110 protein-coding genes and 2 pseudogenes (1 of these 112 running past the window's edge) are annotated in these 111,990 nt (G+C 69.2%); 66 read left to right on the forward strand and 46 right to left on the reverse strand.

All coding sequences use genetic code 11. From position 1 onward, the window contains the following. Positions 1-435: 435 nt before the first annotated feature. The gene (locus MFF24_RS03600) at positions 436-612 is read left to right on the forward strand and encodes a DUF1328 domain-containing protein (RefSeq protein WP_003599466.1); all 177 of its coding nucleotides are present in this window, start codon (positions 436-438) and stop codon (positions 610-612) included. A 73-nt stretch (positions 613-685) separates the two neighbouring features. On the opposite strand, the gene MFF24_RS03605 is transcribed toward MFF24_RS03600, so the two are convergent. After that, on the reverse strand, positions 686-907 hold the full coding sequence (locus MFF24_RS03605; protein WP_238222435.1) for a NepR family anti-sigma factor: 222 nt from the start codon (positions 905-907) through the stop codon (positions 686-688). Positions 908-1,085: 178 nt separating this feature from the next. On the opposite strand from MFF24_RS03605, the gene MFF24_RS03610 reads away from it, so the two are divergent. Together MFF24_RS03610 and MFF24_RS03615 are read left to right on the forward strand one after the other, a co-directional pair. Beyond that, on the forward strand, positions 1,086-1,889 hold the full coding sequence (locus tag MFF24_RS03610) for a response regulator (RefSeq protein ID WP_017486160.1): 804 nt from the start codon (positions 1,086-1,088) through the stop codon (positions 1,887-1,889). 490 nt (positions 1,890-2,379) lie between these two features. Next, complete coding sequence (locus MFF24_RS03615) at positions 2,380-2,742, forward strand: hypothetical protein (RefSeq protein WP_238222436.1); 363 nt, start codon at positions 2,380-2,382, stop codon at positions 2,740-2,742. Positions 2,743-2,763: 21 nt separating this feature from the next. On the opposite strand, the pseudogene MFF24_RS03620 reads toward MFF24_RS03615, so the two are convergent. Then, a pseudogene (locus tag MFF24_RS03620) lies at positions 2,764-3,302 on the reverse strand (hypothetical protein). A 121-nt stretch (positions 3,303-3,423) separates the two neighbouring features. Here MFF24_RS03620 and MFF24_RS03625 point away from each other — a divergent pair. The 3 genes from MFF24_RS03625 (at position 3,424) to MFF24_RS03635 (ending at position 6,315) form a co-directional block, all read left to right on the forward strand. Further along, positions 3,424-4,815: an aminotransferase gene (locus MFF24_RS03625; protein ID WP_238222437.1), complete on the forward strand. Its 1,392-nt coding sequence runs from the start codon at positions 3,424-3,426 to the stop codon at positions 4,813-4,815. 335 nt (positions 4,816-5,150) lie between these two features. Continuing rightward, entirely contained in the window at positions 5,151-5,366 is a 216-nt protein-coding gene (locus tag MFF24_RS03630) for a hypothetical protein (RefSeq protein WP_133088311.1), read from the forward strand. Between the two features lie 37 nt (positions 5,367-5,403). Beyond that, complete coding sequence (locus MFF24_RS03635; RefSeq protein WP_238222438.1) at positions 5,404-6,315, forward strand: metallophosphoesterase; 912 nt, start codon at positions 5,404-5,406, stop codon at positions 6,313-6,315. A 77-nt stretch (positions 6,316-6,392) separates the two neighbouring features. Here the strand turns inward: MFF24_RS03635 and MFF24_RS03640 are convergent, their stop codons facing one another. From MFF24_RS03640 to MFF24_RS03665, 6 genes and pseudogenes are all read right to left on the reverse strand, one after another. Continuing rightward, entirely contained in the window at positions 6,393-6,611 is a 219-nt protein-coding gene (locus tag MFF24_RS03640) for a hypothetical protein (RefSeq protein WP_108940765.1), read from the reverse strand. Positions 6,612-6,667: 56 nt separating this feature from the next. Next, positions 6,668-7,104 (reverse strand): annotated as a pseudogene (locus tag MFF24_RS03645) (GNAT family N-acetyltransferase). Then, positions 7,101-8,027 carry a DNA-3-methyladenine glycosylase family protein gene (locus MFF24_RS03650; RefSeq protein ID WP_238222439.1) on the reverse strand — a complete coding sequence of 309 codons (927 nt, stop codon included), beginning with the start codon at positions 8,025-8,027 and terminating at the stop codon, positions 7,101-7,103. The pseudogene MFF24_RS03645 and the gene MFF24_RS03650 overlap by 4 nt, the downstream one beginning before the upstream one ends. A 49-nt stretch (positions 8,028-8,076) precedes the next feature. Continuing rightward, a complete protein-coding gene (locus tag MFF24_RS03655; protein ID WP_108940768.1) occupies positions 8,077-8,364 on the reverse strand; it encodes a hypothetical protein in 288 nt (95 codons plus the stop codon). A 186-nt stretch (positions 8,365-8,550) separates the two neighbouring features. Continuing rightward, positions 8,551-9,705, reverse strand: a complete 1,155-nt coding sequence (gene rnd, locus MFF24_RS03660; RefSeq protein WP_108940769.1) for a ribonuclease D — start codon at positions 9,703-9,705, stop codon at positions 8,551-8,553. A 94-nt stretch (positions 9,706-9,799) separates the two neighbouring features. Continuing rightward, on the reverse strand, positions 9,800-10,180 hold the full coding sequence (locus tag MFF24_RS03665; protein ID WP_238222440.1) for a hypothetical protein: 381 nt from the start codon (positions 10,178-10,180) through the stop codon (positions 9,800-9,802). A 167-nt stretch (positions 10,181-10,347) separates the two neighbouring features. Here MFF24_RS03665 and MFF24_RS03670 point away from each other — a divergent pair, with 167 nt between their 5' ends. After that, entirely contained in the window at positions 10,348-11,604 is a 1,257-nt protein-coding gene (locus MFF24_RS03670; RefSeq protein WP_486291634.1) for a D-alanyl-D-alanine carboxypeptidase family protein, read from the forward strand. A 196-nt stretch (positions 11,605-11,800) separates the two neighbouring features. Here MFF24_RS03670 and MFF24_RS03675 read toward each other — a convergent pair whose 3' ends face one another. Beyond that, positions 11,801-13,705, reverse strand: coding sequence for an AsmA family protein (locus MFF24_RS03675; RefSeq protein ID WP_238222441.1), 1,905 nt, complete (start codon positions 13,703-13,705; stop codon positions 11,801-11,803). 366 nt (positions 13,706-14,071) lie between these two features. Here MFF24_RS03675 and MFF24_RS03680 point away from each other — a divergent pair, with 366 nt between their 5' ends. The 3 genes from MFF24_RS03680 (at position 14,072) to MFF24_RS03690 (ending at position 16,157) form a co-directional block, all read left to right on the forward strand. After that, the gene (locus MFF24_RS03680; protein ID WP_238222908.1) at positions 14,072-14,809 is read left to right on the forward strand and encodes a CoA transferase subunit A; all 738 of its coding nucleotides are present in this window, start codon (positions 14,072-14,074) and stop codon (positions 14,807-14,809) included. Between the two features lie 107 nt (positions 14,810-14,916). Further along, the gene (locus MFF24_RS03685) at positions 14,917-15,576 is read left to right on the forward strand and encodes a 3-oxoacid CoA-transferase subunit B (protein ID WP_238222443.1); all 660 of its coding nucleotides are present in this window, start codon (positions 14,917-14,919) and stop codon (positions 15,574-15,576) included. A 173-nt stretch (positions 15,577-15,749) separates the two neighbouring features. Next, positions 15,750-16,157, forward strand: a complete 408-nt coding sequence (locus MFF24_RS03690; protein ID WP_108940773.1) for a hypothetical protein — start codon at positions 15,750-15,752, stop codon at positions 16,155-16,157. A gap of 40 nt (positions 16,158-16,197) precedes the next feature. On the opposite strand, the gene MFF24_RS03695 is transcribed toward MFF24_RS03690, so the two are convergent. Together MFF24_RS03695 and guaA are read right to left on the reverse strand one after the other, a co-directional pair. Continuing rightward, a complete protein-coding gene (locus MFF24_RS03695; protein WP_373322653.1) occupies positions 16,198-17,163 on the reverse strand; it encodes a DUF6925 family protein in 966 nt (321 codons plus the stop codon). A 33-nt stretch (positions 17,164-17,196) separates the two neighbouring features. After that, a complete protein-coding gene (guaA, locus tag MFF24_RS03700) occupies positions 17,197-18,762 on the reverse strand; it encodes a glutamine-hydrolyzing GMP synthase (RefSeq protein ID WP_238222446.1) in 1,566 nt (521 codons plus the stop codon). A 362-nt stretch (positions 18,763-19,124) separates the two neighbouring features. Between guaA and MFF24_RS03705 the strand changes: the two genes are divergently transcribed. Then, positions 19,125-19,352: a hypothetical protein gene (locus tag MFF24_RS03705; RefSeq protein WP_108940776.1), complete on the forward strand. Its 228-nt coding sequence runs from the start codon at positions 19,125-19,127 to the stop codon at positions 19,350-19,352. Between the two features lie 189 nt (positions 19,353-19,541). Next, complete coding sequence (locus tag MFF24_RS03710) at positions 19,542-19,868, forward strand: hypothetical protein (RefSeq protein WP_238222448.1); 327 nt, start codon at positions 19,542-19,544, stop codon at positions 19,866-19,868. A 41-nt stretch (positions 19,869-19,909) separates the two neighbouring features. On the opposite strand, the gene MFF24_RS03715 is transcribed toward MFF24_RS03710, so the two are convergent. Together MFF24_RS03715 and MFF24_RS03720 are read right to left on the reverse strand one after the other, a co-directional pair. Continuing rightward, the gene (locus MFF24_RS03715; protein ID WP_238222449.1) at positions 19,910-20,938 is read right to left on the reverse strand and encodes an alpha/beta hydrolase; all 1,029 of its coding nucleotides are present in this window, start codon (positions 20,936-20,938) and stop codon (positions 19,910-19,912) included. Positions 20,939-21,071: 133 nt separating this feature from the next. Next, positions 21,072-22,364, reverse strand: a complete 1,293-nt coding sequence (locus MFF24_RS03720) for an RsmB/NOP family class I SAM-dependent RNA methyltransferase (protein ID WP_238222910.1) — start codon at positions 22,362-22,364, stop codon at positions 21,072-21,074. 154 nt (positions 22,365-22,518) lie between these two features. Between MFF24_RS03720 and MFF24_RS03725 the strand changes: the two genes are divergently transcribed. Next, the gene (locus tag MFF24_RS03725) at positions 22,519-22,695 is read left to right on the forward strand and encodes a hypothetical protein (RefSeq protein WP_238222452.1); all 177 of its coding nucleotides are present in this window, start codon (positions 22,519-22,521) and stop codon (positions 22,693-22,695) included. Between the two features lie 22 nt (positions 22,696-22,717). On the opposite strand, the gene panE is transcribed toward MFF24_RS03725, so the two are convergent. Continuing rightward, on the reverse strand, positions 22,718-23,656 hold the full coding sequence (gene panE / locus MFF24_RS03730; protein ID WP_238222454.1) for a 2-dehydropantoate 2-reductase: 939 nt from the start codon (positions 23,654-23,656) through the stop codon (positions 22,718-22,720). 209 nt (positions 23,657-23,865) lie between these two features. Between panE and MFF24_RS03735 the strand changes: the two genes are divergently transcribed. Beyond that, entirely contained in the window at positions 23,866-24,789 is a 924-nt protein-coding gene (locus MFF24_RS03735; RefSeq protein ID WP_238222456.1) for a hypothetical protein, read from the forward strand. Between the two features lie 351 nt (positions 24,790-25,140). Next, positions 25,141-25,959, forward strand: a complete 819-nt coding sequence (locus MFF24_RS03740) for a hypothetical protein (RefSeq protein WP_238222459.1) — start codon at positions 25,141-25,143, stop codon at positions 25,957-25,959. Positions 25,960-26,560: 601 nt separating this feature from the next. Here the strand turns inward: MFF24_RS03740 and guaB are convergent. After that, complete coding sequence (gene guaB / locus MFF24_RS03745; RefSeq protein WP_108940783.1) at positions 26,561-28,054, reverse strand: IMP dehydrogenase; 1,494 nt, start codon at positions 28,052-28,054, stop codon at positions 26,561-26,563. Positions 28,055-28,317: 263 nt separating this feature from the next. On the opposite strand from guaB, the gene MFF24_RS03750 reads away from it, so the two are divergent. The 14 genes from MFF24_RS03750 to recN all read left to right on the forward strand — a co-directional run bounded on the left by MFF24_RS03750 (position 28,318) and on the right by recN (position 45,277). After that, positions 28,318-29,484, forward strand: coding sequence for an FtsW/RodA/SpoVE family cell cycle protein (locus MFF24_RS03750; RefSeq protein WP_238222461.1), 1,167 nt, complete (start codon positions 28,318-28,320; stop codon positions 29,482-29,484). Positions 29,485-29,599: 115 nt separating this feature from the next. Further along, complete coding sequence (gene murG / locus MFF24_RS03755; RefSeq protein WP_238222463.1) at positions 29,600-30,709, forward strand: undecaprenyldiphospho-muramoylpentapeptide beta-N-acetylglucosaminyltransferase; 1,110 nt, start codon at positions 29,600-29,602, stop codon at positions 30,707-30,709. 151 nt (positions 30,710-30,860) lie between these two features. Next, positions 30,861-32,267, forward strand: a complete 1,407-nt coding sequence (gene murC / locus MFF24_RS03760) for a UDP-N-acetylmuramate--L-alanine ligase (protein ID WP_108940786.1) — start codon at positions 30,861-30,863, stop codon at positions 32,265-32,267. Between the two features lie 3 nt (positions 32,268-32,270). Next, positions 32,271-32,906 (forward strand): endonuclease domain-containing protein, encoded by a 636-nt coding sequence (locus MFF24_RS28955; protein ID WP_308445586.1) that lies wholly within the window; start codon positions 32,271-32,273, stop codon positions 32,904-32,906. After that, positions 32,866-33,798, forward strand: a complete 933-nt coding sequence (gene murB / locus MFF24_RS03770; RefSeq protein ID WP_238222465.1) for a UDP-N-acetylmuramate dehydrogenase — start codon at positions 32,866-32,868, stop codon at positions 33,796-33,798. Before MFF24_RS28955 ends, murB begins: the two co-directional genes overlap by 41 nt. Before the next feature lie 37 nt (positions 33,799-33,835). After that, positions 33,836-34,723, forward strand: a complete 888-nt coding sequence (locus MFF24_RS03775) for an SMI1/KNR4 family protein (RefSeq protein ID WP_238222467.1) — start codon at positions 33,836-33,838, stop codon at positions 34,721-34,723. Between the two features lie 61 nt (positions 34,724-34,784). After that, positions 34,785-35,708, forward strand: coding sequence for a D-alanine--D-alanine ligase (locus MFF24_RS03780; protein ID WP_238222469.1), 924 nt, complete (start codon positions 34,785-34,787; stop codon positions 35,706-35,708). Next, on the forward strand, positions 35,675-36,613 hold the full coding sequence (locus tag MFF24_RS03785) for a cell division protein FtsQ/DivIB (RefSeq protein WP_108940791.1): 939 nt from the start codon (positions 35,675-35,677) through the stop codon (positions 36,611-36,613). The genes MFF24_RS03780 and MFF24_RS03785 overlap by 34 nt, the downstream gene beginning before the upstream one ends. Before the next feature lie 62 nt (positions 36,614-36,675). Next, complete coding sequence (gene ftsA, locus MFF24_RS03790) at positions 36,676-37,998, forward strand: cell division protein FtsA (protein ID WP_108940792.1); 1,323 nt, start codon at positions 36,676-36,678, stop codon at positions 37,996-37,998. A 205-nt stretch (positions 37,999-38,203) separates the two neighbouring features. Further along, entirely contained in the window at positions 38,204-39,976 is a 1,773-nt protein-coding gene (gene ftsZ / locus MFF24_RS03795; protein WP_238222471.1) for a cell division protein FtsZ, read from the forward strand. Positions 39,977-40,339: 363 nt separating this feature from the next. Continuing rightward, complete coding sequence (gene lpxC / locus MFF24_RS03800) at positions 40,340-41,281, forward strand: UDP-3-O-acyl-N-acetylglucosamine deacetylase (protein WP_133088289.1); 942 nt, start codon at positions 40,340-40,342, stop codon at positions 41,279-41,281. Between the two features lie 162 nt (positions 41,282-41,443). Further along, entirely contained in the window at positions 41,444-42,319 is an 876-nt protein-coding gene (locus tag MFF24_RS03805) for an outer membrane protein assembly factor BamD (protein ID WP_108940795.1), read from the forward strand. A gap of 288 nt (positions 42,320-42,607) precedes the next feature. Continuing rightward, a complete protein-coding gene (locus MFF24_RS03810) occupies positions 42,608-43,516 on the forward strand; it encodes a glycosyltransferase family 2 protein (RefSeq protein ID WP_238222472.1) in 909 nt (302 codons plus the stop codon). 60 nt (positions 43,517-43,576) lie between these two features. Then, positions 43,577-45,277, forward strand: a complete 1,701-nt coding sequence (gene recN, locus MFF24_RS03815) for a DNA repair protein RecN (protein ID WP_238222474.1) — start codon at positions 43,577-43,579, stop codon at positions 45,275-45,277. Positions 45,278-45,355: 78 nt separating this feature from the next. On the opposite strand, the gene MFF24_RS03820 is transcribed toward recN, so the two are convergent. From MFF24_RS03820 to MFF24_RS03840, 5 genes are all read right to left on the reverse strand, one after another. Then, entirely contained in the window at positions 45,356-45,649 is a 294-nt protein-coding gene (locus MFF24_RS03820) for an RNA polymerase sigma factor region1.1 domain-containing protein (RefSeq protein ID WP_012254285.1), read from the reverse strand. 71 nt (positions 45,650-45,720) lie between these two features. Next, the gene (locus MFF24_RS03825; protein ID WP_133088285.1) at positions 45,721-45,993 is read right to left on the reverse strand and encodes a YiaA/YiaB family inner membrane protein; all 273 of its coding nucleotides are present in this window, start codon (positions 45,991-45,993) and stop codon (positions 45,721-45,723) included. A gap of 29 nt (positions 45,994-46,022) precedes the next feature. Further along, entirely contained in the window at positions 46,023-46,715 is a 693-nt protein-coding gene (locus MFF24_RS03830) for a PspA/IM30 family protein (protein WP_238222476.1), read from the reverse strand. A 145-nt stretch (positions 46,716-46,860) separates the two neighbouring features. After that, a complete protein-coding gene (locus MFF24_RS03835; protein ID WP_238222478.1) occupies positions 46,861-49,176 on the reverse strand; it encodes an FdhF/YdeP family oxidoreductase in 2,316 nt (771 codons plus the stop codon). 121 nt (positions 49,177-49,297) lie between these two features. Further along, positions 49,298-50,380: a hypothetical protein gene (locus tag MFF24_RS03840; RefSeq protein ID WP_238222482.1), complete on the reverse strand. Its 1,083-nt coding sequence runs from the start codon at positions 50,378-50,380 to the stop codon at positions 49,298-49,300. A 327-nt stretch (positions 50,381-50,707) separates the two neighbouring features. On the opposite strand from MFF24_RS03840, the gene dnaK reads away from it, so the two are divergent. From dnaK to MFF24_RS03860, 4 genes are all read left to right on the forward strand, one after another. Next, a complete protein-coding gene (gene dnaK / locus MFF24_RS03845; protein ID WP_166059777.1) occupies positions 50,708-52,627 on the forward strand; it encodes a molecular chaperone DnaK in 1,920 nt (639 codons plus the stop codon). 237 nt (positions 52,628-52,864) lie between these two features. Further along, positions 52,865-54,022, forward strand: a complete 1,158-nt coding sequence (dnaJ, locus tag MFF24_RS03850; protein WP_108940803.1) for a molecular chaperone DnaJ — start codon at positions 52,865-52,867, stop codon at positions 54,020-54,022. Between the two features lie 158 nt (positions 54,023-54,180). After that, positions 54,181-54,837: a class I SAM-dependent methyltransferase gene (locus MFF24_RS03855; protein ID WP_108940804.1), complete on the forward strand. Its 657-nt coding sequence runs from the start codon at positions 54,181-54,183 to the stop codon at positions 54,835-54,837. A gap of 263 nt (positions 54,838-55,100) precedes the next feature. Next, on the forward strand, positions 55,101-55,445 hold the full coding sequence (locus tag MFF24_RS03860; protein ID WP_238222483.1) for a hypothetical protein: 345 nt from the start codon (positions 55,101-55,103) through the stop codon (positions 55,443-55,445). 109 nt (positions 55,446-55,554) lie between these two features. Here the strand turns inward: MFF24_RS03860 and deoA are convergent, their stop codons facing one another. Genes deoA through MFF24_RS03880 form a run of 4 tightly spaced genes read right to left on the reverse strand, consistent with a single transcriptional unit; the run spans position 55,555 to position 58,857 of the window. Continuing rightward, positions 55,555-56,865, reverse strand: coding sequence for a thymidine phosphorylase (gene deoA, locus MFF24_RS03865; protein ID WP_238222484.1), 1,311 nt, complete (start codon positions 56,863-56,865; stop codon positions 55,555-55,557). Then, positions 56,862-57,632: a deoxyribose-phosphate aldolase gene (gene deoC, locus MFF24_RS03870; protein WP_238222485.1), complete on the reverse strand. Its 771-nt coding sequence runs from the start codon at positions 57,630-57,632 to the stop codon at positions 56,862-56,864. Before deoC ends, deoA begins: the two co-directional genes overlap by 4 nt. Positions 57,633-57,641: 9 nt before the next feature. Beyond that, positions 57,642-58,454 carry a purine-nucleoside phosphorylase gene (locus tag MFF24_RS03875; RefSeq protein WP_238222487.1) on the reverse strand — a complete coding sequence of 271 codons (813 nt, stop codon included), beginning with the start codon at positions 58,452-58,454 and terminating at the stop codon, positions 57,642-57,644. Then, a complete protein-coding gene (locus MFF24_RS03880; protein ID WP_238222492.1) occupies positions 58,444-58,857 on the reverse strand; it encodes a cytidine deaminase in 414 nt (137 codons plus the stop codon). The genes MFF24_RS03875 and MFF24_RS03880 overlap by 11 nt, the downstream gene beginning before the upstream one ends. A 199-nt stretch (positions 58,858-59,056) precedes the next feature. Here MFF24_RS03880 and MFF24_RS03885 point away from each other — a divergent pair, with 199 nt between their 5' ends. Continuing rightward, on the forward strand, positions 59,057-59,281 hold the full coding sequence (locus MFF24_RS03885; RefSeq protein ID WP_108940810.1) for a DUF2093 domain-containing protein: 225 nt from the start codon (positions 59,057-59,059) through the stop codon (positions 59,279-59,281). A 65-nt stretch (positions 59,282-59,346) separates the two neighbouring features. Then, the gene (locus tag MFF24_RS03890) at positions 59,347-59,766 is read left to right on the forward strand and encodes a hypothetical protein (RefSeq protein WP_238222493.1); all 420 of its coding nucleotides are present in this window, start codon (positions 59,347-59,349) and stop codon (positions 59,764-59,766) included. Positions 59,767-59,774: 8 nt separating this feature from the next. On the opposite strand, the gene lpxK is transcribed toward MFF24_RS03890, so the two are convergent. From lpxK to MFF24_RS03905, 3 genes are read right to left on the reverse strand one after another with little or no spacing between them, the layout of a single operon-like run. After that, positions 59,775-60,758, reverse strand: a complete 984-nt coding sequence (gene lpxK / locus MFF24_RS03895) for a tetraacyldisaccharide 4'-kinase (protein ID WP_238222494.1) — start codon at positions 60,756-60,758, stop codon at positions 59,775-59,777. A 7-nt stretch (positions 60,759-60,765) separates the two neighbouring features. Continuing rightward, the gene (locus MFF24_RS03900; RefSeq protein WP_238222496.1) at positions 60,766-62,070 is read right to left on the reverse strand and encodes a 3-deoxy-D-manno-octulosonic acid transferase; all 1,305 of its coding nucleotides are present in this window, start codon (positions 62,068-62,070) and stop codon (positions 60,766-60,768) included. Then, complete coding sequence (locus tag MFF24_RS03905; protein WP_133088272.1) at positions 62,067-62,819, reverse strand: lysophospholipid acyltransferase family protein; 753 nt, start codon at positions 62,817-62,819, stop codon at positions 62,067-62,069. The genes MFF24_RS03900 and MFF24_RS03905 overlap by 4 nt, the downstream gene beginning before the upstream one ends. Before the next feature lie 229 nt (positions 62,820-63,048). On the opposite strand from MFF24_RS03905, the gene MFF24_RS03910 reads away from it, so the two are divergent. Beyond that, a complete protein-coding gene (locus MFF24_RS03910; protein ID WP_238222498.1) occupies positions 63,049-63,996 on the forward strand; it encodes a metallophosphoesterase family protein in 948 nt (315 codons plus the stop codon). A gap of 20 nt (positions 63,997-64,016) precedes the next feature. Here MFF24_RS03910 and MFF24_RS03915 read toward each other — a convergent pair whose 3' ends face one another. After that, a complete protein-coding gene (locus MFF24_RS03915) occupies positions 64,017-64,493 on the reverse strand; it encodes a response regulator (protein ID WP_108940816.1) in 477 nt (158 codons plus the stop codon). Between the two features lie 383 nt (positions 64,494-64,876). On the opposite strand from MFF24_RS03915, the gene MFF24_RS28775 reads away from it, so the two are divergent. Beyond that, entirely contained in the window at positions 64,877-65,698 is an 822-nt protein-coding gene (locus MFF24_RS28775) for a cold-shock protein (protein ID WP_108940817.1), read from the forward strand. A 113-nt stretch (positions 65,699-65,811) separates the two neighbouring features. Continuing rightward, positions 65,812-66,051 carry a hypothetical protein gene (locus MFF24_RS03930; protein ID WP_238222911.1) on the forward strand — a complete coding sequence of 80 codons (240 nt, stop codon included), beginning with the start codon at positions 65,812-65,814 and terminating at the stop codon, positions 66,049-66,051. A gap of 18 nt (positions 66,052-66,069) precedes the next feature. Here MFF24_RS03930 and MFF24_RS03935 read toward each other — a convergent pair whose 3' ends face one another. Next, positions 66,070-67,479 carry a leucyl aminopeptidase family protein gene (locus MFF24_RS03935; protein WP_238222501.1) on the reverse strand — a complete coding sequence of 470 codons (1,410 nt, stop codon included), beginning with the start codon at positions 67,477-67,479 and terminating at the stop codon, positions 66,070-66,072. Positions 67,480-67,575: 96 nt separating this feature from the next. On the opposite strand from MFF24_RS03935, the gene MFF24_RS03940 reads away from it, so the two are divergent. The 5 genes from MFF24_RS03940 (at position 67,576) to MFF24_RS03960 (ending at position 72,418) form a co-directional block, all read left to right on the forward strand. Further along, positions 67,576-68,424: a tetratricopeptide repeat protein gene (locus MFF24_RS03940; protein WP_238222502.1), complete on the forward strand. Its 849-nt coding sequence runs from the start codon at positions 67,576-67,578 to the stop codon at positions 68,422-68,424. Between the two features lie 200 nt (positions 68,425-68,624). After that, positions 68,625-68,930 (forward strand): 50S ribosomal protein L28, encoded by a 306-nt coding sequence (gene rpmB / locus MFF24_RS03945; RefSeq protein ID WP_091947278.1) that lies wholly within the window; start codon positions 68,625-68,627, stop codon positions 68,928-68,930. A gap of 110 nt (positions 68,931-69,040) precedes the next feature. After that, complete coding sequence (locus tag MFF24_RS03950) at positions 69,041-69,970, forward strand: AEC family transporter (RefSeq protein ID WP_238222504.1); 930 nt, start codon at positions 69,041-69,043, stop codon at positions 69,968-69,970. A 106-nt stretch (positions 69,971-70,076) separates the two neighbouring features. Further along, positions 70,077-71,780, forward strand: coding sequence for a lysine--tRNA ligase (locus MFF24_RS03955; protein WP_238222506.1), 1,704 nt, complete (start codon positions 70,077-70,079; stop codon positions 71,778-71,780). Positions 71,781-71,809: 29 nt separating this feature from the next. Next, entirely contained in the window at positions 71,810-72,418 is a 609-nt protein-coding gene (locus tag MFF24_RS03960; RefSeq protein ID WP_238222507.1) for a tetratricopeptide repeat protein, read from the forward strand. Between the two features lie 54 nt (positions 72,419-72,472). Here the strand turns inward: MFF24_RS03960 and MFF24_RS03965 are convergent, their stop codons facing one another. Continuing rightward, complete coding sequence (locus tag MFF24_RS03965; protein ID WP_238222516.1) at positions 72,473-72,970, reverse strand: ribosomal maturation YjgA family protein; 498 nt, start codon at positions 72,968-72,970, stop codon at positions 72,473-72,475. A gap of 71 nt (positions 72,971-73,041) precedes the next feature. Here MFF24_RS03965 and prfB point away from each other — a divergent pair. Beyond that, positions 73,042-74,170, forward strand: a protein-coding gene (gene prfB, locus MFF24_RS03970; protein WP_238222519.1) for a peptide chain release factor 2 whose coding sequence is annotated in 2 segments (ribosomal slippage) — positions 73,042-73,110 and positions 73,112-74,170 — 1,128 coding nt in all. Because the reading frame shifts where the segments join, the coding sequence is not laid out codon by codon here. A 147-nt stretch (positions 74,171-74,317) separates the two neighbouring features. On the opposite strand, the gene MFF24_RS03975 is transcribed toward prfB, so the two are convergent. After that, positions 74,318-75,493, reverse strand: a complete 1,176-nt coding sequence (locus MFF24_RS03975; protein ID WP_238222527.1) for a M23 family metallopeptidase — start codon at positions 75,491-75,493, stop codon at positions 74,318-74,320. Between the two features lie 176 nt (positions 75,494-75,669). Beyond that, entirely contained in the window at positions 75,670-76,137 is a 468-nt protein-coding gene (locus tag MFF24_RS03980; RefSeq protein WP_238222529.1) for a peroxiredoxin, read from the reverse strand. 150 nt (positions 76,138-76,287) lie between these two features. On the opposite strand from MFF24_RS03980, the gene MFF24_RS03985 reads away from it, so the two are divergent. Together MFF24_RS03985 and MFF24_RS03990 are read left to right on the forward strand one after the other, a co-directional pair. Beyond that, positions 76,288-79,713 (forward strand): DUF3971 domain-containing protein, encoded by a 3,426-nt coding sequence (locus MFF24_RS03985; RefSeq protein ID WP_238222531.1) that lies wholly within the window; start codon positions 76,288-76,290, stop codon positions 79,711-79,713. Between the two features lie 469 nt (positions 79,714-80,182). Further along, positions 80,183-81,259: a fatty acid desaturase gene (locus tag MFF24_RS03990; RefSeq protein ID WP_308445587.1), complete on the forward strand. Its 1,077-nt coding sequence runs from the start codon at positions 80,183-80,185 to the stop codon at positions 81,257-81,259. 308 nt (positions 81,260-81,567) lie between these two features. Here MFF24_RS03990 and tyrS read toward each other — a convergent pair whose 3' ends face one another. Then, on the reverse strand, positions 81,568-82,839 hold the full coding sequence (gene tyrS, locus MFF24_RS03995) for a tyrosine--tRNA ligase (protein ID WP_238222536.1): 1,272 nt from the start codon (positions 82,837-82,839) through the stop codon (positions 81,568-81,570). Positions 82,840-82,975: 136 nt separating this feature from the next. Between tyrS and MFF24_RS04000 the strand changes: the two genes are divergently transcribed. Next, entirely contained in the window at positions 82,976-84,109 is a 1,134-nt protein-coding gene (locus MFF24_RS04000) for an anhydro-N-acetylmuramic acid kinase (protein WP_238222537.1), read from the forward strand. Between the two features lie 10 nt (positions 84,110-84,119). Further along, complete coding sequence (locus MFF24_RS04005; protein WP_238222539.1) at positions 84,120-84,725, forward strand: DUF3578 domain-containing protein; 606 nt, start codon at positions 84,120-84,122, stop codon at positions 84,723-84,725. Here the strand turns inward: MFF24_RS04005 and MFF24_RS04010 are convergent. Further along, positions 84,717-85,019, reverse strand: coding sequence for an addiction module antidote protein (locus MFF24_RS04010; RefSeq protein WP_238222541.1), 303 nt, complete (start codon positions 85,017-85,019; stop codon positions 84,717-84,719). The two genes, MFF24_RS04005 and MFF24_RS04010, sit on opposite strands and share 9 nt — an antisense overlap. On the opposite strand from MFF24_RS04010, the gene MFF24_RS04015 reads away from it, so the two are divergent. The 4 genes from MFF24_RS04015 to MFF24_RS04030 all read left to right on the forward strand — a co-directional run bounded on the left by MFF24_RS04015 (position 85,009) and on the right by MFF24_RS04030 (position 87,851). After that, the gene (locus MFF24_RS04015; protein ID WP_108940831.1) at positions 85,009-85,224 is read left to right on the forward strand and encodes a hypothetical protein; all 216 of its coding nucleotides are present in this window, start codon (positions 85,009-85,011) and stop codon (positions 85,222-85,224) included. The genes MFF24_RS04010 and MFF24_RS04015 overlap by 11 nt on opposite strands. A 12-nt stretch (positions 85,225-85,236) precedes the next feature. After that, positions 85,237-86,337: a chorismate synthase gene (gene aroC / locus MFF24_RS04020; RefSeq protein ID WP_238222544.1), complete on the forward strand. Its 1,101-nt coding sequence runs from the start codon at positions 85,237-85,239 to the stop codon at positions 86,335-86,337. Between the two features lie 35 nt (positions 86,338-86,372). Then, positions 86,373-87,449 (forward strand): 3,4-dihydroxy-2-butanone-4-phosphate synthase, encoded by a 1,077-nt coding sequence (gene ribB, locus MFF24_RS04025; protein WP_108940833.1) that lies wholly within the window; start codon positions 86,373-86,375, stop codon positions 87,447-87,449. Between the two features lie 168 nt (positions 87,450-87,617). Beyond that, positions 87,618-87,851 (forward strand): hypothetical protein, encoded by a 234-nt coding sequence (locus tag MFF24_RS04030; RefSeq protein WP_108940834.1) that lies wholly within the window; start codon positions 87,618-87,620, stop codon positions 87,849-87,851. Between the two features lie 24 nt (positions 87,852-87,875). Here the strand turns inward: MFF24_RS04030 and MFF24_RS04035 are convergent, their stop codons facing one another. Continuing rightward, the gene (locus tag MFF24_RS04035; protein WP_238222546.1) at positions 87,876-88,727 is read right to left on the reverse strand and encodes a histone deacetylase family protein; all 852 of its coding nucleotides are present in this window, start codon (positions 88,725-88,727) and stop codon (positions 87,876-87,878) included. Between the two features lie 600 nt (positions 88,728-89,327). Here MFF24_RS04035 and MFF24_RS04040 point away from each other — a divergent pair. The 7 genes from MFF24_RS04040 (at position 89,328) to MFF24_RS04075 (ending at position 94,862) form a co-directional block, all read left to right on the forward strand. After that, positions 89,328-89,675, forward strand: coding sequence for a hypothetical protein (locus MFF24_RS04040; RefSeq protein ID WP_238222548.1), 348 nt, complete (start codon positions 89,328-89,330; stop codon positions 89,673-89,675). Positions 89,676-90,119: 444 nt separating this feature from the next. Beyond that, positions 90,120-90,578 (forward strand): hypothetical protein, encoded by a 459-nt coding sequence (locus MFF24_RS04050; protein WP_133090480.1) that lies wholly within the window; start codon positions 90,120-90,122, stop codon positions 90,576-90,578. Between the two features lie 227 nt (positions 90,579-90,805). Then, the gene (locus MFF24_RS04055) at positions 90,806-92,809 is read left to right on the forward strand and encodes an acetyl-CoA carboxylase biotin carboxylase subunit (protein ID WP_238222550.1); all 2,004 of its coding nucleotides are present in this window, start codon (positions 90,806-90,808) and stop codon (positions 92,807-92,809) included. 174 nt (positions 92,810-92,983) lie between these two features. Then, a complete protein-coding gene (locus MFF24_RS04060) occupies positions 92,984-93,415 on the forward strand; it encodes a gamma-glutamylcyclotransferase family protein (protein WP_108940839.1) in 432 nt (143 codons plus the stop codon). Between the two features lie 94 nt (positions 93,416-93,509). Further along, on the forward strand, positions 93,510-93,794 hold the full coding sequence (locus tag MFF24_RS04065) for an acylphosphatase (protein ID WP_108942975.1): 285 nt from the start codon (positions 93,510-93,512) through the stop codon (positions 93,792-93,794). 101 nt (positions 93,795-93,895) lie between these two features. Then, positions 93,896-94,609: a DUF599 domain-containing protein gene (locus MFF24_RS04070; protein ID WP_108940840.1), complete on the forward strand. Its 714-nt coding sequence runs from the start codon at positions 93,896-93,898 to the stop codon at positions 94,607-94,609. After that, positions 94,599-94,862, forward strand: coding sequence for a DUF3253 domain-containing protein (locus MFF24_RS04075; protein WP_133090478.1), 264 nt, complete (start codon positions 94,599-94,601; stop codon positions 94,860-94,862). Before MFF24_RS04070 ends, MFF24_RS04075 begins: the two co-directional genes overlap by 11 nt. Positions 94,863-94,869: 7 nt before the next feature. Here MFF24_RS04075 and MFF24_RS04080 read toward each other — a convergent pair whose 3' ends face one another. From MFF24_RS04080 to epmA, 4 genes are all read right to left on the reverse strand, one after another. Continuing rightward, the gene (locus MFF24_RS04080) at positions 94,870-95,667 is read right to left on the reverse strand and encodes a YdcF family protein (protein ID WP_166061444.1); all 798 of its coding nucleotides are present in this window, start codon (positions 95,665-95,667) and stop codon (positions 94,870-94,872) included. Between the two features lie 62 nt (positions 95,668-95,729). Beyond that, positions 95,730-96,353: a glutathione S-transferase family protein gene (locus MFF24_RS04085; RefSeq protein ID WP_238222552.1), complete on the reverse strand. Its 624-nt coding sequence runs from the start codon at positions 96,351-96,353 to the stop codon at positions 95,730-95,732. Continuing rightward, entirely contained in the window at positions 96,350-97,411 is a 1,062-nt protein-coding gene (locus MFF24_RS04090; RefSeq protein WP_238222554.1) for a lysine-2,3-aminomutase-like protein, read from the reverse strand. The genes MFF24_RS04085 and MFF24_RS04090 overlap by 4 nt, the downstream gene beginning before the upstream one ends. Before the next feature lie 11 nt (positions 97,412-97,422). Then, a complete protein-coding gene (epmA, locus tag MFF24_RS04095; RefSeq protein ID WP_238222556.1) occupies positions 97,423-98,481 on the reverse strand; it encodes an EF-P lysine aminoacylase EpmA in 1,059 nt (352 codons plus the stop codon). Positions 98,482-98,604: 123 nt separating this feature from the next. Here epmA and efp point away from each other — a divergent pair, with 123 nt between their 5' ends. Then, a complete protein-coding gene (efp, locus tag MFF24_RS04100; protein WP_238222557.1) occupies positions 98,605-99,171 on the forward strand; it encodes an elongation factor P in 567 nt (188 codons plus the stop codon). Positions 99,172-99,257: 86 nt separating this feature from the next. Here efp and MFF24_RS04105 read toward each other — a convergent pair whose 3' ends face one another. Further along, positions 99,258-100,244, reverse strand: a complete 987-nt coding sequence (locus MFF24_RS04105; protein WP_238222560.1) for a heparan-alpha-glucosaminide N-acetyltransferase — start codon at positions 100,242-100,244, stop codon at positions 99,258-99,260. Between the two features lie 406 nt (positions 100,245-100,650). On the opposite strand from MFF24_RS04105, the gene MFF24_RS04110 reads away from it, so the two are divergent. Genes MFF24_RS04110 through MFF24_RS04135 form a run of 6 tightly spaced genes read left to right on the forward strand, consistent with a single transcriptional unit; the run spans position 100,651 to position 107,039 of the window. Beyond that, on the forward strand, positions 100,651-101,211 hold the full coding sequence (locus tag MFF24_RS04110; protein WP_108942976.1) for a cold-shock protein: 561 nt from the start codon (positions 100,651-100,653) through the stop codon (positions 101,209-101,211). Then, positions 101,208-101,717, forward strand: a complete 510-nt coding sequence (locus tag MFF24_RS04115) for a DUF192 domain-containing protein (protein ID WP_108940848.1) — start codon at positions 101,208-101,210, stop codon at positions 101,715-101,717. Before MFF24_RS04110 ends, MFF24_RS04115 begins: the two co-directional genes overlap by 4 nt. Positions 101,718-101,725: 8 nt before the next feature. After that, positions 101,726-103,510 carry a magnesium chelatase subunit D gene (locus MFF24_RS04120; protein ID WP_238222569.1) on the forward strand — a complete coding sequence of 595 codons (1,785 nt, stop codon included), beginning with the start codon at positions 101,726-101,728 and terminating at the stop codon, positions 103,508-103,510. A 13-nt stretch (positions 103,511-103,523) separates the two neighbouring features. After that, positions 103,524-104,426, forward strand: a complete 903-nt coding sequence (gene bchO, locus MFF24_RS04125; RefSeq protein ID WP_373322654.1) for an alpha/beta fold hydrolase BchO — start codon at positions 103,524-103,526, stop codon at positions 104,424-104,426. A gap of 44 nt (positions 104,427-104,470) precedes the next feature. After that, the gene (locus MFF24_RS04130) at positions 104,471-105,997 is read left to right on the forward strand and encodes a phytoene desaturase (protein WP_238222573.1); all 1,527 of its coding nucleotides are present in this window, start codon (positions 104,471-104,473) and stop codon (positions 105,995-105,997) included. Continuing rightward, on the forward strand, positions 105,978-107,039 hold the full coding sequence (locus MFF24_RS04135; RefSeq protein ID WP_238222575.1) for a phytoene/squalene synthase family protein: 1,062 nt from the start codon (positions 105,978-105,980) through the stop codon (positions 107,037-107,039). Before MFF24_RS04130 ends, MFF24_RS04135 begins: the two co-directional genes overlap by 20 nt. An 87-nt stretch (positions 107,040-107,126) precedes the next feature. Here the strand turns inward: MFF24_RS04135 and ureG are convergent, their stop codons facing one another. The 6 genes from ureG to MFF24_RS04165 all read right to left on the reverse strand — a co-directional run. Next, on the reverse strand, positions 107,127-107,741 hold the full coding sequence (gene ureG, locus MFF24_RS04140; protein WP_108940853.1) for an urease accessory protein UreG: 615 nt from the start codon (positions 107,739-107,741) through the stop codon (positions 107,127-107,129). A gap of 17 nt (positions 107,742-107,758) precedes the next feature. Beyond that, on the reverse strand, positions 107,759-108,469 hold the full coding sequence (locus MFF24_RS04145) for an urease accessory protein UreF (RefSeq protein ID WP_238222577.1): 711 nt from the start codon (positions 108,467-108,469) through the stop codon (positions 107,759-107,761). Further along, a complete protein-coding gene (locus MFF24_RS04150; protein WP_238222579.1) occupies positions 108,426-108,929 on the reverse strand; it encodes an urease accessory protein UreE in 504 nt (167 codons plus the stop codon). Before MFF24_RS04150 ends, MFF24_RS04145 begins: the two co-directional genes overlap by 44 nt. 3 nt (positions 108,930-108,932) lie before the next feature. Continuing rightward, on the reverse strand, positions 108,933-110,645 hold the full coding sequence (gene ureC / locus MFF24_RS04155) for an urease subunit alpha (RefSeq protein WP_238222581.1): 1,713 nt from the start codon (positions 110,643-110,645) through the stop codon (positions 108,933-108,935). Positions 110,646-110,718: 73 nt separating this feature from the next. Beyond that, positions 110,719-111,618, reverse strand: coding sequence for a DUF1003 domain-containing protein (locus MFF24_RS04160; protein WP_238222583.1), 900 nt, complete (start codon positions 111,616-111,618; stop codon positions 110,719-110,721). Then, positions 111,615-111,990: the 3' portion of an urease subunit gamma gene (locus MFF24_RS04165; RefSeq protein ID WP_238222584.1), read on the reverse strand. 245 nt of this gene lie beyond the right edge of the window; only the last 376 of its 621 coding nucleotides appear in the window; the start codon falls outside the window, past its right edge; the stop codon is at positions 111,615-111,617. Before MFF24_RS04165 ends, MFF24_RS04160 begins: the two co-directional genes overlap by 4 nt.

A 111,990-nucleotide genomic window follows, 5' to 3' on the forward strand; every position in this document is an offset into this window, starting at 1 on the left:
GCTGAAATTGATCGCCTCGCGGCGATCGAAGGGGGAAATTCAACGGGTGGCTGGCTGCCTCAACGGCGGCGAGCGGATTTCACCCGGACGGGAATGGGCTGCAGAACCGGCTGCGGCGCAAGCGAGGACACGAGCCGAGCGGCAGCCTCCAAAATCGCTTTCGCCTGTGCAACACCGGGAACTAAGGGCTTTTTCTGTGCGGGCACGCCAGAGGCCTCCTTCACATCATCAAGTCTGATCGTCGTCTTGCCGTAAGATGGTGACGAACGGCCGGCTTTGCCAGTCGGTTCCGAGGGCCTGCGACGGTCGCACGCGGTTCGTGATAAACCCTTCACGTCATCGCGCTGGCAAAAGGAACTTGCGGCGAAAACTTGGCGTTATTGCTTCCAAGAGGCGGCGGCACGGGCCGCGCCAGTTGTTGGAAGGAAGTTCGACATGCTCGGGTGGGCAGTTACGTTCCTGGTGGTTGCCCTCGTCGCAGCCCTGCTGGGCTTCGGCGGCATCGCCGGCACGGCCATGGAGGCCGCCAAGCTCGTGTTCTTCGTCGCGATCGTGCTGTTCGCGATCTCGGCCGTCATCGGCCTGATGCGCGGCCGTTCGCCGACCTTGTGACCAGCGCCTGACAAACGAGCCGCCCCGATCCCGGGTGCGGCTCGAACCGTCCGACCTTCATCGCAAGATAGTGTCAGGGGCCGCTCGGCTCCCCCGTTTTCGGCCCGTCATCCTCAAGCCGCGCGATCAGATCGCGGAAATGGTCGGGGATTGGTTGCTGCACGACGGAATCGTAGAGCGCGCGCAGATGGTTTCCGATGCGACGCTGCGTCTGGTCATTCAAACCGTTTTCGCCACGCACCCGAGTGGGCCGGTCCCCAGAAGGGAACGTGCCGGCCGGCTCGTCCTCGTTCATGCTTTCAAGATCCCCTTGCCGCCACATCCGCCGCGATTGTCTTGCAGCTTGACATGAGTCATGGCTGCAGCAGCAACGCGGCCATGCGGCCAGGGTTCCGCATGAGTCAGGAACGGACGTCGGGCCCCCGCGTTAGGGGCGCATCGATAACGAAGAGCGAAGAGGCTCAGGGGAACTCATGTCGACAGCACAACTGGTCGTGCAGCACCTTCCGTACCTGCGCCGTTATGCGCGCGCGCTCACGGGCAGTCAGGTGGCCGGCGACGCCTACGTCGCCGCAACACTCGAAACGCTGGTCAACGAGCCTGAGACCCTGGGTCGCAGCACGAACGTCAAGGCCGACCTTTTCCGTGTCTTCACGCGGATCTGGAACTCGCTCTCCGTCAACGGCCACAGCGATCAGGTGCAGCACGACCTGCCGGCCGAAGTCCGGCTCGGCCAGATCACGCCGCTCCCGCGCCAAGCGTTCCTGCTGTCGTGCCTCGAAGGCTTCTCCGAGGAAGATGCGGGCGTGATCCTCGATGTGGATGTGAACAAGGTGCGCGATCTGGTGGACGAGGCGGGTCGCGAACTCGCCGCCGACATGGCGACCGAGATCCTGATCATCGAGGACGAGCCGCTCATCGCCATGGATCTTGAGGCCCTGGTGGAGGGGCTCGGCCACAACGTCATCGGCGTGGCGCGCACCAGGAGCGAGGCGGTGAAGATCGCCTCCGAGAGCAAGCGCCCCGGCCTGATCCTCGCCGACATCCAACTCGCCGATGGTTCGTCTGGCCTGGATGCGGTCAACGATCTGCTGAAAACCTTCGAGGTGCCGGTGATCTTCATCACCGCCTATCCGGAGCGCTTCCTCACCGGCGAGCGGCCGGAACCGGCCTTCCTCATCGCCAAGCCGTTCCAGCCCGCCAACGTCTCGGCCGTGATCAGTCAGGCGCTGTTCTTCCAGCAGAGCGCGCGCCGCCGCGAGGCGCACAACGCCTGAGCCGATCTCCGACGCTCTCGAGAGGGCGCTAGCCGCAAGGCCGGCGCCTTTTTTCATGGAATAACCTCAGGCTCTCACGTCGGGCTGGCTTGGCGATCAGCGCCCCATCCCAACCGCAGTTGACCGAAACCACTCGCGCCTACGCAGCGCCGGACATGGGCAAAAAAAATCGGGCCGGACCATTGTCCGACCCGTGAAGAGGTTCCGGCCGATGCACAAGGGGAATGCGGGGAGGACCAGGTGGCCGGGTGCTTCATCAACGATTGTCGGCCGGCTGGGTTCCAAAAGCCACACCAGAACGCCGATTTTTCATCCACAGGTGCGTTTTTGCCACGATCACGGTGATCAGACCCTGGGGCTCTCGCGGAAGCGACATGACCGGCTGAAGCTAGAATACTGACTTGATCCGAAGCGGGACAGTGAAGGAACCGGAGATCCAAAAGCAGCGTTGTGCTAACAACCTGTCAAGCTCCCATCGGAGATCGCAAAGATGCTTCGGACCGGCTTCGTCCTCGGTGTGAGTGTTCCCGCTGCGATCCTGACGCTGATTCTACTGCCGGCGGTGCGGCAGGAGGCGGATGCGATGGGCGCTCCGACGGCTCCGCGCGTCGCCTACGAGGCGCCCGCAACGCCCCTGCCCGGCATGCGCCCCTACTCCACCGCCCTCTATCCGATCCATGTCGCAACGGCGCCGAGCCCGTCGACGCGCACGGAGACGGTTCCGACCCGCTCGGCGCAGGAGGAGCTTCCGGCCAAGCCCCGCCGCCTGACGAAGGAAGGCTGCGAGATTCCGCTCAGCTCCCTCGTCGGACCCGAGGCGCGCCGCATGGTACCCGGCCGCTGCATGACCTGATCGATCCGGACCCGTCGGTCATCAGGCCGGCTGGGAGATCTTCTCCCATCGGCGGTCGGTCCCGCCGGCCCCATCCGCTCGCGCGCCACGAGCCGATCACCCGGTGCGAAAGTGCCCAATGGCACGTCCCGATCCGGCAAGACGACTGTCGTCAGTGTGTTGACGTGAACGAGCACGTAGCGCCGCTGCGGCAGCGAAGCCGCCGCCCAGCGTCGCAACTGGTCATGATAGGGCGCGCGCTTCCACGCACCGGCCTGGCCGGGATCGACCTGCACGTTCAGGAACCGCGTCACCGGGTCGAGGCTGAGCACCATCTTGGCCCGGTCCGGCCGCCACTCGGGCCCGATCCAGGCTTCCGTCATCCAGAGGCAGTGGAAGGCACGGCAATGGCCGGGCCGCTCCGCATGGATGCCGCATCCGCCGCCCGTGCGGACATGCCGGCACCACCGTCCCGCCGGGCTCTCGACCGCGGGCACATCGTAGACCTTGCAGCAGAGCGTGCAGGGACCGCAGGCACGGCCCGGAGCGGGTACGGCGACGAAGGTGGCCGGATCGAGCATCGCGAGCGGTCGTTGCGTCTTCGTGGAAAGCAGACGGCGCCTTCCTGAGGGAGATTGCGGCCGTTAGTGTGGCGGCGCTGCCGGCGCATCCTGTCGGCGTAGTCTTTACGGCTGCCGCATCATGCTGTCGAACATCGCCGCCCGCGACGTCGAGACCCTGATCCACCCCTACACCAATCTCTCGACCTTCCGCGAGACCGGTCCGCTGGTGCTGGAACGGGGTCACGGCGTCTGGGTCTACGACACTGACGGTCGTCCTTACCTTGAAGGTATGGCCGGGCTATGGTGCACCGCCCTCGGCTACGGCAACGAGGAGCTTGTCGAGGCCGCCGCCGAGCAGATGGGCCGGCTGCCCTTCGCGCATCTGTTCTCGGGCCGCAGCCATGATCCGGCGATCGAATTGGCCGAGACGCTCAAGGAGCTGATGCCGGTTCCGACCTCGAAGATCTTCTTCACTTCATCGGGCTCGGAGGCCAACGACGCGCAGGTCAAGCTGCTCTGGTACATGAACAACGCACTCGGGCGCCCGCGCAAGAAGAAGATCATCGCCCGCAGGAAGGGCTATCATGGCGTCACCGTCGCCACCGCCTCGCTCACCGGCCTTCCCGCCAATCACGCCGACTGGGACCTGCCGATCGCGGGCTTTCTGCACGCGGCCTGCCCGCACCATTACCGCGGCGCGGAGGCCGGCGAGAGCGAGGAGGCCTATTCGCAGCGCCTCGCCGCGGAACTCGAGGCGCAGATCCTGGCCGAGGATCCTGACACCGTCGCCGCCTTCTTCGCCGAGCCGGTGATGGGCGCGGGCGGCGCCATCGTGCCGCCCGCCGGCTACTTCCCGGCGATCCAGGCGGTGCTCGATCGCTACGACGTGCGCCTCGTCGCCGACGAAGTGATCTGCGGCTTCGGCCGCCTCGGCACGTGGTTCGGCGGTGAGGCGCTCGGATTGCGCCCGCACACCCTGTCCTTCGCCAAGGCGCTGACCTCCGGCTACCTGCCGCTCGGCGGCATCAGCATCGACGAGCCGCTCTACCGAGCGATGCTGGACGAGAGCGTCAAACTCGGCGGCTTTGGCCACGGCACCACCTATTCCGGACATCCGGTCGCCTGTGCGGTCGCCAACCGCGCGCTCCACATCTACCGGCGCGATCGCATCGTCGAGCGCGCCGCCGAGCGGGCCCCACATTTTCAGGCGGCCCTGGCGCGGCTGGCCGACCACCCGCTGGTGGGCGAGGCGCGCGGCATGGGCCTGATCGGCGGCATTGAGATCGTGGCCGACAAGCCCTCGAAACGCCAATTCGAGCCGAAAGCAGCCGTGGCGGCACGCTGCGTCGCCTTCGCTCAAGATGAGGGACTGATCGTGCGCTTTCTGGCCGGCGACCGCATCGCCGTCTGCCCACCGCTGGTGATCGAACCGGACGAGATCGACACCCTGTTCGAACGCCTGACCCGCGCCCTCGACCGAACGGCGGCCTGGATCGCTCATGAAGGCTTGCAACCGGGCTCGGCAGCGTGAGGGCGGGAGCGATGGGCGCCTGGGTCAAGTCGCCGGCTCTTCGGATGTTAATCGACAGAGGGCGTTGCAAGACGGGCTATAGTGCAGTGCACTAACACGTGGCTGAAAAGTGACCCGGCCCGGTGCCCGATTTGTCGGCTTGCTCGAATGTCCGGCATTTCGGCTGCCTTAAGCTTCCGTTCATGTCACCGGATGGATCAAGGGTAAGTCGGCATCTTCGCAATCTTGCCACGACGAGGGTGTGTAAAGGGCCTCCTCGCCCCACGAGCGAGGCGTGAGACCCAATCGACGCGGCCGCGCACCGGCCGTCCCGAAGCGCAAACAGGACAGGACCCATGTACGCCCCCAGCCGAACCCCGACCTTCGCGGCAGAGCCGGGCAGCACCGCCCCGGTGACCGTGGCCGGGGATCGCGAGAGCTTCCGCCCCGTGGCCCTGCCGGCGCTCGCCGCCGCGGTCCATGTCAGCCGCAGCGCGATCAAGGCGTCCCGCGCGAAGCCGGAAGCCCGGAATGCCTTCCGCTTCGTACATGAGGACGAGCCGGTCGACTGAGGCTCGGCACCGCCGCGGCCCCGTCGGCTCCGGCGGCATGTGCATGCTCCCGACCCGCAGGCAAGTTCTGGGCGGTTTCGGCGCTTCGGCGCTGACGCTCGGCTCTGGAGGCGCTTACGCCTTCCTCGTCGAGCCGCGTTTCCGGCTCGCGCTGACACGCTACAGCCTGACGCCGCCGGGCTGGGACCCCGGCCTGCACCTTCGCATCGCCGTGCTCGCGGATGTCCATGTCGGCGAGCCGTATATGCCACTCGACCGCGTCGCCGAGATCGTCGCGGCGACGAACGCTTTGGCGCCCGACCTGATCCTTCTGCTCGGCGATTATCCGGCGGGACGGAAGGTGACGTGGCACCGGGTTCCGCTTTCCGATTTCGCGCGGCTCGCCGAAGGGCTGCGCGCCCCGCTCGGGACCTACGCCGTCCTCGGCAATCACGATTGGTGGGACGACCGCGCGGCGATGCTGGCGGGCAGGGGGCCGGTCGAGGTCCGCCGCCTGCTCGAAGCCCGCGGCATTCCAGTCCTGGAAAACGATGCGGTGCGACTCGTCCAGGGCGGCCGGCCGTTCTGGATCGCCGGCCTCGCGGACCAGGAACCGTTCCTGCCGATCGGCAGCCGCCGCAGCCTCGCCGACATTCCGGCCACGCTCGCGCAGGTGACCGATACGGCGCCGGTGATCCTGATGGCGCACGAGCCCGACATCTTCGTGAACATGCCGGACCGCGTCTCGCTCACGCTGTCGGGCCATACCCATGGCGGCCAGATTCGCGTGCTCGGCTACTCACCCCTGCTGCTCTCCCGCTACGGCCAGCGCTTTGCCTACGGCCACGTGGTCGAGGAGGGGCGCCACCTGATCGTCTCCGGCGGCCTCGGCGTCAGCAGGGTGGGCGTCCGGCTGGGTGTGCCGCCGGAGATCGTTCTGGTCGAACTGGGCGGCGTGCCCGCCGCCTGATCGACCCTCGATCCGCCTGCCCGTGCATCGCCTTTTCCGAAAGCCGGCGGCCACCTTTCGAGGCCATGCGCTTGCCCTCACCCCTTCCGCGATGCGGGAGCGCCGACATGCAGGAAGCTGCGTTCGCCGGTCGCGGCTTCGGCCACCTGCTGGATCGTGTCGAGAAGATGGGCGATCGGCCGCGGTCCCACATGCGGGGTCAGGGCGTCCGGCGCGACCCGGCGGGCGGCGGTGCGCCCGGCCCTGAGCTGCGCCTCGCTGAGGACATCGAAACTACGGCCGACTCGTCGGTTCATGGCTCTCTCTCCTGAACCTGACCGTGATGCGGCCATGGTAAACGAGGCGTTAACGATCACAGGACGAGGCGGTAGCGGCAGAAATCGTCGGCTGCGACGAAGCGCTCGTAGAGCCGCCGGGCCTGCACATTCCCGCTCTTCGTGTGCCAGTAGAGTCGCGACCAGCCCCGCGCCTTCCCCATCGCGACGAGATCGCCGATCAACGCCCGGCCGATCCCGGCGCCCCGCGCCTCGGGGGCGACGAAGAGATCCTCCAGGTAGCAGATCGGCGCGGTCGTCCACGTCCCCTCGTGCAGCACGTTGACCGTCATTCCCACGAGCGTCCCGTCCGCCTCCGCGAGCCGCGCGAAGACCGGCGAGGCCGGATCGAGGATGCGCCGCCACGTCGCGGCGGTCACCGCCTCGGCGAGGTCCTCACCGTAGAAGGCGAGTAGCCCGCCCAGAGCTGACGCCAGCCGCTCTCGTCGGCGGCAGCAGGATCCCGGATCCTCATGGCGTCCTCCGTGCTGCATCCTCGGCCCAGAGATGAATCGCGGCATAGGCGCGCCAGGGCCGCCATGCTTCCGCGCGGCCAAGAAGCGCGGCGCGATTCGGCCGCCCTGCGCCGGTATCGAGGGCGCGCATCAACCCGACATCACCCGCCGGGAAAGCGTCGGCCTGCGCCATCGCGCGCATGGCGACGTAGTGCGCGGTCCACTCGCCGATGCCGGGTAGAGCAATGAGGCGGCCGATGGTCTCGTCGAGCCGACCGCCCGGCGCGAACAGGTCCGGCGTCGCCCGCATCGCCGCCGCAAGCCCCTGGATCGCTCGGCCGCGGGCGCGGGGCATGTTGAGCACGAGCGAGATCTCGGCCTCGACAAGCTGTTCGGGCGTCGGAAACAGGTGGGTCAGGCCCGATTCCTCGCCCTGCTCCTCCGGCGTGAGCGGGGTGCCGAAGGCGGCGACAAGGCGGCCGGCGAGGCGCGTAGCGGCGGCGACCGAGACCTGCTGCCCGAGGATCGCCCGCACCGCCAGCTCGAACCCGTCAAAGGCGCCCGGCATGCGCAGGCCGGGACGGCGCGCGACGAGGGTGGCGGTGAGCGGGTCTCGCCCGAGGCCATGGGTGATCGCCCGCGGGTCGGCATCAAGATCGAACATCGTCCGAACCCGCGCCAGGATAGCGCCGCGGGCATGCTGCGCATCGAGGCCGTGGATGTGTACCGACAGGGTGTCGGCTTCGGGCCTAACGGACAGCGTGCCGCGCCGCCCATCGAGGCTGAACGTGCGCGCATAGCGTCCGGGGCTTACGATCTCGACGCCGGGGCTCGCATGATCGGCGAAGAAGCGTTCGAGATGCGCCCAGTCGTAGGGCGGCCGCACCGCGAGCGTGACATGAGCGTCGGCCTCGCGAGCCGTCGGCAGAGGGGCGAGCGTCATCGTTCAGGGTACGCGCGGCACGAAGGTCGAAGCCACTCTCCGGCGGGTCTCAGCCGCGTGCAACCGGTTCGGTGCTCTCGAACTCGGCGGTATCGCCCACGAGATCGGTCAATGATACGGCCAGGAGACGCGCGTCCTTCAGATGCAGGGTCGCGTCCGGCGTGAGCCAGAGCGGGTGCAGGGCGCTGTGGCGGCCGGTCACGCTGCCATGGGCACGGACGATGCCGTCGCGCCGCTCCACGACGAGCTTGTAGCGGACCTTGACCGGCGCGATCCCTTCCGCGGACAGAGCGCCGCGGCCGCTCTGAACCTGGAGAACTTCGTTCGGCTCGAACATCAGGCGGGCGACCGCGACCGGGAAGGAAAGGCAAAACGGGTTGCCACTTAATCCCGAATTACGTCACCCGGGTTCCGCCGCCAAGATCCGGCAGTGACACAGGCAGATTTCTTAAACGCCTTTTCCGACGGCCGGGGACATGCCGGAGGGCCCGCGATGGAGCAGGCTCGCGCGGAAACGATGCGGTTACGTCAGTTCGCGCACGGTCACCCGGCCACGCTCGACCGAGAGCGCCATCCGCCCATGCTTGAGCGCGAGGGCCTTGTCACCGAACAGGCTGCGGCGCCAGCCCTGAAGCACGGCCACATCCGCCGCGTCATCCTCGGCCAAGGCCTCCAGATCGTCCACGGTGGCGATGATTTTGGGTGCCACGCCCTCGGCCTCGGCCACCGCCTTCAGCAGCACCTTGAGGAGATCAACAAGCGCGCCGCTGCCGCCGCCGCGCGAGCGGCTGCGCTCCGGCAGCGCGATCTGCGACAGGTCGCGGTTGAAACCTCGCTCTACGGCAGCGAGGATCTCGGTACCGGTGCGCGAGCGCTCGAAGCCGGCGGGAATGGTGCGCAGACGCCCCAGCGCCTCGACGCTGCGCGGCCCGGCGGTGGCGATGTCGATCACCGCCTCGTCCTTGAGGATGCGGCCGCGAGGCACGTTGCGGCTCTGCGCCTCCGCCTCGCGCCAACCGGCGACTTCCATCAGCACGGCGATCTCGCGCGGCTTGCGCATCCGGCCCGAGAGCCGGCGCCAAGCCTGGGCCGGTTCCGCCTGATAGGTCTCGGGCGAGGTCAGGACCGCCATCTCCTCGTCGAGCCAGAGGCCGCGATCCGTGCTCAGGAGTTCGGCCGCCAGCACCTGATAGATCGTCACGAGGTGGGTGACGTCGGACAGGGCGTAGGCGAGCTGCGCCTCGGAGAGGGGGCGGCGCGACCAGTCGGTGAAGCGGGAGGATTTGTCGATACGCGCCTTGGCGACGTCGTTGACGAGCTGTTCGTAGGAGACTGAGTCCCCATAGCCGCAGACCATGGCCGCGACCTGCGTGTCGAAGAACGGGTGCGGCAGGAGCCCACCGAGCAGCCAGATGATTTCCAGATCCTGCCGAGCGGAGTGAAACACCTTCACGGTGCTCTCGTCGGCCATCAGGTCGAAGAACGGCTTGAGATCGAGATCTTTCGCAAGCGGATCGACGAGGCAGGCGAAGCCGTCCGGACCCGCCATCTGGATCAGGCAGAGCTTCGGATAATAGGTCGTCTCGCGCATGAACTCCGTATCGACGGTGACGAAGGGCTGCGCGGCGAGCCGGGCACAGGCGTCGGACAAGGCCTGCGTTGCGGAGATCAGTTCCATGAACCGGCTATACCGAAGGTCTCGCGTGATCGCGAGACGACGGGAGGCCTCTTGTCCCCACGCGATTGCAGGGAAGCGGGAAAACTTCGCCCGGTCACGCCGCTCGGCGTGGCCTATGCGCCTTCCGCTGCGCCTCGGCGCGCGCCAGCAGCCAATCGAGGATGCCGGTCTCGATGCGCGTGCCGGAGGCGGGCTCGGTCAGCCGCCGGATGCGGTCGGCGCGCAAACCGCGATAGAGGCCGTGCACCCGGTCGGTTCCGCCGAGCAGGGTGCGGCCGGGCCCGAGCTTCAGCTCGCGCGCGTCCAGGGTACGGGTCGTCCAGGCTCCGCGAGCATCCTCGTACACGACCTCGAACGTTCCTTCGAGAGGCAGCGTCCGCCAGCGGTCCCGCGCCGCGCCGGCAGGGGCCGGCGCAGCCGGGCGGCGGGCCCGGAGGCCGGGCGCCTTGATGGGGTGAAAGTCTCGGAATTCCATAGGCTTGATATGGGATTTGCCCCCGTATTCCACAAGCGCGCGCGAGGCTGTGCGGTGCCGTCGTGACGCGGTGCGAAAACGAACTTTGCCTTCGATATCGGATTGTATCCGGGCTAAGGTCACGCTTGGCGGGGACGAGCGGAAAACGGTTCGCGGGAGAGGCGGAAATGGGTGAGACACGGTTCCGAGCGGCGCGTTGGGCGCTCGCGGGGATGCTGGCTGCAATCTTCTGCGCCGTCCTCTCTCCGCCGCCCTCGCATGCCCAGAGCTTCCAGACCGCGGCCACCCACGCGATCCTGATCGACGCGGAATCCGGCTCGGTCCTGTTCGAGAAGGCGGCCGACGAGCCGTTCTCTCCGGCGAGCATGGCCAAACTGATGACCGCGGAAATCGTGTTCCGTGCCATCAAGGAGGGGCGCCTTTCCATGGACACCGAATTCACGGTGACTGACGACGCGTGGCGCCGCGGCGGGGCAGGGGGCGGCGGCTCCTCGATGTTCGCGCAGGTGAACAGCCGCATCAAACTCTCCGACCTCCTGCGTGGGCTGATCGTACAATCGGGCAACGACGCGGCGATCACCATCGCTGAGAATATGGCGGGCACCGAGGAAGCCTTCGCCGGGATGATGAACCAGCGCGCCAAGGAGATCGGGCTGACGCGCTCGGCCTTCCGCAACGCGACCGGGTACTCGGCTCCTGACCAGAAGGTGACGGCCCGCGACATGGCGCGGATCGCCCAGTACCTGATCGACAACTACCCGGAATTCTACAAAATCTACTCTGAGCGCGAGTTCACCTGGAACAAGATCAAGCAGCAGAACCGCAACCCGCTCTTGACCCTCGACATCGGCGCCGACGGTCTCAAGACCGGCTATCTCGAAGAATCGGGTTACGCGCTCACCGGCTCGGCGGTGCAGAACGGCCAGCGGCTGATCATGGTCGTCTCGGGCCTGAAGACCGCCCGCGACCGAGCGGCGGAGACCCGCAAGATGATGGAATGGGGTTTTCGCGCTTTCGAGCCGCGGCAGGTCTTCGCTGCGAACGAGACCGTGGCCGATGTTTCCGTCTTCGGCGGCGAGAAAGGCTCGGTGGCTGTTGTGGCCAAGAAGCCGGTGCGCCTGCTGCTCCCCCGCGGCGCCACGGATCGGGTCACGGCCAAGGTCGTCTACCAGGGGCCGCTCGTTGCGCCGGTCGAGCAGGGCCGCGAGGTGGGCCGCCTGCGCGTCACCCGCGGCGATGCCGTCGCGCTCGAACAGCCGCTTTATGCCGGCGAGACGGTCGAGGCCGGAACCCTGTCGCAGCGGGCCCTCGACGCGGCGCTGGAGGTCGGCACCGATCTCGTCCGCCGCGCCTTCGATAAGGCCAAGGGCGGCAACGGCTCCGGCGGAACCTCGGCGGCGGGAGCCGCGAGCGGCAATTCCTGAGACCGGTCGCGTTCGATGGCTTTGAACGCGTCGCCTTTCCGTCGGCGCGAGCGCCAGCGAAGCGATTCAGCGACGCGACCTTCTCCTGAGATTGTCGCGCCCTGGGATCGCTTCGGCTTCGCCTCGCGATGACGGCTAAAGGCGCTGAGGCGATCGACCGGAGGCGGGATGCCGGTAAAATCGGACCGTCAGGCCGTCAAGGTCCCGCAGACGCGTTCGACGGCGCGTAGGCGCGAATGCCGAGAGGCAGGTCCGCTCCGGGCCGGCGGACAGACTCGGAGACGGCGTTCTGGCGGGCATCGTCTTCACCCGGACGCGGGTCCGCATTCGCTCGCACGCTCACCGCATTCCACGGACCGGCAATCTCGAACAATGTGGCCGAGGCGGCTGCGCCGTCGGCCGAGGCATCCGCCCGCGGCTTGATCTCGGCCCGAGCCTGGAAGCGACGGTCGGCCAGGGCGACACGGCCGTTCAGCGAGGCGCCGAGGGTGCGGGAGGCGAGCCGCCCCTCGACGATCTCGCCGACGCCGTCGGCGAACAGCAGCGTCACGGCGGCCTTCTCGAACGGCGTGCGCCCGTTGCGCCGCGCCAAGGCTCCCGGCGCCATCGCTCCGCCGCGGTGGATCACATCGGCCAGGTCGAGGCCGGATAGGGCACCGTCCTCGCTCTCCAGGGCAAGCCGCCCTGAAACGGATCGGGCCACAGCCCCGACATCGTGGCCTGTGGCCTCCAGGACGAGGCTTCCGCGCGTCGCCCCGACCATCCAGCGGGACTGCCCGATCTCGTCCATGAGAGCGCCGAGATCGAGCCCGTCGAAGCTTCCCTGCGCCTTGATCCTTGTCGGGGCCGCGTCCCCCTCGTCGGCCGCGAAGGAGATGCGCCCCTTGACCATGCCACCGCTCAAGTTGGCACGGCCGAGTGAGGCTTCGATGCCGTCCTCGCGGACGAGGACGCTGGAGGCGAGATCCGTCAGTTGCACCGGCCCGATCCGCGCATTGCCGGCGGAGATCCGAAGGTCGAGGTCCCCTCCGATGAAGGGTCGCAGGTCGAGCGACCGCGCGCGCCAGGTCGCGTCGTCGGCGTGATCGAAGCCCGTCAGCCGCAGGACGCCGCCGAGCAGGGGCGAAAGGTTGAGAGTCTCGGCGGCGAGCGTGGCTTGCACCGCGGTGCGGCGCGGACCGAGGACGGCCGAGCCCGCCCCTTCGAGAGTGTTGCCGCCGCTGCGGACGGTGACATTGGGGAACTGGATCTGGCCCGAGCCGGCCTCGAAGCTTCCCTCCACGGAAAAATCTTCGACGAAGGGCGAGAGGGGGAGGCTGGCGCCGAGGAGCGCCAGCGTGTCGTGGAGCGAGCGCGTCTGGAGGCGGCCCGTTCCGGATGCTCTCAGACCGTCGCGCAGACTGCCGCTGCCCTCGGCGTTCAGCGAGCCGGCGGGCCATGTCACGGCAGCGGTGAACGGGCTCTCGCCGCCGGAGAGAAGGGCGTGGGGCCGCAGGCCCGCGAGCGTGATCCGGGCGTGGCCCCCGTCCCAGCGAAAACCTCCGGTCAAGGCGAGGCTCTCGCTCCAGGCGGGCCAGGAGATCGTGAGATCGACGTCGCGGATCGTGCGCAGCCGCGCGTCCCGCGGGTCGAGGCCCGTGACCGCGCAACGCGTCAGGATGACCCTGCGCGGCCGGTCCCCGTCCTCGCCTGCGATGCTGTGGGTCAGCCGCTCGAAAGCGCCGGACCATCGGCTATCCCCGACCGCCTGTGGCAGGGTCACGTCGGCGCCGTCGAGGGTCAGAGAGTCGACCTCGACCCGGCCGGTGAGCAGTGCAGCGAGGTCGAGTTGAAGCGACAGGTTTCCGCCCGAGGCCAGAACCGGCCCGACCGCAGCGCCTTCGGAGAGGTGGATATTGCGGAAGACGACCCGTGGGAGCGGGAGCAGCACCACCTCCGTCGGCCCCTTCGCGGCGAGGGTCACGCCCCAGCTCTGCTGCAGCCCCCGGCTCACGAAACGGGCGGCCGCAGGTGCCTCGACCGACCATGGCAGGCAGGCCGCCACCAACACCGTGGCGAGAAGCCCGAGTCCGAGGGCTGAAAGGGTGCGGCGCAGCGACATTACACTCCGTGGGCGGGCGATGCGGATCGGGTTCGGCCGAACCGCATCGGCGTGACGCGCCGTGCGATCCAGATGCTTAGCCGGTTCCGGTCCTTCTGTCTCGCGACCGAGGGGAGAGCAGCCCGCAATGCGGTGGATGGTGCGACTCGCCCTACGGAGGGAGGACGGACGCCGCCCCTCCGACCCGGCGGTCGGTTACGGCACGGGGGTTTTGCATCGCGCACAAATGCGTCGCCGGTTTGACGAAAACGGCCTTGCGTTGCACACCCGATCGCCATCGATCGGGACTGCGGCCGAGTGCCGAATCATGAAGCCCGACGCTTGGCGACGCCCGCGATCGCGGAAGACGAGGAAGGGACGCTGTCGATGAAGAAGGTCTACCCGGATCCGAAGGCGGCACTCGCCGGCCTGCTGCGCGACGGCATGACGATCATGGCCGGCGGCTTCGGCCTGTGCGGCATTCCGGACGAGCTGATCGACGCCATCCAGGCCTCCGGCGTAAAGGATCTGACCGTCGTCTCCAACAATGCCGGCATCGACGGCGTCGGCCTGGGCAAGCTGCTCGATACCCGCCAAGTGAAGAAGATGATCTCGTCCTATGTCGGCGAGAACAAGGAATTCGCCCGCCAGTATCTCGGCGGCGAGCTTGAGATCGAATTCAACCCACAGGGCACGCTGGCCGAGCGCATCCGTGCCGGCGGCGCGGGCATCCCGGCCTTCTTCACCAAGACCGGCGTCGGCACCAAGGTCGCCGAGGGCAAAGAGGTGCGCGAGTTCGACGGCGAGAGCTACGTGATGGAGCGCGGGCTCTTCGCGGATCTGGCCATCGTCCACGCCTGGAAGGGCGATACCGAGGGCAACCTCGTCTACCGAAAGACGGCGCGCAACTTCAATCCGATGATGGCCACCGCCGCCGAGGTGACGGTCGCGCAGGTCGAGCACCTCGTCGAGCCCGGCGAGATCGACCCCGACCACATCCACACGCCGGGCATCTTCATCGGCCGCATCCTCCACGTCCCGACCCGCGAGAAGCGCATCGAGCAGCGCACCGTGCGCAAGCGCAAAGAGCCGGAAGCGGCGGCAGCCGGCGGCGGCCAGATCTGAACCGAACATCGGCCGGAAGGCCGCGAGCGCGACGGTGCGTCGCCGCCTTGCGCGGCGGATGGCGCCTCGTCGCTTCCGACGATGCGCCAAACGAGGGAACGTCGAAAATGGCCTGGACCCGTGAACAGATGGCGGAGCGCGCCGCCAAGGAGCTGCAGGACGGCTTCTACGTGAATCTCGGCATCGGCATCCCGACGCTGGTATCGAACTACATCCCGGAGGGCATGTCGGTTCAGCTGCAGTCCGAGAACGGCATGCTCGGGATGGGACCGTTTCCCTATGAGGGCGAGGAGGATCCCGACCTCATCAACGCCGGCAAGCAGACCATCACCGCGCTGCCGTCCACGAGCTACTTCTCCTCGGCCGACTCGTTCGGGATGATCCGCGGCGGTCACATCGACCTGTCGATCCTCGGTGCGATGCAGGTCGCGCAGAACGGCGACCTGGCCAACTGGATGATCCCCGGCAAGATGGTGAAGGGCATGGGCGGCGCGATGGATCTCGTCGCCGGCGTGAAGAAGGTGGTCGTGGTGATGGAGCACGTCGCCAAGAACAAGGACGGATCCGAGAGCCCCAAACTGCTGAAGACCTGCGACCTGCCGCTCACCGGCACGCAGGTGGTCGACATGGTGATCACCGACCTCGGCGTCTTCACCATCGACAAGAAGGGCGAGGGCGGCATGACCCTGGTCGAGCTCGCCGACGGCGTCACCGAGGACGAGGTTCGCGCCAAGACCGAAGGCGCATTCAAGGTCGCGCTGAACTGAGACAAGCAAGCTCGGCAGGGGAGGGCGGCCCGTTTCGGGACGTCTTCCGCCTGCCGCGGGCCGGCATGGCTAAGCAGGCATTAATCGGGATCGTCGAAAGCTTCGCATCGATCGGATCGCGCCTTGAGAGCGCACCGGTCGGGGAGCTTTTCGCGATACGAAGGTGCGTGTGTATGCGTAGCGTTCCGGGAACGGACAACGTCATCCCCTTTCGCCGCCCGGCTGCGGCGCGGCAGGGAGCCATCGCCTCCGAATTCGGAGCCGTCGCGGCACCGCGGAGCCGTTCGCGGGCCGACCAGCGCAGCCTGATGGATGCGGTCTACGCCACGGGCAGCCTCCGGGTGCCAGCGGGTGACCGCGAGACCAAGCTGATCGCCTCGCGCCTTCAGGTCTACGGCTTCCTGACCATCGAGGAGATGGGCGAGGATGGCGCGCTGCGCCGCCTGCGTCCGTCAGAGGCGATCCGCGCCCGCTCCGAGCGGCCGTGGCGTCTGTCGAAGGCCGGCTACGGCTCGGGCCTCGCGGTGACGATCCCCTCGGTCGACGACTTTTTGTTCGAGCCGGCGGGCCTTCCGGCCTGATTTTTTCAAGTTCGCGATCGGTGCGCGGCTGTCGACAGGCTCAGGTCCGCTCGCCATCCTCATCCCCGCCGCCGGTCAGCGCCGCGCCGTGCTCGCCACGGAGAAGGCGGGCCTGGATCTCGGCGGCGCGGCGGGCCGATCGCGCGTGTTTCGGTGAGACGGCCTTCGAAGGCGCCATCCCGCGCTTGACCGCCAGGAGATCCGGATCGCCCCAGCGCTCCATCAGGGCCTGGAACGCCGCGTGGCGGGTGGGATCGAAGGGAATGCGGCGGCCGAGCCCGTCCTTGTAGGGATGCGGCGGATGCAGGCCGCCGCAGGGCACGAAGCCCTTGGGGATCGGCGTCGTCGCCGCGTGGGTGCGCCCGGCGCGCAGCAGCTCCGGCAGGACGTGCGTGTGCGGACCTTCGTGGCGCCTCTCTCCGGGGCCGGGAGTCGGTGCAGTCACCTCGATCCGGCCGATGCGCGCGCAAAAAATCCGGTGCGGGCTCATTGCCACGAGGCATGGGCCGATCGGGTTACCGGGAGCAAAGATCGGCCGCCCGATGCCCGCACGCAGGCAGGCGATGACCTCTGGGTCGCCCGTGCGCACGCAGGCATCGACCGCCAGAAGCCCGAGACCGAGATCGAACAGGATCGCCTCACGGTCCTCCTCGCGCGCCGCCTCCCGATCGGGACCGAGTTCGGTCACGACGCTCCGCCGGCTCATGGCGCAGGCGGATAGGGGCAGGCAGAGCGCCACGGCGTGGTTGTAGCCGTCGGAGAAGCCGGTCTCGTAAGCGACGGGCCTGAGATCAGCGCTTGGCGTCAGCGCGATGGCGCCGCGGGCCGTGGCGAGTCCGATCCGCGCATCGGGCAGCGCCCGCACCGGCTCGTCCGCCTCGCGCATGAATTCGGCGAGGGCGCCGAAGCTGCCAAGGCTCCAAGCGACGCTGGCATCGGCCAGGGCATTGCGCAGGAGTGCTTCGACGTCAGCACTCTCTGCCCATGATCTTCCGCGCGCGCCGATGTCCTGAATCTTCGAGTTTGGGTGGATCCAGGGTCACTCCCACTCGATCGTACCGGGCGGCTTCGAGGTGATGTCGTAGGTCACCCGGTTGATGCCCTTCACCTCGTTGATGATCCGCGTCGCGACGCGGCCGAGGAAGGCCATGTCGAAGGGGTAGAAATCGGCGGTCATGCCGTCGACGGAGGTGACGGCGCGCAGGGCGCAGACGTGGTCGTAGGTGCGCCCGTCGCCCATCACGCCCACCGTCTTGACCGGCAGGATCACCGCGAAGGCCTGCCAGATCGTGTCGTAGAGGCCGGCCTGCCGGATCTCGTCGAGATAGATCGCGTCGGCCTTGCGCAGGGCCTCCAGCTTCTCGCGGGTGATCATGCCAGGGCAGCGGATGGCAAGGCCGGGGCCGGGGAAGGGGTGGCGGCCCACAAAAGCCTCGGGCAGTCCGAGTTCTTTGCCGAGCAGCCGCACTTCGTCCTTGAACAGCTCGCGCAAGGGTTCGACCAGCCGCATGTTCATGCGCTCGGGCAGGCCGCCGACATTGTGGTGGCTCTTGATCGTCACCGAGGGACCGCCGGAGAACGAGACGCTCTCGATCACGTCCGGGTAGAGCGTGCCCTGGGCGAGGAAGGCGGCGCCGCCGATCTTCTTGGCCTCGGCCTCGAACACGTCGATGAACAGGCGGCCGATCGTCTTGCGCTTCACCTCAGGGTCGTCGACCCCTTCGAGCGCGCCGATGAACAGCTCCTGCGCCTGAACGTGGACGAGAGGGATGTTGTAGTGGTCGCGAAACAGGCGCACCACTTCGTCGCCCTCACCGAGACGCATCAGCCCGTGATCGACGAAGACGCAGGTGAGCTGGTCGCCGATCGCCTCGTGGATCAGCACCGCCGCGACCGAGGAATCGACTCCGCCGGACAGGCCGCAGATCACCTTCTCCTTGCCGACCTGCTCTCGGATCTTCGCGATCGCCTCCTCGCGGTAGGTGCCCATGGTCCAGTCGCCGGAGCAGCCGGCGATGTCGCGCACGAAGTTGCGGATCAGCAGGGCGCCATGAGGCGTGTGGTGCACCTCCGGATGGAACTGGACGGCGTAGTAGTGCCGGGCCTCGTCCGCGACCGCCGCGAAAGGAGCGTTGCGCGAGAGCGCGATGGTGGTGAACCCGTCCGGCAGCTTGGTGACGCGGTCACCGTGGCTCATCCAGACCGGATACTTTTCGCCGACATGCCAGACGCCCTTGAAGAGCGGCGAGTCGGACAGGATCTCGACCTCGGCGCGGCCGAACTCGGCATGGTGGCCGCCCTCGACCTCGCCGCCGAGCTGGGCCGCCATGGTCTGCTGGCCGTAGCAAATGCCGAAGACCGGCACGCCGGATTCAAAGATTTTTTGCGGTGCGCGCGGCGACAGATCGGTCGTGACCGATTCCGGGCCGCCCGACAGGATCACGCCCTTGGGCCGGTGCTCGTCGAAGGCGGCCTCGGCCTTCGTGAACGGCACGATCTCGCAATAGACGCCCTCCTCGCGCACGCGGCGGGCGATGAGCTGCGTCACCTGGGAGCCGAAATCGACGATCAGGATCTTGTCGTGGTGGGACGTGTCGATGGTCATGCTGCCTCGGGGCCTTCTGCGATACCGGTTAGACGAGGCCTCGGGACGGCGCAACGCGCGTGATGCCGGGTGCAGGGCAATCGATACGACCGGCCTCAGCGACTCTGTGGCACGATGAAGCTTCAGCGGAGCGTGTTCCAACCATGGCGTGGCTTCGGACGAGCGAAGACTCGGGACGACCGCGACCTCCGCCAAGGCGAAGGCCGCTGTTCGATGGTAGAAGCAATCAAATGATCGCCTTGAGCGAGCTCTTGTTCCAGGACAGCAACTGCGATCGTCGTCCGACCTCTGTTGTTAATCTGACGTTCACCGTTTCGGGGCGACACGGCACCCCCCTCGAAACGGACAGGAGTCATCCGACCATGAGAGCTGCCCTCTTCGGAATCGCCGTCACGCTCGCAGGTTTCGGCGCCGCCGCGCCGGCCCAGGCCCTTCCTCTCTCCGGTGCCGCTCCGCTTTCGGACGGATTGTTCCAGCAGGCCCAATACAGCCGCCGGGTCATCCGCGGCCCGCGCTGCAAAACCGTCGTCACTAAGCGCCGCGGCCGGTTCGGCCGGGTGGTGGTCACCCGCGAGCGCCGCTGCTTCTGATCGGCGCGAACGCACACAGGACGACGAGCGGCCCCCGGAAACGGGGGCCGTTTTCATGTGAACCGGCAGCGCTGCTTCAACGACTCCTCAGCGACGCGGGACGTTGACACGAAGGCCGGGAAGCCGCCACCGATCCGAGGTCATTGCTCGTCCTGCCAGGAAAGGCTTCAAAGGTTGTCCGGTGATCGGGTGCGCAAGCTGGCGTTAGGGCTCTTCGCCCTGTCCATCCTGTTAGGGGGTGGTCACCTTTTTACCGGGGTGGTCTACCTGTCGGACGAGCCGACCGCCCTGCTGGTGCTCAAGCGCGGACCGGCCCTTTGGATCGAACGCCCGGAGAGCCAAGACAGACCCCTGTCGGAACAGATCGTGCTCGACCGGGAGGAGCCCGATCTCGCCTACGGCTGGCTGTATTCTCCGTTGATGCGGCTGGCACCGATCCTCGCGCCCGGCTTGGCGGGTGTAGCGGTGCTCCTCCTCGCGATTTCCCGCCGAAGGCGGACCGGCGCGCAGGGCTGAATCCCTGAGACGACACGGAATGGAACCGACATCGTTCCTCGTTACGACTTCAACAGGCCGTGGCCGCGCATCCAGGCCATGAACAGGGCGGGCCAGGCCGCCGCCGGACTGCCCGGCACGCCGAGCCCGAAACCGTGGCCGCCGCGCTCGAACAGGTGCATCTCCGCCGGCACCTTCGCCGCCCGCAGGGCCGCGTACATCAGCAGGGGATGGTCGGTGACCGCGATCCGGTCGTCGGAGGCCTGGACCATGAAGACCGGCGGCGTCCGCTCGTTGACCTGAACCTCCACCGAGTAGGCCCGCCGCCGCGCATCCGGCGGATCGTCGCCGACGAGAACCCGGCGGCTCGACATGGTGCGGTCGAACGGCGCCCGCATGGTGATGATCGGATAGATCAGCCCGGCGAAGGAGGGACGGGCGCTCAGGCCGTCCGCATCGTCCATGTCGTCGTAGAGATCCTGCTCGGCATCGGTCGCGGTCACGCCCATCAGGTGGCCGCCCGCGGAGAAGCCGAGCACGCCGATCCGGTCGGGGTCGAGACCGTATTCCTCCGCCTTCCACCGGATCAGGCGCATGGCGCGCTGCGCATCCTGGCGGGGCGCGTCGGGGCCGTCGCGCCATTCCTTGCTCGGAAGCCGGTAGACCAGGATGAAGGCCGTGATGCCGGCGCGCGCCAACCACTGCCCGACCGGAAGCCCCTCGTTGCCGATGTCGATGCGCAGATAGCCGCCGCCCGCCGCGATCAGGACGCCGGCGCCGTTCGGACGCTGTGGGCGGATGACGAGGAGGCAAGGGCGCGCCACGGCGGTGATGACGCCGGTCAGGGTCTCGTCGAAGCGGTATTCCGAGCGGAACGGTCCGCCGCCCCCCGGCGGCAGATCCGGCCACAGGTCGATGACGTCGAGATCGGAGCCGGGCGCGGCCTTCGGCAAGGGCTGGACGACCTCGCCGGTCTGCGGACGGACCGGGAGCCTGAGGGCCAGTTGCTGGTCCGGCTGCTGCGCCCGCGCCCCGACTCCGGCCAGCACCGTCGCCGTCCCTGCCAGGAGGGCTCGCCGGTGGAGGGTCATGGTCTCGGCCTCGCCGTCATCGAAACTCCCGCTGCGGCACCGCGCGGGAATCTCGTCCGTGACGGCAGCCCCGCGTGTCCGGCACGCGGCTGCCGGGACAACGGCGAAGGCGCGGGACCGATCCGCCTTCGAATCAACTTTTGCGTGTCATCGTCGCGACATAGAAGCCGTCGGTGCCGGTCAGCGCCGGGCTCATCTGAATGCCGCGTGCCGTCCGGCGGACCCGGTCGTCGAGACCTGGAACGGGGGCGAGATCGGTCGCCTTCGCCTGGATCGCGGGGCCGGCGCGCCGGAGCAGACCGTCCACGGCGGCGTCGTTCTCCTCGGGCAGGAGAGAGCAGGTGACGTAGACCAGGGTGCCGCCCGGCCGCAGGAGTTTGGCCGCGCGGTCGAGCACCTCGGCCTGCTCGGCGAGCCGGCCGGCGAGGCTGCCCGGCCGCAGGCGCCACTTGGCGTCGGGGTTGCGACGCCAGGTGCCGGTGCCGGTGCAGGGCGCGTCGACCAGCACTCGATCGACCGTTCCATCGAGATCGGCCAGCACGTCGGCGCGCGCCTTGCCGGTGCGCGGGGTGCGAACCTCCACCTCCGCGCCCGAGCGGCGCAGGCGCTCGTGGATCGGCGCAAGGCGGCGCGGATCGGCATCGGTGGCGATGATCCGGGCGGCGTTGCCGGTGATCGCGGCGAGCGCTAGAGACTTGCCGCCCCCGCCCGCGCAGAGATCGACGATCGTCTCGCCCGGCCGCGCCCCGGCGAGCAGGCTCGCGATCTGCGAGCCCTCGTCCTGGATCTCGAACCCGCCCTCGAGAAACAGCGGATCGACGTGGAGCGCCGGGCCGCGCCCATCCTCGCCGAGCGGGATGCGAAGGCCCAGCGGCGAGAGCGGCGTCACCTCGGGCGAGAGGTCGGCGAGCGCCGCAAGCGCGGCGTCGCGATCCTGCTTCAGGGTGTTGGCGCGGATATCGAGCGGCGCCCGGCGGCCGAGCGCCCGCAACTCGGGCAGCAGCGCATCGCCGAACAGGGCGGTCAGCGAGGGCAGGACGAAGGCCGGTGCATCGCCCGCGACCTCGGGCGGCGCGTCGGCGAGGCTTCCCTCCGCCAGCCGCTTCCGCTCATCCTCGGTCAGGGGAGGGGGGGCGAAGCGCGCGCCGTCGAACAGCGAGGCGATGCTCGGCTCGGCGAGGCCCCGCTGCAGGCGCAGCATGCCGATGACGATGGCGCGGCCGGTCTCCCCGCCCATGATCCAGGCGGCCGATGCCCGGCGCCGGAGGCCGTCATAGACGAGACTCGCGATCGCCGCGCGGTCGCCGGAGCCGGCGAAGCGGTGGGCGAGGCCCCAATCCTTGAGGGCGTCGGCGGCCGGCCGGCGACGCCCGGCGATGTCGTCGAGGATCTCGATGGCGGCGGAGAGGCGGGCGGAGGGGGTCAGGATCGGCTCCGGAAACGTTTCGTTAAACTTGCCACCGTGCGGCCACGCTTGGACCCGCGGCCCGACACGTTACGGCCGAGCTTCCGGCTCTTTGCCCGTCCAGAACGGCACGATGGCCCCGTCCGTCAAGGACATGTGAGGAAAGGACCCTCGGATGCCGTCCCTGAAGCCCGTCATCTGCGCCAGCCTGCTGGCGCTCACGCTCGCCGCCTGCTCCACCGCTCCGGCCGCGCCCGCCCTCGATCCGGTGCCCCCGCCCGCGCCTCGGCCCGACGCCAAGACGCAGCTCGAATACGGCAACCCGCCGCCGATCGGGCGCGGTGGCTACTGAGCCGAGGCAAAAGCGGGGCGGCTCAGGCCGCCTCGCGGGCGCGCCGGTGCTCGTAGGCCTTGAGGTGCGTCAGCACTCTTTCGAGCACCGGCGTCTCGACGCCCTTGGCCCGTCCGCGCTCGATCAGATCGCCGATGATGTGGTCGGCCTCGATGCGGGCACCCCCCTCGATGTCGCGCAGCATCGAGGCGGTCATCGCCGAGCCCTCCGTCGTCAGCATCTTGCGAGCGCCGGCAAACACCTTCTCGCGCGCGGCATTTCCGTTGGCGCCCGCCACCGCCTGGCACTCATCGTGCAACGCCTCGATGAAGACCCGTCCGCCGGGAGCCGCGACGATGTCGCCGAGCGCCGAGCGCATCAGCGTCGTCGCGCCCGCCAGCGTCGCGAGGAAGACCCACTTCTCCCACATCTCCAGCAGGATCTTGTCGCTGGAACGCGGCTGGAAGCGCACGCCCTCCATCTGCGCCTCGATCCGCCCGAGCCGCTCGGAGCGGCTGCCGTCGCGTTCGCCGTAGGTGAGGCTGTGCAGGTCGGTCATCTGCCGGATCGTGCCGTCGCGCGTCAGCGTCGCGACGATGCCGCAGCTCCCGCCCAGCACCCGCTCGGCGCCGTAGGCCCGATCCAGCACGTCGAGATGCCGTAGGCCGTTGAGGATCGGCAGCACCGCCGTGCCGGCTCCGACGGCGGGCGCGACGTCCGCCACCGCCGTGTCGAGGTCGTAGGCCTTCGCGGAGAGGAGCACGAGGTCGAACGGGCCGGCGCCAGCGAGCCGGTCGGCCGTCACTGTCTGCGGGCTCGCGATGTGCAGGTCGCCCACCGGGCTGAGAACCCGCAGGCCGTTCGCGGCGAGCCGCTCGGCACGCGCCGGGCGCACGAGGAAGGTCACGTCCCGCCCGGCTTCCGCCAGCCGCGCCCCGAAATAGCCGCCGGTCGCGCCGGCACCGACCACGAGAATCCGCATCGTCCTCCCCTTTCGTTGCGTCCTCACATACCGCGAAGTCCCGACTCCCGCACCCCACCGGATTTGCGATCCGCTCATCACCTTTCTCGATCATGCGGCCGATCACCCCGACAGATCTGGAGTCGCGAGAGGGCTGCGGCTAAGCTTGGTTCCACCAGACGACCCCTGCATTCCGCACCGGCGATTTCTGGCTTTTCGCGGATTTCGCCATGCGCCCCCTCTCGATCCTCGCTGCTCTGGCCGCAGGAATGCTTCCCGTTCTCGGTTCACACGCCGCCTCGGCCGGCGAACGCCAGCCGTTCGAAGTCGTGAAGGGTTGGGAGGTCGAGCGCACCGTCGGCGATACCAGTGCCAATCCTTGCTTGATGACCCATGCCTACGAGGACGAGGACGACAACAATGCCGCCAATGCGGTGGTGTTCGCCCTGCGGGGGTCCTCGGCCGCGCTGGTTCTGGTCTATCAGGGGTGGCGCTTCGACAAGGAGGAGCCGATCAAGGTGCCGCTCTTCCTCGACAAGAAGCCGATCAGGGTGAAGACGACCTGGATCGGGGACGGGAAGACCCTGCGTACGCAACTTCCCGACACTGTCGTGCCCGACATGCTCGCGGCCAAGACGGTGATCCTGCGCTTCGAGGACAGCGACGCGGATTTCCGCATTCCGAATTTCGCGGCGGGCTACGAGGCGCTACGACGCTGCGATGCCACGCCGGCCACTGCGACGGCCCCTCAGCCGAGCCAACCCGGAACCGCCGCGCTTCAGGCTTTACCGGCTCAACCCACGGCGCCGGCTCAGCCGCCCACGCCATCTCAGCAGCGGATCGCGGCCTACGTCGTCGGGCTGTCGGTGCAACGGGTGCTGAAGGAATGCGACGTGACCTCGACGGGGAAGCAGCGCACCGCCGTCGACGCCAGAATGGCCGCGCTCCAGCCCGAGATGGCGCCGCTCGAAGCGCAGCTTCGAAGCGAATTGAAGCGCAACGGCGAGACCTGCCCCCCGGCGGACAAGCAGGCGGACTTCCAAGAGATCCTGCGCAAGATGATCGAGCTGAGCCCGGAAGACTTCGTCGCGGCTCTCGAGAAGCAACCCGCGGCGGAGAATGCGGCGAAAGCGGCGCCCGATTCGAAGCTTTGAGGAGAACCTCGAAAGGCGAGTTCGACCGGCAGGACGGCGCATGAGACATCGGCGCGTTCGATCCGTCGGACACCTGCGTCGGCACGCCCTGCCGACGCAGATCTGCTGTGCGAGCACGAGCAAGCGGCGAGGTTCGCGACCGGAGACGGCCGAACCGGCGGGCGAGAGCGGATTTCACCGTACTCCGCTACCCCGCAAAACCCTGTGCGGGATGCGCCCTTCAAGGCTGGCTGCGATGGCGGCCTGCGGCTAGGCTTCGTCAGCCGGCGAGCTGTCCCGCGTTCCGTGGGTGGCTCGGGCCGGTCGTCCCCGCGGAGATGTCGCGTGCGCCTCTCACTCGTCACGGCAGCGATGCTGGCGACGCTCCTCGGCGGCCCGCTGACCGCCGCGGACCGCGCATCGTTCGCGCCCGTCGGCGACTGGGCTATCGAGCGCCGTCCCGGCCCATCCGACGCACCTGCCTGCCGGATGACCCGCACCGAGCGGGACGCGCAAGGCGAGATCAGCCGGCTGGTGATCGTCTCCCTCAATCGCGGTGGTCTCACCCTGGCGATTGCGGACAGGAACTGGGATTTCCCGGCAGGCGAGCGTTTCGCCGTTCCGATGCTCCTCGACGGCAAGCCCGCCGGGACGACGCTGATCTGGACCGGCGACGGCCAGATCCTGCGCACGCCGCTGCCGGAAACGATCGTGCCCGATCTGTTGGGCGCGCGGGCGATGGCGCTTCGCTTCGCCGAAGGCGATATGGCCGTGGCCCTCCCCGATTTCGCAGCGGCGGTCGCCGCTCTGCGGCTCTGCGCGGCCGGACAGGCGAGCCAGCCCACGGTGGCGGTGGAGCCTCCGCTGCCGTCGAGGGCGCGGATGGCCGCGTACACAGTGGGGCTCGCCCTTCAGGGCGTGCTGCGGACCTGCAAGGTGGTCGCGACCGATGCGCAGCGTGAAGCGGTCGAGGCGAGGATGGCGGCGCTCCGGCCCGAGATGGCCCCCTTTGAGGCGGCGATGCGCGCGCAGGTGACGAAGTCGCGCGGCTTTGCCTGCCCGACCGCCGACAGGGAAGCGGAGTTCCAGGAGGCCTTGCGCCGCTTCATCACCCTCAGCCCGGACGAGTTCGCAAGCGTGATCGACCGGCAGGCGGAGGCCGCACCGGGCACTCCGGTCGCGAAGCCATAGAGCGTCGCCTCACGAGGTGACTGCCGAGCTTCGGGAAAACACGATGCACAACACGAGGCAAGCGCGTGGAGGGCGAAGAACCGGGCGCGACTTGATTCATGTCATTGCGAACAGGCGCCTGCCAAGGAAATCTTCTTTGGCGCCCGGCGAAATTTCCGCCCTGTTCCGGAGCGGCGGCAATTTGTCTCCGTTGGGCGTATTCCTCCCAAGACTTGCTCTCCGCAGCCACATCAGGGATGCGGAGATTTTTTTAAATTCGGAAGAGACTTTCTATCGCCAGATTAATCTTCAATAAGTTTCCAATTGTGGTGTTCGCCTACGCTTGTCGCCTTGCGGAGGCCGACGATGCGGCACACTCTCTCACCGCCCCCGGCCACGCCACGGGATCGCGCCGTCCCCATCACGCTCTGCGTGATGATCCTGCTGGAATGCCTGATCCTGCTGGTCAGTCTGATCTGGCTTTGAGGCCGATTCCGCACGGCCCCGTCCGAGAGCATCGTCCCGAACGGTGGGTCCCGGCTTTCAAAGAAGGCGAAGCAAAAACGCCTAGCGAGAGCATCGTCCGGAATTCGAGATCCCGGACGACGCTCCGGTGGTCGCGTCAGGCCCGGCTCGGATAGTTCGGGCTCTCGCGGGTGATCGTCACGTCGTGGACGTGGCTCTCGCGCAGGCCCGCATTGGTGATGCGCACGAACTGGGCCCGCTCCTGGAAGTCCGGCACGGTCGCCGCGCCGACATAGCCCATCGCCGCCCGCAGGCCGCCGGCGAGCTGGTGCAGCACCGCCGCAACCGGCCCCTTGTACGGCACCTGCCCCTCAATGCCCTCGGGCACGAGCTTGTGGGTGTCGCTGACCTCGGCCTGGAAGTAGCGGTCGGCCGAGCCGCGGGCCATGGCGCCCACCGAGCCCATGCCGCGGTAGCTCTTGTAGGAGCGGCCCTGGTAGAGGAACACCTCGCCCGGCGCCTCGTCGGTACCGGCGAGCAGCGAGCCCAGCATGGCAACGGAGGCTCCCGCGGCGATCGCCTTGGCGAGGTCGCCCGAGAACTTGATGCCGCCGTCGGCGATCACCGGCACGTCCGCGCTCTGCGCTGCCTCGACAGCCTCCATCAGCGCCGTGAGCTGGGGCACGCCGACGCCCGCGACGATGCGGGTGGTGCAGATCGAGCCCGGTCCGATACCGACCTTCACCGCGTCGGCGCCGGCATCGATCAGGGCGCGGGCGCCCTCCGCCGTGGCGACGTTTCCGGCGATGATCTGCACGGCGTTGGAGAGCTGCTTCACCCGTGCGACGCTGTCGAGCACCTTGCGGGAATGGCCGTGGGCGGTGTCGACCACGATCACGTCGCAGCCCGCATCGATCAGGCGCTCGGCCCGCTCGAAGCCGGAATCCCCCGTGGTGGTCGCGGCCGCAACCCGAAGCCGGCCCTGCTCGTCCTTGACGGCGTTCGGGTAGGTGACCTGCTTCTCGATATCCTTGACGGTGATGAGGCCGATGCAGCGGTAGTGGTCGTCGACCACGAGCAGCTTCTCGATGCGGAACTGGTGCAGCAGCCGCTTGGCCTCGTCCTGGGTCACGCCCTCGCGCACGGTGATGAGCCGGTCGCGGGTCATCAACTCGGCGACCGGCTGGCCGATATTGGTGGCGAAGCGCACGTCGCGATTGGTCAGGATGCCGACGAGTTTTCCGCGCGAGCCGTTGGGGCCGCGCTCGACCACCGGGATTCCAGAGATCCGGTTTTTCTTCATCACCTCGAAGGCGTCGGCGAGCGTCTCGTCGGGGTGGATGGTGATCGGGTTGAGCACCATGCCCGACTCGTACTTCTTGACGAGGCGGACCTGCTCGGCCTGCTCGGCCGGCTCGAGGTTGCGGTGGATCACGCCCAGTCCGCCGTTCTGCGCCATGGCGATCGCCATCGGCGCTTCGGTGACGGTGTCCATCGCCGAGGCGATGATCGGCAGATTGAGCCGGATCGTTTTGGTGAGACGGGTCGCGACGTCGACCTCGGTCGGCATAACCGAGGAGGCGGCGGGGCGCAGCAGCACGTCGTCGAAGGTGAGGCCCTCGATGATCGTGTCAGCGCTGATACGGGCCATGGAAACCAACTCCGGAGACGGGTGTTGCGCCGGGCCGGAAGCGTCCGGCCAGCGGGATCGGGTTGGCAGGGGCCAGTATCATGGTGCGCGGCGCACGCAAAGCCGCTGAGACCGATTGCGGTGCATGGCTGTTGGGCAATCGAAGCGTCTGCGCGCAGTTCTGATCCGTCGCGGCAACCCCCCATTAACCCTTACGTTCCACGATCACGGCGGACCGCCCGCGTCCTGTTGCGGGACCGGCCGGCTGGAGACGAGCCCTCGCCATGATGTCGCGCGCCGAACGCAGTCCCCTGGCCGATTGGTGGTGGACGGTCGATCGCGGCCTGCTTGCGGGCCTCGGCTGCCTGATGGTGGCCGGTCTTGTCTTCCTGATGGGCGGCGGCCCGCCGGTGGCCGAGCGCATCGGCCTGCCGACCTTCTACTTCCTGAACCGTCAGGCAATGTATCTCGCCCCGACGATTCTGCTCATCATCGCCGTCTCGTTCCTCTCGGTGCGCCACATCCGGCGCTTCGCGCTGGTGACGTGGCTGGTCGGCGTGGCGCTCTGCATCCTCGCCGGCAAGTTCGGCCCCGAGATCAAGGGCGCGCATCGCTGGATCCAGATCGGCTCCTTCGGTCTTCAGCCGTCGGAATTCGTGAAGCCCGCCTTCGTGATCGTCACGGCCTGGGCCTTCTCGGAAGGCGCCAACCGCCGCGACATGCCCGGCGTCACCCTGGCGTTCCTGCTGCTGCCGCTGACCATCGTGCCGCTGATCCTCCAGCCCGATTTCGGCCAGACCATGCTGATCACGATGGTGTGGTGCACCCTGTTCTTCGTCGCCGGTCTCCACTGGTTCTGGGTGGCGGGCCTCGGATTGGCCGGCATGGTCGGCGTGTTCACCGCCTACACCTTCCTCCACCACGTGCGCGAGCGCATCAACCGCTTCATGGACCCGGAATCCGGCGACAGCTTCCAGGAGGTCTGGTCGCGGGAATCCTTCAACTCGGGCGGCTGGTTCGGCACCGGGCCGGGCGAGGGCGTGGCCAAGCGCCATCTGCCCGACGCGCATACCGACTTCATCTTCTCGGTGACGGGCGAGGAATTCGGCGTGCTGGTCTGCCTGGGCCTCGTGGCGCTCTTCGCCTACATCGTCATCCGCGGGCTGAAGCTCGCGCGCCGTACCGACGACACCTTCACGAGGCTCGCCATCACCGGTCTGACCACGCTCTTCGGCCTCCAGGCCTGCATCAATATGGCGGTGAACACGCAGCTCATGCCGGCCAAGGGCATGACCCTGCCGTTCGTGTCCTACGGCGGCTCGTCGCTGATCTCGCTGGCGCTCGGCATGGGTTTCCTCGTGGCACTCACCCGCAAGCGTCCGCGCACCACGACGATCAACGAGCGCCCGCCCGGCACCGTGCCCTCGGCCGTTCCAGGGCTGATGCAGTGATCCCGGCGACCGCGACCATGACCTCCTACTGCCGAATGCCGCCGGCAAGCGCGAGCGCGCGCCGCCGCCCGTGCGGCGGACCGTCCTCGAGGCGTCAGCATCGAGGACAGCCTTCATGACCGTCTTCACACCCCTGGTCCTCGTCTGCGCGGGTGGAACCGGCGGCCACCTATTCCCGGCCCAGAGCCTCGCCTACGCCCTGAAGGAGCGCGGCATCCGCGTTGCACTCGCCACCGACGCCCGCGTCGACTCGATCGCGGGCGACTTTCCGGCGGAAGAGATCGTCACCATCGCCTCGGCGACGCCGTCGGGCCGCTCGGCCCTGCGCCGGGCCGGCGCCGTGCTGACGCTGGGACGCGGTTTCGGGCAGGCCGCCCGCGCCGTGCGGCGGCTGAACCCGGCCGCCGTCGTCGGCTTCGGCGGCTATCCGACCGTGCCGCCGATGCTGGCGGCGCAGTTGCTGCGGGTGCCCACCATCCTGCACGAGCAGAATGCAGTGATGGGCCGGGCCAACAGTTTCCTGGCCAAGGGCGCGCGGGTGATCGCCACCGGCTTCAAGGAGGTGCGCGGCGTCCCCGACAAGGCGACGGCGCGGCGCGTCCACACCGGCAACCCGATCCGCCCGGCGGTGCTGGCGGTGGCCGAGACGCCCTATCCGGCCCTCGACGGGGACTCGCCCCTGCGCCTCCTCGTCTTCGGCGGAAGCCAGGGGGCCCGCGTGATGAGCGAGGTCGTGCCGGCGGCGATCGAGCGGCTGCCGGAAGACCTGCGCGCCCGGCTTCACCTCGTGCAGCAGGCGCGGCCGGAGGATCTGACCGCGACGCAGAACCGCTACCTCGCCATGGGGCTCGGCGGGATCGAGGCGGCGCCGTTCTTCAAGGATCTCCCCGGTCGCATGGCCGCCGCTCATCTCGTGGTGGCGCGCTCGGGCGCCTCGACGGTGTCGGAACTCGCCGCGATCGGCCGGCCCGCCATCCTCGTGCCGCTGCCCGGCGCGCTCGATCAGGATCAGGCGGCCAACGCCGCGACGCTGGCACAGATCGGCGCCGCGCTCTCGATTCCGCAGACCGCCTTCACCCCCGACCGGCTCGCCGCCGAGCTCGTGGACCTGTTCGAGGCGCCGCGGAAATTGACCCAAGCCGCCGCTGCCGCCAAAACCGCCCGAATCCTCGATGCGGCCGACCGCCTCGCCGCACTCGTCGTCGAGACCGCGGCCGCAACGTGAAATCTGCGGCAAGCCCGAAAAGGCTTACCGCGTCCGGCGGACGACCGCCGCCCCGCAGTCGCGGGGGCGGGCTTCGACGATGCAGGATCGTCGAAGCCCGGAACGAGACAGCCTGGGTTCGTCAGCGCCCCGGACTCAAAAGGTTTTCGATATGAAGCTGCCCGAAAAGCTCGGCCCCATCCATTTCATCGGCATCGGCGGCATCGGCATGTCCGGCATCGCCGAGGTGATGGCCAATCTCGGCTACACCGTGCAGGGCTCGGACGCGAACGACAACGCCAACGTCCGACGGCTCGCCGAGAACGGCATCCGCACCTTCGTCGGCCACCGCGCCGAGAACGTCGAGAACGCCGCCCTGGTCGTGGTCTCGACCGCGATCCGCCGCGACAATCCGGAACTGGTCGAGGCCCGAGAGCGCCGTCTGCCGGTGGTGCGCCGGGCCGAGATGCTGGCGGAGCTGATGCGCTTCAAGTCCTGCGTGGCGGTAGCCGGCACCCACGGCAAGACCACGACGACCTCGCTCGTCGCGACGCTCCTCGACGCCGGCAATCTCGACCCGACCGTGATCAACGGCGGCATCATCAACGCCTACGGCACCAACGCGCGCATGGGCGGCGGCGACTGGATGGTGGTGGAGGCCGACGAATCCGACGGCACCTTCCTCAAGCTGCCGGCCGATGTCGCCATCGTCACCAATATCGATCCCGAGCATCTCGACCATTTCGGCTCGTTCGACGCGATCAAGGACGCCTTCCGGCGCTTCATCGACAACATCCCGTTCTACGGCTTCGCGGTGATGTGCATCGACCATCCGATCGTGCAGGATCTGGTGGGCCACATCGAGGATCGGCGCATCATCACCTACGGCGAGAACCCGCAGGCCGACGTGCGCCTGCTCGATATCGACCTGAAGGGCGGCCAGAGCCGCTTCCGGGTGATGATCCGCGACCGCCGCCCCGGCTTCCGCCTGGAGATGCAGGATCTCGTCCTGCCTATGCCCGGCCGCCACAACGCCCTCAACGCCACCGCCGCTCTCGCGGTGGCTCACGAACTCGGCGTGTCCGAAGAGGCGATCCGCAAGGCGCTGGCCGGCTTCGGCGGCGTCAAGCGCCGCTTCACCCGCACGGGCGAGTGGAACGGCGCGGCGATCTTCGACGATTACGGCCACCACCCGGTGGAGATCGCCGCGGTGCTGCGCGCGGCCCGTTCCTCGACCGACGGCAACGTGATCGCGGTGGTGCAGCCGCACCGCTACACCCGGCTGCAATCGCTGTTCGAGGATTTCTGCACCTGCTTCAACGACGCCGACACGGTGATCGTCGCCCCCGTCTACGCGGCGGGCGAGGCGCCGATCGAGGGCATCGACCGCGATTCGCTGATCAGCGGTCTGAAGGCCCGCGGCCACCGCGACGCGGTGGCGCTGGACCGGCCGGAGGATCTCGCCCGGCTGGTTGCCGGCCGCGCCGGACCGAACGATTACGTGGTGTGCCTCGGTGCCGGCACGATCACACAGTGGGCCTATGCGCTGCCGGGCGAGCTGGCAGCGTTGCAGGGGTGAGATGTGCGCTCCGCAGAGGACGAGCGGAGGCCGTTTCGTAAGCGGCTTCGGCACGACCAGTCCGAGACCGACCGCCGGCTGCGGTTTCGTCTCCGAGACCGTCGTCTCGCCGGGTTCAAGTTCGTCCGGCAGGAGAGCATCGGCCTGTATGTGGCGGATGTCTGCTGCCGCGAGGCGAGGCTGATCGTCGAGCTCGACGGCTCTCAGCATGCGGACAGCGCCTATGACGCCGAGAGAGATGCGTGGCTGGTCGAGCGTGGCTACCGCGTTCTCCGTTTTTGGAACGCGGAGGTTTCGAACAACGTCATCGGCGTATTAGACACAATCCTTGCCGCGCTTCCTTCCTCTCTCCGCACGCGGGGAGAGGGTCGCGACGACCTCGGACCTCGGGTCTACCCGAGTTCCGATCTGGAATGCCCAAATCGGGCAAGCCCGACTTGGGTCGTCGGCGCGACGAGCCCGCAGGGCGATGGTGAGGGGCTTCGACGCGTGAGCCTCCTCCGGATCGGCCCCCTCACCCCCGGCTGCCGTCTCGCTTCGGCGACGACGAGGTCGCCGAAGCCCTCTCCCCGCATGCGGGGAGAGGGGGAGACCCTGGATGACCGCCTTTCCCGATCTGATCGAAACAATCCGCGCTGACGCGCCCAACCTTCGCGGCCGCCTGCTCGAAAACCAGTCGCTGGCCGACCTCACATGGTTCCGTGTCGGGGGGCCGGCGCAGGTGCTGTTCAGCCCGGCCGACGCAGAGGACCTTTCGCAGTTCCTCGCCGCCCTCGACCCGTCCGTACCTTCCACGGTGATCGGGCTGGGCTCGAACCTGATCGTGCGTGACGGCGGCATTCCCGGCGTGACGATCCGGCTCGGCGGCAAGGCGTTCGGCTCGATCGAGATCGATGGCGAGACCGTTCGCGCCGGCACCGCCGTGCCGGACATGCGGCTCGCCAAAGCGGCGGCGGAAGCCAGCCTCGACGGGCTCGCCTTCTTCCGCGGCATTCCCGGCTCGGTCGGCGGCGCGTTGCGGATGAATGCAGGGGCGCATGGCGGCGAGACCACCGACGTGCTGGTGGAAGCCCGCGGCATCGACCGGAAGGGCGAACTCCGCACTTTCACCCATGCCGAGATGGGCTTTCGCTACCGCCACTCCTCGGCACCGGACGACGTAATTTTCACGAGCGCGACCTTCCGCGGGCGCCCCGGCGATCGCGAAGCGATCGAGGCGGAGATGGAGCGCGTCACCGCCGCCCGCGAGGCGGCGCAGCCGATCCGCGAGCGCACCGGCGGCTCGACCTTCAAGAATCCGGAGGGCGGCAAGGCGTGGCAGCTCATCGACGCCGCCGGCTGTCGCGGCCTGACCCTGGGCGGGGCCCAGGTCTCGGAGATGCACTGCAACTTCCTGATCAACCGCGGCGGCGCCACCGCCGCCGACATCGAGGGGCTCGGCGAGGAGGTGCGCCGCCGGGTGCGCGAGCATTCGGGCTTCGAGCTGCACTGGGAGATCAAGCGGATCGGCGTCGAGGCGTCGCCCGCCTGACGGAACGCCCGCGTCGAGAACGCAGGAAGGATCGCCCATGGCCCCGACCGACCCGACAGCCCTGGCGGAGCATCTCGGCCGACTCGTCGACGAGATCACGGCCGGGGCCGATGCGGCGCGCACGGGCGGTGACATCCTGCGCCTGCGGGACCGGCTCAACCGCGAATGGGACGGCGCGAAGCCGGGCGCCCATCTCTCCGGGGAAACCTACGCCGCCCTGCGGCGTCGCAGCGAGGCGGCGCATACCCGCCTCACCAAGCGCTTCGTCGCTCTCCGCGACGTTTCTCCGCAACCGAAACCGCTGCTCCTCATCGATCCCGAGCCGCCGACGGTCGAGACGTTCTTCGAAGGGGCCGCGCCAGTCGTGGACGGGGCAGCCGAGCCGGAGGCAGCGATCCGCGCGGTGGAAACCCGCCTTGGGGTGAGCCTGCCCGCGACGCTCAGGGCGCTCTATCGGCGCCGGAACGGCGGCCCGACGGACTTTTTCCTTGCCACCGATGTCGCCGACGCGCCTCTGCGGTTCGAGGGCGATGAAGCTGTCAGCGAGGCCCATGAACTCTGGCGGACGGTATTGCCGGGCTTCGGCCTGATCGCCCTGGAGAGGCTGGAACCCCTCGGCGCGATCAGTGACGGGATCGATTTCGGCAGCGAAGACGAATCCTGGCGCGCCGCTCTGCCGGGGATCGACCGCCTGATCCCGATCAGCCATCACGGCTTCGACCTTTGGCTGTGCCTCGACTACGCAGACGCCGTCCCCGAGCCGTCGGTGGTGCTGTTCGACGCGACGTCGTTCGAGCGGTCCGGCGATATCACCTTCCGCCGTCCCGATTTTTCGACGTTCTTCGCCGGGCTCCGGTGGCACGGCATCACCGTCGAGGACGGCGTCGCACTGCGCGGTAACCGGCTCCTCGGCGAGGAGGCCTGATTGTCTCGCCCACACCATCCGGCGCCCGCGGCGCCCAATCAGCCCTGAAAGGCTCTAGCCGATGTCCAAGCACGTCGCCGTCCTGATGGGCGGCTGGTCCTCCGAGCGGGAAATCTCGCTTCGCTCCGGCAATGCCTGCGCCGGGGCGCTGGAAGGGGAGGGGTATCGCGTCACCCGCGTCGATGTCGGACCCGACATTGCGACGGTGCTGACCGAGCTCAAGCCCGACGCGGCGCTTAACGCCCTCCATGGCCCGGCGGGCGAGGACGGCACGATCCAGGGCCTGCTGGAGATCCTGAAGATCCCCTACACCCATTCCGGCGTGCTGGCCTCGGCGCTCGCGATGCACAAGGAGCGTGCCAAATTGGTCATGCGGGCGGCCGGAGTCAGCGTTCCGGAGGGCCGGGTCGTTAACCGTCATGATGCGGCGAAGTCACACCCGTTAACCCCTCCCTATGTCGTGAAGCCGATCGCCGAGGGCTCCTCCATGGGGGTCATCATCGTGCGCGACGAACGCTCGCATCCGCCCCAGATCCTGGCCTCCGACGAATGGGTCTACGGCGAGGAAGTGCTTGCAGAGACTTACGTTGCCGGCCGCGAGCTGACCTGCGCCGTGCTGGGCGACCGGGCGCTCGGAGTGACCGAGATCAAGCCCGTCTCGGGGGAGTGGTACGACTTCGAGGCTAAGTACGCCGGAGGCGGGTCGATCCACGTCCTCCCCGCCGATCTTAAACTAAATATTTACCAGCGTGTCCAAGAGTTGGCGTTAACGGCGCATCAAGCACTGGGATGCCGTGGCGTCAGCCGTGCCGACCTTCGCTACGACGACACACCGGGAGGAACCGGTGCCCTCGTCGTTCTGGAGGTCAACACGCAGCCAGGGATGACCCAGACGAGCCTTGTGCCGGAGATCGCGGCCCACGCAGGCCTGAGTTTCGGTGAACTCGTCCGATGGATGGTGGAGGACGCTTCTCTCAACCGCTGAACGCCGCCGGCACGTCCGGCAGCGGCGGGATCCTCGCGGGGCTACGGCTTCCTCGGATCCTCAGGCGGTTCTCGTCGGCGCGTCGGCTGCGGCCGGCGGTGCCGATCGAGGCGCGCGTGCCGCGGCTCGCGGGCACGGCGCTGGTCGCCGGGCTCGCCGGCACCGTCGCGCTGACCGGCTTCGTCATGAGCGGACGCTACGACAGCTTCGTTGCCGAGAACGGCCGTCCGCTCGATATCCTCGCCCGAATCGCCGGCTTCGGCGTCGAGCGGGTGACCATTACCGGCCTGTCGCGGATGTACGAGCGCGAGGTGCTGAGCACCGCGGGCATCGACTGGCGCTCCTCCGTGCCGTTCCTCGACGTCGATGCGGTGCGCGACCGTCTGCTCGCCGAGAAGCTGATCGCCAGCGCCTCCGTGCGCAAGCTCTACCCCAACGAGATCGTCATCAACCAAGTCGAGCGCGAGCCGGCCGCCCTGTGGCAGCAGAACGGCGAGATCCAGGTGATTGCCGCCGACGGCAAGGTGATCGACGACCTGCGCGACGAGCGCTACGTCAACCTGCCGCTCGTCGTCGGGGCGGGAGCCAACGAGCGCCTCAAGGAATATCTCGCGCTGATCGAGGCGGCCGGTCCGCTCGGCTCGCGCATCCGCGCCGGCACCTATGTCTCCGGCCGGCGCTGGACGCTCAAGCTCGACGGCGTCGACATCCGCCTGCCCGAGGCCGCCCCCGCCGAGGCGCTGGCGCGGCTGGTGCGGCTCGAGCGGGAGAGCAAGATTCTGGAGAAGGACATCATCGCGGTCGACCTGCGCATGGCCGATCGCGTCGTGGTGCGCCTGACCGAGGAGGCCGCGGCCACCCGGGCCGAGAGCCGCAAGAAGCCGAAGAAGGGGACCGCGACATGATCGCGTTCCGCCCCGCCGCACTCTCCTCCGTGTCCTGTCGCGTATCCGCCGAGTAGCGTCCGATGCAGACCCATCACGGCCTCACGCCGCGCCTGAAACCGCTCTCCGCCCGCCGGAGCGCGACGATGTCGGTGCTCGACATCGGCACTAGTAAGGTCGTGTGCCTCATCGCCGAGCTGCAGCCGGCCGAGGCGATGTCGACCCTGCGCGGCCGCACCCATCTCGCCCGCATCATCGGCATCGGCCACCAGCGCTCGCTCGGGCTCAAGGGTGGCGCCATCGTCGATCTGGAAGCCGCCGAGGGCGCGATCCGTCAGGCGGTCCACGCCGCTGAGCGGATGGCCAAGGCCGAGGTCCAATCGGTCATCGTCAATATTTCCGGCGGGCGCATCGCCTCGCAGCATTTCGAGGCGCGGGTGAACGTCCGCTCCGGCACCGTCACTGGCGCCGATGTCGAGCGCGTTCTGGAGACCGCGAGCGCCCACGGCGTCAGCCCGGGCCGGGCCGTGCTGCACGCCCTGCCGACCGGCTACGCGCTGGACGGCCAGGGCGCGGTGATCGACCCGTCCGGCATGATCGGTAATGCGCTCGGCGTCGATCTCCACGTCGTCACCGCGGAGGCGGCGGCCGCGCGCAACCTGATGCTGGCAGTCGAACACTGCCATCTCGGCGTCGACGCGGTGATCGCCACGCCCTACGCCGCCGGTCTTTCGGCGCTCGTGGACGATGAGGCGGAACTCGGCTGCGCCGTGGTCGACATGGGCGGCGGCACCACCAGCGTCGGCGTCTTCATGGGCGGCCACCTCGTCCATTGCGACGCGGTCGCGGTCGGCGGCCATCACGTCACCATGGACATCGCCCGCGGGCTCTCGACCCGCGTCTCCGTCGCCGAGCGGCTGAAGACCCTCTACGGCTCGGCCATCGCCACGGCCTCGGACGAGCGGGACATGATTGCCGTGCACGGCGTCGGCGAGGACGAGGGCGAGGCCCCCGGCCACGTGCCGCGCTCTCAGCTCGTGCGCATCGTCAAGCCGCGGGTCGAGGAGGTGCTCGAACTCGTGCGCGACCGCCTGCGTGGGGCGGGCTTCGGCGCCCAGGCCGGTCGCCGGGTGGTGCTCACGGGCGGTGCGAGCCAGCTCGTCGGCTTGCCGGAGACGGCTCGCCGCATCCTTCAGGGACAGGTCCGGATCGGGCGTCCGCTCGGCATCCGCGGCCTGCCGGAAGCCGCCAAGGGGCCCGCCTTCTCGGCCTCGGTCGGCCTGCTGGTCTACCCGCAGGTCGCGCATGCGGAGCATTTCGAGCCGCGGGGGCAGGGCGCCTTCGCCGGCACGGGAACGGACGGCTACATCTCGCGGGTCGGTCGCTGGATCCGGGAAAGTTTCTAGAGCGATTTCGCGCGAAGCGGGTCCGGTTCGCGTGACGATATCGCCTCAAGACAATGACTTGGGGGCGTTCCCGGCCTGACGGGACGGGCAACGGCTCCAAAGAAACGACCCCGCGCCGCCGCGAGGCCAGCGTGGGACAAGCAAGACAGGGCAGGCGTCGCAAGGCGTCGTTCAGGCAATCGAAAGTCACGAAGGGCAAGACCACATGGCCATCTCTCTTCAGGCTCCGGACATCCGGGAACTCAAGCCCCGCATCACCGTGTTCGGCGTCGGCGGCGCGGGCGGCAACGCCGTCAACAACATGATCGAGTCGGGCCTGCTCGGCTGCGAGTTCGTCGTGGCCAACACCGACGCCCAGGCGCTCACCTCCTCGAAGGCCGAGCGGGTGATCCAGATGGGCATCGGCGTGACGCAGGGCCTCGGTGCCGGCTCGCACCCGGAAGTCGGCTCCGCGGCGGCCGAGGAGGTCATCGACGAGATCCGCGACCAGCTCTCGGGCGCGCACATGGCCTTCATCACCGCCGGCATGGGCGGCGGCACCGGCACCGGCGCGGCCCCGGTCATCGCCCGCGCGGCGCGTGACATGGGCATCCTGACGGTCGGCGTCGTGACGAAGCCGTTCCAGTTCGAGGGCATGCGCCGGATGCGCACGGCCGAGGCCGGCATCCAAGAGCTTCAGGCGGCGGTCGACACCCTGATCGTCATCCCGAACCAGAACCTGTTCCGGGTCGCCAACGAGAAGACCACCTTCGCCGACGCCTTCGCGATGGCCGACCAGGTGCTCTACTCAGGTGTCGCCTGCATCACCGACCTGATGGTCAAGGAAGGCCTGATCAACCTCGACTTCGCCGACGTGCGCGCGATCATGCGCGGCATGGGCAAGGCGATGATGGGCACCGGCGAGGCATCCGGCGAGAACCGCGCCAACCGCGCGGCGGAAGCGGCCATCGCCAACCCGCTCCTCGACGACGTATCGATGAAGGGCGCCCGCGGCCTGCTGATCTCGATCACCGGCGGCTCCGACCTCACCCTGTACGAGCTCGACGAGGCTGCCACCCGCATCCGCGAGGAGGTCGATTCCGACGCCAACATCATCCTCGGCGCCACCTTCGACGAGAGCCTCGACGGCATCATCCGCGTGTCCGTCGTCGCCACCGGCATCGAGCCGGCGCTGATCTCGGCCGATTCTCCGAACAACCCGGAGATCGCTCAGACCGAGCAGCGCATCGCCGAGGTCGCCGAGCGCCTGCGCTCCGAGGCCCGCGCCCGCGCCTCCGCCGCGCTGAGCCCCGCCTCGACGCACCAGCCGGTGCAGCAGAGCGGGCACGCGTCGCTGCATCAGCCGGCGCCCCGCATGTCGGCCCCTGAGCCGCTGCTCGCCCCGAACGCGGGCCCGCGTGCCATGCTGTCGGAACCGGTGGCGCCCGAGCCGATGCGCGCCGAGCCCGCCCCGGCGATGCATCACCACGACGTCGTGCTGACCCAGGCCCCGGCCCGCTCCGCCGTCCCGGCCTACGAGCCGCCGGCCCCGGTCCAGGCCCACGAGCCGGCTCCGGTCGCGAACGGCCCCTACGTGCCGCCGCGTCCGCAGCTCGCCCGCCCGCCGCGCATGCCGCAGATCTCGGACCTGCCGCCCCACACCCAGGCGCAGATCCTCAAGAGCCGTGGCGAGGAGACCCAGCCGGAGCCGAGCCAGGACTCCAAGCGGATGACCCTGCTGCGCCGGCTCGCGACGGTCGGCTTCGGCGGCCGCCGCGAAGAGGCCGAGCCGGCACCGGCGCAGCCCGCCCGCGCCGCCGCTCCGGCCCCGGTCGCCGCACCGCGCGTCGAGCCGGCCCTGCGGGCGCCCGCGCCCCAGGCGCCGCAATACCGCCCGGCCCAGGGCAACCTGGATGCGCAGGGCCGCGCCCTGCCGCCGCGGATGATGGAAGACGACCAGCTCGAAATCCCCGCTTTCCTCCGTCGCCAAGCGAACTGAGGCGCGAACCGAAAAGCGTTTCGGCTGTGGATTGATGGGGGCAACCCTGCCCCCATCGGCCGTCGGTGAGGTGTTTCGGCAACAGACCCGGGATCGCAAGATCCCGGGTTTATCTACTTGTTAAGACACTGATCACAAAATGCTTTTCAAAGATCGTGGCGAAACCGTGGCTGTAACAGAACGTAAGAATCCGTGATTTGGCCGCCCTGTTTGCCACAGCTATACACCATGCCGGAACGACAGAAGGCGCGCTTGGTCGACCGACCGGCAGCGCTCGCAGAGGCTTCAAGCAGCGGACGGACTTTCCCACACCGCGCCCCTAGACGGGGATGCGCGGGAAGGATCCTGGCCGAGGGCTAAGGTATGCGGACGAACCAACAAACAACGCTCAAAACGTCCGTGACCCTCACCGGAATCGGAGTCCACTCCGGCAACCCGGCAGAGATCACGATCCACCCCGCCAAAGCCAACCACGGTATCGCCTTCCTCCGGACGGGCACCACCACCGGCAACGACCGGCTCATCAAGGCCCACTTCGCCTGCGTCTCCGCCACCGAGCTGTGCACCGTCATCGGTGACGTCGAGACCGGCGCCGTCGCCACCATCGAACACCTGATGTCGGCCCTCTACGGCCTGGGCGTCGACAACGCGCTGATCGAGATCGACGGCCCCGAGATGCCGATCCTCGACGGCAGCGCCCGCCCCTTCGTCACCGCCATCGACAGCGTCGGCCTCACCACCTGCGGCGCGCCGCGCCGCTGGATCAAGGTGCTTCAGCCCGTCCGCATCGAGGCCGGCCGCGCCTTCGCCGAGCTCCGCCCGATCGACCGCGGCTTCCGCCTCGACGTGGAGATCGACTTCGAATCCCCGGTGATCGGCCGCTCGCGCAAGGCGATGGATCTGACCCCGGCCGCCTACCGCCGCGAGATCGCCCCCGCCCGCACCTTCGGCATGATGAAGGACGTGGAGCGCTACTGGAAGGCGGGCTTCGCCCTCGGCGCCTCCCTCGACAACACGGTCGCCGTCGGCGAGACCGCCGTGGTCAATCCGGAAGGCCTGCGTTTCGCGGACGAGTTCGTCCGCCACAAGTTCCTCGACGCGGTCGGCGACCTCGCGCTGGCCGGCCTGCCGATCCAGGGTGCCTACCGCTCCTATTGCGGCGGCCACCGCATGAATGTCGGCATCCTCGAAGCCCTGTTCGCCGACCGCGCGAATTACGCCATCGTCGAAGGTCAGGGCACCCGCCGGGAGCCGGCCCGCGCCGAGTTCGGCCTCGGCATCGCCGCCTTCGCCGCGGAACTGTAACCGCCGCGCCACATCGGCCCTCGATCCACGTTTTCGGCGGAATCCCTTAACGGTCTCCGCCGTCTTGCCGTTTTGGCGCCCGAATCGGCCTCCACCCGTGAAAGCCTGCGCGTAGGTCGCGCCGCCTCGAAGCGGCCGGGCCTGACAGGGAATTTGACCGCGATGCCTCTGACCTTCCCGACCCGTGGCGCGATGGCGGCCGTGCTCCTCAGCCTCGGCCTCGGTCTCGGCGGCTGCGATGCCCTCGACCCGACCAACCTCTTCGCCGAGAAGTACAAGCCCGAGGCGGTGCCGGACACGCCGGCTGACAAGCTCTACAGCGAGGGCTTGGCGAAGATGGAGGACAAGGACTACGAGAACGCCGCCAAGCAGTTCGAGCAGCTCGACAAGCAGTACACCTATTCCGACTGGTCGCGGAAAGGCCTGCTGATGACGGCTTACGCGAACTACGAGAGCGCGAAATACGACGACGCGATCACCGCCTCGAAGCGCTACCTGCAGCGCCACCCGGCGAGCAAGGACGCGGCCTACGCCCAGTACCTGATGGCGATGTCGCAGTATAAGCAGATTCCGGACGTGACCCGCGATCAGGAGCGCTCCGAGCGCGCCCTCGTCGCCCTCCAGGAACTGGTGCAGAAGTACCCGACGTCGGAATACGCCGCCGACGCCAAGGCCAAGATCCAGATCACCCGCGACCAGCTCGCCGGCAAGGAGATGGAGGTCGGGCGCTTCTACCTTCAGAAGCGCGCCTTCCCGGCCGCGATCAACCGCTTCCGCGACGTGGTCAGCAAGTACCAGACGACCCGCCACGCCGAGGAGGCGCTGGAGCGCTTGGTCGAGGCCTACATGGCACTCGGCCTCACCGCCGAGGCGCAGACCGCGGCGGCCGTGCTCGGCCACAACTTCCCCGACAGCCCCTGGTACCAGGATGCCTACAAGCTCCTGCAGACCGGCGGCCTGGAGCCGCGAGAGGAGAAGTCCTCCTGGCTCAGCAAGATCTATCGCGGCGTGATCGGGCGGACCGCCGCTGCTGACTGACGACGCTGGAGCGTCGTTCCGAACGGTCGCTTCCGGCTTTCGGACAACGCTGATGTAAAAGTCAGAGCCAGAGCATCGTCCCGGATCCTGTATCCTGGGCGATGCTCTGGCGTTCCCGGCGGCAGCGCGCGGCGAGACCCGAAGCGAGCGACCAAACTCCGTATGAGCGGCTTCGAAGGCTCGCTTACCGTGACGGAGAGGGCAGGGAGCTCGCATGCTTGCGGTGAAGCCGCCCCGCCCGTTTCCACCCCCCGACCCGTCGGCAGATTCCAGGACACGCTGCCTGCCATGAAGGCCATTCTGCGCTGGCGCAGAGCCCTCGCCGACCATAGCCTGCGCAAGAAGCCCGACGCGGTGACCCTGGTCGCGATTGCCCGCAACGAGGGTACCTATCTCGTCGAGTGGCTCGCTCATCATCTCGCGATCGGCTTCGACCGCATCGTCGTCTATGACAACGAGAGCCAGGACGATACCCGCGCCCTGTTCAAGGCGCTGAGCCCCCGCGATCTGCGGCTGCGACGTATTCCCTGGCCGTCACCCCTCGACAATTCGGCGCAGGTGCTGGCCTATCACCACGCCCTGACGGGTCTCGCGACGCCCTGGGTGATGTATCTCGACCTCGACGAGTTCCTCGTGCCGTTCGGCCATGCCGATATGGCCGGCCTGATCGGCTCGCTGCCCGAAGACGTATCGAGCCTGCATGTGAACTGGCGCAGTTTCGGCTCCTCCGGCCATACGGAACCGGGCTACGGGTTGATCACCCGCGCCTTCACCCGCTGCGCGCCGCACGGCTGGGGCAACCACTATCACTTCAAGACGCTGGCGCGCGCCCGAGACATCTCGGCCGTGCGCATCCACGATGTCTGCCACCATCGCGGCCGGCGGGTGTTGTCGGACGGAAGGGGCTTTGCCAACACCTCGGACGGGACGTCGGACCGCGTCGTTTATGAGGGCGTGCAGATCAACCACTATCAGTGCAAGACGCTGCCGGAATTCCAGGCGCGGATGCGGCGCGGGGATGCGAACTTCCCCAACGGCCATCCCGGCCGCCTGCGCGACGAGACGCTGGCGCGTTTCGAGGTGCTCGACCGCAACGAGACGGAGGACCACGCCATCCGCGCGTTCGACGCGCCGTTCGAGGCCGAGTACCGGCGACTCTGTGCCATCCTCGGCCGGGACCCCGCACTTTCCGGGTGAAGTCTCCGTGGCTTGCGGCTACACCCGCGCACAATCCAAAAGGGGCTCTGGCGCCGCTTCATGCTCGTCCAGCTCGCGATCCGCGACATCGTTCTGATCGACAAGCTCGAATTGACCTTCTCCGGGGGGCTCACCGTTCTCACGGGCGAGACCGGTGCGGGCAAATCGATCCTGCTTGACGCGTTCGCCCTGGCGCTCGGGGGGCGCGGCGATGGCGGGCTCGTGCGGCAGGGCGAGGCGCAGGGCGGCGTCACCGCCGTGTTCGACGTAGCGGCCGATCATCCCGCCCGTGCCGTCGCCGCGGCGGCCGAGATCGACACCGACGGCGACCTGATCCTGCGCCGCACCCAGTTCGCCGACGGGCGCACCCGCGCTTTCGTCAACGACCAGCCGGTCGGCGTGCAGACGATGCGGGCGATCGGCACGGCGCTCGTTGAGATCCACGGCCAGCACGACGACCGGGCGCTCGCCGACCCCACCACCCACCGCTCCATCCTCGACGCCTTCGGCGGGTTGCAGGGTCCGCTCAATCAGGTCGCCGCTGCGGCCAAACGCGTGCGCGCCGCTCGCACCACCCTGTCCGAGCAGCGCGCGAGGGTCGAAGCGGCGCAGAAGGAGGCCGATTTCCTTCGTCACGCGGTCGAGGAACTCGGCACCCTCGACCCACAAGCGGGCGAGGAAGCGATGCTCGCCGAGCGCCGCACGGTGATGCAGCAGGGCGAGAAGGTCGCCCGCGAGCTGAACGAGGCGCTCGACCTCGTCGGCGGCTCCGGCTCGCTGGTGCCGCACCTTTCCTCCGCTGTGCGCCGGCTGGAACGACGCAGCGCGACCGTGCCGAGTCTGGTCGATCCGAGCATCGCAGCGCTCGACGCCGCCCTCGTTGCGCTGGACGAGGCCCGTGCCGCCCTCGACGCGGCGGTGCTCGCGGCCGAGTTCGACCCGCGGGAGCTGGAGCGGGTGGAGGAACGCCTGTTCGCCCTGCGCGCGGCCTCTCGGAAGTATTCGGTGCCGGCCGACGATTTGGCCGACCTGCGCAGCCGCTACGATGCGGATGTGGCCGCACTCGATGCCGGGGAGCAGGCGCTCTCCGGGCTCGAAGCGGAGTTGGACGCCGCGGAAGCCGCCTATGCCCAGGCCGCGAAGAAGCTCGGCGACGGGCGGCGCAAGGCGGCTAAAGCCCTCGACGCGGCGGTCCAGGCCGAGCTGCCGCCGCTGAAGCTGGAGGGCGCCCGCTTCATCACCCAGATCACCGTGGACGAGGCCTCGCGCGATGCCGCCGGCACCGAGCGGGTCGAGTTCTGGGCGCAGACCAATCCCGGCACCCGCGCCGGACCGATGATGAAGGTGGCCTCGGGCGGCGAGCTGTCCCGCTTCATGCTGGCGCTCAAGGTGGTGCTGGCCGGCAAGGGTTCGGCGCCGACCCTGATCTTCGACGAGATCGATACCGGCCTCGGTGGCGCGGTGGCCGACGCCATCGGCGCACGGCTCGGCCGTCTCTCGGAACAGGTTCAGGTGGTGGCGGTGACGCACGCGCCGCAGGTGGCCGCTCGCGCCTCGACACATTTCCGTATCGCCAAGGACAGCGTGAAGGGGAAGGCGGCCAAGGGCGCGGAGAAGGGCTCCGAGCGGGTCATGACCCGGGTGGTCGGGCTCGCAGCAGATGCGCGCCGGGAAGAGATCGCCCGGATGCTGGCCGGCGCCACCGTCACCGACGAGGCCCGCGCGGCGGCGGCGCGGCTGCTCCAGGGGGCCGAGGGTTAGCGTCGCTCACAGAACGCCCGCCGCACTGCCCACTGCCGAGGCGAAACCGCCGGCGAGCGGGAGTTTCGTAAGGCCCTCTCAGTCGCCCTCGTCCAGTTCGATCCCATACTCCGCCAGCACCCAGAAGATCGCCTCTAGATCGTCGGCGGTCACATCGCGGGGCGGCAGCGCTTCTTCGAGGTCGTCGTAGGTCAGCGAGCGGCGGCGCTCGGCATCCGCCTTGGCCAGCAGGCGGTCGACCGTCATGCGGATGTCGGCCGGCAGGGCGTCGTGGCTCGGCAGCACGATGCCGCCGGCCGGGCGCAGGGCGTCGCTGAGCAAGCGATCGATGATCGCCTGCCGCCGCGCGTGAGCTCCGTCCGAACTGTCCATGCCACCGAATATGGACCGTCGCGGGCGCGCGTCGAGTCTCCCTCGCGCGCCGTCTCACCTCATCTCGTTCGTCACTCCTTGCCGACCGACATCAGTAGGCGCTCGGTGCGGGCATCCTCGATGCGGTTGACCATGCGACGCCCCTCATGGACGTCGCGGAGCGTCTTGGTGGCGGTGATGCAGGACTGGATCAGCATCACGGTGCCCATGGCGAGATACCCCTTCATCCAGAAGTCGAGGGGCATGAACAGGATGCCGAAGCCGACCAGCGCGGCGGAGGCGACGAAGGAGGCTTGGGTGAAGACGACCCAGGCGCCGGTATGCTGCGCCGTTTCTTGGGACATGGCTTTGTTCCTTGAAAGGGGAGGGGAGATCAGACGGCGGCGGCGTGCTCGGCCTCCGCGCGGCCGCGCAGGCGGGCCAGCACGTCGTCGGAGGAGGGACGGGTCCGAGGCCCGAAGCCCGCGCGTTCGAGGCGCTCGGCAATCGTTTCCTCGGGCGTCTCGATCGCGGCGAGTGCCGCATCGGCATCCGTCGCCTCGGCCTGGATTCGCTGGAGCCGGTCCAGGGTGGCCTCCGCCTCGCGCAGGCTGGCATTTCCGCCCACGCTCTGCCGCCCGCGCAGACGCCGGACGGCTTCCGCGGCTGCCGCAACCCGGCGCCCGCGCTCAAGAGCCGCCTGGCGCCGGGTCGCGTCAGCGAGCACCGTGCGCATCCGCGTCACTTCCGCGGCGAAGGTCGCCTGCGCGGCGCGGAGTGCGTCCCGCTCAGCTTCGAGGCTTGCTATGGCTTGGGCCGCCTCGCGGGCGAGATCCTCACGGCCCGCCGCGAGGGCGGCCACGGCGCGGGCTTCGAGATCCTCCACGCGCGCCTCGACTTCGGCCAACCGGCGGGCCTCGGCGGCGTCCCCGGCCATCGCCGCAGCCAGCGTCCGCCGGCTCCGCTCCAAGTCGGCGGCGGTCTCGCGGATCTGCTGATCGAGGACGAGGAGGGCGTGGCGGTCGTGGGCCTCCTCGCAGGCCTGGGCGTCGGCGCCGCGGGCAAGCGTTCGCAACAGCGTCAACATGGCATCACTCCAAAGGCGTGACCGCCTGGTCACACCATCATGAGTGCGCTCGGTTTGCACGGTGTACAAGTGATGATTTGCACATCGTGCAATATAAGTGATCGCTCATCGTGTGCCGTCTGGCTTCAGCCAGGCGGCTGCGGCCTCAATCCCGCACGGCCAGTTCCGCCGCCTTGGCGATCCGCACGGGAATCGCCTTGGCCGCCGGGACCTTTGCCTGGGCGTCGTGGTGCCAGAGCGGAATCAGCACGTTCAGTTCCGGGTAGTAGCCGGCACAATTCCCCTCGGGGATGTCGTACTTGACGATCCTCAGACCCTTCACCTCCCGGGCGAACTCGTCGGCGGCTTCGGTCACGACATCGACGGTCTCGCCGTCGGCGAGTTGCAGGCGCTCGATGTCGTTCTCGTTCATGAACAGGATCTGCCGGGTGCCTTTCACGCCGCGAAAGCGATCGTGGTAGCCGTAGATCGTGGTGTTGAACTGGTCGTTCGAGCGCAGCGTGATGAGGTCGAGCACGTCGCGCCGGTCGCTCTTCATGTCCGGATCCATGTCGAGCCCGTCCGGCGGCACCACGAAGTTGGCTTTTCCGGTCTGCGTTTCCCATTTGCGCTCGCGGGCGGCGAGCGGCTTGTGCAGTCCGCCGGGCTCGAACAGGCGCGCGTTGAAGTCCTTGAACTTCTCCGGGTAGGTCGCCTCGATGGCGTCACGCACCTTGGCATAGTCGCCGACCCAGGCGTTCCAATCGACCTTCGGGTTTGGGGCCAGCGTCGCCTTGGCGAATTGCGCGACGATCCAGGGCTCGGAACGCACATGGTCGCTGATCGGCGAAGCCACGCCGCGCGAGCCGTGGAAGCAGGAGGTCGAGTCCTCCATCGACACGGCCTGCGGGCCGCTGGCCTGCTCATCGATCTCGATCCGCCCAAGGCAAGGGAGGATGTAGGCGATCTCGCCGTGAACGAGGTGCGAGCGGTTGAGCTTGGTCGAGACCTGCACGGTGAGTCGAATCCCGCGCCACGCCTCCTCCATCCGCTGCGTGTCGGGGACCGCCCGGATGAAATTGCCACCAAGCCCGATGAATGCCTTCACTTTGCCGGCGATGACCCCCTCACAGGTCTCGATCGTGTTCATCCCCTTCTCGGTCGGCGGCTCGAAGCCGTACATCGCCTTGAGCTTGTCGAGGGGCACAAGCGACGGCTCATCGGCGATGCCGACGGTGCGCTGGCCCTGCACGTTCGAGTGACCGCGCACGGGGCAGATACCGGCGCCGGGGCGGCCGATATTGCCGCGCAGCAGCAGCAGGTTGACGAACATCTGCACCGTCTCGGTGCCGCGGCGGTGCTGGGTCAGGCCCATGCCGTAGATGCCGATCACCGCCCGCGCACGGGCGTAGACGGCGGCAGCCGCCTCCATCCCCTCGCGCTTCAGGCCGGACTTCGCCTCCAACGCCGGCCATTCGAGCCGGTCACAGAATTTCTCGAATTTCTCGAAGCCGTGGGTGTGCTCGCTGAGGAAGTCGATATCGAGGACGCGCGGGCGCCCCTCGTTTTGCGCCTGCCGGTCCATGGCGAACAGCGCCTTGCAGATTCCGGCAATTGCCGCGATGTCGCCGCCCGCCTTCACCTGATGGTACTGGGTCGAGATCTGCGTCGAGGACCGCGTCAGCATCTCGATCGGCGATTGCGGGTTGGTGAAGCGTTCGAGCCCGCGCTCCCGCAGCGGATTGAAGGTGATGATCGGAACACCCCGCCGCCGGGCATCCTGCAGCGGGTGCAGCATCCGCGGCGAATTCGAGCCGACGTTCTGGCCGAAGAACAGGATCAGGTCGGTGGCTTCGAAATCCTCCAGAACCGTTGTCCCGACCGGCACACCGATCGATTGCGGCAGCGCTTTCGAGGTCGATTCGTGACACATGTTGGAGGAGTCGGGCAGGTTGTTGTTGCCGTACATGCGCGCGAACAGCGCGTACATGTAGCTCGTCTCCAGCGAGGCCCGGCCCGAGGAGTAGAACACCGCGGCCTTCGGATCCTCCTCGCGGATGGCCTTCAGCTCGCGGCCGATCTCCTCGAAGGCCTGCTCCCAGGAGACGGGAAGGTAGCGGTCGCGCTGCGGATCGTAGCGCAAGGGATGGGTGATGCGCCCCTTCTCCTCAAGGTCGTAATCGGCCCAAGTCAGAAGCTCGGTGACCGAGTGGCGCTCGAAGAAGTCGGGCCCGATGCGCTTGCGCGTCTGTTCCCAGGCGGTCGCCTTGGCGCCGTTCTCGCAATACTCGAAGGTTGCGGGCTTGGCCGGCTTCGACCAGGCGCAGGACACGCACATGAAGCCGCCCGGCTTGTTCTGCTTCATCAGCATCGCCGCGCCGGACGCCGGGATCTCCTCGCGGGTCAGGATCTCGACGAGGGAGCGGGCCGAGCCCCATCCGCCGGCCGGGTCGGTATAGGCTTCGATCTTCTGGTCGGGCATGGCCGGGCTCGCTTTGGGTGACCTCGGCGCAACACAAAGGTGAAACGCCGGGTTCCACCCGTGCGACGACAGCTCCGACCCCACCGCGGATGCCCGCCATCGTTGCGGGCGGCGACCGACCCTACTGTTCGGCGAAGGGCTCCGCTCCCGGCGAATCCGGGTTCATGCCCTCGACCGGAGCGCGACTGCGGCGGGGCCGCGGCGCCGTGTTAGCGGCGGTCGGCGCGGCCGTGTTGGCGCCGAGCCGTGCCGCGAGCGCGATCGCCCGCGCCTCGGTGAAGCGCAGGTGACAATAGCCGTGCGCCCCCTCGCGGGCATAGGTCCGGCACGCCTGCTCGCGGTCGGAGGAGAAGGCCGCCTGCTCCTGCACGATCGGCCGGATATCGCTGCCGCGCGAGCGCTGGGTCATGATCTTGTAATTGTCGCGCACCGCCTTGTCGGCGACGCCGCGGGCAGTGTCGAACTCACCCGCCTGCGGGATCAGGCTTGCAGCGCCCGGCCCCCACAGGCCCGACGGGGTTGTCTCGCAATCCGCCGCGGTGAAGGTGCAGGCCGGTCCCGAGCCCAGCGGCGTGGCGAGCACGCTGCCGTCGAGGATCTCGAAGCGCAGCGGGCATTCGGCGCTCGCCACCGAGAAGCGGGAGACGCCCTGCGCGCGGCCCTCGGCGCTCAGCGGCACCGGCCTGCCCTCGTTGAGCTTGACCGTGCAAGTCTCGGTCGGCTGCGAGATCTTGGTGCCCGGCAGGCTCATCAGCGCCGTGTAGGCCGCGCCGTTCCGCTCGATCTTCAGGGAGCCTTTCAGCCCGTTCAGCAGCAGTTCCTGCCCGGCGACGTTGTCCTCGGCCGGCACGCGCAGCACCACCGGCTGGCGCGGCTGGGCCGGCGCGCTCGGCCGCGTCTCGGCCCCCTCGCCGGGGACGGGCGCACCCGGCTCGACCGGTTGCGGCGGCGGCTGGACGGGCACGTTGCGCGGCGGCTGCGGCGGGCGCGCCGCCCGCCCGATACCGAACAGCTCCTCGAAGAAATTCTGCGCCCGCGCCGGGGTGGACGGCGTCACAGCCAGGCCGGCGAGCACGAGCAGCGTCCCGGTCGCGGCACGAGCCGGGCGCGCCGTCCTCCAGGCCTTGCGCGCGGACATTCTCTCGGAGACGGGCAGGAACATCAGGCCGTCGGCCTCCCGGTTTGAAGCCACTTCACGGGCCATGTGCCGTCGTCATACCACGTCACCCGTGGCGCGGACGTGGCAGCCTGGCAACAAACAAGCCTCTCCCGACGGACCTCATTCCGAAAATCGCCTTGACGCGGCGGAGGATGGCAACCGTCGCTCAACCGTTCGGCGCCGTTCTTGCGGCGGCGTAGCCGTCTTCTTATATGCGGCGGGACACGGGACGAAGCCTGGGAAGCACAGCCCGCCAGGGCGATGCGCTTCGGATCCATCCCGTTTTCAAACCTGATGTTTTTGTACCGCCATGGGTCGAGCTGCTTCGGGGCTCGGCGGTCTGCTTGAAAAATCCAACAGAGGGATCCCACCATGGGTAAAGTAATCGGTATCGACCTCGGCACCACCAATTCCTGCGTGGCCGTCATGGAAGGCACGCAGCCGCGGGTCATCGAGAATGCGGAAGGCGCCCGCACCACTCCGTCCATCGTCGCCTTCACCGACGATGGGGAGCGCCTCGTCGGCCAGCCCGCCAAGCGGCAGGCCGTGACCAATCCGGAACGCACCTTCTTCGCGATCAAGCGTCTGATCGGCCGGACCTACGACGATCCGCTGACGCAGAAGGACAAGGGCCTCGTGCCCTACAAGATCGCCAAGGGCGACAACGGCGACGCCTGGGTCGAGGCCGACGGCAAGAAGTACTCGCCCTCGCAGATCTCGGCCTTCACCCTTCAGAAGATGAAGGAGACCGCCGAGTCGCATCTCGGCCAGCCGGTGACGCAGGCCGTCATTACCGTCCCCGCCTACTTCAACGACGCCCAGCGTCAGGCCACTAAGGATGCCGGCAAGATCGCCGGCCTTGAGGTGCTGCGCATCATCAACGAGCCGACGGCCGCCGCACTCGCCTACGGCCTCGACAAGAAGAAGGCCGGCACCATCGCGGTCTACGACCTCGGCGGCGGCACCTTCGACGTGTCGATCCTCGAGATCGGCGACGGCGTGTTCGAGGTGAAGTCGACGAACGGCGACACCTTCCTCGGCGGCGAGGACTTCGACAACCGCGTGGTCGAGTACCTGACCGCCGAGTTCAAGAAGGAGCAGGGCATCGACCTGACCAAGGACAAGCTCGCCCTCCAGCGCCTCAAGGAGGCCGCCGAGAAGGCCAAGATCGAGCTGTCCTCGGCGACGCAGACCGAGATCAACCTGCCCTACATCACCGCCGACGCCACCGGTCCGAAGCACCTCGCGCTGAAGCTCTCGCGCGCCAAGTTCGAGAGCCTCGTCGACGATCTCGTGCAGCGCACGATCGAGCCCTGCCGCAAGGCGCTCAAGGATGCCGGCGTCTCGGCCTCCGAGATCGACGAGGTCGTGCTCGTCGGCGGCCAGACCCGCATGCCCAAGGTGCAGGAGGTCGTCAAAGCGTTCTTCGGCAAGGAGCCTCACAAGGGCGTCAACCCGGACGAGGTCGTCGCCATCGGCGCCGCGGTCCAGGCCGGCGTGCTCCAGGGCGACGTGAAGGACGTGCTGCTGCTCGACGTGACCCCGCTCTCGCTCGGCATCGAGACGCTGGGCGGCGTGTTCACCCGTCTGATCGACCGCAACACCACGATCCCGACCAAGAAGTCCCAGGTCTTCTCGACGGCCGAGGACAACCAGAATGCGGTCACCATCCGGGTCTTCCAGGGTGAGCGCGAGATGGCGGCCGACAACAAGCTGCTCGGTCAGTTCGACCTCGTCGGCATCCCGCCGGCGCCCCGCGGCATGCCGCAGATCGAGGTGACCTTCGACATCGACGCCAACGGCATCGTCAACGTGACGGCCAAGGACAAGGCGACGAACAAGGAGCACCAGATCCGCATCCAGGCCTCGGGCGGACTGTCGGACGCCGACATCGAGAAGATGGTCAAGGATGCCGAGGCCAATGCCGAGGCGGACAAGAAGCGCCGCGAGCTGGTCGAGGTGAAGAACCAGGGCGAGAGCCTGATCCACGCCACCGAGAAGTCGGTCGCGGAGTACGGCGACAAGGTCTCGGCCGCCGACAAGGGTGCCATCGAGTCCGCCATCACGGCGCTCCGCTCCGCGCTCGAGGGTGAGGACGCCGAGGGCATCAAGGCCAAGACCAACGACCTGATGCAGGCCTCGATGAAGCTCGGCGAGGCGATGTACGCCGCCTCCCAGGCCGAGGGTGCGCCGGGCGCCGAGGGTGCCGCGGCTTCGGCGGAGAAGAAGGACGACGTCATCGACGCCGACTTCCAGGAAGTGGACGAGAACGAGCGCAAGAAGCGCGCTTAAGTCCGCATGATGAGACGGGAGCGGTGCGCCAGCGCCGCTCCCGATCATTTTTTACCGTCAGCGGCGCGAACGGCTTGATCCTCGGGCAAGGCTCGGGGATCAACGGTGCCGAGCGTCCGAGAGAAGCGAAGGTCGATCCGGCCCGTCCCGTTCGAGTCGGGAGGCGGATCGCGGCGCGGCCGAAGCCCGACATGCGAGTCGGCAGCCGGCGCGAACGAGAGGCTCCAGGGGCCGGGAATGTCGAAACGGGACTATTACGAGGTCTTGGGCGTCGCGAAGACGGCCTCGGAGAGCGAGCTGAAGGTCGCCTTCCGCAAGCTGGCCATGGTGCATCATCCGGACCGCAATCCCGGCGACAAAGAAGCCGAGATCAAGTTCAAAGAAGTCAACGAGGCCTATCAGTGCCTCTCCGACGGCCAGAAGCGTGCGGCCTACGACCGGTTCGGTCACGCCGCCTTCAGCCAGGGCGGTGCGGGCGGCCCCGGATTCGGCAACGAGTTCGGCGACTTCATGTCGGATATCTTCGAGAACTTCTTCGGGGATGGCCGCGGTGCACCCGGCGGCGGGGCTGGCCGCGGACGCGGCGGCGCGCCGGGCCGCGAGCGCGGGGCGGACCTGCGCTACAACCTCGAGATCAGCCTCGAAGAGGCCTTCGCCGGCAAGACCGAGACCATCCGGATCCCGACCTCGATCGCCTGCGAGACCTGCTCGGGCACGGGGGCCAAGGCTGGCTCGAAGCCGCGCACCTGCTCGACCTGCGGCGGCTACGGCCGAGTGCGGGCGGCGCAGGGCTTCTTCGCCATCGAGCGGACCTGTCCGAACTGCCACGGCCGCGGCGAGGTGGTGGACGATCCCTGCCCGTCCTGCTCGGGCGCCGGCCGGGTCAACCGCGAGCGCACGCTCTCGATCAACGTGCCGGCGGGCGTCGATGACGGCTTGCGCATCCGGCTCGCGGGCGAGGGCGAGAGCGGCCTGCGCGGCGGACCGGCGGGCGACCTCTACGTCTTCCTCTCGATCAAGCCGCACCCGTTCTTCCAGCGCGACGGGGCCGACCTGTTCTGCCGCGTACCGATCTCGATGGTGACGGCGGCGCTCTCGGGCGAGATCACCGTGCCGGTGATCGACGGCTCGCAGACGCAGGTCCGCATCCCGGCCGGCACGCAAACCGCCAAGCAGTTCCGGATCAAAGGCAAGGGCATGCCGGTGCTGCGCTCGCGCGAGGTTGGGGACCTCTACATCCAGGTCTCGGTGGAGACGCCGCAGAACCTGACCAAGCGCCAGCGCGAGCTGCTGCAGGAATTCGACCAGAGCGCCTCGGACGAGAATCACCCGGAGAGCGCCGGGTTCTTCTCCAAGGTGCGTGACTTCTTCGTGAGCGGTGCGACGCGGGCGTGATCCGTGACGCCCCTCCGGGATCAAACCCGAGGCTCCACCGGTTATGATCGCGGCTCATCGCTGCGATCATGCACCCGATGCCGGTAGCGTAGCTTGACTGCCCGCGGGTTTTCGTCGTCTAGCCTGTGCCAACCATGATGAGCCGAGGACCTTCGGACGTGCCGCCGCTTCGCCGTTCCAGTGCCCGAGCCGTCGCCGCCGCACGCGTCATCCGTGAGCGCAAGGATCCGCTGGAGGACGAGGCGCGCTTCCTGCGCTCCTGGTTCGAGCGCCCGCTTGTCACCGGAGCCGTGACGCCGTCGGGCCGGATGCTCGCGCGCACCATGGCCTCCTACGCCGACCCGAACGTCGCCGGCCCCGTGATCGAGCTGGGACCCGGCACGGGCCCCGTGACCGAGGCACTGATCCGCCGCGGCTTCGATCAGGACCGCCTCGTCCTCGTCGAGTTCAATCCCGATTTCTGCACGCTGCTGCGCCGGCGCTTTCCCGGCGTGACGGTGATCTGCGGCGACGCTTACCGGATTCGCGAGACCCTGCGCGACCGGCTCGAAGGCCTTTGCGCCGCCACGATCTCCAGCCTGCCGCTGTTCACCAAGCCCCTGGAGCAGCGCCTCGACCTCCTCCAGGGCGCGCATGACCTGATGCATCCGGGCGCGCCCTTCGTGCAGTTCACCTACGCGGTGGTGCCGCCGATTCCGGCCAAGTGCGAGGCGGGCAGCTACACGGCGAGCCGCTCCAACAAGGTCTGGCTCAATCTGCCCCCGGCCCGCGTCTGGGTATACCGGCGGCCCGAGCCGAAGGCCGGCACCGTCTGACGTTCCGGATACGGCGCGGGCGACCGAAAGATCTTCCGCATCCCGTCCGCTGCGGCCGATGGGATTCCGAACAGGACTGACCGCGAATCGAGCCGATCTCTGTCGTCATGACGGCAGCGGGAACGAGGCGTGCGCTCTTCGTCATCGAGCGGGGGCGGCCTTGTTTCCCATTGTACGGATTCCGCTCAGTACGCGTTCATCCGCCGGGATCTAGCTTCGCTCTCAAGGCCGCCCTGAACGGCCCGATGAACGGAGGTCACACGATGTCGGAATCATCCTCTAAACGTCGCTCCCGTTTCGCGCTCGCCGCCCTCGCGCTGATGGCTGGCGGCCTCTTCGGCGCCAACGCCGCCAACGCCGCCCCGCTGGCGCCGGCTCCAGCCACGGCCCTTGCGTCGGAGGCGACGGTCGAAACGGTGCAGTGGCACCACCATCATTTCGGCCACCGCCATCATCCCCGGCACTGGGGGCATCGCCACCACCATCACGGACACTGGGGCCACCATCGCCGCCATTGGGGCCACCATCATCACGGCTGGGGCCACCGCCACCATCATCGCGGTCATTGGGGCCACCGCCGCCACTGGGGCCACCACCATCACTGGTAGACGCGGCGGTTGAAGCGGTTCGGATGAGGCGAAAGCCCCATCCGAACCACCTCGGGGGCAAGCAGCATTTCCCTGGAATCCAAGAGGATGCCTCCGACGCGCATGCGCGTCAGCCGAGACGTTCCATCACCGGCTCGCAGGCCGCCGGTGCTTCTCCACCGATCCGATAGGCCTGCCGCAAGGCCGCCTCGGCCCGCGCCGCGGCGGCCTCGTCGGCCGCATGGACCATGCCGATCGGATCGTCCTTCGCCAGCCGGTCGCAGGGCCGTGCGAGATCGGTAAAGCCGACGCGCGGATCGATCGCGTCCTGCGGCCGGGTGCGGCCGCCGCCGAGGCCGATGACCGCGAGGCCGACGGCGCGCGTTTCGATGCGCTCGACCACCCCCGAAGCTTGCGACGTCACCGGCCGCACCACCGGCGCCCGCGGCAGGTAGCGGTCCGCTGCCTCCACGAAGTCGGCCGGCCCGCCGAGGGCCGCCACCATCCGCGCGAACACCGCGCAGGCCGCTCCTGAATCGAGCGCCGTCGTCAGACGCTCCTCCGCCTCCACACGAGTCGCGGCGAGCCCGCCGATCACCAGCATCTCGGCGGCGAGCGCCAGCGTGACGGCATGGAAACGCGGCTCGCGGGCGCGACCGGTGAGGTAATCGACGGCATAGGCCACCTCGACGGCGTTGCCGGCGCTGGAGGCAAGCGGCGCGTCCATGTCGGTGATGAGCGCGCCGGTGCGCAGCCCCGCGGCGTTCGCCACCGTGACGATGCTCTCGGCGAGCGACCGCGCCTCCGCCCGGCTCGCCATGAAGGCGCCGGAGCCGGCCTTCACGTCCATGACGAGACCCTGAAGCCCCGCCGCGAGCTTCTTCGAGAGGATCGAGGCGGTGATGAGGTCGAGCGATTCCACCGTCCCCGTCACGTCGCGGATTGCGTAGAGGCGCCGATCGGCGGGCGCGAGGTCGGCGGTCTGACCGATGATGGCGCAACCGACCGCCGCCGTGACCCGACGGAAGCGGTCGAGGCCGGGCGCGACGTCGTAGCCGGGGATGCTCGCGAGCTTGTCCAGCGTCCCGCCGGTATGGCCGAGGCCGCGCCCGGAGATCATCGGCACGTAGCCGCCGCAGGCCGCCACCATGGCCGCGAGCGGAAGGCTCACGGTGTCTCCGACACCGCCGGTGGAATGCTTGTCGAGGACGGGTCCGGAGAGGTCCCACGCCAGCACGGTACCCGAATGGGTCATGGCTCGGGTCAGCGCCACGCGCTCGTCGCGGGAGAGGCCGCGGAAGAACACCGCCATCGCGAAGGCGGCAGCCTGCCCCTCCGTCACCGCATCCCGTGTCAGCCCCTCGATGAAGCCGGCGATATCGGCCTCGGTGAGAGCGCGGCCGTCGCGCTTGTCGCGGATGATCTCCTGAGGAAGCCTCATGGCGCGGCCTCGACGGAGCGGACGAGTTCGGCATGGAGCGCGCTGGCGCCGATTCGAAAGGTGCTCGGGCCCACCCAATCCGGCCCCATGACCCGGTCGGCGAGGGCGAGATAGGCGCCCGCATCCTCGATCCGGCGCAGGCCGCCGGACACCTTGAGCCCCGCCGGCCGGGCGCCGTGGGCGCGAATCGCCGCCAGCATGGTCTCGGCCGCCGGCAGCGTGGCCGAGACCGGCGTCTTGCCGGTGGAGGTCTTGATGAAATCGGCGCCGGCGTCCAGCGACAGGCGGCTCGCCTGCGCGATCAGCGCCGGGTCATCCAGCTCACCGGTCTCCAGGATCACCTTGAGGAGCCGGCCGACGCACGCGTCGCGCACGGCCGCGACCATGGCGCGGGCGCTCTCCGCCTCGCCGCGCATCAGGGCACGATAGGGCAGGACGAGGTCGATCTCATCGGCACCGTCGGCGAGGGTGGCGCGGGTGTCCGCGACCATGCGCTCGATGTCCTCACCGCCCTCGGGGAAGTTGATCACAGTGGCGACTCGCACGCCGCTGCCGCGTAGCGCCCGAACCGATCCCGCGACGAAATCGGGCCAGACGCAAACGGCCGCGACGCCGCTCGCGCGGGCTTTTCCGCAAAGGTCTTCGACTGCGGCGGCGGTGGAGGTGTCGCTCAGGTCGGTGAGATCGAGCAGCGGCAGGGCGCGCCGGGCCAGGGCCGCCCTGGCCAGGGTCTGGGCCTGCGGAGAAAGAGGAGCTGAAGCGGTCATCCGCGTTCCTTACGCTTCGGGTAGGCGGCCGACGAAAGCGGCGGCGAGGCGGGCGAGATCCGCCCCGGCCTGGGCTGCGACCGCCTTGGTCTCGGCGTGGTGCGGATCGCCGCCCGCGATCCCCGCCGCGAAGTTGGTCACCACCGAGACCGCAACCACGGGCAGGCCGAGGAAACGGGCGAGAATCGTCTCGGGCACGGTGGACATGCCGACGAGGTCGGCGCCGAGGATCCCGGCCATGCGCACCTCGGCCGGCGTCTCGAAGCTCGGACCGGAGAACCAAGCATAGACCCCAGTCGCGAGCGGCAGGCCGATGTCTTCGGCCGCCGCGCCGAGAGCGGCGCGCAGGCCGGAATCGTACGCCTCCGTCATCGGCACGAAGCGGGCGTCGCTCGCCTCGCCGATCAGCGGGTTGAAGCCCGACAGGTTGATGTGGTCGGAAAGCATCACGAGGCGGCCTGGGCCCACTTCCGGCCGCAGCGAGCCGGCGGCGTTGGTAAGCAGGAGCCGTTTCGCCCCGAGCGCCCGCGCCGCAGCGAGCGGCACCCGCATGGCGGCGGCATCGCCGCGCTCGTAGGCATGGGCCCGCCCCTCGAAGACGAGGACCGGCCGGCCCGCAAGACGTCCGCGATGCAGCCGGCCGCCATGGCCGGTCACGCCGGGCGCAGGGAATCCGGGAATCGCCGCGTAGGCGAGGCTGCGGCGGTCCTCGACCGCCTCGACCAGGGCACCGAGCCCGGTCCCGGTGACGATCGCCAGGGCGTAGGGGAAGGCAAAGCCCTCCGCCCGCAGATGCGCGATCGCCGCTTCCTCAGGCGCCATGGGCGAGATGCTCCGGGCCGAAGGAGGCGGGCAGCAACTGATCGAGCGTGTAGCGGGCCTGCACAGCCTCAGGACTGCCCGAGAGGATCGGCGTGCCCGGATGAGCGAATTCGCGGATGCGCTGGCGGCAGGCGCCGCAGGGCGTGACCGGATCGGGACTGTCGGCCACGACGAGAATCGCGCGGATCTCTCGGCCGCCGGCCGCGATCATCGCGGCGATGGCGCCGGCTTCGGCGCAGGTGCCGACCGGGTAGGCCGCGTTCTCGACGTTGCAGCCGGCATGGATGCCTCCGGCCTCGTCCAGCAGCGCAGCGCCCACGGAAAAGCCCGAATAGGGCGCGTGAGCCCGCTCGCGCACCGCGGCGGCGGCTTCGAACAGGGCATCGAGATCGGGCTCGGTCACGGACAATTCCGGAGCGACGTGAGGCGCGTGGTTTCGTTTGACCCGAAGGCGGGGGCCTGTCGAGGGGCAGGCATCGACAGAGCCCCGCGCGAGACTCTTGGTCTCGCATCATCTCATCCCGAAAGCCGCATTCCACCTTTCGGGATGATGCTCTAAGGCAATCCGAGCGCGCGCGGGCGCGGCACCGGGAGGCCAGACAATGCTCGGACGCTACGATCGGGGATCGACCGGCGGCGAGGCCAAGGTCGAGTACGGCGATGGCACCATGCGCGTGGTCAAGCCCGGCACCTATGTGCGCTGCGCGGTGACGGGCGAGCCGATCCAACTCGACGCGCTCCGCTACTGGAACGTCGATCGCCAGGAGGCCTACGCCACGCCCGAGGCGGCGATGCAGCGCCTGAAGGAAATCGGCGCGGCCCGTTGAGGGCACGACCCACTGCCGAGACCCTCGTCACGAAGGGCTGCCAAAGGCGGCCGGGGCAAAGACGATTGCGGAAACTGAGGCCTGGAGCCTCGACCGATCTTGTCGGGCTCGGCCTGCTCGCCGGGGCGGCGGGCCTCCTCTTCATCGCCATGAGCGACATCGGGTCGGCCCTGGCCGATTTCTCGGCCGGCGCCGAGCCGATCACGGTGTCGAGCCACGCGCCTGCCGCCCTGCCCGCTGCCATCGGTCTCGGTGCCTTCGCGGCTTTGCTGCTGCGGCGACGCGGGACGCCGCGGGGCGACACGCGGCTCATGGCGGCGGCCCTCCTGTGCATTCCGCTGATGCTCCTGCTACCGATCCCGTACCTGCTCGCGTGGCGGAGGGTGCTCACCGATCACGGCTACGTGCAATGCGAGACGGGTGTTGCCGGCCGGCGCGCCCTGTACCGCTGGTCCCATCGGACGTCCGCCAGCCTCTGCCTCTGAGCGGCGCGTCAGGCGCGCGGGAACGCCGCCGCGAGCTGCCGGCAAAGCATCGCCGCGTCGGTGAAGGCGAGGGCAACCCGCAGCACCCGGACTTCGGCGCGCGTCTGCGCCGGCAGTCGGACCGCATCCTTCTCCGTCGTGATCAGCTCGGCCCCCACTTGCGCGGCGAGCGCCGACAGCTTCGCCAGATCGCCCGCGCGAAAGGGATGGTGGTCGGGAAAGGCCCGCTCGGCCACGATCTCCGCGCCCAAACCCCGCAGCGTTTCGAAGAACTTTTGCGGGCGCCCGATCCCGGCGAAGGCAACGACACGGCGACCGGCCCATTCGGCTCCGTCCTCGGGCACGAGGCGGGCGCGATGAACCGGAAGCCCGCGGGCCTCCGCCTCGCTCGCCAGAGCCGCACCGGGCGCGCCGTCGCCGACCAGCACGAGGCCGGCGACGTGCCGCCATTGCCGGGCGAGCGGCGCCCGCAGCGGCCCGGCGGGGAAGGGCAGTCCGTTGCCGATTCCGGCGCCGCCATCGATCACCGCGAACGAGAGCGTTTTGGTCAGGCTCGGATTCTGCAGGCCGTCATCCATGACGATCACGTCGGCGCCGGCCTCGGCGCAGAGGCGGGCGCCGGCCGGGCGGTCGCGGGCGACGACCGTGGTTTCGGCACGCGCCAGCAGCAGCGGTTCGTCGCCGACTTCCGCAGCCCCATGCCGCGCCGGATCGACGATCAGCGGCCCGGCGAGCCGGCCGCCATAGCCGCGGCTGAGGAAGGCCGGCGTCCGGCCGATCCCGCGCAGCAGGCGCGCCAGCGCCAGCGCCGTCGGAGTCTTGCCGGCACCGCCGAGGGTGAAATTGCCCACGCAGAGCACCGGGCAGGGCGGCACCGCGCCGGGCCGGTCCATCCGGTCGGCAGTCAGCCCACCGTAGAACCGGCCCGCAGGGGCCAGCAGCCAGGCGAGGGGATGCGTAGGCGGCCGGGACCAGAAGCCGGGCGGGTGCATCGCGGCCTCAGTCGCGCTCGCGTGCGGAAAGCTTCATCTGCGCGACGTAGGGTTCGAGCACCGCGAAGGTGCGTGCCACCGCGCCCTCGAAGGGCAGAAGCGCGGCCTGCCCCTTGGCCCACATCCCCGCCAGCGCCCGCGGATCGGCGACCAGATCGCCGACGGCCGCCAGCAATCCCGCCTCGTCCGAAACGATGCGGGCGCCGCCCCCCGTGTCGAGTGCGCCGTAGGGCTCGCGGAAATTGAAAATGTAGGGGCCGTGCAGGATGGCGCTGTCCAGGCGCACCGGTTCGATCGGGTTCTGCCCCCCGTGCGGCACCAGCGAGCCGCCGAGGAAGACGAGCGGGCAGAGCCGATAGAACAGGCCGAGCTCGCCGATCGTGTCGGCGACGTAGAGGTCGATCGAGGGCAGCGGGCGCCCGCCCTTGGCCCGCCGACTGGTCCGCAGATCGGCTTCGGCGGCGATTCGGGCCACCTCCTCGCCCCGGCGCGGATGGCGCGGCACGATCACCGTCAACAGGCTCGGGAAACGCGCCTTCAACCCGGCATGGACGCGAGCAATCACCTCGTCCTCGCCGGGATGGGTGCTGGCCGCAACCCAGACCGGGCGGTCGCCGATCATGTCGCCGAGATAGGCGAGTTGTTGGGAATCGGCGGGCGGCACGGCCGAATCGTATTTGAGATTGCCGACGACATTGATGCGCGGCGCGCCGAGCCGGGCGAAGCGCTCCCCGTCCTCCCGGGTCTGTACGAGGCAGACGGCGATGCGCGACAGCAGCGCCCGGGCAGTACCGGGCGAGCGCGTCCAGGCCTTGAACGAGCGCTCCGACATCCGCCCGTTGACGAGCACGAGCGGGATGCCGCGCCGGTGCAGCGAGATGATGGTGTTGGGCCAGATCTCGGATTCGGCGACGATGGCAAGATCCGGCCGCCAATGCGCGAGGAAGCGCTCGATCCAGCGCGGCGCGTCGAGCGGCATGTATTGATGCACGGCGCCGGCCGGCAGGCGCTTGCTCAACAGGTCGGCGGCGCTGCGGGTGCCGGTGGTGACAAGGACCGAGCAACCACGGGCGATCATGCCCTCGATCAGCCCGACGAGGGAGAGCGCCTCGCCGATGCTCGCGCCGTGCATCCAGACGAGATGGCCCACCGGCCGCGCTCGGCCCGGCAGGCCGCGCCGCTCGGGGAGCCGCCCCGGATCCTCCTTGCCCCGGCGCGAGCGCCACGCCAGCAGGCCGGCCACCGCCGGCTCGCCGAGATAGAGGCCGTAGCGGTAGGCGCGCAGCGCGACGGGAAGCTTCGGTACCCTCACGCCGGACTACCCTGCGGCGCGGCCGCGGCGGGGGCGCCGCCGACCCGATCCGGCCGGCCGACGAGGGTGTAGGCGCGGTCGTGGACGCGGTTCAACTCGGCCTGCACCCGCTGACGCAGGGCGTCGATCTCATCCGGTGAGACCTCGCGGGGGACGAAGGTCGCCTCGCCGAACACCATGGCGCCGCGGCCGAAGGGCAGGCCGAGGCAGGCCCGGTCCCAGGAATTGAAGCGGATGTGCCGGCTCGTCACCACCGCCACCGGCACGATGGGGGCTCCGGAGAAGCGCGCGAGCATGATGATCCCGGCATCGCACACGCGAGAGACCTTGGGCACGTCGGCCGAGAAGGCGACCGTCTCGCCACCCCTCAGCGCCTTGACCATGGCCCGCAACCCCTCGGCGCCGCCCTTGGCGCGGGCGTCCTTGACCGCGCGACCGCGGGCGCCGGAGGCGCGCATCACCCGCACCCCCAGCCGCTCCAGAGCCATGGTGTTGATGTTGCCGTCCGGCGAGCGGGAGATGATCGTGGCGACCCGGTCCTGCGGACGGCTCATGAACGAGATCATGATGTGCTGGCCGTGCCACATCGCCGCGATGAACGGGCCGTAGCTGTCGAGCCGCGCATAGGCATCCGCCGGCTCGATGGTGAACCGGTTGGTCCGCCGCACGAGCTTCAGATAGCCCGAGGCGATGTGGCTGAGCACCCACTGAACGCCTGGCTTTCGGCCGATGGTCTTGATCAAGCCCATGGGATCGGACCGCCTGTTCCGATTCGTCGTTGCCGGATTCCGCCGCCGGTTAGGCCAGACGGTAAGGGAGCGGCGGCTGTCTACCCCCGACCTCTCTGTCGAAGCAACGGAGGGAATGGCCTCTCTTAAGCGAGGCCACCCCGCATGAGGCGGGTGGGACCGTTCGGATCGGCGCGGCGGATTGCCCGATATTGACGCGGACGCGTGTTGACGCGATGCGGGAAAGCCCATGTTCCGTCTTGCTCATCTCACCGACCCCCATGTCGGGCCGCTGCCGCGGCCGCGCCTGCGCCAGCTTCTCAGCAAGCGGGCGACCGGCTACGTGAATTGGCGCCGGGGTCGCGGGCGCCACCACGACATGGACCTGCTCGGCGCCCTCGTCGCCGACCTGCACGGCCAGGGGGTGGACCATGTCGCCTGCACCGGCGACCTGTGCAATCTCGGCCTCCCCGACGAGTGGGAGAGCGCCCGTATCTTTCTGGAAGCGCTGGGGCCGGCCGAGCGGGTCAGCTTCGTGCCCGGCAACCACGACGCTTATGTCCGTGGCTCGCTGGAGGGGCTGCTCGCCGCCTGCGGCGGCTGGACGGAGGCCGATGACGGGCAGGCCCGTCTCTTTCCCTACCTGCGGCGGCGCGGGCCGCTCGCCCTGGTCGGTCTGTCCTCGGCGATCCCGACCAAGCCTTTTGTCGCGAGCGGACGCCTCGGCGTGCCGCAGATCGAGACCGCCGAGCGCCTGCTGCGCGACCTCGCGGCGGCGCCGGACCGGCCCTGCCGGGTGGTGATGATCCACCACCCGCCCCATCCGGGCGGAGCCGCCTCGGGACGGGAGTTGAAGGACGCCGCCGCCTTTGCGGCGATGATCGGACGGGCCGGGGCGGATCTGATCCTGCACGGGCACAACCATGTCGGCACCGTGGCGCAGATCGCCGGACCGGACGGGCGTCCGGTACCGGTGGTGGGCGCGCCCTCGGCCTCGGCGCGCACCCTGCTCACGAACCGGCGCGCCTCCTACTACCTCTACACGGTCACGCCGGCCGAGATCGGCTTTCGCATCGCTGTGACCGAGCGCGGCCTCGACGAGGCCGGCGGCATCGGCGAGCTATCGGGCTTCGACATCAAGACCCCGCCGGCGGACCGGATCGGCATCGTCCATCGGCGGCGGCTGCGCCGGGGCTGATCCGCGCCCCTGCGCCCTCGTCAGATCGCGCCCATCTTCGACAGGCCGCTGGCGCGGGGCAGGGGGCGGAGCAGGCTCTTCACCTGCGAGAACGGCCGCGGCCGGTTGATCACCTCGTCGAGGCGCGACCACAGCGTCTTGGGCGAGAACGGCTTGGCGATGATCTCGTTGACGCCGAGCGCGATCGCCCGGTCGACGACGTTGCGGCGCGGCTGGGCCAGCATCAGGATGATCGGCACCGTCGGCGAGGGCGAGGTGGCGGGCGTGCGCGCCAGCCGGATGAACTCCTCACCCGAGAGAATCGCCAGATCCCAGTCGATGATGGTGAGGTCCGGCTTGCTCTCGGCGAGCACGCCGAGCGCCTCCGCACCGTCGGGTGCCTCCAGCACGCGCTTGATGCCGACGCGCATCAGCATGTCGCGCACGATGCGGCGAATGTAGAGGCTCTCGTCGACGACGAGGGCGGAAAGGTCCGGGAAGGTCGGAGTTGCGATCATCGGCGGCCGGCGCCCGGTACTGACCCGAAGCGTTTCAGGCCGAGTCTTACGCGCCGTCCGGTTTGCGTTTTCCTAAAGCGTCACCGAACCGTGGGAATCAGATGCGCGAGAATCGTTTTCGTTGACGTCCCTTGCGTGCAATCCGGATCGGCACCTCGAGCGTCCCAAAAGGGGTACGTACGCAGTTTCACCGCGAAAATGCGGAGCCTGGAGCACGGATCGGTTAGAAGATCCTTGCGGTATGGACGGGATTGCGTCAGACCTGAGGCATCGCTCCCGGTAGCCGCAGCCGGGGGGATGATAGTGCGGCGCGTCGGCTGTCTCGAGATAGCGCGCACGCGGTATTCGAGACTTGGCGGGCGGACGGTTTTTGCGAGCTTTCAATGGGACGTGGTCGTGATTTCAGGGGGCCGCAGAAGCGCGGCTTCGATGAGGGTGGTGCCGAGCCGCGTTGGCCGGATGAACTGCCCCCCAGCGGCGGTGACCGCTTCGGTGGCGGCGGCGGTGGCAACCGCTTCGGTGGCGGCGGTGGCGGCGGCGGCTTCGACCGCGGCCCGGCGCGCGCACCTGCGGCCCCGTCGGGTCCGGAGCGTGACGCGACGGTCAAGTGGTTCAACAAGGAGAAGGGCTTCGGCTTCGTGGAGCTCGGCGACGGCTCCGGCGATGCCTTCCTCCACATCCGCGCGGTCGAGGCCGCCGGTCACGACGATCTTCTGCCCGGCACGCGCCTGACGGTTCAGACCGCTCAGGGCCAGAAGGGTCCGCAGGTCACCGCGGTGACCACCGTCGATACCTCGACGGCCGAGGCGGCTCCGCCCCGGCGCGAGGGCCCGCGCTTCGGCGGCGGCGGCGACCGCTTCGGCGGTGGCGGTGACCGTTTCGGCGGCGGTGATCGCTTCGGCGGCGGCGGTGACCGCTTCGGCGGCGGCGGCCGTGACCGCTTCGGCGGTGCCGGCGGCGGTGGCGGCGGTGGACGTTTCGCCTCCGGTCCGTCGGTCGAGATGACCGGCACCGTGAAGTGGTACGATCCGGCCAAGGGCTTCGGCTTCGTGTCGGTGAACGACGGCGGCAAGGACGTGTTCGTCCACCGCTCGGCGCTCTCCCGCGCCGGCCTCGACTCCCTGGCCGAGGGCCAGCAGGTCACTCTCGGCGTGGTCGAGGGTCAGAAGGGCCGCGAGGCTTCGAGCATCACCGTCGAGTACTGATCGGCGTCATAAACTTTGATGACGGAAGCGGCGGCCTCAGGGCCGCCGTTTTCGTTTGGCGCGTAGACCGCACCGACCACCTTCGGGAGGCGGACATGACGATGGGACACGCGATGCGTCGAACAGTGAGCGCGCTCGGCCTGCTTCTCCTCTCCGCGGCACCGGCCGCGGCGGAAGATTTCACAGGCTTCTATGCCGGCGTGAATGCGGGCTGGGCGTTCGAACGCGGCGAGCGCGATCCGGCGACGCCCGGTCTGCCGGGCGCTACCCGGCCGGAGGAGGGACTTCCGCCAAGCGTGGCGCGGGCCCAGGAGCGATACGCGCCGGAGCCGCGCCCCGCCGGACGGCACTGAGGCCGCCCTCGGGCTCGGTCAGCCGTTCTGCCTGTAGCGCTCGGCCACCAGGGCGTGGGCAAGGCGTGCGGTCTGCACCTCGCCGCCCTCGGGCCGGCCGGGCTTGGTCGAGGGGTTCCAGCCGTAGAGATCGAAGTGCACGTGCGTCCGCGTCCGGCGCACGAAGCGGCGCAGGAACAAGGCCGCGGTAATCGCCCCGGCGAAGCCGCCGCCCGGCGCGTTGTTAAGGTCGGCGACTTTCGAATCGAGCAGGCTCGCGTAGGGCGGGTGCAGCGGCAGGCGCCAGACTGGGTCGTTGACCCGCTCTCCTGCTTCCGCGACGGCGCCCGCCAGAGCCTCATCCTCGGTGAAGAAGGCCGGCAGGTCGGGACCCAGGGCGACGCGGGCGGCGCCGGTCAGCGTCGCGAAATCGAGGATGAGGTCCGGCTCCTCGGCATCGGCCAGCGCCAGGGCGTCGGCCAGGATCAGGCGCCCTTCCGCATCGGTGTTGCCGATCTCGACGGTGAGGCCGGCGCGCGAGCGGATCACGTCGCCGGGTCGGAAGGCGTCGCCGGCAATGGCGTTCTCGACGCTCGGCACGATCAGCCTAAGCCGCACCGGCAGGCCGGCGCCCATGATCATCTCCGCTGCCGCCAGGGCCGCAGCGGCGCCGCCCATGTCCTTCTTCATCAGCAGCATGTTGGAGGCCGGCTTGATGTCGAGCCCGCCGGTGTCGAACACGACACCCTTGCCGACCAAGGTCACCCGCGGCGCATCCTGAGCGCCCCAGATCAGGTCGATGAGGCGGGGCGCCCGCGGGGAGGCGGCGCCGACGGCATGGACGAGCGGAAATTCCTTCTCCAGATCCGCACCCATGGTCACAGTGACTGCCGCGCCGAACCGCTCGCCGAGGGCACGCATCGCGGCCTCCACCTCGGCCGGTCCGAGGTCGTTGGCGGGGGTGTTGATCAGATCACGCCCGGCCGCGACCGCGCGCGCGACACGGCCGACCGCCGCCGCATCGACGCCTTCCGGCGCCACGAGGCGCGGGCGCGGCTCGCCCGGCTTGCGGTAGCGATCGAACCGGTAGCTGCCGAGCAGCCAGGCCAGAGCCGCCTCGCCCGCATCGAGGGCATCGCAGGGTTCGAGACGGTAATCGCCGGCGGGCAGGGCGCCGGGTAGCTTGCCGGCGAGAAACCGGTCGCGATGTCCCTGCCCAGCCTCGCCGAGTCCGAGCAGCACGAGGCCGAGTCCGCCATCCTCGCCCGGCAGGAGCGCGACGCGGCCCGCCTTCGGTGCAAAGCCGGTGGCGGCGGCGAAGCGGCGCTGGGGCGGGGGCAGGCCGACCTCGACCGCCGCCCATCCGTCCGCCGTCACGCAGCGAATCGGGACTGCGTTCGCGGCGGCATCGAGGAGGGCGGGTCCGGGCGGTGTCGGGTCTGAGGTCATGGAAAATAAGCTTAACCGGCCATTAGGGTTAACGCTCTATCACCCCGGCATCGGCACGGCGCAAGCGCCGGCCGCGGGATTGGGGGAGAGGACGACATGACCGGCATCTGCGGCAGGGCCCCGAGCCAGCCTGGAACGGTCCGCACCCGCCGCCTGCTCGCCCTGGCTCTGGTCGGCCTCGGGCTCGCCGGCTGCCAGACCCGCTCGCCGGAAACGACGGGCTCGATCAGCAGCCTCAACCCGTTCGGCAAGAGCCGCCCGGAGCGCTCGCCCCGCGCCGAGGTCGAGGCCCTGGCGGACCGCTACAACGCCGACCCGAGCGATGCGCGCAACGCGATGCGCTACGCCGCGGCGTTGCGCGCCACCGATCAGAAATCGCAAGCGGTCGCGGTGCTGCAGCAGCTTGCGCTGCGCAACCCGAAGGACAAGGCGGTGCTCGCGGCCTACGGCAAGAGCCTCGCCGATGCCGGCCGCTACGGGGAGGCCAACGAGGTCCTCCAGAACGCCCACAGCCCGGCCCAGCCCGATTGGCGCGTGCTCTCCGCTCAGGGGATGGTGGCGGACGAGACCGGCGACCACGCGAGGGCGCAGAGCCTCTACGACGCCGCCCTCAAGATCGCGCCGAACGAGCCGCGGGTCCTGTCGAATCTCGGCCTGTCCTACGCTCTCTCCCGCCGCCTCGAGGAGGCCGAGACGACCCTGCGCCTCGCCGTCGCCCAGCCGAAGGCGGATGCCCGCGTGCGCCAGAACCTCGCCCTGGTGCTCGGCCTGAAGGGCCGCTACGACGAGGCGGAGCAGGTGCTGGCCCAGGATCTCGGCCCGGCGGAAGCGGCGGCCAACGTGCGGGAGCTGCGTGCCATGGCGGCCCGACGCGCGGCGCCGAAGACGGCGCAGGCACCGAGCCCCGCCCCGAGCCGGCAGCTTGCTCGGGCGTCGATCCAGTAGTTCGACGCCGACTCCCACGGAACTTCTGGCCCTTCGACCTTGACGAATCCGGTGCGTCTCCCCTATAGGCTCGCCACTTCCATAGGACTCCGCCGGTATCGATTGTCGCGAGGGTTCGACGCCCTCGGCGCGAGAGCCGTGTGGCATTGCCGAAACGCTTCAGCGCCGAGACCCGGCCTAACGTTGACAGGACTGTAACGATGTCGCGTCGCTGCGAACTCACGGGCAAGGCCGTTCAGGTCGGCCACCTCGTGAGCCACTCGAACCGGAAGACCAAGTGCCGGTTCCTGCCGAACCTCTGCAACGTCACGCTGCAGTCGGATGCCCTCAACCGCCGCGTTCGCCTGCGGGTGACCGCTCACGCGCTGCGCTCGGTCGAGCACCGCGGCGGCCTCGACGCCTTCCTCGTCAAGGCGCGCGAGATCGAGCTGTCGCAGACCGCCCGCCTGCTCAAGCGCGACATCGAGAAGAAGCTCGCCGAGACTGCGGCCCCCGCCGCCGCGTAAGTCCGCCGGGCCCGTAGCGGCCCGCGCTTCTTCCAAGAAGAATCGGGAGGCCACCGGATGCGCAGCGCGCGCCCGGTGGCCTTTTCCGTTCGACAAGGCCCAGGCTGCCGATGACGGCGCTCACCCTCATCATCCCGATCTTCGGCCTTGTCCTCGTCGGCTGGCTGGCCTCGCTCACCAAGATCATCTCCGAGCGGGTCGGCGATGGGCTCTCCGAATACGTCTTCTCGCTGGCGGTGCCGGCGCTGATCGTCTCGACCCTGACGCGCCCGGGCCTCACGGGCGAGATCGCCTGGGGCTACTGGGCGAGCTATTTCGGCGGGGCCGCGATCGCCTGGGCCACCGGCTCGCTGATCGGGCGCCGCACCGCGGGTGTGGACCGGCGCGGCGCCGTGCTGCACGGCTTCGCCGCGAGCCAGTCAAACACGGTCTTCGTCGGCGTGCCGATGATTCTCCAGGCCTACGGCGAGGCGGGCGCCTTCCCGCTCTTCATGCTGCTGGCTGTCCATCTGCCGCTGATGATGGGCGCGGCCACCTTCCTGATCGAGTCGGAGGGTGAGCGGCCCTTGAGCCAGCGCCTCAAGGCGCTCGGCCTCGTGCTGGCCAAGAACCCGATCTTCCTGGCGCTCGCCGTCGGCATGGCGATGAAGGCGAGCGGGCTCTCGCTCTCCGGCATCCCGAAGGCGCTGGTCGATTCGCTCGGCGGCACCGCCTCGACCTGCGCGCTGATCGCGCTCGGCGCCGGACTAACCCGCTACAAGGTGCTGCACGACCTGCCGGGCGCCAGCATCGTCGCGGCGCTCAAGCTCGGCCTGCACCCGCTCGCGGTCTACATCCTGGCTTTCCACGTCTTCACCATGCCGCCGGCCTATGCCGGCGTGGCCGTGCTGTTCGCGGCAATGCCCGTGGGCATCAACGCCTACCTGCTCGCCGCCCGCTACAAGAGCGAGCAGGGGCTTGTCGCCGCCGCCGTGCTGGTCTCGACGCTGGCTGCCACCGCGACGACGGTCGGCTGGCTGATGCTGCTCGGGCGGGGATGACCGTCCTCACGTTGACCCCGGCCCCCGCCCTCCATAGGTTGCCCGCTCTCGCGCCCCGGCCCGGATGGCCGGTGCGGCGCCCGTCCTGAACCCCGAAAAGCATTCGATGTCCGCGCCCCTTCGTCTCGACCCCGATATTCTGGAGGCTGCCGCCTCCGCCGCCGCCTGGCCGTTCGAGGAGGCGCGCAAGCTCGTGGCGCGGCTGGAGAAGAAGCCGAAGAGTGAGGTGCTGTTCGAGACCGGCTACGGCCCCTCGGGCCTGCCGCATATCGGCACCTTCGGCGAGGTCGCCCGTACCTCGATGGTGCGCCACGCCTTCCGCGTGCTGACGAAGGATTCCGTGCCGACCCGGCTGATCGCCTTCTCGGACGACATGGACGGGCTGCGCAAGGTTCCGGACAACGTGCCGAATCGCGAGCGGCTGCGCGAGGCACTCAACCTGCCGCTGACCAAGGTGCCCGATCCGTTCGGCACGCATGAGAGCTTCGGCCACCACAACAACGCGGAGCTGCGCCGCTTCCTCGACGCCTTCGGCTTCGACTACGAGTTCCGCTCGGCCACCGATTGCTACACCTCGGGCGTCTTTGACGACGCCCTGCGCCTCGTCCTGGATCGCTACGACGCGGTGATGGCGATCATGCTGCCCTCGCTGCGAGCCGAGCGCTCGGCGAGCTACTCGCCCTTCCTGCCGATCCATCCCGTCACCGGCCACGTGATGCAGGTGGCGATCGACGAGGTGCGGCCGTCCGCCGGCACCATCGTCTGGCGTGATCCGGCGACCGACGAGCGCTACGAGACGCCGGTGACCGGCGGCCACGCCAAACTGCAGTGGAAGCCCGATTGGGCCATGCGCTGGGTGGCGCTCGGCGTCGATTACGAGATGGCGGGCAAGGACCTGATCGATTCGGTCAAGCTCTCGGGCCAGATCGCCCGCGCGCTCGGCGCCGAGCCGCCGGAAGGGTTCAACTACGAACTCTTCCTCGACGAGAAGGGCCAGAAGATCTCGAAGTCGAAGGGCAACGGCCTGACCATCGACGAGTGGCTGACCTACGCCACGCCGGAATCGCTCGCGCTGTTCATGTACAACAAGCCGCGCGAGGCCAAGCGCCTGTTCTTCGACGTGATCCCGCGCCACGTCGACGAGTACGACAACTTCCTCGGCCGCTTCAGTGGCCAGGAGGCCAAGCATCGGCTCGGCAACCCGGTCTGGCACCTGCATGCGGGGTCGCCGCCGGAGGTCGAGACCATCGACGATGCGGGCACAACGCTCTCCTTCGGCATGCTGCTGAACCTCGTGGCGGTGGCCAATGCCGAGGACGAGGCCGTGCTGTGGGGCTTCATCCGACGCTACGCCCCCAATGTCGGGCCGGAGACGCATCCGCGGCTCGCCGGCCTCGTGACGCGGGCGCTCGCCTATTACCGCGACTTCGTGCGGCCGCAGAAGCAGTACCGCGCCCCGACCGAGGAGGAGGCCGCGGCCCTGCGCGACCTATCGCAGACGCTGGCCGAGCACGAGGCCTCGACCGATCCGGAGGCGTTGCAGGCCATCGTCTACGAGGTGGGCCGGCGCCACTTCCCCGACCTGTCGGGCAAGGCCAAGAGCCCGGACGGGCGCCCCGGTGTCGCGAAGACGTGGTTCGCCTCGATTTACAACGTGCTGTTCGGCGAGGCCCAAGGACCGCGCTTCGGCTCGTTCATCGCGCTCTACGGCGTCGCCGGCACGCGGGCGCTGATCGAGAAGGCGCTGAGCGGCGCACTGGTGGCCGAGCACGCGGCCTTCTTGGAGAACCGCAAGGCCGCGGCGGCGTGAAAGGACGGGGCGCCAGGGTCAGGATGACGGTGCTGGCAGGCCTCCTCGCCGCCCTGTTCGGCACCTCCGCCTCGGCACAGGTCGCGCAGGGCATCAAGGCCTATGCGCGGGGCAACTACCCGGCGGCGATGCGCGCCTTCGAGGCCGGCGCGGCGAAGGGCGACCCGCAAGCGCTCTACAATCTCGGCGTCGCCTATGCGGAAGGGCGCGCCGTGCCGGCGGATCCGGCCCGCGCCCTCGATTACTATCGGCAGGCGGCACAGGGCGGCAGCGTCCTCGCTGCGTTCAACCTGGGCCAGGCCTATCGGAAAGGGCAGGGGGTCGCGGCCGACCCGGCGCAGGCCGCGCACTGGTACGAGCGGGCAGCCAAGGGCGGTCACTACAAGGCCGGCAACGAGCTCGGCATCCTCTACATCGAAGGCAAGGGCGTGCCGCGCGATCCCATCGAGGGCATGGCCTGGATCTACCCGGCGACCCACGCCTCGATCATGGATGAATCCGCCATGGCCAATGCGATTCAGGCGGCGGGCATGCTCGACCGCGCCCAGATCCAGGAGGCGCAGGCGCGGGGCAAGACCTATTTCCAACGCTACATCGCGCCGAACCGGGCGGTGGTGCGGGCGCTGTCGGGGGGCTGAGCGACGCCGTCCGGCTCGAAACCAGCCACCCTGCGGCTCACGAGCGGCGTCCGATCATGAAAGCTCGGCCGGCCGGCTCCCGGTGATCGCGCGCGGCGGCTCCAAGCCGCTATCAGCGCCGCCCGGCGTCGCCAGAGCATCGGCGCTGTTCCGCCGCCGGCCGGCAAGCCTTCGTATCCCCGCATCGGGCGCTGCCGCCAGCCCGATGCCCACAGCGTAGGCGAGGATGTTCCAGGGCGAAAAGATCCGCCCGAGCAGCAACTGGCCCGCCAGCGTCAGGCGGAACGCGTCGAGCTCCGGCGTGTGGACGAGGCGGAACAGCTCGACCAATCCCGCGAGAGCCAAGGCGGCGAAAGCGAGCCGGCCAACAGCGGTCGTCGGGCGGAGGAAGGCGACGAGCCCGTAGACCATCGCGCCCCACAGCACCGAGCCCGCATATTTCACGACCTCCCTCGGCAGACCGAGTGACAGATAACGCACGCCGATACCCGCCGCGATCACGGCGAGGACGGCGGCAGCGAGGCGGAAGCGACGGGATCGGAGGATCGGCATCGCGGTGGTTTACAGGGCGGGAGCCGCCCGGTATCACCCCCGGCCACACCGATAGTCGAGTTTCACACCAGATGCGCGCCGAGATCGAGCAGGCCTCGGATGCCGCCAAGCAGTCTATAGGGCTGCTGAGGAGGCATCTTTGACTGGGACACCGTCGATAAACGCCTCGCGGAGCTGAACGCCGCGTCCGAGAACCCCGACCTCTGGAACGATCCGGAGGCCGCGCAGAAGGTCATGCGCGAGCGCCAGGAGCTCGACGAGGCCGTCACCGCGATCAAGAAGCTCGAACAGGATCTCGAGGACGCCGCGACGCTGATCGAACTCGGCGAGATGGAGGGCGACCAAGCCTCCATCACCGAGGGCGAGAACGCAATCAAGGCGGTCGAGAAGGAGGCCGCGAGCCGTCAGGTCGAGACCCTTCTCTCGGGCGAGGCCGACGGCTTCGACACCTATCTCGAAGTCCATGCGGGCGCCGGCGGCACCGAGAGCCAGGACTGGGCGAACATGCTCCAGCGCATGTATGCCCGCTGGGCCGAGCGCCGGAAGTTCAAGGTCGAGATCGTCGAGATGACCGACGGCGAAGAGGCCGGGATCAAGGGCGCCACGCTCCTGATCAAGGGCCACAACGCCTATGGCTGGCTCAAGACCGAGTCGGGCGTGCATCGCCTCGTGCGCATTTCGCCCTACGATTCCAACGCGCGGCGGCACACCAGCTTTGCCAGCGTCTGGGTCTATCCGGTCATCGACGACCGGATCGAGATCGAGATCAAGGAATCCGACTGCCGCATCGACACCTACCGGTCGTCGGGCGCGGGCGGCCAGCACGTCAACACGACCGATTCGGCGGTGCGCATCACGCACAACCCGACCGGCATCGTCGTGGCCTGCCAGCAGGAGCGCTCGCAGCACAAGAACCGGGCCACCGCCTGGAACATGCTGCGTGCCCGCCTCTACGAGGCCGAGCTGAAGAAGCGCGAGGAGAAGGCCAACGCCGAGGCGGCCTCGAAGACGGAGATCGGCTGGGGCCACCAGATCCGATCCTACGTGCTCCAGCCGTATCAGCTCGTGAAGGACCTGCGCACCGGCACCCAATCGACCGACCCGGACGAGGTGCTCGACGGCGACCTCGACCCGTTCATGGAAGCCTCGCTGGCGCAGCGCGTCTACGGCGGCAGCGAAGAGGTCGCGGATATCGACTGAGGTCGCTCGGTCGTCCCTGTCTCGGCCGTGCTCTCTGCCGAAACGTCATTGCGAGGCGAAGCAGAAGCAATCCAGTCCGCGACCTTTCCGGAGATGTCGTGCGCTGGATCGCTTCGCTGTCGCTCGCGATGACGGCGAGCGCTCCGATCAATCATTGAAGACGAGTTGTGCTCCGGCGCGGAGAAACCGCTGGGGATCGACCGGCTCGCCGTCGATACGGGTCTCGTAATGCAGGTGGCTGCCGGTGGAGCGACCGGTCGAGCCGGCAAACCCGACGACGGTGCCCGCCTCCACCCGCTGACCGACCGAGACGGCGGTGCCGGACAGGTGCGCGTAGCGGGTGACGAGGCCGCGCCCGTGATCGACCTCGACCATGTTGCCGTAGCCGCCGGCATACTCGGCCGTGGTGACCCGCCCGGCCGCGGTGGCCTGGACCGGAGTACCGGTCTCGACGCGCATATCCACGCCCGTGTGGAGCGCGTAGCCGCGGGTGAACGGATCGAGCCGCGCGCCGAAGCTGCTGGTGAAGGTGAGGTCACCCGGCAGGGGCTGGCGGAAGGGGAGGGCGGCGGCCACGCGGCGCAGATGTGTCTCCTCGTCGATCTGGCGCCGGGCATCGGCCAGGGCGCTCTCGAAGGCGTCGGTGCCGAGCGGGACGAGAGGACCGCCGACGCCGGCCGGCGGCGCGTCGAAGCGGGCGGGCGAGAGACCGGTGCGGGCGATCAGGTCGCGAAACCGCTCGGCGCTGCGCGCCGCCTGCCGGGCAATGCCGGCGACGCTGCGCGATTGGGCTTCGGCGACGCGCTGAAGCGCATCCTCGAGGCGCAACAGCCGTGCGGCCGAATCGTGACCGATGATCTCGACGCGGTCCTCGCCGCCCATGCGCAGTCCCGGTGTCGGGAACGGCTTCCGGACCCGCGGCGCGGTGTCCGCGACCGGAGCCGGAGCAGGCGGAGGCATGTCGATGGACGCCGCCGCTCCGCCGAAGCCGGAGAGCAACCCCTGGCGCTTCTCGATCAGGGCCTGCCGCTCGATGAGGGTCGCGAGACGGCTCTCGACGCTGCCGCGTGCCGCCACGCTCTCGGCCGCTGATCGATCGAGGGCGCGCTGAAGCGTGCCGAGCCGTTCCTCGTAGGTGAATTGCATCGCGCTCTGGCGCGAGACGAAGCGGGCCAGCACCTCGTCGTGGAAGACGAGGTAGTAGCTCGCACCCGCCGCCCAGAGCGTCGAGACGGCCAGTCCGAGGCTGAGGGCGACGAGGAGGCGGCGCGGCGGCGGGGAAGAGAGGCCGGCACTGCGGCGGGCCCGGGCAGTCGATGTCATGGCACGTCGGTCGTTCGGTGACGCGGCCGATCACAGACGATTAAGGTTAAGGAAGCTTAGCGCGTCGTCAGGGGGCCGGTGCCGGGACGATACACCGGGCCCCATTTGTCGAAGCGGCGTCTGGGAAATGAAAGCAGAGCTTCTGCGTGTGAAAGCTCAACACTCCGGTTGTATTGTCAGGCGAGAGCCTGCGCCGCCGCCAGAACCTCCTCAACGTGACCGGGCACCTTCACCTTCGGCCAGACCCGTGCGATCCGCCCTTCGCGGTCGATGAGCAGGGTCGTGCGCTCCACGCCCATGTATTTCCGGCCGTACATGCTTTTCTCGACCCAGACTCCGTAAGTCTCCAGCATCGTCTTGGCCTCGTCGGAGGCGAGCGGAAACGTCAGGCCGTACTTCGCACGAAACTTGTCATGGCTTTTGACGGAATCGGGCGAGACCCCGATCACGGTCGCTCCGGCCGCCGCGAAGGCCTCGCTCTGGGCGTTGAAGTTCTGCGCCTCCAGGGTGCAACCGCTCGTGTCGTCCTTAGGATAGAAATAGAGCACGATCTTTTGACCGCGCAGGCTCTCCAGAGAGATGGTGTCCCCGCCCGCTCCCGGTAACGAGAACAAGGGCGCCGCATTGCCAAGTTCTAACGGCATCTCGCCTTCCTTTCGGCCGATTGATGGTGTGCCTGACCCCATGCACGCAGACGTCCTGGGACGCCATGCCGGAGTGGCTTGAATCCTGAGGAAAGACGCCGCGGCCAACGGACCTCCGCCCGAACCTACGGGTGCAGCAGCGAACGAGTGATGGATCAGGAAACGGCCAGGACCCTGCTCCAGGAGGCGGTCGAGCCGCGCCGCCCGCGTCGGCGGCGGCGGCCGGTTCTCTGGTGCACGCTGCTGTTCGTGTTCCTGCTCGGGCTCGGCGGCGGTCTCGTCGTCCTGCGGCTGTCGCAGGGACCGCTGCGCATCGACGGCCTCACCCATCAGGTCGCCGAGGCGGTGGCGGACCGCTTCGGACCGGGCTGGCGGGTGGCCCTGCGCGACAGCGCGCTCGAACTCGACAGCGAGTCGTCGCTGGCGCTGCGGGTCGGCGGGCTCGACATCTTCAACCCGGAAGGCGCCCTGGTGGTGCGCGCCCCGCTCGCGGTGGTCAGCCTCGACACCTGGAGTCTGCTGCGCCTGTCGGTGCTGCCGCGCTCGATCGAGTTCCGCGACATCGAGATGACGGCCCTCGTCCACGACGACGGCTCCATCGCCTTCGCGGCCTCCGCGCCGCAGCAGGGCGAGGCGGCGAAACCCCATACCCTGCCGAGCGTGGACGCCGCCCGCGGTACCGTCTCACCGGTCTCGGCGGCGGTCGCCTCGATCTTCGGCGTCGTGCTCGATCCGGCGGGCGTCATCGGCGCCCTCGATCGGGCGCGGATCACCAACGGGCGCCTGAACCTCATCGACGACGCCCGGCATCAGGCCACTTTCGAGCGGGTGAACGGCCTGTTCCGCCGCGGCACCAGCGACGATTCGCGGGTGTTCGAGCTGCGCATCGACGGCCCGCACGGCGAGTGGCGCTTCGGCGGGCGCGTCCACGAGGTGGGGGAGGGGCGGCGCGCGGGCGTCATCACCTTGGACGACCTTCCCGTCACCGACCTGCTGCTGCTGTCCGGCCACTCGAAGATGCCGGTGGAGACCGACCTCAAGCTCTCGGCCAAGGCCGACGTGGCTCTGTCCGGCGGACGCATCGAGACGATGAAGGCCGAGGTGAAGACCGGCGGCGGCACGCTCCTCGTCGACGAGAAAGACTTCAACCCCGTCGTCATCGACGAGCTGCGCGCCGAGGCGGCCTGGGACGAGACCCGGCGCGCGCTGGCCATCTCGGCGATCGACTACAAGGGCGGCGGCAACGATGCGCACCTCACCGGCGCCTTCGCCATCGGCCCTCCGGGTGCCGAGGATGCCTGGACCCTGGATTTCGCCGGCAAGGATGCCCTGCTGCGCGGCGCCGCCCGCAGCGACCCGTCCTTCCGCGTCGGCGAGATCACGGGCCGGATCACCGGCCGGGCCGGGGGGGTGAACATCGAGTCGATCGCGATCGCGGGCGATGGTCTGCAAGGTCGCCTGAGCGGAACCGTCGGCACCCGGGCCGACGACGACGGAATCACCCTACACATCGTCGCCAGCGGGACCGACGGCCGCAAAGCGCTGCGGCTGTGGCCCGAGAACATCGCGCCTGGCGTGCGCAACTACCTCGTGGACGAGTTGCGCGGCGGACGGCTCGACGCGGCAGACATCCAGATCGACATGAGCGGCCCGGAACTCGCCGCCGCGACCCGCGGCGACCCGATGCCGGATCAGGCGCTCAACATCACCTTTGCGGTCTCGGACGCGAGCCTCTCGGTTTCGCAGGACGCCCCGCCGCTGAGCCACGGCCGGGTCGCCGGCACGATCACCGGCCGCACCACGACGATCCAGAACGCCACCGCCGAGATTCGCCTCTCCGACACGCGGATGCTGTCCATCTCGGACGCCTCCTTCCTGATCCGCGATCCGCAGCCGGACAAGATCATCGCCCAGCTCGGCCTTCGGCTGTCCGGATCGGCCGATTCGCTCGCCGCCCTCCTCGAAACGCCGATGTTCAAGGGGCTCACGGGGGCCGAGATCGATCCGGCCACGATCAAGGGCAGGGCGGACCTGCGCCTCGACGTACCGATCAACCTCAAGCACGTGCCTGATCTGGCCGACATGCCGGTGACGCTCACCGGGACGCTGGCCGATTTCAGCATGGACAGGGCCGTGGGCAAGGACCGCTTCGAGGCGGGTCGCTTCACGATTTCCTTCGACCGCAGCGGGTTCGCCCTGAAGGGCGACGGGCGGCTCCTCGGCGCGGCGGTCGCCATCGACCTGAGACAGCCCAAGCCCGGCAGCCCCGGCGAAGCGGTGGTGAGCCTCGTCCTCGACGACGCCTTCCGGGCCAAGCGCGGCCTTCCCACCGCGCCGCAGCTCGGCGGCGCCATCCCGGCCCGCGTGGTGGTGCCGGTGGGCCGCCCGGCCTCCGCCGGCAAGCCGCCGGCACGGGTCGAGGCGGATCTCACGCGAGCCTCGATCAACGGCCTGCTTCCGGGCTGGAACAAACCTTCGGGCAAGGCCGGGCGCCTCGGCTTCACCCTGGTGGAGGCGGCCGGCGGCGGGATGGAGCTGCGCGACATCACCCTCGACGCCGCTCCGGCGCTCGCCCGCGGCAGCGCCACGATCTCGGCGGAGGGCACCCTGGAACGGGCGGACCTGACGACGCTCAAGCTCTCGCCGGGCGACGACATGCGCGTCAGCCTCGACCGGGCCGGCTCGGCCTACAAGGTGGCGGTGAAGGGGGCCGTCGTTGACGCGCGGCCCTTCCTCAAGGGCATGACGGACGACAGCAAGGGGAGCAAGGAGCCCGGCAAGGAGATCGAAGCGGATGTGGCCGCCAGCATCGTGTCCGGCTTCAATGGCGAGTCGCTGACCAACGCGACCCTCAAGGCGAGCTTCAAAGGTGGCGACCTGCGCGCCGCCCAATTCAAGGGCCGGTTCGGCGCCGCCCCGCTGAACGCCGTCGTCCGGAGCGAGCGCGGTGCGCCCCTGCTCACCCTCGAATCCGCCGATTCCGGCGCCACCCTCCGCTTCCTCGACATCTACAAGCGGATGTATGGCGGGCGGCTCGCACTCAACATCTATCTCAACGACGGCCCGCAGGCCGGTGTGGTCCAGATCAAGGATTTCGCGCTGCGCAACGAGCCCGCCCTGTCGAGCATCGTCGCCCAGGCGCCTCCGCCCGCGGACGGACGGCGCGCGGCCCCGAACGCCAACGATGTCGGCTTCGATACGATGCGGGCAAACTTCACGCGCAGCGGCCCGCGGGTGAGCTTTTCCGACGCGGCGATCTCCAACCCGGCGATGGGCTTCACCGCCACCGGCTGGCTCGACACCGCCAAGGAGCGCACGCAGATCGACGGGACCTTCGTGCCGCTCTACGGCCTTAACAACGTGGTGGCGCAGGTTCCGCTATTCGGGCCGCTGCTCGCGGGCGGCAGCAACGAGGGCCTGTTCGCGGTGAACTTCAACGTCTCAGGTCCGATCGCCAAGCCGACGGTGAACGTGAACCCGCTCTCGGCGGTCGCCCCCGGCTTTCTGCGCAAGTTGTTCGGCGCCGGCGGCGGGGCGTTCGCCAACGGGGCGGGGCAGGGCGGGCCGGAGCAGTAGGGTTCAGGACGCGAGCCTTCTGACCGTCCGGGGCGACCGGTCGAGGGGGACCGGATGATCGTGTGCGCGACATCCGAACCGCACCCGGGCGCGGCCTCGATCGAGCGCGATACGGCACAACGGCGTCGGGCGGATCGGAAGCGCGAGGGTGCTTCAAGTCGCGCCTTCACAAGGTTCGGCCTTTCGCATACGGCCTTTGAGACCAACCGGTCTGACCGGTGATCGCGCCCGGCCCTGGCGCTCATCGCAGCGCGGGGAAAGAGATCCCTCGAACCTAATCCTCGCACGGTCACGGCGGGCGGCTGAGTGGGTCCGACGCTCGGACCGGCTTGATCTGAATCTCGATAAACACCCGTTCGAACCGTGGAAGCGGGATCGACGGCAGCGGCCTGATCGCGTCACGCGAACGGCTCCGTTCCACGCCTATCCCGCCTCGCAAGGCACCCGACGAACAGGATTGCCGGCCACTGTGATCGCCACACCATCGAACCCGACCGCGACAGGCCGGCGCGCGGACGAGGCCTCCCGAACCGACGACGCGCGGCTGGCGCGGGAGGTGGCTCGACACTGCGCCGCGTTCCGCGAACCGATTCCCCGGATGGCCCTTCGGCAGGTGGCCGACACGCTGCTGCCATACCTGATCCTCTGCGCCGTGATGCTCGGCGCGGCGGCGAACGGTTACGCACTTCTCGCCCTGCCGCTGGCCGTGCCGGCGGGCGGGCTCCTGGTGCGGCTCTTCATCATCCAGCACGATTGCGGGCACGGCTCGTTCCTGCCGTCACGCCGCGGCAACGATGGGCTCGGCCGCGCCCTGAGCCTGCTGACGGTGACGCCCTACGACAGCTGGAAGCGCGCGCATGCCCTGCATCACGCCACCACCGGCGATCTCAGCCGCCGCGGCACGGGCGATGTCCATACCTTGACCGTGCGCGAATACCTCGCGCTGCCGCGCTGGGGCCGGTTGCGCTACCGCCTCTACCGCAATCCGCTCATCCTGATCGTACTCGGTTCTCCGATCAACTTCCTCATCCTGCAACGCCTTCCCTCCGGCGTGGGGCTGCCGTGGCGGACGGCATGGCGCGACGTGCTGGCGCTCGACGCCGTGCTCCTCGTGGTCCTGGCGGGGCTCGCGCTCGCGGCCGGCGGCATCGGGCCGGTGCTCTGGACATTCCTGCCGGTGATCGTCGTCGCCGCCTGGGTCGGTGGCTGGCTGTTCTATGTCCAGCACCAGTACGAGGAGACCGTCTGGGAGGAGGCCGACGCCTGGGACTTCCACCGCGTGGCGCTCGGCGGCAGTTCATACTACGCGCTGCCGCGGGTTCTTCAGTGGTTCACCGGCAATGTCGGCCTGCACCACGTCCACCACCTCAACAGCCGCATCCCGAATTACCGCCTGCAGGAATGCCTCGACGGCCACGAGGTTCTCGGGCGGGTGGGCCGTCTGACCCTGCGCGACAGCCTGCGCTGCCTGAAGCTGGCACTCTGGGACGAAGAGGCCCGCAAGATGGTCGGTTTCGCGCGTGTGCGAGGACTCCAGGCCGCCTGAGACGGTTTCCGGTTGATCGCTTGGGATTGTGCCGGACTTCGTCATCGCGAGGCGGAGCCGAAACGATCCAGGGCACGAGATCTCTGGAAAGGTCGCGCCCTGGATTGCCACGGCATCGCCTCGCAATGACGAGGAAGGACACCGGGGTCATCAGTCGGACGCCGTATGAGACGCGCGGGACGCTGTCCAAGTTCGGCGGGGCAGCCCCCGAGACGCGGATGACGGCTCGGTCATGCAGGCGCGTGATCCGAACTGTCGGAGCGATCGGGGGCCGAGGTACGGGGCCCCTTGCCGGCCGGGTGGAACGACTATTCCGCCCGCAGCAGAACGTGCTTCTTGCGCCCGAACGAGAGCTTGATCACGCCGTCCGCCGTGAGATCGGACGGGCGCAGCACCGCCTTCTCGTCGCTGACCTGCACGTCGTTGACCCGCAGGCCGCCGCCCTTGATCTGGCGGCGCGCCTCGCTCATCGAGGGAACGAGCTTGGCGAAGTCCGGGCCAAAGGCGGTGAGCACGCCGAGACCCGCCTCCAGCACCGGCGACGGCACGGAAATCGTCGGCAGGGACTGCGCCAGCGTGCCTTCCACGAAGGTCTTGCGGGCGGTCTCGGCCGCCGCCGCCGCCGCCTCGGCCCCGTGCATCAGGCCCGTCGCCTCGGTTGCGAGGATCGTCTTGGCCTCGTTGATCTCGGCGCCCTGGAGCGCGGCGAGCCGCTCGATTTCGGGCAGCGGCAGCAGGGTGAACAGCTTGAGGAAGCGGCCGACATCGGCGTCCTCGGTGTTCCGCCAGAACTGCCAGTAATCGTAAGGGGAGAGCATCCCGGCATCGAGCCAGACGGCACCGGCCGCCGTCTTGCCCATCTTGGCGCCCGATGACGTCGTCAGCAGCGGGCAGGTGAGCGCGTAGAGCTGCGGCGTGCCCATGCGGCGGCCGAGATCGATGCCGTTGACGATGTTGCCCCACTGGTCCGAGCCGCCCATCTGCAGGCGGGTGCCGAGGCGGCGGTTCAGCTCCACGAAGTCGTAGGATTGGAGGATCATGTAGTTGAACTCGAGGAACGAGAGTTCCTGGTCCCGCTCCAGCCGCATCCGCACGCTGTCCATCGACATCATGCGGTTGACCGAGAAGTGCCGGCCGATGTCGCGCAGCATCTCGATGTAGTTGAGCTTGGTCAGCCACTCCGCGTTGTCGACCAAGACCGCGCCGTTGCCGCCCTCGCCGAAGCTGAGGAAGCGGGCGAAGGTCTGCTTGATCCCCTCCTTGTTGGCCTCGATCTGCTCGAGCGTCAGGATCTTGCGCGCCTCATCGCGCCCGGAGGGGTCGCCGACGCGGGTGGTGCCGCCACCCATCAGCACCACCGGCTTGCCGCCGGTCTGCTGCAGCCAGTGCAGCATCATGATCGAGAGCAGGTGGCCGACATGGAGCGAGGCCGCCGTGCAGTCGTAGCCGGTATAGGTCGTCAGCCCACCCTCCGCCGCCAGCGCGTCGATGCCGGCGAGATCGGAGGCCTGGTGGATATAGCCGCGCTCCTGCAGCACCCGGATGAAGTCGGATTTCGGCGCGAAGCTCTCGGCGGTCATGCTGATCGGTCTCGGATGGTTTGGCGGCGCGACAGGGGCGCGGCCGCAATGCTATCCCGCGAGGGGCAGCGCTCGCGGGCTCTTAGCAGGGCAGGCCGCGAAAGGCACGAGTCCGGATTCGGGGGAGAGGACGGCCATGGCGATGAAGCGCGCGATCGGCCTGATGAGCGGCACCTCGCTGGACGGGATCGACATCGCGTTGATCGAGAGCGACGGCGAGCGCATCCGCGTCGTGCGATCCGCCAACGGCTTCATCGCACCGCTCGGGCCGACCGGCTATCGCGGCTACGACGGGGCCGAGCAGGCGCTGCTGCGCGAGGCCACTCGGGACGCGGAAGGGTTGCGGGAGCGCACCGACCGTCCGGGCCGCCTCGCGGAAGCCGAGGATTTCGTCACCCGCGCCCATGCCGAGGCGATCGAGGCGTTCCTGGCCGAGAACGGCATGAGCCCCGCGGAAATCGACGTGGTCGGCTTCCACGGCCAGACGGTGATCCACCGGCCCAGGCTCGGCCTCACCGTACAGATCGGCGACGGCGCGGCGCTCGCCCGGCGCCTCGGCATTCGCGTCGTGTCCGACATGCGCGCCAACGACGTAGCGGAGGGCGGCCAGGGCGCGCCGCTGGTGCCGGTGTTCCATAGGGCGCTGGCCGAGGCCGCGGGCTTTGCCGGGCCGCTGGGCATCCTCAATATCGGCGGGCTCGCCAACGTCACGCTGATCGGTTCGCGCGGGACCATGCTCGCCTTCGATACCGGGCCGGGCAACGGGCCGATCAACGACTGGATGAAGGAGCGGGCCGGCCGGGATTTCGATGAGGGCGGCGCCACCGCTGCCCGCGGCACGGTAGATGCCGCGCTTCTCGACAACCTGCTCGGCCACCCGCTGATCCTGCGCACGCCGCCGAAATCGCTGGACCGCAACTGGTTCTCCCACCGGCTCGCGGGCTACCTGACGCTCGAGGACGGTGCGGCGACGCTCACCGCCTTCACCGCCCACGCCATCGCCCGCAGCCGCACCTTCACGCCGGAGCCGCCGACCCGCTGGATCGTCGGCGGGGGAGGGGCGAAGAACGGGACGCTGATGGCGATGCTGAAGCGGCTGCTCGACGCCGAGGTGCTGAACGCGGATGAGATCGGCTGGTCCTCCGACTTCCTGGAGGCGCAGGCCTTCGCCTATCTCGCCCTGCGCGCCCTCGAAGGCTTGCCGCTCACCTACCCGACCACGACCGGGGTCAGCACGCCGGTGACGGGCGGCATCGTCTCCGAGCCGTGAGGCTCGTCCGTTGAGCCTCGGCCACGCCCTGCGCCGCATCGTCGAGGAATATCCGCTCGCGCGCACCGATCCGCCGGCCGGACACCCGCTGGCCCATGTCATCCGGAAAGGCGCGCCGGACGAGTTGCGCCGGGCGCTCGCGCCGCTGGACGGACCGTTCCTGGTCAAGGGCAGCCCCGGCCGCGGCAGCCACTGGGCCGCGGTGCCGTGGCTGGCAATGTTCGACCCCGCCGTGACGACGAGCGCGACGCGCGGCTACTACCTCGTTTACCTGTTTCCGGCGCATCGCGAGGCGGTGCATCTTTCGCTGGCGCAAGGGACGGTGGCGGCGATCCGCGAGCACGGCGCCCGCGCAGGCGAGCACCTGCGCGCCAGCGGTGTTCGGCTGCGGCAACGACTCTCGGACTTCTCGGATGCCCTGCCGGTGACGGCGATCACGCTCGGCACTTCTGGCGAATTGCCCGAGGGCTACGAGGCCGCCCACATCCTCGGCGTGACCTATGACCTGGACGCCCTGGCCGACGAGCGGCGCCTGCATGCCGACCTCGCCACGGGCATCGCCGCCTATCGGGCGCTGAAGGCGTGGGGCGGGCTCGATCTTCCGGTGCTACGCTGAAGCGTCAGTGGGGTGGGCCACGCAGGCCGTGAGGCGGACGTTCAGGGCGTTGAGGACGCGCAACGCCGTATCGAGACTCGGATTGCCGTCGTCCGATAGCGCCCGGTACAGGCTTTCCCGCGACAGGCCCGTTTCGCGGGCGATCTGGGTCATGCCGCGGGCGCGCGCCGCGACGCCGAGAGCCCGACGAAGCAGCGCGGCATCGCCCTCTTCGATGGCCGCAGCAAGATACTCGGCAACGGCCTCGTCGCTGTCGAGGAACTCGGCCGAGTCGTATGGAGGCATGTCCCTCATCCGTCATCCGTTGGATTGCTTCGGGTTCTACGACCCTCCGTCATCGCGAGGCGAAGCCGAAGCGATCCAGGGCGCGACCTTTCCGGACAATGCGGAGCCCTGGATTGCCACGGCTTCGCCTCGCAATGACGGAATGACAGCCGAAGCGATCAACTGGAAACCGTTCGACCAAGCGGAATTTGTGCCGCCCCGCATCCCGCGCTAAGGCACGCGCGCCATGTCGCACAACACCTTCGGCCACCTGTTCCGCGTCACCACCTTCGGCGAGAGCCACGGGGTGGCGCTCGGCTGCGTGGTGGATGGATGCCCGCCCGGCCTTCCCCTGGAAGCCGAGGAGATCCAGGCGGAACTCGATCGGCGCAAGCCCGGCCAGTCGCGCTTCACCACGCAGCGGCGCGAGCCCGATCAGGTGAAGATCCTGTCGGGCGTGTTCAGCGACGACCGCACTGGCGGGCGCCAGCTCACCACCGGCACGCCGATCGCGCTGATGATCGAGAACACCGATCAGCGCTCGAAAGACTATTCCGAGATCCGCGACAGCTACCGCCCCGGCCATGCCGACTACACCTACGACGCCAAGTACGGTTTGCGCGATTACCGCGGCGGGGGCCGGTCCTCGGCACGGGAGACGGCGGCGCGGGTCGCGGCCGGTGCCGTCGCCCGCAAGGTGGTCCCCGGCATCACCATCCGCGCCGCCCTGGTGCAGATGGGGCCGCACGCCATCGACCGCGCGAACTGGGATTGGGAGGAAGTCGGCAACAATCCGTTCTTCTGCCCCGACGCGAACGCGGCGGCGCTCTACGAGACCTATCTCGATGGCATCCGCAAGGACGGTTCTTCGGTCGGCGCGGTGATCGAGGTGATCGCGGAGGGCGTACCGCCCGGCCTCGGCGCGCCGATCTACGGCAAGCTCGACGCGGATCTCGCCGCGGCGATGATGTCGATCAACGCGGTCAAGGGCGTCGAGATCGGCGACGGTTTCGCCGCGGCCGCGCTACGCGGCGAGGACAATGCCGACGAGATGCGCGCCGGCAATGACGGCCGCCCACGCTTCCTCGCAAACCATGCCGGGGGCATCTTAGGGGGCATCTCGTCGGGCGAGCCGGTGGTGGTGCGCTTTGCCGTGAAGCCGACCTCCTCGATCCTGACACCCCGCCAGAGCGTGAACCGAGACGGCGCGGAGATCGACCTCATCACCAAGGGCCGCCACGACCCCTGCGTCGGCATCCGCGCCGTGCCCGTCGCCGAGGCGATGATGGCCTGCGTGCTGGCCGATCACTATCTTCGCCATCGCGGGCAGGTCGGCGAACGCGCCTGACCCGCCCTTTCGAACCGCTGAACGAGACGAAGCCCGTGCCCCATTGCAGCGTCACCGAGGCCATCGAGGCCTTCGCCCGCGGCGAGATCGTGGTCGTCACCGACGACGACGACCGCGAGAACGAGGGCGATCTCGTCGTCGCCGCCTCGCTCTGCACGCCGGAGAAGATGGCGTTCATCATCCGCAACACCTGCGGCATCGTCTGCGCGCCGATCACGCTCGACGAGGCGCGCCGCCTCCATCTCGACCCGATGGTGGCCTCGAACGACGCGCCGCTCGGCACCGCCTTCACCGTCACGGTGGACGTGCGCCACGGACTGACCACCGGCATCTCCGCCGAGCAGCGCTGCAACACGGTCCGGGCGCTGGCCAACGGCAACATGGGCGCGGGCGACTTCGTCCGGCCGGGCCACGTCTTCCCGCTCATCGCCCGCGATGGCGGCGTGCTGATGCGCTCCGGGCATACGGAAGCGGCGGTCGATCTCTGCAAGCTCGCAGGTCTGCCGCCGGTCGGCGTGATCTGCGAACTCGCCAACGACGACGGCACCGTGATGAAGGGGCCGCAGATCGATGCGTTTTCCGAGCAGCACGGCCTCAAGCGCGTCTCGGTGGCCGATCTCATCGCCTATCGGCAGGCCCGCGACCGGTTGGTGGAGCGAGTCGGCACCTTCCCGGTCAAGACCGAGTTCGGCGCGATGACCGGCTACGCCTACGTCACGCCGTTCGAGCCGATCCAGCAATTCGCCTTCGTCCACGGCGCCATCGGCGACGGCCGCAACGTGCCGGTGCGCCTGCATCGCTCCAACGTCGTCGCCGACGTGATCGAGGGCGGAGGGCAGATCGAGAGCGTGATGCGCCGCTTCGCCAAGGAGGGCCGCGGCATCCTCGTCTACCTGCGCGACGGCACCGCGGGCGTTCCGCTCAACCGCTACGTCGACGAGGGCGCCGAGGCGCAGCGCGTGCGCCAGTGGCGCGAGGTGGGCCTGGGCGCGCAGATCCTGCGCGACCTCGGCGTGGTCTCGATCCGCAACCTGTCCTCCTCGTCGCGCTCCTATGTCGGCCTGTCGGGTTTCGGCATCGAACTGGTCAGCGAGGAGCCGCTGGAAGGGTAAGCGGCTGCGCTCGCAGCCCGGTTGCCCCTCTCCCCGCCTGGGGGTCGAGGGATTGCGCACCCAACGCGGCGCTCACCCGGACACGCGTTTACCCCTTGCGGCCAAGCGCGGCCGTTCCCAGGTCCAGTGAGGCGGCGCCATCGCTGCCTCACTGGAAGGGAGCACCGCATGGTCCTTGTCCCCTGTCCCGCCTGCGATCACCGCGTCTCGGACAAGGCGTTCGCCTGCCCCTCCTGCGGGCATCCCGGCAGCCAGTCCGATCGGCACGGCCTCGTGCCGGCGCTCGGCCGCGTCGCCGGAACCTACGTCTCCGCGAACGCCATCACCGGGGCGATCCTAGGCAGCGTGATGTTCCTGAGCGTCGCCGCGGTGCTCATCACGCTGATTTTGACCCACCGATAGGCCCCCGGCCTGGGGCGGTGACGGTCACCGCCCCATCAGCGCATCCACATGCGCGGCGACCGAGCGAGCGAGTCCGTCGAGGCTGTAGCCTCCTTCCAGGATCGAGACGACGCGCCCGCCGGCGTGACGGTCGGCGACTTCCATCAGCCGGCGCGTAGCCCAGCCGAAATCCGCCTCTTCGAGCTGGATGTTGGCCAGCGGGTCGAGCTTGTGCGCGTCGAACCCGGCCGAAATCACGATGAGGTCGGGCGCGAAGGCATCAAGCCGTGGCAGGATCCGAGCTTCGAAGGCTTCGCGAAAAATCTCGCTGCCGTCGAAGGCCTTGAGCGGCGCGTTGACGATGGTGTCGTGGTCGCCCCGCTCGCCCGTTCCGCCCGTGCCGGGAAACAGCGGCATCTGGTGGGTCGAGGCGTACATCACGGTTCTGTCGGCCCAGAAGATGTCCTGTGAGCCGTTGCCGTGATGGACGTCGAAATCCACCAGCGCGACGCGGGTGGCGCCGAACGCCTTCTGAGCGTGGCGCACGGCGATCGCCGCGTGGTTGAACAGGCAGAAGCCCATGGCGCGGTCGCGCTCGGCGTGGTGGCCGGGCGGGCGCATCGCGACGAAGGCGTTGGCGCACTCGCCCTTCATCACCGCATCGACCGCGTGATTCGATCCGCCGATAGCGTGCAGGCAGGTGTTGAGCGAGCCCGGCGACATCAACGTGTCGCCGTCGATCTGGAAGAAGCCTTCGCTGGGCGACGCCGCTACGATGGTCTCGACGAAGGCGGCCGGGTGGACGAGTTCGGCGACCGAAGCCTCCGCCTTCGGGGCGTGGCAGCGGACGAGGGCGGAGAACCGCTCGTTTTCGAGGGCGCTCTCCACCGCCTGCATGCGGGCGGGCCGCTCCGGATGCCCGGTCGGGACCGCGTGTTCGACGGCGCTCGGATGGGTGACGTACAGGGTGCTCAGGGCCGTTTCTCCCGGGTGCGCGAAACGGTGAAGCCGAGCGTCGGCGGTCCCGCCTCTTCACGCGCCGCCCTGCGGGGGCAGGGCAACCTTGATGTTGCCGATGCGGCGCTTCCGGCTGCCGCCAGGTTTGCCGTTCTTGTTGTCTCGAACTTGTCGATCTTGCCGCCCGCACGCAACAGGGCAAACCGGGACAACGGCCCGGATCACGTTCTTCCACAAGGGTCCGCTCGCGGCCCAAGCGCGGCCATTAACACAGGCTCAACCTGCGGTCGTCTCCTCGTACGACCGGCCTCTCGCTATGCGCTCCTTCCCCGCCCGCCTCCTCTCGGGCCTTCTCTCCGTGGCCGCCGGCTTGGCCGCCTGCCAAACGCAGACGGCGCCGATGGCACCGCCGGTCGAGGCGGTCGCCGAACTGCCCGCCGTTCCGCCCCCTGCCGCCGGGACCGGAGCGGGACGCGGCCTGGATGAAGCACGCGCCGCACGCGCCTCTCGATCCCACCCTATGGTCAAAACCCAATCAGCTTGACCGCACAGAAGGCTGCTGAGGGTGGTTTCCGGACGGTCGGCTTTCAGGCGATGATGTGGGAAAGCCGACATCGAATGGAGGCGGACCCATTGAAAATCGTCAGGACGTTGGAAACGATAGAAACTGACTCACCCATGCACCCGGTCAGGAGGGTCGTTGTTGTTGAGCGGAACGATGGCTTTTACTGCCACGCACAGCAATATTACTTCCGATCGGAATATGAAGGGGAGCTCATTTCGGAGGGTTGGCACACCATCTCGTTCGACGGTATCTATGAAACGCCTGAGATGGCTGAGATCGAAGGAAGAGCTTCATTTGCAGGCTGCTATGGCGTCGAGTATTGAAGATATATTCTTTTTCTGTCCGCTATTCGGCTCGTTCAGCAACCATGCTGACGGCAACTTTGGGTCGGAAGAGGCTCCTCATACGGTCAAGCTGATTAGGTTCTAATCCGAGCCCGTATCCCGGTCGATTTCACGACGCGCAAGACCGCATCCACGGCGCCAACGAGCCGGAGACGATCGGGCAGGCGGTCTCCTCGCGCTGCCCTCGCATGCTCAACGACGTGATGGACCTCTACGCGCGTGCCGGGGGGAAAAGGGTCGTGGTGCGATGAAGAGAGTCTTACTTTCGACCGGCAAGATTTCCGAAAGGCTCAATCGTGAGCCTACGTTTACCTGAACACGGGTTCAGATTTGGCCATTAACCTCTTCGAGCGTTGTCGGTCCGTATTGTCAGCACAGACACGGACAAACACCGGCGACATCAGGCCGGGGAGGCATCAAACCATGACCAACACTGCGCTTGAACTGTTCTGCACCCGCATCGTCGATGCCGGCCGGCTGACCCAGGACGACGTTCGCGAACTCGCCCGCGAGATCCTCCCCGACGGCATCATGGGCCGCGAAGAGGCCGACCTCCTGCTGGCGCTGGACCGCGCCGTCGCCGACATTCACGAGGGCTTCGCGGCCTTCGTCACGGCGGAGGTCGTGAACTTCGCCGTCTACGGCGAGCGCCCCACCGGCATCATCACCCGCGAGATGTCCGCCTGGCTCTCCGCCTCCATCGCCGGCCGCAAGGGCCCGACCGCTCTGGGCAGCCGCATCGCCATGGAGATCGTGCGCGAGGCCGAGACCAGCGACGAAACGCTGATCGCCTTCGCCCTCAAGGCCAAGAGTGCTCTGGCCAAGGGCTCGGCTGCCAACACCGCCGAGTGCCGCACCGGTGGTCTGTCCTGCGCTGCATGATGAATTCAGTTTTAAGACCCAATGCACCTGGGATCGCGGCTCCGCCGCCAGCATCCGAGCACTGTCGAAATTCGAATTGAGAGTGGCTCAATCGAATTTCACCGAAGCTGGCCTTTTGGGCGAGGCGGCACAGCTTCCCCCACCCGCGCAACTGCTTTATCGGGATGCGTTCGGGCTTGCCTTCGGGAGGGGCGGGCCGAGACAGTCTCCCTCAAGAAGCGGCTGCGATGTTCGATAAGATCCTGATTGCCAACCGGGGCGAAATCGCCTGCCGTATCATCAAGACGGCCCGGAGAATGGGCATCAAGACGGTGGCCGTCTATTCCGACGCCGACCGTGACGCGGTCCACGTGGCGATGGCCGACGAGGCCGTGCATATCGGCCCGGCGCCCGCCGCGCAGTCCTATCTCCTGATCGACAAGATCATCGACGCCTGCAAGCAGACCGGCGCACAGGCGGTCCATCCCGGCTACGGCTTCCTCTCGGAGCGTGAGGCCTTCCCGAAGGCGCTTGCCGAGGCCGGCATCGTCTTCATCGGCCCGAATCCCGGCGCCATCGCCGCCATGGGCGACAAGATCGAGTCGAAGAAGGCCGCGGCCGCCGCCAAGGTCTCGACGGTGCCGGGCTTCCTCGGCGTGATCGAGAGCCCCGAGCACGCCGTGACCATCGCCAACGAGATCGGCTATCCGGTGATGATCAAGGCGTCCGCCGGCGGCGGCGGCAAGGGCATGCGCATCGCCGAATCGGCCGACGAGGTCGCCGAGGGTTTCGCCCGCGCCAAGTCCGAGGCCTCGTCCTCCTTCGGCGACGACCGGGTCTTCATCGAGAAGTTCATCACCGATCCGCGCCACATCGAGATCCAGGTGATCGGCGATAAGCACGGCAACGTGATCTATCTCGGTGAGCGCGAGTGCTCGATCCAGCGCCGCAACCAGAAGGTCATCGAGGAGGCCCCGTCGCCGCTCCTCGACGAGGAGACCCGGCGCAAGATGGGCGAGCAGGCCGTCGCCCTCGCCAAGGCCGTGAACTACGATTCCGCCGGCACGGTGGAATTCGTCGCCGGCCAGGACAAGTCGTTCTACTTCCTCGAAATGAACACCCGCCTGCAGGTGGAGCATCCGGTCACCGAAATGATCACCGGACTCGACCTCGTCGAGCTGATGATCCGCGTTGCCGCCGGCGAACAACTGCCGCTGACGCAGGGCGAGGTGAAGCTGAACGGCTGGGCGGTCGAGAGCCGCGTCTATGCCGAGGACCCGACCCGTAACTTCCTGCCCTCGATCGGCCGGCTCACGGTCTACCAGCCGCCGCAGGAAGGTCCGCTCGGCTCGGGAATCGTGCGCAACGATACCGGCGTGGAGGAGGGCGGCGAGATCGCGATCCACTACGATCCGATGATCGCCAAACTCGTCACCTGGGCGCCGACGCGGCTCGAGGCGATCGAGGCGCAGGCGACGGCGCTCGACGCCTTCGCCATCGACGGTATCCGGCACAACATCCCCTTCCTCGCCACGCTGATGGCCCATCCCCGCTGGCGCGAGGGCCGGCTCTCGACAGGTTTCATCAAGGAGGAGTTCCCGGAGGGCTTCGCCGCACCTGCCCCCGAGGGGCAGGTTGCCCGTCGGCTCGCGGCAGTGGCGGCGGCGATCGACCACAAGCTCAACATCCGCAAGCGCGGCATCTCCGGCCAGATGCGGGACCCGAGCCTGCTGACCTTCCAGCGCGAGCGCGTGGTGGTGCTCTCCGGCCAGCGCTTCAGTGTCACCGTCGATACGCAGGACGCCGATCTGCTCGTCACCTTCGACGACGGCACGGTGGCCCCGGTGCGCAGCGACTGGCGCCCCGGCGAGCCGGTCTGGAGCGGCACGGTCGGCGGCGAGCCGGTCGCGATCCAGGTGCGCCCGCTCCTCAACGGTGTGTTCCTGCAGCATGCGGGCGCGGCGGCGGAAGCCCGCGTCTTCACCCGCCGCGAGGCTGAACTCGCCGACCTGATGCCGGTCAAGGAGAATGCCGGCTCCGGCAAGCAGCTCCTTTGCCCGATGCCCGGTCTGGTCAAGCAGATCATGGTCAGCGAGGGCCAGGAGGTGAAGAACGGTGAGCCGCTCGCCATCGTCGAGGCGATGAAGATGGAGAACGTGTTGCGCGCCGAGCGCGACGGCACCGTCTCCAAGATCGCCGCCAAGGAGGGCGACAGCCTCGCAGTCGATGCGGTGATCCTGGAATTCGCCTGATCGACGGAACGCCCCTGCCGGCCTGGGCGAAGCGGTCGAGGGCGCGACGGTCGAAGGCTCGTCCAGACCGTTTCGCCCTCCGCTATCGTTCGGGCCGAAGCCTCGCGACGAGTGAGGACGGATCACCCGAGGCCCCGAACACGCCGGCCGACGCTCCCATCCGCGCCGAGAGCCATGCCCCTCTACTTCGCCTACGGCGCCAACATGGATGCCGCCGCCATGGCCCAGCGCTGCCCGGCCTCGCGGCTGATCGGGCGCGGGCGACTGCCGCGGCACCGCTTCATCATCATGCGGGAGGGCTGGGCCTCCGTGGTGCGCGCGCCCGGCGCGACCGTGTGGGGCGTGCTCTGGGAGCTGGCGCTCTCGGACGTGCCGGCGCTGGACCGCTACGAGGGCGTGGCGGGCGGCCTCTACGTGAAGGCCTATCAGCCGATCGTCACCGAGGAGGGCACGAAGCGCGCCCTGATCTATCTCGGCCGCAGCGGAACGGGCGGCCTGCCGCGTCCCGGCTACCTCGAAGCCGTGCTCGCGGCCGGCCAGGCGGCCCAATTGCCCGGTCCCTATCTTCAGGAGATCCGCGGCTGGCAGCGCAGGGCTCCGGCCTGATCGGGTGGCGGCGTACGCCCCGTCGAGCCCGCATGGTATCATCGACGATCATCGTCGGCTGACCGCCGATCGCAATCCGCGAGATCCTGCCGCCTTGAGCACCGACAGCAAGACCATCCGCATCGTGATCCGCGGTCGCGTCCAGGGCGTGTCCTACCGCGCCTGGACCCGCAAGCAGGCCGAACGGCACGGCGTTGCGGGCTGGGTCCGCAATCGGCCCGACCGCACCGTCGAGGCTTTGTTCACCGGCCCGGTCGAGGCGGTCGAGGCGTTGCTCGCCGCGTGCCGGCGCGGCCCGTTCGCGGCCCGCGTCGACGGCATCGACGTCAGCGACGAGGCCGAGCCCGCCTCGATCACGGGTTTCGAGATCCGCACGTAGAAACCGCGAGGGCTTGCCGGGCGTGCCTCCGGCCTGTAGCCGCCGGGGCAGCGCACCGACCCGGACCGGCCAGACGACCTCGCGATGACGACGCCCTGACCATGTGGGACCTCCACGCCTTTTCCCCGCTCGACTTCGCGGCGCTCGTCTTCTTCGTGGCCGCCTGGGCGGGCTACAGCATCGCGGTGGCGCGGCGGCGGGGCGACCGGCTGAGCCTCAGCCAGATCATGAACCGCCAGCGACGCAACTGGGCGGTCCAGATGATCGCCCGCGACAACCGCGTCGTCGACACGACGATCAACGCATCACTGCAGAACGGCACCGCCTTCTTCGCCTCGACCTCGCTGATCGCGCTCGGCTCGGTGCTGACGCTCTCGCGCTCCAGCGACGACGTGCTGAACCTGTTCTCGGCGCTCCCCTTCGGCACCGTGACCACCCGGCAAACCTGGGAGATCAAGGTCGCCGGACTGGCGGTGGTGTTCGTCTACGCCTTCTTCAAATTCGCCTGGGCCTACCGGCTGTTTAATTACGGCGCGATCCTGATCGGCGCGGTGCCGCCCAAGGGCTCGGGCGCGCCCGAGGCCGAGATGCGGCGCGCCGCCGAGCGGGCCGGGGCGATGAACGTCGCGGCAGGCTCGCATTTCGCGAAAGGACAGCGTGCCTTCCTGTTCGCACTGGCCTATCTCGGCTGGTTCGTGAGCGCGCCGGTGCTGATGCTGGCCACCGCCAGCGTGGTCTGGGTGATGTGGCGGCGGCAGTTCGCCTCGCCGATCCGCGCCGCGCTGCTCGCCGAGGAGGATTCCCATGGCCGATGAAGCCGCAATCGAAGAGACGATGCTGCGGCTCGTGAGCGAGCGCGGGGCCGACAAGACCTGCTGCCCCTCCGAGGTCGCCCGCGCGCTCGGCGGTCCGCATCCGGACGGCTGGGGGCCGCTGATGCAGCCGGTGCGGCGCGTTGCCGTGCGGCTGACGAAGCAGGGCCGGGTGCAGATCCTTCGGAAGGGCAAGCCCGTGGCCGACCCCGACGACTTCCGCGGGATCTACCGTCTGAGCCTGCCGCGGGCGTGACGGCGGCTCACGGCTTCGGTATCACCGCGTCGGTGTAGCCGGCGAGCTTGTAGGCCAGCATCCCGATCCACTCCTTCACGCCGATGTCGAGTTCGCCCAGGCCGGTCGAGGCGAAGCTCGCGAAACGGTACGCGTCGCGCGGCCAGTTGGTACGGTAATCGACCGGATAGGCGGTGACGTCGAACCCGGCCTTGCGGAAGCAGCCGATCGAGCGCGGCATGTGCCAGGCGGATGTGACGAGGAGCCAGCGCTCGCCCGGCTTCGGCTGCACCATGCGGGCCGAAAATACCGCGTTCTCGCGCGTGTTGCGCGATTGCTGCTCGAGGATCAGGCGGTTGCGCGGCACGCCGAGCGTGTCGGCGTAGCGGCTGACGATCTCGGCCTCGGAGACGGCGTCCTCGCGGGTGCTGCCGGCACCGCCGGAGAAGACGAGGCGCGCCTGCGGGTAGCGCCGGGCGAGATCACCCAGCGCGATGGCGCGCTCGCCGGCTTCGTTGACGGTGATCTGGTCACGGCCGATCGAGGTATCGGCCTCGACCGTCCCCCCGAGGACGATGATGCCGGTGACCGGCGTCCCGTCGTCGGCGAAGGCGGGGAAGCGATTTTCCAGCGGCGCCAGCGTCCAGGCCGAGAGCGGCGAGAGCCCGGCGACGAAGAGCCCGACGAAGCCGGCAATTGCGAGAACCCGCCCGATTCCGCGGCCGAACTCGGTGAAGAGCAGCAGGCAGCCGACAAGCCCGAGCAAAATCAGGAAATTCGACGGCGTGAGGACGAAGAAGATCAGCTTCGAGAGCGGGAAGAACATCGTCTTCTTTCGTCCAGAGTTCGGCACGGCTTCCGTCACGGGCTGACCTTCGCGGCGGCGCGTCAGGTGAGCGGCAGCGACAGAACCGCCGAGGAGGCGGGCCGTTGCGCCAGAGTGGCGAGCCAGCGGCGGATGTTCGGGCGCTCCTCCCGCTCCAGCGGGAGCTGGAACCAGCGATTCGCCGCGAGCCCGACGGCGATGTCGGCGATAGAGAAGTGCGCGCCTGCTACAAAGGGCGTGTCCGCGAGGTGCCGGTCGAGCAGGGCGGCGCAGCGCTCGGAATCCGTTCGCGACGCCTCGATCACGCGGGGGTCCTGCTTGTCGGGCGCGACGCGCACGAGTTGGAGGAAGGCGTCGCGCATCGCCGGGGTGAAGGCGGTGGCCTGCCAATCGAGCCACTGATCGATCAGCGCGCGGGCGCGCGGGGCTTCGGGCAGGGCGAGCGGTCCGCCGTGGGCATGGGCAAGGTAGCGCAGGATCGCGTTCGACTCCCACAGGACGAAGCCGTCCTCTTCGAGCGTCGGCACGAGGCCGTTGGGATTCATCGCGCGATAGGCGGCGTCGCCGACGATGCCGTGGGCGCCGCCCGCCTCGATATGCTCGTAGTTGAGCCCGAGTTCGTCGAGCGCCCAGAGCGCCTTCTGCACGTTTCCGGAGCTGGCCCGCCCCCACAGCTTCAGCGTCATCCCTGGTCCTCGTCGGTGTTCTCGGGCGGATAGGCGTGCACGGCCCCGCTCGGATCGGTCACCTGCCACGCGCCGTCCGATTCCTCCAGATAGCTCGGCCCGATGGGAACCTTGCCGTGGCCGCCGGGAATGTCGAGCACGTAGAGCGGCTGGGCGAGGCCGGAGAGGCGCCCGCGCAGGTTTCGCATCAGCGCCTGCCCCTCGGGCAGTCCGGTGCGCAGATGGCCGGTGCCGGGCGCGAGGTCGCCGTGATGGAGGTAGTAGGGCTTGATCCGGTTCTCGACGAAGCGGCGCATCAGGCTCTCGAGCGTCTCCGCGTCGTCGTTGACGCCGCGGAGCAGCACGCTCTGGCTCACCATCGGAATGCCGGCATCGACCAGCCGGGCGATGGCTCCGCACGCGGCCGGCGTGAACTCGCGCGGATGGTTGGCGTGGAGCGCCACGAACACCGCGCCGGGAAAGTGTTTTAGCGCCGTGACCAACGCCTCGTCGACGCGGCGCGGCTCGACCACGGGGACACGGGTGTGGAAGCGCAGCACCCGCACATGCGGGATCGCGCCGAGCGCCTCGGTGATGGCCGCGAGCCGCCGCGGCGAGAGGGCGAAGGGATCGCCTCCCGTCACCACCACCTCCCAGATCTCGGGATGCCCGGCGATGTAGCGATAGGCGCCCGCCAGCTCCGCCTCACTGAGCGAGCCGTGGCCGGCGGGTCCGACGCGCTCGCGGCGGAAGCAGAACCGGCAATAGACCGGGCAGATGTGGAGCGGCTTGAGCAGAACCCGGTCGGGATAGCGGTGGACGATGCCGGGCACCGGCGCATGCGCGTCGTCGCCGATCGGATCGGCGCGCTCTTCCGGCCGCGTCTCGATTTCCTCCGCGCGCGGCACGAACTGGCGGGCAATCGGGTCGTCGGGGTCGTCCCGGTCGATCAGTTCGGCCATGTCGGCCGTCACCGAGACCGCGTAGCGCGCCGCGACTCGCTCCAGAGCGGGGAGGGCGGCCGCCTCCACCAGCCCGGCACGGGCGAGCGCGGCCGTGCTCTTCAGTGCAAGACTCACCGTGTCACCACTCACCGGGTTCTGCCCCGGGCGACCGGGGTCCAGATCACGTCGTCGATGCGCGGCGCACCGGTGGCCAGCATCACCAACCGGTCGAAGCCCAGCGCGATGCCGCTGGCCTCGGGCATCACGGCGAGCGCCTCCAGAAACTCCTCGTCGATAGGGTAGCGCTCGCCGTAGATGCGGGCCTTTTCCGCCATCTCCGCCTCGAAGCGGCGGCGCTGCTCGGCCGGGTCGGTGAGTTCGCCGAAGGCATTGGCGAGTTCGACGCCGCAGGCATAGAGTTCGAACCGTTCGGCGACGCGCGGGTCGCGCGGGCTCGGCCGGGCGAGCGCCGCCTCGCTCACCGGATACTCGCACAGCACCGTCGGGCGTCCCTGCCCGAGATGCGGCTCGATCAGCCCGACGAGGACGCGGCTGAACAGGTCGGCCCAGCTGTCGTCCGGCGCCACCCGAAGGCCGCGGGTCATCACCGCGTCGGCGAGCCTGTCGCGGTCGGTGGCGCCGTCGGGCGCGACCGTGGCGAGGAGATCGATGGCCGCAAAGCGCTGGAACGCCTCGGCCAGGGTCAGCCGCTCGAAGGGCGCGAACGGATCCGCCTCGCGCCCGCGGAAGGTCAGGCGCCGGGCGCCCGCACTCTCGGCGGCGAGCGCCAGCAGGGCGGCACAATCCGCCATCAGCGCGTCGTAGTCCTCGCCCGCCCGGTACCATTCGAGCATGGTGAATTCGGGATGGTGCAGCGCGCCGCGCTCGCGGTTGCGGAAGACGTGTGCGAGGCTGAACAGGCGCGGCTCGCCCGCCGCCAGAAGCTTCTTGCAGGCGAATTCCGGCGAGGTGTGGAGGTAGAGCGGCTCGCGCCCGCCATCGGGCAGGATCGCCTCGGTGGCGAAGGCCGAGAGATGCGCCTCGTTGCCCGGCGAGACTTGCAGCGCGGCGGCTTCCACCTCCACGAAATCGCGGCTCGCGAACCACGCGCGGATTTCCGCGAGGATGCGGTTGCGGGTCAGCAGCAGCGGCCGGCGATCCGCGTGGAGGCCGGAATGCCACCAGGGCGAAGACTCGTGACTCACGCGAAAACAGCCTCCGGCTGGCAACCGAACCGCGGATAGGGTAGGGCCTCGCGGATGATTCCGCTCACCCGGCCGAGACGCCGGTGAAGAGCCGCCGTTCTCGTCCAGCCAAGGTCCACGCTCGTGAAAGTGATTGCCAGTACCCTTCGCAAGGGCAACGTCGTCGATAAGGACGGCAAGCTCTACGTCATCCTGACGGCTGAGAACATCCATCCCGGCAAGGGTACGCCGGTGACGCAGCTCGACATGCGCCGCATCACCGACGGCGTGAAGGTCTCCGAGCGCTACCGCACCACCGAGCAGGTCGAGCGCGCCTTCGTCGAGGATCGCGACCACACCTTCCTGTACCAGGACGGCGAGGGGTATCACTTCATGAACCCCGAGAGCTACGAGCAGATCGCCGTTCCGGCGGACGTCATCGGCGACTCCGCCCCCTATCTGCAGGAGGGCATGACCGTGTCCCTCTCGACCCATAACGGCGTGCCGCTGACCATCGAGCTGCCGCAGCGCATGACCTTCGAGATTGTCGAGACCGAGCCGGTCACCAAGGGCCAGACGGCCTCCTCGTCCTACAAGCCGGCGCTCCTGTCGAACGGCGTGAAGACCTCGGTGCCGCCCCACATCACCACCGGCACCCGCGTCGTCATCATGACGGCCGACGGCTCCTACGTTGAGCGTGCGAAGGACTGAGAGCGCCTGACAAAACTCCCGGTCACCGACCGTTCTCGCTCTGGCGAGGACAGCGCAGCGGGAGTTTTGTGAGAGACACGAAGTCCTCACGGCGGGGCCGCGGTGCCTTCCGCGGCCTCGTAGCAGCGTTGCGAGAGGCCCTGCGCCTTGGCCCGCTCCTCGACCGAATACGGTTTGCCGGAGCCCCAGAGCCCCTCCCGGCGTAGGGCGTCCGCGGTGCAGCGGGCGGCGATCCGGCAGGCTCCCGCCTCGCCGCCGGTGCGGGTGCAGTGCGCGACGTAATCCTTTCGGAAGTTCGCGAGCCCGGCCTTCGGGTGCGGACCGGTCAGCGTCACGAGGCCGGTCAGGAGGGCGAGCAGCACCGGCTGGTGGACGAGGTAGACCGCAAGGCTGTGCCGTCCGGCGAAGGCCGCCCCGCGCGCCATCGGGTTACGGGCGCGCCATTGTGCGAGCGCCGACCCTGCCAGCCTCGGCCGAAGCAGCTGGGCTAGCGTGATCCCGGCCAGCACCAGCCCGAACCAGGGAAACAGCGGCACCCAGTCGTTGCTGTCCGGCAGCCCTCGGCCGAGACCGAGAAAATAGAATTCCGGCGCGTCGAACAGGGGATGGGCCACGACGTGCGGGGCTAGCATCACGCCGACGGCGGTGAGCGCCGCGACCCAAGCCGGCAGGAACACGAACGGCAGTCCCAGCAGGCTGGAGACGGCGATGCAGTGCAGGATGCCGAAGAAGATGTAGCTCTGCGGAAAGGCGATCCGCGTCGCCACCGTGATGAGGAGCGCCGCGCCGCCGATACGGGCGAGGCGCAGGATGAAGAGCCGCCAGCGCACACCGTCGCCGTTGGCGAGCACGAGGCCGACGCCGACCAGCAGCAGGAACGCGCCGGCGATGCCGTGGGCCGCCAGGCGTCCCGGTGGTGTCAGCGCGTAGTTTTGGGGCGTGAGTTGCAGGAAGCCGAGGTCCCACAGCCCATGATAGGCCGCCATCGCCGCGAGCGCCGTCCCGCGGGCCAGATCGACGGCATCGATCCGCCGGCTCGGGCGGAGCGGCGTGGACGTGGGGGAGGCAGACATGGCCGCGGCCTACCACCGTTCGCGGGTCCGGGCGAAGGGTGCGCGCGTAAGCCGCTGCCTGCTGGACAGCCGGCCCTGCGCCCCCTCGCATCGTGCGCGTGAGGGGCGACACTCCCGCGAAAGGCGGCAGGGGCGACCTTAACCCTTTGTGCGGCCACGCTCTCCCGTGCCGGAATCTGTTCAAGACTGATCAGACAGGCCGGCGACACGGCCCCGGGGAGATGCGACATTGTCGCCATGCCTTCGAAAAATGATCATTTGAAGTGTCCCGTTGCCGGCCAAACGGGCTTTCCGCGTAATCTGACTTTGTTAACGTAGCTCCGGGATTGCGCCGCGCGATTCGGCACGGGTTGCTTACATGTCGAACGATCACGAATTGAGTTCCGTCGAGCTTCGCACGCCGGACATGCGGCACCGCGCGACGGAGCGGGAAAGCGAGGAGGAGCGTCCGCCCGAACTCGTGGAGATCGCCGGGCGCATCAAGTGGTTCGACGTCTCGAAGGGGTTCGGCTTCATCGTGCCGGATGACGGCTCGGCGGACGTGCTGCTGCACATCACCTGCCTGCGCCGGGATGGTCACCAGGCCGCGAGCGAGGGCGCGCGGATCGTGGTCGAGGCGGTAAAGCGCGCCCGCGGCTGGCAGACCTTCCGGGTGATCTCGCTGGATCAGTCGACCGCGCTCCACCCCTCCGAACTGCCCATGGCGCGCACGCATGAGGTCGTCACGCCCACGAGCGGCCTGGAGGTTGCGGTGGTGAAATGGTTCAATCGCCTGCGCGGCTTCGGCTTCCTCAGCCGCGGCGACGGCACGCCGGACATCTTCGTCCACATGGAGACTCTGCGCCGTTACGGCATCGCCGAGCTGAAGCCCGGCGAGCAGGTGCTGGTGCGCTACGGCGACGGCTCGAAGGGTGCTATGGCGGCGGAAGTCCGCCTCGTCGACGGGGCGCTTCCGGCCTCCCATTGACGGTGATCCGCGTGCCCGTGTTCCGATCCGCGTCCAAGCTCCTTCTCGCCGCCTGTCTCGCCGCGCTGGCGGCGGCGACCCAGCTGCCGCCGGCCCGAGCCCAGGACACGGCACCTGCCGCCCAGGCCGCGACCGAGCCGCTCGCCATCGTCGCGAAGAATGGCCGCCACGCCTTCCAAGTCGAGGTGATGCGCACCGACGCGCAGCGCGCCAAAGGGCTGATGTACCGCCGTTCCATGCCCGTCGACCATGGCATGCTGTTCGACTTCGAGCGGCCGGCGCCGGCCACCATGTGGATGAAGAACACTTACCTCTCGCTCGACATGGTGTTCATCCGCTCCGACGGCTCGATCGCCCGGATCGCCGCCGACACCGAGCCGCTCTCGACCAAGGTGATCTCGTCGGGCGAGCCGGTTCTGGCGGTGCTCGAACTCAATGCCGGCACCGCCGCCAAGCTCGGCATCCGCGCCGGCGACCGGGTCGAGCACCCGATGTTCAAGCGCTGAGCCCCGCGATGGCCCCGGAGCCCGACGATCCGGCCGGGGCCTGGGACGATGCGCTGCGCGCCGCCGCCCTGTTCGCCGCCGATCCGCACGGCCTCGGCGGAATCGTGCTGCGCGCTCGCGCCGGGCCGGTGCGCGACCTTTGGCTCGACCATCTTCGCGACCTTTTCGCCGGGCCGATCCGCCGGATGCCGCCGGGCATCGCCGACGACCGGCTGATCGGTGGCCTCGATCTGCCCGCGACCCTGCGCGCCGGCCGCCCCGTGATCCAGCGCGGACTTCTGGCGGAGGCCGATGGCGGGCTCGTGCTGGTGCCGATGGCCGAGCGGCTGGAGCGCGGCACCGTCGCCCGGCTCGCGGCCGCCCTCGATACTGGAATGCTGAGACTCGAACGCGACGGTCTCGCCGCCCGGCTCCCGGCCCGGTTCGGCCTCGTGCTGCTCGACGAAGGACAAGAGGACAAGGGGAATGAGGACGAGGCCGTCGCGGCGGCCCTCGCCGACCGGCTCGCCTTCCGCATCGACCTGAACGGCGTGGGCCTGCGCGAGGCGCAGGCCACGGCATCACGACGGGGAGAGACGCCGACGCGACGGGAGTCGCGGGCGCCGATGCCACCCGGACAGGCCCCGGACGATCCGGTCGCCACCCTGTGCGCCGTCGCGGAAGCCTTCGGCGTCGCATCCCTGCGGGCGCCGCTCCTCGCCCTCCGGGCCGCCCGGCTGATCGCGGCGGCGGCGGGCCGTGCGGAACCGGGCGAGGCCGACCTGATCGAAGCGGCCGGGTTCGTGCTCGCCCCGCGGGCGACGCGGCTGCCCTCTCCGCCGCAACCCGACGGGGACGCGGCAGAGCACCCGCCGCCTCCGGAGCCGCATCCTCCGCAAGACGCTCAGCCAGCGCCCGACGACGCGTCGGAGCGAAACGAGTCGACGGCACAAGCGCCCGACGAAAGGGTGCTCGAAGCCGTCCGCGCCGCATTGCCAAAAAATCTGCTGGCGCAGCTTCTCGCCGGCGGGCCGCCGCTGCGCGCGACCGCTGCCGGGCGGATGGGTGCGGCCTCGGCCTCGCCGCTGCTGGGCCGCCCAGTCGGCAGCCGTCCCGGCGACCCGCGCCGGGGGCGGCTCGACCTGATTGCGACGCTCCGCGCCGCCGCCCCGTGGCAGCGCCTGCGTCGAGCCGGGGATGACGTGGGCCGTATCGTCGTCACCCCGGAGGATTTCCGGATCCGCCGGCTGAAGCGGCGCAGCGAGACCACGACGATCTTCTGCGTCGATGCCTCCGGCTCGGCGGCGCTCGAACGGCTGGCGGAAGCGAAGGGCGCCGTCGAATTGCTGCTCGCCGAGGCTTACGTCCGGCGCGACCGGATCGCCCTCGTTGCCTTCCGCGGCACCGGCGCCGAGACCGTGCTGCCGCCGACGCGCTCTCTAGTGCGGGCCAAGCGCGCGCTGGCAGGCCTGCCGGGCGGGGGCGGCACGCCGCTCGCCGCCGGGCTCGACGCCGCGGCGGCCCTGGCGCTCGGTATCCGCCGCGGGGGCGGAAGCCCAGTCATCGTCCTGCTCACCGACGGGCGCGCCAACGTCGCCCGCTCCGGCCTCGGCGGCCGGGCGCTCGCCGGGGAGGAGGCGCTGGCCGCCGCCCGCCTGCTGCGGGTCCAAGGCCTGCCTATCCTCGTGATCGACACCGGCGCGCGTCCGGACGGCGCGCGCCGCCTCGCCGAGGCGGCGCAGGCGCGCTATTGTCCGCTGCCCCACGCCGATGCGGGCAGCGTCAGCGCGGCGGTGCGCGCCGCCACAGCCTGAGGCCCGTTTGCTCTTGCCCCTCCACGACGACCGTCCGGATTGGGAGCGCGACGGCCGCGACTGGCCGCACCGAGCCGCGAGCCGCTTCGTCGAGGCGGCCGGCCTCCGCTGGCACCTGCAGGAATTCGGCGAGCCGGACGCACCCGGCCTGCTGCTCCTGCACGGCACCGGGGCCGCGACCCATTCCTGGCGTGGGCTGGCGCCGCTCCTGGCCGCGCGCGGGTTCCGCGTAGTGGCGCCCGATCTGCCGGGCCACGGCTTCACCGATCCGCTGCCTGCCCGCCACCTCTCCCTGCCCGGCATGGCCGAGGCGGTGGGCGACCTCGCCGCCGGCCTCGGCCTGACGCCGCGCCTCGCCGTGGGTCACTCGGCCGGCGCCGCTGTGCTCGCGCGGATGTGCCTCGACCGGCGCATCGCTCCCGACCTGTTGGTGGCGCTCAACGGCGCGCTGACTCCGTTTCCAGGGGTTGCCAGCTTCCTGTTTCCCAGCATTGCCCGGATGCTGTTCCTCAACCCGGTGACGCCGAAAGTCTTCGCCTGGGGCGCCGACCGGGCCGCGGTGCGCCGGCTCATCGACGGCACCGGCTCGCGCCTCGATGCGCAGGGGCTCGACCTCTACCGGCGGCTGTTCACCCGCGCCGGCCACGTCGCCGGCGCGCTCGGCATGATGGCAAACTGGGATCTGCCAGCACTGTCGCGCGATCTGCCGCGGCTCGACACCCGCACGCTGCTGATCGTCGGCGGCGACGACAAAGCGATCAAGCCGGAGGACGCCTTCACCCTCCGCGAGCGCCTGCCGGACTCCCGCGTCGAGCTGCTGCGGGGGCTCGGCCATCTCGCCCACGAGGAGGCGCCGGAGCGGGTTGCCGACATCATCCTGGCGGAAGCGGGCGCCGCGCGGACCACGCCGGCCTGAATCGCCTCTTGCGCTAACGAGAATCCCGGCCATAGTGTCAACTGATGTTGACACTTGCCGTCAAGCCGACTGACGCGACAGGCCCCGATGCCCGGCCGCACGCCGTCGTGATCGGTTCCGGCTTCGGCGGGCTGGCGGCGGCGATCCGGCTTGGCGCGCGCGGTTACCGCGTCACCGTGCTGGAGCGGCTCGACCAACCCGGCGGCCGTGCCCGCGTTCACCGGCAGGATGGCTTCACCTTCGATGCCGGGCCGACCATCGTCACGGCGCCGTTCCTGTTCGAGGAGCTGTGGCGCCTGTGCGGGCGGGCGATGCACGAGGACGTCGCCCTCGTGCCGATGCAGCCGTTCTACCGCATCCGCTTCGAGGACGGCGAAAGCTTCGCCTATAGCGGCGACCGCGCGGCGATGCGGGCGGAGGTCGCCCGGTTCTCGCCCGATGACGTGACCGGCTACGAGCGCTTCATGGCCCATAGCGAGGCCGTGTGCCGGGTCGGATTCGAGAGACTCGGCCACGTCCCCTTCGGGAGCGTCGGTGCGATGCTGCGGATCGCGCCCGACCTCCTGCGCCTCTCGGGCCATCGCAGCGTCTACGACGTGGTCGCCCGCTTCATCGGCGACGAGCGGCTGCGCACGGTCTTCAGCTTCCATCCGCTGCTCATCGGCGGCAACCCGTTCCGCGCCAGCGGCATCTACTGCCTCATCGCCCATCTGGAGCGGCAGTGGGGCGTCCACTTCGCCATGGGCGGCACCGGGCGGCTGGTGGACGGGCTCTGCGGCCTGATCCGTGGGCAGGGCGGGACGATCCGCTGCGGCGCGGACGTGGCGCGCATCCGGGTCGAGGGCGGGGCGGCGACCGGCGTCGCGTTGGCGGACGGCGAGAGCATTCCCGCTGACATCGTCGTCTCGAACGCCGATTCCGCCTTCACCTACGGCACGTTGCTCGGCGGCCGGACCCGGCGCTGGAGCGCGCGGCGGCTCGCGCGCGCCGCGTCCTCCATGGGGCTGTTCGTCTGGTATTTCGGCACCCGGAGGAAATACCCGGAGGTCGATCACCACATGATCCTGATGGGCCCGCGCTACCGCGCGTTGCTGCAGGACATTTTCGATCGCAAGCATCTGGCGGACGATTTCAGCCTCTACCTCCACCGCCCGACCGCGACCGACCCGCTGCTCGCCCCGCCGGGCTGCGATGCCTTCTACGTGCTCGCGCCGGTGCCGAACCTGGCCGGCGGCCAGGATTGGGCGCGGCTCGCCGAGCCCTACCGCCAGCGGATCGCCCACTTCCTCGAAGGCTCGGTGCTGCCGGGGCTGTCCGACGCCCTCGTCACTTCGCGGGTGACGACGCCGCAGGACTTCTCCGACGACTTCCTGAGCTTTCGCGGCTCCGGCTTCGGGCTCGAACCGGTGCTGACGCAATCGGCGTGGTTTCGCCCGCACAACCGCTCGGAGGACGTGGCGAACCTCTTCCTCGTCGGCGCGGGGACACACCCCGGCGCTGGTCTGCCGGGCGTTCTCTCCTCGGCCCGTGTCCTCGATTCCGTGGTGCCGGATGCCCGTGTTCGTGCCTGATCCCTCCGCCGCCAGCCCCAGCGACTGGGCCGCCTGCCGGGCCACGATCCGCGCCGGGTCGAAAAGCTTTTTCGCGGCCTCGATGCTGCTGCCGCCTAAGGTGCGGGTGTCCGCCTACGGCCTCTACGCCTTCTGCCGCCTCTCCGACGATGCGGTGGACGCGGCGGGCGGCAACCGGGGCGCATCCCTGGCGCGGCTGGAACGGCGGCTGACGGCGGCGCTCGCCGGCCGGCCCGCCGACCACCCGGCCGACCGGGCGCTCGCCGAGGTCTTGGCCCGCCACACCATCCCCGAGGCGCTGCCGCGTGCCCTGCTCGAGGGCTTCGCCTGGGACCTCGAAGGGCGGCGCTACGACACCCTGTCGGATCTCGCCGCCTACGCCGCCCGCGTCGCGGGAACGGTGGGGGCGATGATGACGCTGGTGATGGGCGTGCGCGATGCGGACGCGCTCGCCCGCGCCTGCGACCTCGGCGTGGCGATGCAGTTGACCAACATCGCCCGCGACGTCGGCGAGGATGCCCGCGCCGGGCGTCTCTACCTGCCGCGGAACTGGCTCGACGCGGCCGGAATCGATCCGGGCGCCTTCCTCGCCGACCCCCGGCTCAGCCCCGGCCTGCAACGGGTCGTGGCCGACCTGCTGACGGCGGCCGCCGAGCTCTACGCGCGCGCCGAGCCCGGCATCGCCGCACTTCCCTTAGGTTGCCGCCCGGCGATCCGCGCCGCCGGCACGATCTACGCGGAGATCGGCCGCGCGGTGGAGGTGAACGGCCTCGATTCGGTGACCCGGCGCGCCCGCGTGAGCGGCGCTCACAAGGCTCGGCTGCTCGCCCGCGCCGTCCTGCCCGCGAGCCGCGCGCCGGGCCTCTCGGCGCCGCCGCTGCCGGAGACAGCGTTCCTCGTGGAGGCCGTGCTCCACCATCCGGTCCTGGCCTCGCGCCGCCTACCGCCGTGGTGGAACGTTTCGGGTCAGGTCGTGCGCGTGCTCGACCTGATCGAGGTGTTGGAGGAACGCGACGCGTTCCGCCGTTCCGCCCCGTCGTGAGGAAAGTGGGTACAGCCGGATTCCCTTCTCCCCGCGAGCGGGGCGAAATGATGCGCACTCACCCGATGCGGATCACCTGAACCGGCCTCAACCCAATCCGCCCGCCTCGACGATGAAGCGCGCGACCGTGTCGGCCCCGTGTCCTTCGCGCAGCGAGGCGAACACGTAAGGCCGCGTACCGCGCATCCGCCGCGTGTCGGCCTCCATCACCGAGAGGTCGGCGCCGACCAGTGGCGCGAGGTCGGTCTTGTTGACGATGAGCAGGTCCGAGCGAGTGATGCCGGGTCCGCCCTTCCGCGGGATCTTCTCGCCGCCCGCCACGTCGATGACGTAGAGGGTGATGTCGGCCAGTTCCGGCGAGAAGGTCGCCGCGAGGTTGTCGCCGCCGGATTCGATCAGCACGAGGTCGAGCCGGGGAAATCGGCGACGCATCTCCGTCACGGCGGCAAGGTTGATCGAGGCGTCCTCGCGGATCGCCGTGTGCGGGCAGCCGCCGGTCTCGACCCCGAGGATGCGCTCCTCGGGTAGCGCCCCGGCCACGGTGAGGATGCGGGCATCCTCCTTGGTGTAGATGTCGTTGGTGATCGCGCAGATCTCGTAACGGTCGCGGAAGCGGCGGCAGAGCTGCTCCATCAGCGCCGTCTTGCCCGAGCCGACGGGGCCGCCGATGCCGACGCGCAGAGGTCCGTTGAGGGATGCCATAACGTCCAAAGATGTCCTCAGGAGCGGAAGATGCGGGAATACTGCGTCTCGTGCCGGAAGGAACCGAGATCGAGCCGCAGGGTCGCGCTGCCGAGCGCGTCGAGGTCTCCGACCTGAAGCGTCTCCGCGAGTTTAGCGACCTGCGGCGTGAGCGCGGCGAGTACCGCCGTGCCGGCGCTCTGGCCGACCGGCGCCACCCGTAGCGCCGCCGAGACGAGGTTCTGGACGAAGGCGAGACCGTAGGCCGCCACCGTCGCTTTCCGCGCGACGCTGTGCGCGCCGGCCGCCGCGCCAACGGCCACGGGATAAGCAATCTCGGCCGCGAGCCGCTCGGCGACGGTCGAGAGGGTAGGGCAGGGCCACGCCCGCAACGTCGCGTCGAGAAAGCTGCGGCCCTGCTGGCTCGTTTCCAGGTGAAGCTCGCGCGAGGGGGCGAGCGCCAGCGCGAGATCGTTGATTTCGACGAGTCCCGCCCCGTCGCCCGCCTCCGTGGCGCGATGGGCGGCGGCGCAGAGGATCATGTCGTTGCGCCCCGCGCCCCGCTCCAGCACGTCGCCGAGCCAGTGGCAGAGGGTGGTGGCGTCTCGCACATCGCCGCACTCCACTGCCCATTCGAGTCCGTGGGAATAGGCGAAGGCACCGACCGGGTAGGTCGGCGAGAGCCACGCCATCAGCCGCAGCGCATCAATCATGGGCGTGATGGTGGCCGTGCGAATGAGCGTGCCCATGGTCGTGCCTCTCGGCATGCCCGTGCCCGCCGGCATAAGCGCCGCCCTCGGGCCGGAACGGCCGCGTCACCGGCTCGGCGCTGCCCCCTAAACCCCGCACCATCTCGGCGAGCACGTGGTCGTGGCCGATCCACACCGCCTCCTCGCCGATCTCGGCGGGGATGTGCCGGTTGCCGATGTGCCAGATCAGTCGCTTGAGCGCGTGCGGGGAGGGCGCGCGGATCTCGAGCAACGCCTCCGGCGCCGCCTCGACCCAGACCAGCCGGCCATCCTCCAGCGCGAGGGCGTCACCGTCATCGAGCACGGTGGCCTCGGCGAGGTCGAGCAGGAAGGCGGTGCCGCCGACGCCGCGCATCGCCATGCGGCGGCGGTGGCGGTCGTTCGAATCGAGCACGATGCGATCGACGATCTCGCCGGAGCCGAGACGATCACGGCGAATGACGCGGGTGGCGCGGATCATGGTTCAGAACAGGAAATAGCGCTGCGCCATCGGCAGAACCTCGGCCGGCTCGCAGACCAGCAGCTCGCCATCGGCGCGCACATCGTAGGTCTCGGGGTCGATCTCGATCACCGGCGTCGCGTCGTTGAGGATCATGCTCTTCTTCGAGATGCCGCCGCGCACGTTCTCCACCGCCACCAGCTCCTTGGAGACGCGCAGCCGCTCCTTCACCCCGTCCTCGATCGCGGCCTTCGAGACGAAGGTGAGGGCCGTGGCAAACGGGGCGCGGCCGTAGGCGCCGAACATCGGTCGGTAATGCACCGGCTGCGGCGTCGGGATCGAGGCGTTGGGATCACCCATCGGGGCGGTGGCGATCATTCCGCCCTTCATGACGAGGTCCGGCTTCACCCCGAAGAAGGAGGGCGTCCACAGAACGAGGTCGGCGAGCTTGCCCGCCTCCACGGAGCCGATGTGCCGCGACACGCCGTGGGCGATGGCCGGATTGATCGTGTACTTCGCCACGTAGCGTCGCGCCCGCAGGTTGTCGTTGCCCGACGCGTCTCCGGGCAGGGCGCCGCGCTGGCGCTTCATCTTGTCGGCGGTCTGCCACGTGCGGATCACGACCTCGCCGACCCGGCCCATCGCTTGGCTGTCGGAGGACATCATCGAGAGCGCGCCGAGATCGTGCAGGATGTCCTCGGCCGCGATGGTCTCCTTGCGGATGCGGCTCTCGGCGAAGGCGAGGTCTTCGGGAATCGATGGGTCGAGGTGGTGGCACACCATCAGCATGTCGAGATGCTCGTCGATGGTGTTCTTCGTGAACGGCCGCGTCGGATTCGTCGACGACGGGAGCACGTTGGCGAGCCCCGCGACCCGCATGATGTCCGGCGCGTGTCCGCCGCCCGCGCCCTCCGTATGGAAGGCGTGGATGGTGCGGCCCTTGAAGGCGGCGATCGTGTCCTCGACGAAACCCGACTCGTTGAGCGTGTCGGTGTGGATCATGACCTGCACGTCGTAGGCGTCGGCGACCGTTAGGCAGGTGTCGATCGCGGCGGGCGTGGTGCCCCAATCCTCGTGCAGCTTCATCGCGCAGGCGCCGGCTCGGATCATCTCCTCCAGGGCGCCGGGCACCGAGGCATTGCCCTTGCCGGCAAAGGCGAGGTTCATTGGAAAATGGTCCGCCGCCTCGATCATCCGAGCGATGTGCCAGGGGCCGGGCGTGCAGGTGGTGGCGAAGGTACCGTGCGCGGGACCCGTGCCGCCGCCCAGCATCGTCGTGACGCCGGAACACAAGGCCTCCTCGATCTGCTGTGGGCAGATGAAGTGGATGTGGCTGTCGAAGCCGCCGGCGGTGAGGATCTTGCCCTCGCCCGCGATCACCTCGGTGCCGGGGCCGACGACGATGTCGACATTCGCCTGAACATCCGGGTTGCCGGCCTTGCCGAGCTTGAAGATCCGGCCGCGCACGATGCCGACATCGCACTTCACGATGCCCCAGTGATCCAGCACGACGGCGTTGGTGATGACGGTGTCGACCGCGCCTTCCGCGTTCGTCGCCTGTGATTGGCCCATCCCGTCGCGGATCACCTTGCCGCCGCCGAACTTCACCTCCTCGCCATAGGTCGTGAAGTCGCGCTCGATCTCGATCTCCAGGCTGGTGTCGGCGAGCCGGATGCGATCGCCGGTGGTCGGGCCAAACATGTCGGCATAGGCGGCGCGGGGCAGGCGGGCAGACATGAGGGACACTCAGGTTTCAGGGACGCCAGGGGGACAGGCAGGATCGGTGCCGAGGGGGTCGGGCAGGAAGCCCTCAGGCCGCGGGATCGGGCGAGGGCGGTCCGGAGGGCGGTCCGGCCCCGGCGGCGGGCGGAGCCGCGTCGGAGGTCGCTGGCTTCGCGCGCTTCTTGCGCACGACCTTCTTGACCTTGACGACCGGCTTGCGCGCCACACGGGTGCGCATCTCCTGAAGCATCTCGAGCTGGATCTGCTGGATTTCCGCCAGTCTCTGCCACTGCTTCGTGACGAGATGATCCATCTTCTCGTGCAGATGCCGGATTTCCAGCTCCGCCTTCAGGTTGACGCGGTAATCGTTGTTTGAGCGCAGGCGGTCCTTCTTGTCCTGCCGGCTCTGGCTCATCATGATGATCGGCGCCTGGATCGCCGCGAGGCAGGACAGGACGAGGTTGAGCAGGATGAACGGGTAGGGGTCGAACGCCCCCCTCTCACCCATGGTGACGTTCACTGCCATCCAGGCGGCCAGCACCAGCGCGAAGCTGATGAGGAAGGCCCAGGACCCGCCGAAGGCGGCGAGCCCGTCCGAGACGCGCTCGCCGAAGCTGCGGTGCTCGTCGTAATCTTCCTCGACGTTCTCGGCGATCGTGTCTTGCGCGGCGATGCTCTCGGCCACCTGCCGGTCGAGATCGGAATACTCGCCGTGCTCCTCCGCCAGCAGTTCGGCGACGTAGCGGGTGCGGTACCGGGCGAGTTCCTTGACGCTGATGAGCGCGTCGTCGGCGAGGCCCGGATAGTCCGACCGGATATGTCCGGCGAGCGCCGGGCGCAGGCTCGCCAACGGAACGAGATTGCGGCGGTTCATCTCGACGCCGGAGATCGCGCAGACGCCGCGCTTTTTCGTCGTCAGCAAATGCGCCTCGGCATCGAGCGCCATCATCCCCCGGTCGCGCTCGTGCACCTCGTCGGTCAGGCTCACAGAGGACCCATCACGTCGCCGCGGAAGCCGAAGACCTTTCGGTCTCCCGAAAGCGGCACGAGCGCCACCGCGCGGGTCGAGCCCGGCTCGAAGCGCACCGCGGTGCCCGGCGCGATGTCGAGGCGCTGGCCTCGGGCCTTGTCGCGGTCGAAGACGAGGCCCGGATTCACCTCGAAGAAGTGGTAGTGCGAGCCGACCTGAATCGGGCGATCGCCGGTATTGGCGACCTCGATCACGGTGCGCGGCGCGCCCACGTTGAACACGATCTCGGCGGGCAGGGTCGTCACGGTGCCAGGCACGTCCGCCGAGGGGATGCCGCGGATCGGGTGGTGGACCGTGACGAGCTTGGTGCCGTCGGGAAAGGTCGCCTCG

The sequence above is a fragment of the Methylorubrum aminovorans genome, from assembly GCF_022179725.1.
Taxonomy (GTDB): domain Bacteria; phylum Pseudomonadota; class Alphaproteobacteria; order Rhizobiales; family Beijerinckiaceae; genus Methylobacterium; species Methylobacterium aminovorans.

Coding starts and splice junctions, on each gene's coding strand:
- MFF24_RS03600 (WP_003599466.1), top strand. CDS start 436: ATGCTCGGGTGGGCAGTTACGTTCCTGGTGGTTGCCCTCGTCGCAGCC.
- MFF24_RS03605 (WP_238222435.1), bottom strand. CDS start 907: ATGAACGAGGACGAGCCGGCCGGCACGTTCCCTTCTGGGGACCGGCCC.
- MFF24_RS03610 (WP_017486160.1), top strand. CDS start 1,086: ATGTCGACAGCACAACTGGTCGTGCAGCACCTTCCGTACCTGCGCCGT.
- MFF24_RS03615 (WP_238222436.1), top strand. CDS start 2,380: ATGCTTCGGACCGGCTTCGTCCTCGGTGTGAGTGTTCCCGCTGCGATC.
- MFF24_RS03625 (WP_238222437.1), top strand. CDS start 3,424: ATGCTGTCGAACATCGCCGCCCGCGACGTCGAGACCCTGATCCACCCC.
- MFF24_RS03630 (WP_133088311.1), top strand. CDS start 5,151: ATGTACGCCCCCAGCCGAACCCCGACCTTCGCGGCAGAGCCGGGCAGC.
- MFF24_RS03635 (WP_238222438.1), top strand. CDS start 5,404: ATGTGCATGCTCCCGACCCGCAGGCAAGTTCTGGGCGGTTTCGGCGCT.
- MFF24_RS03640 (WP_108940765.1), bottom strand. CDS start 6,611: ATGAACCGACGAGTCGGCCGTAGTTTCGATGTCCTCAGCGAGGCGCAG.
- MFF24_RS03650 (WP_238222439.1), bottom strand. CDS start 8,027: ATGACGCTCGCCCCTCTGCCGACGGCTCGCGAGGCCGACGCTCATGTC.
- MFF24_RS03655 (WP_108940768.1), bottom strand. CDS start 8,364: ATGTTCGAGCCGAACGAAGTTCTCCAGGTTCAGAGCGGCCGCGGCGCT.
- rnd (WP_108940769.1), bottom strand. CDS start 9,705: ATGGAACTGATCTCCGCAACGCAGGCCTTGTCCGACGCCTGTGCCCGG.
- MFF24_RS03665 (WP_238222440.1), bottom strand. CDS start 10,180: ATGGAATTCCGAGACTTTCACCCCATCAAGGCGCCCGGCCTCCGGGCC.
- MFF24_RS03670 (WP_486291634.1), top strand. CDS start 10,348: ATGGGTGAGACACGGTTCCGAGCGGCGCGTTGGGCGCTCGCGGGGATG.
- MFF24_RS03675 (WP_238222441.1), bottom strand. CDS start 13,705: ATGTCGCTGCGCCGCACCCTTTCAGCCCTCGGACTCGGGCTTCTCGCC.
- MFF24_RS03680 (WP_238222908.1), top strand. CDS start 14,072: ATGAAGAAGGTCTACCCGGATCCGAAGGCGGCACTCGCCGGCCTGCTG.
- MFF24_RS03685 (WP_238222443.1), top strand. CDS start 14,917: ATGGCCTGGACCCGTGAACAGATGGCGGAGCGCGCCGCCAAGGAGCTG.
- MFF24_RS03690 (WP_108940773.1), top strand. CDS start 15,750: ATGCGTAGCGTTCCGGGAACGGACAACGTCATCCCCTTTCGCCGCCCG.
- guaA (WP_238222446.1), bottom strand. CDS start 18,762: ATGACCATCGACACGTCCCACCACGACAAGATCCTGATCGTCGATTTC.
- MFF24_RS03705 (WP_108940776.1), top strand. CDS start 19,125: ATGAGAGCTGCCCTCTTCGGAATCGCCGTCACGCTCGCAGGTTTCGGC.
- MFF24_RS03715 (WP_238222449.1), bottom strand. CDS start 20,938: ATGACCCTCCACCGGCGAGCCCTCCTGGCAGGGACGGCGACGGTGCTG.
- MFF24_RS03725 (WP_238222452.1), top strand. CDS start 22,519: ATGCCGTCCCTGAAGCCCGTCATCTGCGCCAGCCTGCTGGCGCTCACG.
- panE (WP_238222454.1), bottom strand. CDS start 23,656: ATGCGGATTCTCGTGGTCGGTGCCGGCGCGACCGGCGGCTATTTCGGG.
- MFF24_RS03735 (WP_238222456.1), top strand. CDS start 23,866: ATGCGCCCCCTCTCGATCCTCGCTGCTCTGGCCGCAGGAATGCTTCCC.
- MFF24_RS03740 (WP_238222459.1), top strand. CDS start 25,141: ATGCTGGCGACGCTCCTCGGCGGCCCGCTGACCGCCGCGGACCGCGCA.
- guaB (WP_108940783.1), bottom strand. CDS start 28,054: ATGGCCCGTATCAGCGCTGACACGATCATCGAGGGCCTCACCTTCGAC.
- MFF24_RS03750 (WP_238222461.1), top strand. CDS start 28,318: ATGATGTCGCGCGCCGAACGCAGTCCCCTGGCCGATTGGTGGTGGACG.
- murG (WP_238222463.1), top strand. CDS start 29,600: ATGACCGTCTTCACACCCCTGGTCCTCGTCTGCGCGGGTGGAACCGGC.
- murC (WP_108940786.1), top strand. CDS start 30,861: ATGAAGCTGCCCGAAAAGCTCGGCCCCATCCATTTCATCGGCATCGGC.
- murB (WP_238222465.1), top strand. CDS start 32,866: ATGACCGCCTTTCCCGATCTGATCGAAACAATCCGCGCTGACGCGCCC.
- MFF24_RS03775 (WP_238222467.1), top strand. CDS start 33,836: ATGGCCCCGACCGACCCGACAGCCCTGGCGGAGCATCTCGGCCGACTC.
- MFF24_RS03780 (WP_238222469.1), top strand. CDS start 34,785: ATGTCCAAGCACGTCGCCGTCCTGATGGGCGGCTGGTCCTCCGAGCGG.
- MFF24_RS03785 (WP_108940791.1), top strand. CDS start 35,675: ATGGATGGTGGAGGACGCTTCTCTCAACCGCTGAACGCCGCCGGCACG.
- ftsA (WP_108940792.1), top strand. CDS start 36,676: ATGCAGACCCATCACGGCCTCACGCCGCGCCTGAAACCGCTCTCCGCC.
- ftsZ (WP_238222471.1), top strand. CDS start 38,204: ATGGCCATCTCTCTTCAGGCTCCGGACATCCGGGAACTCAAGCCCCGC.
- lpxC (WP_133088289.1), top strand. CDS start 40,340: ATGCGGACGAACCAACAAACAACGCTCAAAACGTCCGTGACCCTCACC.
- MFF24_RS03805 (WP_108940795.1), top strand. CDS start 41,444: ATGCCTCTGACCTTCCCGACCCGTGGCGCGATGGCGGCCGTGCTCCTC.
- MFF24_RS03810 (WP_238222472.1), top strand. CDS start 42,608: ATGAAGGCCATTCTGCGCTGGCGCAGAGCCCTCGCCGACCATAGCCTG.
- recN (WP_238222474.1), top strand. CDS start 43,577: ATGCTCGTCCAGCTCGCGATCCGCGACATCGTTCTGATCGACAAGCTC.
- MFF24_RS03820 (WP_012254285.1), bottom strand. CDS start 45,649: ATGGACAGTTCGGACGGAGCTCACGCGCGGCGGCAGGCGATCATCGAT.
- MFF24_RS03825 (WP_133088285.1), bottom strand. CDS start 45,993: ATGTCCCAAGAAACGGCGCAGCATACCGGCGCCTGGGTCGTCTTCACC.
- MFF24_RS03830 (WP_238222476.1), bottom strand. CDS start 46,715: ATGTTGACGCTGTTGCGAACGCTTGCCCGCGGCGCCGACGCCCAGGCC.
- MFF24_RS03835 (WP_238222478.1), bottom strand. CDS start 49,176: ATGCCCGACCAGAAGATCGAAGCCTATACCGACCCGGCCGGCGGATGG.
- MFF24_RS03840 (WP_238222482.1), bottom strand. CDS start 50,380: ATGGCCCGTGAAGTGGCTTCAAACCGGGAGGCCGACGGCCTGATGTTC.
- dnaK (WP_166059777.1), top strand. CDS start 50,708: ATGGGTAAAGTAATCGGTATCGACCTCGGCACCACCAATTCCTGCGTG.
- dnaJ (WP_108940803.1), top strand. CDS start 52,865: ATGTCGAAACGGGACTATTACGAGGTCTTGGGCGTCGCGAAGACGGCC.
- MFF24_RS03860 (WP_238222483.1), top strand. CDS start 55,101: ATGTCGGAATCATCCTCTAAACGTCGCTCCCGTTTCGCGCTCGCCGCC.
- deoA (WP_238222484.1), bottom strand. CDS start 56,865: ATGAGGCTTCCTCAGGAGATCATCCGCGACAAGCGCGACGGCCGCGCT.
- deoC (WP_238222485.1), bottom strand. CDS start 57,632: ATGACCGCTTCAGCTCCTCTTTCTCCGCAGGCCCAGACCCTGGCCAGG.
- MFF24_RS03875 (WP_238222487.1), bottom strand. CDS start 58,454: ATGGCGCCTGAGGAAGCGGCGATCGCGCATCTGCGGGCGGAGGGCTTT.
- MFF24_RS03885 (WP_108940810.1), top strand. CDS start 59,057: ATGCTCGGACGCTACGATCGGGGATCGACCGGCGGCGAGGCCAAGGTC.
- lpxK (WP_238222494.1), bottom strand. CDS start 60,758: ATGCACCCGCCCGGCTTCTGGTCCCGGCCGCCTACGCATCCCCTCGCC.
- MFF24_RS03905 (WP_133088272.1), bottom strand. CDS start 62,819: ATGGGCTTGATCAAGACCATCGGCCGAAAGCCAGGCGTTCAGTGGGTG.
- MFF24_RS03910 (WP_238222498.1), top strand. CDS start 63,049: ATGTTCCGTCTTGCTCATCTCACCGACCCCCATGTCGGGCCGCTGCCG.
- MFF24_RS03915 (WP_108940816.1), bottom strand. CDS start 64,493: ATGATCGCAACTCCGACCTTCCCGGACCTTTCCGCCCTCGTCGTCGAC.
- MFF24_RS28775 (WP_108940817.1), top strand. CDS start 64,877: ATGGGACGTGGTCGTGATTTCAGGGGGCCGCAGAAGCGCGGCTTCGAT.
- MFF24_RS03930 (WP_238222911.1), top strand. CDS start 65,812: ATGCGTCGAACAGTGAGCGCGCTCGGCCTGCTTCTCCTCTCCGCGGCA.
- MFF24_RS03935 (WP_238222501.1), bottom strand. CDS start 67,479: ATGACCTCAGACCCGACACCGCCCGGACCCGCCCTCCTCGATGCCGCC.
- MFF24_RS03940 (WP_238222502.1), top strand. CDS start 67,576: ATGACCGGCATCTGCGGCAGGGCCCCGAGCCAGCCTGGAACGGTCCGC.
- rpmB (WP_091947278.1), top strand. CDS start 68,625: ATGTCGCGTCGCTGCGAACTCACGGGCAAGGCCGTTCAGGTCGGCCAC.
- MFF24_RS03950 (WP_238222504.1), top strand. CDS start 69,041: ATGACGGCGCTCACCCTCATCATCCCGATCTTCGGCCTTGTCCTCGTC.
- MFF24_RS03955 (WP_238222506.1), top strand. CDS start 70,077: ATGTCCGCGCCCCTTCGTCTCGACCCCGATATTCTGGAGGCTGCCGCC.
- MFF24_RS03965 (WP_238222516.1), bottom strand. CDS start 72,970: ATGCCGATCCTCCGATCCCGTCGCTTCCGCCTCGCTGCCGCCGTCCTC.
- MFF24_RS03975 (WP_238222527.1), bottom strand. CDS start 75,493: ATGACATCGACTGCCCGGGCCCGCCGCAGTGCCGGCCTCTCTTCCCCG.
- MFF24_RS03980 (WP_238222529.1), bottom strand. CDS start 76,137: ATGCCGTTAGAACTTGGCAATGCGGCGCCCTTGTTCTCGTTACCGGGA.
- MFF24_RS03985 (WP_238222531.1), top strand. CDS start 76,288: ATGGATCAGGAAACGGCCAGGACCCTGCTCCAGGAGGCGGTCGAGCCG.
- tyrS (WP_238222536.1), bottom strand. CDS start 82,839: ATGACCGCCGAGAGCTTCGCGCCGAAATCCGACTTCATCCGGGTGCTG.
- MFF24_RS04000 (WP_238222537.1), top strand. CDS start 82,976: ATGGCGATGAAGCGCGCGATCGGCCTGATGAGCGGCACCTCGCTGGAC.
- MFF24_RS04015 (WP_108940831.1), top strand. CDS start 85,009: ATGTCCCTCATCCGTCATCCGTTGGATTGCTTCGGGTTCTACGACCCT.
- MFF24_RS04010 (WP_238222541.1), bottom strand. CDS start 85,019: ATGAGGGACATGCCTCCATACGACTCGGCCGAGTTCCTCGACAGCGAC.
- aroC (WP_238222544.1), top strand. CDS start 85,237: ATGTCGCACAACACCTTCGGCCACCTGTTCCGCGTCACCACCTTCGGC.
- MFF24_RS04030 (WP_108940834.1), top strand. CDS start 87,618: ATGGTCCTTGTCCCCTGTCCCGCCTGCGATCACCGCGTCTCGGACAAG.
- MFF24_RS04035 (WP_238222546.1), bottom strand. CDS start 88,727: ATGCAGGCGGTGGAGAGCGCCCTCGAAAACGAGCGGTTCTCCGCCCTC.
- MFF24_RS04050 (WP_133090480.1), top strand. CDS start 90,120: ATGACCAACACTGCGCTTGAACTGTTCTGCACCCGCATCGTCGATGCC.
- MFF24_RS04055 (WP_238222550.1), top strand. CDS start 90,806: ATGTTCGATAAGATCCTGATTGCCAACCGGGGCGAAATCGCCTGCCGT.
- MFF24_RS04060 (WP_108940839.1), top strand. CDS start 92,984: ATGCCCCTCTACTTCGCCTACGGCGCCAACATGGATGCCGCCGCCATG.
- MFF24_RS04070 (WP_108940840.1), top strand. CDS start 93,896: ATGTGGGACCTCCACGCCTTTTCCCCGCTCGACTTCGCGGCGCTCGTC.
- MFF24_RS04075 (WP_133090478.1), top strand. CDS start 94,599: ATGGCCGATGAAGCCGCAATCGAAGAGACGATGCTGCGGCTCGTGAGC.
- MFF24_RS04080 (WP_166061444.1), bottom strand. CDS start 95,667: ATGTTCTTCCCGCTCTCGAAGCTGATCTTCTTCGTCCTCACGCCGTCG.
- MFF24_RS04085 (WP_238222552.1), bottom strand. CDS start 96,353: ATGACGCTGAAGCTGTGGGGGCGGGCCAGCTCCGGAAACGTGCAGAAG.
- MFF24_RS04105 (WP_238222560.1), bottom strand. CDS start 100,244: ATGTCTGCCTCCCCCACGTCCACGCCGCTCCGCCCGAGCCGGCGGATC.
- MFF24_RS04110 (WP_108942976.1), top strand. CDS start 100,651: ATGCGGCACCGCGCGACGGAGCGGGAAAGCGAGGAGGAGCGTCCGCCC.
- MFF24_RS04120 (WP_238222569.1), top strand. CDS start 101,726: ATGGCCCCGGAGCCCGACGATCCGGCCGGGGCCTGGGACGATGCGCTG.
- MFF24_RS04130 (WP_238222573.1), top strand. CDS start 104,471: ATGTTGACACTTGCCGTCAAGCCGACTGACGCGACAGGCCCCGATGCC.
- MFF24_RS04135 (WP_238222575.1), top strand. CDS start 105,978: ATGCCCGTGTTCGTGCCTGATCCCTCCGCCGCCAGCCCCAGCGACTGG.
- ureG (WP_108940853.1), bottom strand. CDS start 107,741: ATGGCATCCCTCAACGGACCTCTGCGCGTCGGCATCGGCGGCCCCGTC.
- MFF24_RS04145 (WP_238222577.1), bottom strand. CDS start 108,469: ATGGGCACGCTCATTCGCACGGCCACCATCACGCCCATGATTGATGCG.
- MFF24_RS04150 (WP_238222579.1), bottom strand. CDS start 108,929: ATGATCCGCGCCACCCGCGTCATTCGCCGTGATCGTCTCGGCTCCGGC.
- ureC (WP_238222581.1), bottom strand. CDS start 110,645: ATGTCTGCCCGCCTGCCCCGCGCCGCCTATGCCGACATGTTTGGCCCG.